The organism is Pseudoalteromonas sp. SCSIO 43201 (genome assembly GCF_023716725.1).
Taxonomy (GTDB): domain Bacteria; phylum Pseudomonadota; class Gammaproteobacteria; order Enterobacterales; family Alteromonadaceae; genus Pseudoalteromonas; species Pseudoalteromonas peptidolytica.
Window position 1 is genome coordinate 3,340,172 of sequence record NZ_CP072683.1, and the last position, 115,343, is coordinate 3,455,514.

The 115,343-nt window shown below is 42.9% G+C and carries 107 protein-coding genes and 1 riboswitch (2 of these 108 running past the window's edge); of the genes, 50 read left to right on the forward strand and 57 right to left on the reverse strand.

Translation table 11 applies throughout. The features are described 5' to 3' along the window. The 9 genes from dnaG to J8Z24_RS14560 all read left to right on the forward strand — a co-directional run. Positions 1 to 1,719, forward strand: the 3' portion of a protein-coding gene (gene dnaG / locus J8Z24_RS14520; protein WP_252094889.1) for a DNA primase. The gene continues 21 nt to the left of window position 1, outside the view; only the last 1,719 of its 1,740 coding nucleotides appear in the window; the start codon falls outside the window, past its left edge; the stop codon is at positions 1,717 to 1,719. Between the two features lie 121 nt (positions 1,720 to 1,840). Next, positions 1,841 to 3,691: an RNA polymerase sigma factor RpoD gene (gene rpoD, locus J8Z24_RS14525; protein WP_128731181.1), complete on the forward strand. Its 1,851-nt coding sequence runs from the start codon at positions 1,841 to 1,843 to the stop codon at positions 3,689 to 3,691. Positions 3,692 to 3,765: 74 nt separating this feature from the next. Further along, positions 3,766 to 4,638 carry a 50S ribosomal protein L11 methyltransferase gene (prmA, locus tag J8Z24_RS14530; RefSeq protein WP_125252107.1) on the forward strand — a complete coding sequence of 291 codons (873 nt, stop codon included), beginning with the start codon at positions 3,766 to 3,768 and terminating at the stop codon, positions 4,636 to 4,638. Positions 4,639 to 4,961: 323 nt separating this feature from the next. Continuing rightward, positions 4,962 to 5,927 carry a tRNA dihydrouridine synthase DusB gene (gene dusB / locus J8Z24_RS14535; protein WP_125252108.1) on the forward strand — a complete coding sequence of 322 codons (966 nt, stop codon included), beginning with the start codon at positions 4,962 to 4,964 and terminating at the stop codon, positions 5,925 to 5,927. A gap of 44 nt (positions 5,928 to 5,971) precedes the next feature. Further along, positions 5,972 to 6,262 (forward strand): DNA-binding transcriptional regulator Fis, encoded by a 291-nt coding sequence (fis, locus tag J8Z24_RS14540; protein ID WP_010374122.1) that lies wholly within the window; start codon positions 5,972 to 5,974, stop codon positions 6,260 to 6,262. 211 nt (positions 6,263 to 6,473) lie between these two features. Further along, on the forward strand, positions 6,474 to 8,060 hold the full coding sequence (gene purH / locus J8Z24_RS14545) for a bifunctional phosphoribosylaminoimidazolecarboxamide formyltransferase/IMP cyclohydrolase (protein WP_125252109.1): 1,587 nt from the start codon (positions 6,474 to 6,476) through the stop codon (positions 8,058 to 8,060). 100 nt (positions 8,061 to 8,160) lie between these two features. Beyond that, positions 8,161 to 8,997, forward strand: coding sequence for a class I SAM-dependent methyltransferase (locus tag J8Z24_RS14550; protein WP_252094890.1), 837 nt, complete (start codon positions 8,161 to 8,163; stop codon positions 8,995 to 8,997). Positions 8,998 to 9,012: 15 nt separating this feature from the next. Next, positions 9,013 to 10,296 (forward strand): phosphoribosylamine--glycine ligase, encoded by a 1,284-nt coding sequence (purD, locus tag J8Z24_RS14555; RefSeq protein WP_252094891.1) that lies wholly within the window; start codon positions 9,013 to 9,015, stop codon positions 10,294 to 10,296. Between the two features lie 113 nt (positions 10,297 to 10,409). Next, complete coding sequence (locus J8Z24_RS14560; protein WP_252094892.1) at positions 10,410 to 11,231, forward strand: DUF2797 domain-containing protein; 822 nt, start codon at positions 10,410 to 10,412, stop codon at positions 11,229 to 11,231. Here the strand turns inward: J8Z24_RS14560 and J8Z24_RS14565 are convergent. Beyond that, on the reverse strand, positions 11,204 to 13,720 hold the full coding sequence (locus J8Z24_RS14565; protein WP_147389910.1) for an EAL domain-containing protein: 2,517 nt from the start codon (positions 13,718 to 13,720) through the stop codon (positions 11,204 to 11,206). The two genes, J8Z24_RS14560 and J8Z24_RS14565, sit on opposite strands and share 28 nt — an antisense overlap. Before the next feature lie 76 nt (positions 13,721 to 13,796). Here J8Z24_RS14565 and J8Z24_RS14570 point away from each other — a divergent pair, with 76 nt between their 5' ends. Then, positions 13,797 to 14,090: a DUF4144 family protein gene (locus J8Z24_RS14570; RefSeq protein WP_128731177.1), complete on the forward strand. Its 294-nt coding sequence runs from the start codon at positions 13,797 to 13,799 to the stop codon at positions 14,088 to 14,090. On the opposite strand, the gene J8Z24_RS14575 is transcribed toward J8Z24_RS14570, so the two are convergent. The 5 genes from J8Z24_RS14575 to J8Z24_RS14595 form a co-directional block, all read right to left on the reverse strand. Beyond that, positions 14,082 to 15,011: a histone deacetylase family protein gene (locus tag J8Z24_RS14575; RefSeq protein ID WP_176032576.1), complete on the reverse strand. Its 930-nt coding sequence runs from the start codon at positions 15,009 to 15,011 to the stop codon at positions 14,082 to 14,084. The two genes, J8Z24_RS14570 and J8Z24_RS14575, sit on opposite strands and share 9 nt — an antisense overlap. Before the next feature lie 105 nt (positions 15,012 to 15,116). Then, complete coding sequence (locus J8Z24_RS14580) at positions 15,117 to 16,685, reverse strand: serine hydrolase (protein ID WP_252094893.1); 1,569 nt, start codon at positions 16,683 to 16,685, stop codon at positions 15,117 to 15,119. Positions 16,686 to 16,742: 57 nt separating this feature from the next. After that, positions 16,743 to 17,255 (reverse strand): gamma-glutamylcyclotransferase family protein, encoded by a 513-nt coding sequence (locus J8Z24_RS14585; protein WP_128731174.1) that lies wholly within the window; start codon positions 17,253 to 17,255, stop codon positions 16,743 to 16,745. Next, the gene (locus tag J8Z24_RS14590; protein WP_176032574.1) at positions 17,255 to 17,878 is read right to left on the reverse strand and encodes a LysE family translocator; all 624 of its coding nucleotides are present in this window, start codon (positions 17,876 to 17,878) and stop codon (positions 17,255 to 17,257) included. The genes J8Z24_RS14585 and J8Z24_RS14590 overlap by 1 nt, the downstream gene beginning before the upstream one ends. Next, on the reverse strand, positions 17,862 to 18,650 hold the full coding sequence (locus J8Z24_RS14595) for a hypothetical protein (RefSeq protein ID WP_128731172.1): 789 nt from the start codon (positions 18,648 to 18,650) through the stop codon (positions 17,862 to 17,864). Before J8Z24_RS14595 ends, J8Z24_RS14590 begins: the two co-directional genes overlap by 17 nt. A gap of 81 nt (positions 18,651 to 18,731) precedes the next feature. Between J8Z24_RS14595 and J8Z24_RS14600 the strand changes: the two genes are divergently transcribed. The 4 genes from J8Z24_RS14600 to J8Z24_RS14615 all read left to right on the forward strand — a co-directional run bounded on the left by J8Z24_RS14600 (position 18,732) and on the right by J8Z24_RS14615 (position 22,525). Then, positions 18,732 to 19,061 (forward strand): 5-carboxymethyl-2-hydroxymuconate Delta-isomerase, encoded by a 330-nt coding sequence (locus tag J8Z24_RS14600; protein WP_125252120.1) that lies wholly within the window; start codon positions 18,732 to 18,734, stop codon positions 19,059 to 19,061. Positions 19,062 to 19,084: 23 nt separating this feature from the next. Then, positions 19,085 to 19,795, forward strand: a complete 711-nt coding sequence (rsuA, locus tag J8Z24_RS14605; protein WP_252094894.1) for a 16S rRNA pseudouridine(516) synthase RsuA — start codon at positions 19,085 to 19,087, stop codon at positions 19,793 to 19,795. Between the two features lie 125 nt (positions 19,796 to 19,920). Continuing rightward, a complete protein-coding gene (locus tag J8Z24_RS14610; protein ID WP_252094895.1) occupies positions 19,921 to 21,552 on the forward strand; it encodes a methyl-accepting chemotaxis protein in 1,632 nt (543 codons plus the stop codon). Positions 21,553 to 21,904: 352 nt separating this feature from the next. Beyond that, on the forward strand, positions 21,905 to 22,525 hold the full coding sequence (locus tag J8Z24_RS14615) for a hypothetical protein (protein ID WP_252094896.1): 621 nt from the start codon (positions 21,905 to 21,907) through the stop codon (positions 22,523 to 22,525). Between the two features lie 122 nt (positions 22,526 to 22,647). On the opposite strand, the gene J8Z24_RS14620 is transcribed toward J8Z24_RS14615, so the two are convergent. From J8Z24_RS14620 to queA, 7 genes are all read right to left on the reverse strand, one after another. After that, entirely contained in the window at positions 22,648 to 24,429 is a 1,782-nt protein-coding gene (locus J8Z24_RS14620; protein ID WP_252094897.1) for a bifunctional diguanylate cyclase/phosphodiesterase, read from the reverse strand. Positions 24,430 to 24,575: 146 nt separating this feature from the next. Then, entirely contained in the window at positions 24,576 to 25,103 is a 528-nt protein-coding gene (locus tag J8Z24_RS14625; protein ID WP_128731169.1) for a hypothetical protein, read from the reverse strand. Positions 25,104 to 25,471: 368 nt separating this feature from the next. Beyond that, positions 25,472 to 26,416: a protein translocase subunit SecF gene (gene secF, locus J8Z24_RS14630; protein WP_125252124.1), complete on the reverse strand. Its 945-nt coding sequence runs from the start codon at positions 26,414 to 26,416 to the stop codon at positions 25,472 to 25,474. A 9-nt stretch (positions 26,417 to 26,425) separates the two neighbouring features. Beyond that, positions 26,426 to 28,285 (reverse strand): protein translocase subunit SecD, encoded by a 1,860-nt coding sequence (secD, locus tag J8Z24_RS14635; RefSeq protein ID WP_128731168.1) that lies wholly within the window; start codon positions 28,283 to 28,285, stop codon positions 26,426 to 26,428. 24 nt (positions 28,286 to 28,309) lie between these two features. Continuing rightward, positions 28,310 to 28,648: a preprotein translocase subunit YajC gene (yajC, locus tag J8Z24_RS14640; protein ID WP_125252126.1), complete on the reverse strand. Its 339-nt coding sequence runs from the start codon at positions 28,646 to 28,648 to the stop codon at positions 28,310 to 28,312. Positions 28,649 to 28,669: 21 nt separating this feature from the next. Beyond that, positions 28,670 to 29,809 carry a tRNA guanosine(34) transglycosylase Tgt gene (gene tgt / locus J8Z24_RS14645; RefSeq protein ID WP_125252127.1) on the reverse strand — a complete coding sequence of 380 codons (1,140 nt, stop codon included), beginning with the start codon at positions 29,807 to 29,809 and terminating at the stop codon, positions 28,670 to 28,672. Positions 29,810 to 30,023: 214 nt separating this feature from the next. Continuing rightward, positions 30,024 to 31,061, reverse strand: a complete 1,038-nt coding sequence (queA, locus tag J8Z24_RS14650) for a tRNA preQ1(34) S-adenosylmethionine ribosyltransferase-isomerase QueA (protein WP_125252128.1) — start codon at positions 31,059 to 31,061, stop codon at positions 30,024 to 30,026. A 258-nt stretch (positions 31,062 to 31,319) separates the two neighbouring features. Between queA and J8Z24_RS14655 the strand changes: the two genes are divergently transcribed. Beyond that, the gene (locus J8Z24_RS14655; RefSeq protein ID WP_128731167.1) at positions 31,320 to 33,830 is read left to right on the forward strand and encodes a GGDEF/EAL domain-containing response regulator; all 2,511 of its coding nucleotides are present in this window, start codon (positions 31,320 to 31,322) and stop codon (positions 33,828 to 33,830) included. A 155-nt stretch (positions 33,831 to 33,985) separates the two neighbouring features. Then, complete coding sequence (locus J8Z24_RS14660) at positions 33,986 to 34,183, forward strand: hypothetical protein (RefSeq protein ID WP_125252130.1); 198 nt, start codon at positions 33,986 to 33,988, stop codon at positions 34,181 to 34,183. A gap of 569 nt (positions 34,184 to 34,752) precedes the next feature. Here J8Z24_RS14660 and J8Z24_RS14665 read toward each other — a convergent pair. The 10 genes from J8Z24_RS14665 to J8Z24_RS14710 form a co-directional block, all read right to left on the reverse strand. Continuing rightward, a complete protein-coding gene (locus J8Z24_RS14665; protein ID WP_252094898.1) occupies positions 34,753 to 35,643 on the reverse strand; it encodes a hypothetical protein in 891 nt (296 codons plus the stop codon). After that, positions 35,640 to 36,212, reverse strand: a complete 573-nt coding sequence (locus J8Z24_RS14670; RefSeq protein WP_125252132.1) for a hypothetical protein — start codon at positions 36,210 to 36,212, stop codon at positions 35,640 to 35,642. The genes J8Z24_RS14665 and J8Z24_RS14670 overlap by 4 nt, the downstream gene beginning before the upstream one ends. Continuing rightward, positions 36,205 to 36,744, reverse strand: a complete 540-nt coding sequence (locus tag J8Z24_RS14675; protein ID WP_125252133.1) for an RNA polymerase sigma factor — start codon at positions 36,742 to 36,744, stop codon at positions 36,205 to 36,207. Before J8Z24_RS14675 ends, J8Z24_RS14670 begins: the two co-directional genes overlap by 8 nt. Positions 36,745 to 36,860: 116 nt before the next feature. Further along, positions 36,861 to 37,787 (reverse strand): hydrogen peroxide-inducible genes activator, encoded by a 927-nt coding sequence (locus tag J8Z24_RS14680; protein WP_128731164.1) that lies wholly within the window; start codon positions 37,785 to 37,787, stop codon positions 36,861 to 36,863. Positions 37,788 to 37,896: 109 nt separating this feature from the next. Further along, positions 37,897 to 39,165, reverse strand: coding sequence for an inorganic phosphate transporter (locus J8Z24_RS14685; RefSeq protein WP_125252135.1), 1,269 nt, complete (start codon positions 39,163 to 39,165; stop codon positions 37,897 to 37,899). A 36-nt stretch (positions 39,166 to 39,201) separates the two neighbouring features. Beyond that, positions 39,202 to 39,879: a TIGR00153 family protein gene (locus J8Z24_RS14690; protein WP_125252136.1), complete on the reverse strand. Its 678-nt coding sequence runs from the start codon at positions 39,877 to 39,879 to the stop codon at positions 39,202 to 39,204. Positions 39,880 to 40,021: 142 nt separating this feature from the next. Continuing rightward, complete coding sequence (phoU, locus tag J8Z24_RS14695; protein ID WP_010607158.1) at positions 40,022 to 40,723, reverse strand: phosphate signaling complex protein PhoU; 702 nt, start codon at positions 40,721 to 40,723, stop codon at positions 40,022 to 40,024. Between the two features lie 23 nt (positions 40,724 to 40,746). Then, positions 40,747 to 41,574: a phosphate ABC transporter ATP-binding protein PstB gene (gene pstB / locus J8Z24_RS14700; protein WP_125252137.1), complete on the reverse strand. Its 828-nt coding sequence runs from the start codon at positions 41,572 to 41,574 to the stop codon at positions 40,747 to 40,749. A gap of 27 nt (positions 41,575 to 41,601) precedes the next feature. Then, on the reverse strand, positions 41,602 to 43,251 hold the full coding sequence (pstA, locus tag J8Z24_RS14705) for a phosphate ABC transporter permease PstA (RefSeq protein ID WP_128731162.1): 1,650 nt from the start codon (positions 43,249 to 43,251) through the stop codon (positions 41,602 to 41,604). Between the two features lie 15 nt (positions 43,252 to 43,266). Beyond that, on the reverse strand, positions 43,267 to 45,501 hold the full coding sequence (locus J8Z24_RS14710; protein WP_128731161.1) for an ABC transporter permease subunit: 2,235 nt from the start codon (positions 45,499 to 45,501) through the stop codon (positions 43,267 to 43,269). A 304-nt stretch (positions 45,502 to 45,805) separates the two neighbouring features. On the opposite strand from J8Z24_RS14710, the gene J8Z24_RS14715 reads away from it, so the two are divergent. The 3 genes from J8Z24_RS14715 to J8Z24_RS14725 all read left to right on the forward strand — a co-directional run bounded on the left by J8Z24_RS14715 (position 45,806) and on the right by J8Z24_RS14725 (position 50,020). Then, complete coding sequence (locus J8Z24_RS14715; RefSeq protein ID WP_176032565.1) at positions 45,806 to 46,312, forward strand: glycine cleavage system transcriptional repressor; 507 nt, start codon at positions 45,806 to 45,808, stop codon at positions 46,310 to 46,312. 117 nt (positions 46,313 to 46,429) lie between these two features. Continuing rightward, complete coding sequence (ppk1, locus tag J8Z24_RS14720) at positions 46,430 to 48,526, forward strand: polyphosphate kinase 1 (protein ID WP_176032564.1); 2,097 nt, start codon at positions 46,430 to 46,432, stop codon at positions 48,524 to 48,526. Between the two features lie 18 nt (positions 48,527 to 48,544). After that, entirely contained in the window at positions 48,545 to 50,020 is a 1,476-nt protein-coding gene (locus tag J8Z24_RS14725; RefSeq protein WP_252094899.1) for a Ppx/GppA phosphatase family protein, read from the forward strand. Positions 50,021 to 50,328: 308 nt separating this feature from the next. On the opposite strand, the gene J8Z24_RS14730 is transcribed toward J8Z24_RS14725, so the two are convergent. After that, complete coding sequence (locus J8Z24_RS14730; RefSeq protein WP_252094900.1) at positions 50,329 to 51,606, reverse strand: EAL and HDOD domain-containing protein; 1,278 nt, start codon at positions 51,604 to 51,606, stop codon at positions 50,329 to 50,331. Positions 51,607 to 51,890: 284 nt separating this feature from the next. Between J8Z24_RS14730 and J8Z24_RS14735 the strand changes: the two genes are divergently transcribed. Together J8Z24_RS14735 and J8Z24_RS14740 are read left to right on the forward strand one after the other, a co-directional pair. Beyond that, positions 51,891 to 52,646 carry a substrate-binding periplasmic protein gene (locus tag J8Z24_RS14735; RefSeq protein WP_252094901.1) on the forward strand — a complete coding sequence of 252 codons (756 nt, stop codon included), beginning with the start codon at positions 51,891 to 51,893 and terminating at the stop codon, positions 52,644 to 52,646. Between the two features lie 511 nt (positions 52,647 to 53,157). Further along, positions 53,158 to 53,727, forward strand: a complete 570-nt coding sequence (locus J8Z24_RS14740; protein ID WP_128729821.1) for a PhnA domain-containing protein — start codon at positions 53,158 to 53,160, stop codon at positions 53,725 to 53,727. Between the two features lie 78 nt (positions 53,728 to 53,805). Here J8Z24_RS14740 and J8Z24_RS14745 read toward each other — a convergent pair whose 3' ends face one another. Next, positions 53,806 to 54,648 carry a 23S rRNA (adenine(2030)-N(6))-methyltransferase RlmJ gene (locus J8Z24_RS14745; protein ID WP_147389861.1) on the reverse strand — a complete coding sequence of 281 codons (843 nt, stop codon included), beginning with the start codon at positions 54,646 to 54,648 and terminating at the stop codon, positions 53,806 to 53,808. A gap of 225 nt (positions 54,649 to 54,873) precedes the next feature. On the opposite strand from J8Z24_RS14745, the gene J8Z24_RS14750 reads away from it, so the two are divergent. The 7 genes from J8Z24_RS14750 (at position 54,874) to J8Z24_RS14780 (ending at position 60,077) form a co-directional block, all read left to right on the forward strand. Beyond that, positions 54,874 to 55,101: a DUF904 domain-containing protein gene (locus J8Z24_RS14750; protein WP_125252147.1), complete on the forward strand. Its 228-nt coding sequence runs from the start codon at positions 54,874 to 54,876 to the stop codon at positions 55,099 to 55,101. Further along, complete coding sequence (locus J8Z24_RS14755; protein WP_125252148.1) at positions 55,101 to 55,391, forward strand: cell division protein ZapA; 291 nt, start codon at positions 55,101 to 55,103, stop codon at positions 55,389 to 55,391. Before J8Z24_RS14750 ends, J8Z24_RS14755 begins: the two co-directional genes overlap by 1 nt. Positions 55,392 to 55,432: 41 nt before the next feature. Continuing rightward, positions 55,433 to 56,365 carry a hypothetical protein gene (locus J8Z24_RS14760; RefSeq protein WP_176032600.1) on the forward strand — a complete coding sequence of 311 codons (933 nt, stop codon included), beginning with the start codon at positions 55,433 to 55,435 and terminating at the stop codon, positions 56,363 to 56,365. A gap of 27 nt (positions 56,366 to 56,392) precedes the next feature. Then, entirely contained in the window at positions 56,393 to 57,889 is a 1,497-nt protein-coding gene (locus J8Z24_RS14765) for a LysM peptidoglycan-binding domain-containing protein (RefSeq protein ID WP_252094902.1), read from the forward strand. 101 nt (positions 57,890 to 57,990) lie between these two features. Further along, positions 57,991 to 58,479: an FKBP-type peptidyl-prolyl cis-trans isomerase gene (locus tag J8Z24_RS14770; protein ID WP_252094903.1), complete on the forward strand. Its 489-nt coding sequence runs from the start codon at positions 57,991 to 57,993 to the stop codon at positions 58,477 to 58,479. Positions 58,480 to 58,482: 3 nt separating this feature from the next. Further along, the gene (locus tag J8Z24_RS14775) at positions 58,483 to 59,211 is read left to right on the forward strand and encodes an SDR family NAD(P)-dependent oxidoreductase (protein WP_252094904.1); all 729 of its coding nucleotides are present in this window, start codon (positions 58,483 to 58,485) and stop codon (positions 59,209 to 59,211) included. 17 nt (positions 59,212 to 59,228) lie between these two features. Then, positions 59,229 to 60,077 (forward strand): amidohydrolase family protein, encoded by an 849-nt coding sequence (locus tag J8Z24_RS14780; RefSeq protein WP_252094905.1) that lies wholly within the window; start codon positions 59,229 to 59,231, stop codon positions 60,075 to 60,077. Here the strand turns inward: J8Z24_RS14780 and J8Z24_RS14785 are convergent. The 5 genes from J8Z24_RS14785 to J8Z24_RS14805 all read right to left on the reverse strand — a co-directional run bounded on the left by J8Z24_RS14785 (position 60,057) and on the right by J8Z24_RS14805 (position 64,310). Beyond that, positions 60,057 to 60,827 (reverse strand): YggN family protein, encoded by a 771-nt coding sequence (locus J8Z24_RS14785; RefSeq protein WP_128729816.1) that lies wholly within the window; start codon positions 60,825 to 60,827, stop codon positions 60,057 to 60,059. The genes J8Z24_RS14780 and J8Z24_RS14785 overlap by 21 nt on opposite strands. 207 nt (positions 60,828 to 61,034) lie before the next feature. Beyond that, on the reverse strand, positions 61,035 to 61,538 hold the full coding sequence (locus J8Z24_RS14790) for an Lcl C-terminal domain-containing protein (RefSeq protein WP_128729815.1): 504 nt from the start codon (positions 61,536 to 61,538) through the stop codon (positions 61,035 to 61,037). Between the two features lie 10 nt (positions 61,539 to 61,548). Continuing rightward, complete coding sequence (locus tag J8Z24_RS14795; protein ID WP_176032558.1) at positions 61,549 to 63,234, reverse strand: Lcl C-terminal domain-containing protein; 1,686 nt, start codon at positions 63,232 to 63,234, stop codon at positions 61,549 to 61,551. 16 nt (positions 63,235 to 63,250) lie between these two features. Continuing rightward, entirely contained in the window at positions 63,251 to 63,583 is a 333-nt protein-coding gene (locus J8Z24_RS14800; protein ID WP_125252155.1) for a hypothetical protein, read from the reverse strand. Between the two features lie 22 nt (positions 63,584 to 63,605). Further along, positions 63,606 to 64,310, reverse strand: a complete 705-nt coding sequence (locus J8Z24_RS14805) for a DUF2982 domain-containing protein (RefSeq protein WP_125252156.1) — start codon at positions 64,308 to 64,310, stop codon at positions 63,606 to 63,608. A gap of 228 nt (positions 64,311 to 64,538) precedes the next feature. Here J8Z24_RS14805 and J8Z24_RS14810 point away from each other — a divergent pair, with 228 nt between their 5' ends. Genes J8Z24_RS14810 through msrA form a run of 3 tightly spaced genes read left to right on the forward strand, consistent with a single transcriptional unit; the run spans position 64,539 to position 69,230 of the window. Then, a complete protein-coding gene (locus J8Z24_RS14810; protein WP_147389874.1) occupies positions 64,539 to 65,591 on the forward strand; it encodes an efflux RND transporter periplasmic adaptor subunit in 1,053 nt (350 codons plus the stop codon). Positions 65,592 to 65,597: 6 nt separating this feature from the next. Beyond that, a complete protein-coding gene (locus J8Z24_RS14815; protein ID WP_252094906.1) occupies positions 65,598 to 68,696 on the forward strand; it encodes an efflux RND transporter permease subunit in 3,099 nt (1,032 codons plus the stop codon). Continuing rightward, complete coding sequence (msrA, locus tag J8Z24_RS14820; RefSeq protein WP_128729811.1) at positions 68,697 to 69,230, forward strand: peptide-methionine (S)-S-oxide reductase MsrA; 534 nt, start codon at positions 68,697 to 68,699, stop codon at positions 69,228 to 69,230. A 51-nt stretch (positions 69,231 to 69,281) separates the two neighbouring features. Here msrA and J8Z24_RS14825 read toward each other — a convergent pair whose 3' ends face one another. From J8Z24_RS14825 to J8Z24_RS14835, 3 genes are all read right to left on the reverse strand, one after another. Then, positions 69,282 to 70,259 (reverse strand): hypothetical protein, encoded by a 978-nt coding sequence (locus J8Z24_RS14825; RefSeq protein ID WP_176032557.1) that lies wholly within the window; start codon positions 70,257 to 70,259, stop codon positions 69,282 to 69,284. A 485-nt stretch (positions 70,260 to 70,744) separates the two neighbouring features. Then, entirely contained in the window at positions 70,745 to 72,607 is a 1,863-nt protein-coding gene (locus tag J8Z24_RS14830) for a TonB-dependent receptor domain-containing protein (RefSeq protein WP_252094907.1), read from the reverse strand. Between the two features lie 46 nt (positions 72,608 to 72,653). Then, a riboswitch (cobalamin riboswitch) is annotated at positions 72,654 to 72,879 on the reverse strand. A gap of 93 nt (positions 72,880 to 72,972) precedes the next feature. Next, complete coding sequence (locus tag J8Z24_RS14835) at positions 72,973 to 73,455, reverse strand: YajQ family cyclic di-GMP-binding protein (protein ID WP_128729809.1); 483 nt, start codon at positions 73,453 to 73,455, stop codon at positions 72,973 to 72,975. Positions 73,456 to 73,601: 146 nt separating this feature from the next. On the opposite strand from J8Z24_RS14835, the gene J8Z24_RS14840 reads away from it, so the two are divergent. Next, positions 73,602 to 73,952, forward strand: coding sequence for a VanZ family protein (locus J8Z24_RS14840; RefSeq protein WP_176032556.1), 351 nt, complete (start codon positions 73,602 to 73,604; stop codon positions 73,950 to 73,952). Then, positions 73,945 to 74,847, forward strand: a complete 903-nt coding sequence (locus J8Z24_RS14845) for a ketopantoate reductase family protein (RefSeq protein ID WP_176032555.1) — start codon at positions 73,945 to 73,947, stop codon at positions 74,845 to 74,847. Before J8Z24_RS14840 ends, J8Z24_RS14845 begins: the two co-directional genes overlap by 8 nt. Positions 74,848 to 74,986: 139 nt before the next feature. Here J8Z24_RS14845 and thiI read toward each other — a convergent pair whose 3' ends face one another. Both thiI and J8Z24_RS14855 read right to left on the reverse strand, forming a co-directional pair. Beyond that, positions 74,987 to 76,444 carry a tRNA uracil 4-sulfurtransferase ThiI gene (gene thiI, locus J8Z24_RS14850; RefSeq protein WP_125253792.1) on the reverse strand — a complete coding sequence of 486 codons (1,458 nt, stop codon included), beginning with the start codon at positions 76,442 to 76,444 and terminating at the stop codon, positions 74,987 to 74,989. Between the two features lie 205 nt (positions 76,445 to 76,649). Continuing rightward, positions 76,650 to 77,306 (reverse strand): TetR/AcrR family transcriptional regulator, encoded by a 657-nt coding sequence (locus tag J8Z24_RS14855; protein ID WP_125253791.1) that lies wholly within the window; start codon positions 77,304 to 77,306, stop codon positions 76,650 to 76,652. Between the two features lie 174 nt (positions 77,307 to 77,480). On the opposite strand from J8Z24_RS14855, the gene coaD reads away from it, so the two are divergent. Beyond that, positions 77,481 to 77,963, forward strand: a complete 483-nt coding sequence (gene coaD / locus J8Z24_RS14860) for a pantetheine-phosphate adenylyltransferase (protein ID WP_125253790.1) — start codon at positions 77,481 to 77,483, stop codon at positions 77,961 to 77,963. Continuing rightward, entirely contained in the window at positions 77,960 to 79,318 is a 1,359-nt protein-coding gene (locus J8Z24_RS14865) for a capsule assembly Wzi family protein (RefSeq protein ID WP_252094908.1), read from the forward strand. Before coaD ends, J8Z24_RS14865 begins: the two co-directional genes overlap by 4 nt. A 17-nt stretch (positions 79,319 to 79,335) precedes the next feature. Here the strand turns inward: J8Z24_RS14865 and J8Z24_RS14870 are convergent, their stop codons facing one another. The 7 genes from J8Z24_RS14870 to argC form a co-directional block, all read right to left on the reverse strand. Continuing rightward, the gene (locus J8Z24_RS14870) at positions 79,336 to 79,872 is read right to left on the reverse strand and encodes a hypothetical protein (protein WP_147389882.1); all 537 of its coding nucleotides are present in this window, start codon (positions 79,870 to 79,872) and stop codon (positions 79,336 to 79,338) included. A 37-nt stretch (positions 79,873 to 79,909) separates the two neighbouring features. Further along, on the reverse strand, positions 79,910 to 80,068 hold the full coding sequence (locus J8Z24_RS14875) for a hypothetical protein (protein WP_167508256.1): 159 nt from the start codon (positions 80,066 to 80,068) through the stop codon (positions 79,910 to 79,912). Between the two features lie 176 nt (positions 80,069 to 80,244). Continuing rightward, positions 80,245 to 82,110 (reverse strand): argininosuccinate lyase, encoded by a 1,866-nt coding sequence (argH, locus tag J8Z24_RS14880; protein WP_147389883.1) that lies wholly within the window; start codon positions 82,108 to 82,110, stop codon positions 80,245 to 80,247. Between the two features lie 14 nt (positions 82,111 to 82,124). Next, positions 82,125 to 83,336: an argininosuccinate synthase gene (locus J8Z24_RS14885; protein WP_252094909.1), complete on the reverse strand. Its 1,212-nt coding sequence runs from the start codon at positions 83,334 to 83,336 to the stop codon at positions 82,125 to 82,127. Between the two features lie 10 nt (positions 83,337 to 83,346). Beyond that, entirely contained in the window at positions 83,347 to 84,267 is a 921-nt protein-coding gene (locus J8Z24_RS14890; protein WP_125253785.1) for an ornithine carbamoyltransferase, read from the reverse strand. Positions 84,268 to 84,277: 10 nt separating this feature from the next. Beyond that, on the reverse strand, positions 84,278 to 85,057 hold the full coding sequence (gene argB, locus J8Z24_RS14895; protein WP_125253784.1) for an acetylglutamate kinase: 780 nt from the start codon (positions 85,055 to 85,057) through the stop codon (positions 84,278 to 84,280). Continuing rightward, positions 85,054 to 86,064 carry an N-acetyl-gamma-glutamyl-phosphate reductase gene (gene argC, locus J8Z24_RS14900; protein WP_252095641.1) on the reverse strand — a complete coding sequence of 337 codons (1,011 nt, stop codon included), beginning with the start codon at positions 86,062 to 86,064 and terminating at the stop codon, positions 85,054 to 85,056. The genes argB and argC overlap by 4 nt, the downstream gene beginning before the upstream one ends. A 175-nt stretch (positions 86,065 to 86,239) precedes the next feature. On the opposite strand from argC, the gene argE reads away from it, so the two are divergent. Further along, the gene (argE, locus tag J8Z24_RS14905) at positions 86,240 to 87,388 is read left to right on the forward strand and encodes an acetylornithine deacetylase (RefSeq protein ID WP_252094910.1); all 1,149 of its coding nucleotides are present in this window, start codon (positions 86,240 to 86,242) and stop codon (positions 87,386 to 87,388) included. 223 nt (positions 87,389 to 87,611) lie between these two features. Here the strand turns inward: argE and J8Z24_RS14910 are convergent, their stop codons facing one another. Together J8Z24_RS14910 and J8Z24_RS14915 are read right to left on the reverse strand one after the other, a co-directional pair. Continuing rightward, complete coding sequence (locus tag J8Z24_RS14910) at positions 87,612 to 87,797, reverse strand: hypothetical protein (protein WP_125253781.1); 186 nt, start codon at positions 87,795 to 87,797, stop codon at positions 87,612 to 87,614. Positions 87,798 to 88,127: 330 nt separating this feature from the next. Beyond that, positions 88,128 to 90,551, reverse strand: coding sequence for a zinc-dependent metalloprotease (locus J8Z24_RS14915; RefSeq protein ID WP_252094911.1), 2,424 nt, complete (start codon positions 90,549 to 90,551; stop codon positions 88,128 to 88,130). 154 nt (positions 90,552 to 90,705) lie between these two features. On the opposite strand from J8Z24_RS14915, the gene J8Z24_RS14920 reads away from it, so the two are divergent. Continuing rightward, positions 90,706 to 91,674 carry a class 1 fructose-bisphosphatase gene (locus J8Z24_RS14920; RefSeq protein ID WP_252094912.1) on the forward strand — a complete coding sequence of 323 codons (969 nt, stop codon included), beginning with the start codon at positions 90,706 to 90,708 and terminating at the stop codon, positions 91,672 to 91,674. Positions 91,675 to 91,997: 323 nt separating this feature from the next. On the opposite strand, the gene J8Z24_RS14925 is transcribed toward J8Z24_RS14920, so the two are convergent. From J8Z24_RS14925 to J8Z24_RS14955, 7 genes are all read right to left on the reverse strand, one after another. Further along, complete coding sequence (locus J8Z24_RS14925) at positions 91,998 to 92,852, reverse strand: sulfurtransferase (protein WP_252094913.1); 855 nt, start codon at positions 92,850 to 92,852, stop codon at positions 91,998 to 92,000. Between the two features lie 2 nt (positions 92,853 to 92,854). Further along, on the reverse strand, positions 92,855 to 93,256 hold the full coding sequence (locus J8Z24_RS14930; protein WP_128732025.1) for an FAD synthase family protein: 402 nt from the start codon (positions 93,254 to 93,256) through the stop codon (positions 92,855 to 92,857). Between the two features lie 263 nt (positions 93,257 to 93,519). Continuing rightward, positions 93,520 to 93,939, reverse strand: coding sequence for a group I truncated hemoglobin (locus tag J8Z24_RS14935; protein WP_252094914.1), 420 nt, complete (start codon positions 93,937 to 93,939; stop codon positions 93,520 to 93,522). Next, positions 93,940 to 94,767: a DUF3034 family protein gene (locus J8Z24_RS14940; protein WP_252094915.1), complete on the reverse strand. Its 828-nt coding sequence runs from the start codon at positions 94,765 to 94,767 to the stop codon at positions 93,940 to 93,942. Beyond that, positions 94,754 to 97,090 carry a bifunctional diguanylate cyclase/phosphodiesterase gene (locus J8Z24_RS14945; RefSeq protein ID WP_252094916.1) on the reverse strand — a complete coding sequence of 779 codons (2,337 nt, stop codon included), beginning with the start codon at positions 97,088 to 97,090 and terminating at the stop codon, positions 94,754 to 94,756. The genes J8Z24_RS14940 and J8Z24_RS14945 overlap by 14 nt, the downstream gene beginning before the upstream one ends. After that, entirely contained in the window at positions 97,087 to 97,716 is a 630-nt protein-coding gene (locus J8Z24_RS14950; protein WP_252094917.1) for a methylamine utilization protein, read from the reverse strand. Before J8Z24_RS14950 ends, J8Z24_RS14945 begins: the two co-directional genes overlap by 4 nt. A 123-nt stretch (positions 97,717 to 97,839) precedes the next feature. Then, entirely contained in the window at positions 97,840 to 98,940 is a 1,101-nt protein-coding gene (locus tag J8Z24_RS14955) for a phosphoribosylaminoimidazolesuccinocarboxamide synthase (protein ID WP_125253772.1), read from the reverse strand. A gap of 188 nt (positions 98,941 to 99,128) precedes the next feature. On the opposite strand from J8Z24_RS14955, the gene J8Z24_RS14960 reads away from it, so the two are divergent. The 3 genes from J8Z24_RS14960 to J8Z24_RS14970 all read left to right on the forward strand — a co-directional run bounded on the left by J8Z24_RS14960 (position 99,129) and on the right by J8Z24_RS14970 (position 101,698). After that, positions 99,129 to 99,824, forward strand: coding sequence for an ABC transporter ATP-binding protein (locus J8Z24_RS14960; protein ID WP_125253771.1), 696 nt, complete (start codon positions 99,129 to 99,131; stop codon positions 99,822 to 99,824). Next, positions 99,814 to 101,181 carry an ABC transporter permease gene (locus J8Z24_RS14965; RefSeq protein WP_252094918.1) on the forward strand — a complete coding sequence of 456 codons (1,368 nt, stop codon included), beginning with the start codon at positions 99,814 to 99,816 and terminating at the stop codon, positions 101,179 to 101,181. The genes J8Z24_RS14960 and J8Z24_RS14965 overlap by 11 nt, the downstream gene beginning before the upstream one ends. Positions 101,182 to 101,245: 64 nt before the next feature. Beyond that, complete coding sequence (locus J8Z24_RS14970; RefSeq protein WP_502934632.1) at positions 101,246 to 101,698, forward strand: DUF3299 domain-containing protein; 453 nt, start codon at positions 101,246 to 101,248, stop codon at positions 101,696 to 101,698. A gap of 85 nt (positions 101,699 to 101,783) precedes the next feature. Here the strand turns inward: J8Z24_RS14970 and J8Z24_RS14975 are convergent, their stop codons facing one another. After that, complete coding sequence (locus J8Z24_RS14975; protein WP_125253768.1) at positions 101,784 to 102,017, reverse strand: hypothetical protein; 234 nt, start codon at positions 102,015 to 102,017, stop codon at positions 101,784 to 101,786. Positions 102,018 to 102,236: 219 nt separating this feature from the next. On the opposite strand from J8Z24_RS14975, the gene J8Z24_RS14980 reads away from it, so the two are divergent. The 5 genes from J8Z24_RS14980 (at position 102,237) to J8Z24_RS15000 (ending at position 103,990) form a co-directional block, all read left to right on the forward strand. Further along, the gene (locus J8Z24_RS14980; protein ID WP_502934633.1) at positions 102,237 to 102,548 is read left to right on the forward strand and encodes a helix-turn-helix domain-containing protein; all 312 of its coding nucleotides are present in this window, start codon (positions 102,237 to 102,239) and stop codon (positions 102,546 to 102,548) included. Positions 102,549 to 102,593: 45 nt separating this feature from the next. After that, the gene (locus tag J8Z24_RS14985) at positions 102,594 to 102,767 is read left to right on the forward strand and encodes a hypothetical protein (protein WP_252094921.1); all 174 of its coding nucleotides are present in this window, start codon (positions 102,594 to 102,596) and stop codon (positions 102,765 to 102,767) included. 94 nt (positions 102,768 to 102,861) lie between these two features. Next, positions 102,862 to 103,008, forward strand: coding sequence for a hypothetical protein (locus J8Z24_RS14990; protein ID WP_252094922.1), 147 nt, complete (start codon positions 102,862 to 102,864; stop codon positions 103,006 to 103,008). A gap of 32 nt (positions 103,009 to 103,040) precedes the next feature. Next, complete coding sequence (locus J8Z24_RS14995) at positions 103,041 to 103,721, forward strand: hypothetical protein (protein WP_252094923.1); 681 nt, start codon at positions 103,041 to 103,043, stop codon at positions 103,719 to 103,721. Between the two features lie 44 nt (positions 103,722 to 103,765). Continuing rightward, on the forward strand, positions 103,766 to 103,990 hold the full coding sequence (locus J8Z24_RS15000; RefSeq protein WP_128730719.1) for a hypothetical protein: 225 nt from the start codon (positions 103,766 to 103,768) through the stop codon (positions 103,988 to 103,990). 155 nt (positions 103,991 to 104,145) lie between these two features. Here the strand turns inward: J8Z24_RS15000 and ridA are convergent, their stop codons facing one another. From ridA to asnA, 5 genes are all read right to left on the reverse strand, one after another. After that, the gene (ridA, locus tag J8Z24_RS15005) at positions 104,146 to 104,538 is read right to left on the reverse strand and encodes a deaminase RidA (protein ID WP_252094924.1); all 393 of its coding nucleotides are present in this window, start codon (positions 104,536 to 104,538) and stop codon (positions 104,146 to 104,148) included. A gap of 10 nt (positions 104,539 to 104,548) precedes the next feature. Beyond that, on the reverse strand, positions 104,549 to 106,651 hold the full coding sequence (spoT, locus tag J8Z24_RS15010; protein WP_125253762.1) for a bifunctional GTP diphosphokinase/guanosine-3',5'-bis pyrophosphate 3'-pyrophosphohydrolase: 2,103 nt from the start codon (positions 106,649 to 106,651) through the stop codon (positions 104,549 to 104,551). A 214-nt stretch (positions 106,652 to 106,865) separates the two neighbouring features. Next, the gene (gene rpoZ / locus J8Z24_RS15015) at positions 106,866 to 107,141 is read right to left on the reverse strand and encodes a DNA-directed RNA polymerase subunit omega (protein WP_125253761.1); all 276 of its coding nucleotides are present in this window, start codon (positions 107,139 to 107,141) and stop codon (positions 106,866 to 106,868) included. A 333-nt stretch (positions 107,142 to 107,474) separates the two neighbouring features. Further along, positions 107,475 to 108,098 (reverse strand): guanylate kinase, encoded by a 624-nt coding sequence (gene gmk / locus J8Z24_RS15020; RefSeq protein ID WP_147390868.1) that lies wholly within the window; start codon positions 108,096 to 108,098, stop codon positions 107,475 to 107,477. Between the two features lie 558 nt (positions 108,099 to 108,656). After that, positions 108,657 to 109,652, reverse strand: coding sequence for an aspartate--ammonia ligase (gene asnA, locus J8Z24_RS15025; protein WP_252094925.1), 996 nt, complete (start codon positions 109,650 to 109,652; stop codon positions 108,657 to 108,659). A gap of 161 nt (positions 109,653 to 109,813) precedes the next feature. Between asnA and asnC the strand changes: the two genes are divergently transcribed. The 5 genes from asnC to J8Z24_RS15050 all read left to right on the forward strand — a co-directional run. Beyond that, positions 109,814 to 110,272, forward strand: coding sequence for a transcriptional regulator AsnC (gene asnC, locus J8Z24_RS15030; protein WP_125253759.1), 459 nt, complete (start codon positions 109,814 to 109,816; stop codon positions 110,270 to 110,272). Between the two features lie 51 nt (positions 110,273 to 110,323). Then, positions 110,324 to 111,022, forward strand: a complete 699-nt coding sequence (gene trmH / locus J8Z24_RS15035) for a tRNA (guanosine(18)-2'-O)-methyltransferase TrmH (protein ID WP_125253758.1) — start codon at positions 110,324 to 110,326, stop codon at positions 111,020 to 111,022. Positions 111,023 to 111,050: 28 nt separating this feature from the next. Next, complete coding sequence (gene recG / locus J8Z24_RS15040; RefSeq protein WP_252094926.1) at positions 111,051 to 113,138, forward strand: ATP-dependent DNA helicase RecG; 2,088 nt, start codon at positions 111,051 to 111,053, stop codon at positions 113,136 to 113,138. A 709-nt stretch (positions 113,139 to 113,847) separates the two neighbouring features. Next, complete coding sequence (locus J8Z24_RS15045) at positions 113,848 to 114,510, forward strand: alpha/beta hydrolase (protein WP_252094927.1); 663 nt, start codon at positions 113,848 to 113,850, stop codon at positions 114,508 to 114,510. 188 nt (positions 114,511 to 114,698) lie between these two features. Beyond that, positions 114,699 to 115,343, forward strand: the 5' portion of a protein-coding gene (locus J8Z24_RS15050) for a TetR/AcrR family transcriptional regulator (RefSeq protein ID WP_252094928.1). It continues 81 nt past the right edge of the window; 645 of the gene's 726 nt are visible here — the first part of the coding sequence; it begins with the start codon at positions 114,699 to 114,701; the stop codon falls past the right edge of the window.

Sequence of the window (115,343 nt, forward strand, 5' to 3'; positions counted from 1 at the left end):
CAGTTTATTGATGACTTACTAGCAAGGGCAGATATTGTCGAGCTAATAGACGGTCGTGTGGGATTGAAAAAAGCCGGAAAAGACTATCAAGCCTGCTGCCCTTTTCATAATGAAAAAACACCATCGTTCACGGTATCGCGAGATAAACAGTTTTATCACTGCTTCGGCTGTGGAGCTAACGGCAACGCAATTTCTTTTTTGATGGAGTATGACAAACTTGAGTTTGTAGACGCCATTGAAGAGCTTGCTGCGCTCTTAAATTTGGAAGTTCCAAGAGAAAATGCCCCACAAGGGCCGCAACGTTCAATGGCCGAAAAAAAGTCAGATTATGACTTAATGCTACAGGCTGCCAAATTTTATCAACATCAGCTCAAACACCATAAAAACGCCTCGCAGGTTATTGAGTATGTGAAAGGCCGTGGTTTAAGTGGCGAAGTTGTACAAAAATTTATGATAGGTTACGCCCCACCTGAGTGGGAATCCTTGTGTAATCAAATTGCACGAAAACCAGAACATAAACAACAGCTGCTTGACCTTAAGCTGGCCTCTGAAAAATCCGCAGGCCGTCAGTTCGACTTTTTCCGTGATCGACTAATGTTTCCAATCCGCGACAAACGAGGCCGAGTTGTCGCATTTGGCGGCAGAATAATGGGAGCGGAACAAGGACCTAAGTATCTAAACTCCCCTGAGACCCGTATTTTTCATAAAAGCTTTGAGCTGTACGGCTTTTATGAAGCCAAGCAAGCACATAAACAATTAGACAAAGTATTGATTGTTGAAGGCTATATGGACGTCGTTGCATTAGCTGAAAAGGGCATTGACTATGCCGTCGCAGCGCTTGGCACAGCAACGACAGCCGAGCATATGCAAACCCTCTTTCGAAATACAGATAAAGTTATCTGTTGTTACGATGGTGACAGAGCTGGACGTGATGCGGCATGGCGAGCACTAGAGCATGCTTTACCTAACCTCAAAGATGGTAAGTCACTCCAGTTTGTGTTTTTACCAGATGGTGAAGATCCTGATTCATTAGTTCAACAAGAGGGTAAAGAAGCATTTGAAGCACGATTAGATAAGGCAACTGATTATACACAAGTCTTATTTACCAAACTACGCGAGCAGTGTGACTTAACAAATGATGCAGGCAAATCCAAATTACTCACAGATGCGATCCCACTGATAAATAAAATTCCCAGCGAGTACTACCAAGAAACACTATTGAATACCTTGGCGCGATTAATTGGCCGAACTCGAGAGCAACTCAGTGCAAAATTAGCGAATAACAAACATCAAAATAAGATTGAGCGACAATTTAAAGTAACTCCAATGCGAAGAGCCATAGGCCTTTTACTACAACACCCAAATCTGGCACAAAGTGTAGAATATATGCCTGAACTGGCGGAAATGTCGATCCCGGGTATTCAACTCTTACTCGGCCTACAATCTTTGTGTCATCAAAATCCAGCGATCAATACGGCTCAACTGCTTGAACATTACAGAGAGCAGTCAGAATTTGATGCTTTGAAAAAGCTTGCAGTTTGGCAGCATGGGGTTGCTGAAGATAGGTTAGCTGATGAATTTAAAAATACTTTTCAGTTTATTGAAGACCAGTGTTTAAATTATCGCCTTGAGACCCTATTTATCAAAGAGAAAACCGAAGGTTTGAGTAATGATGAACGACTCGAGTGTGCGCTATTAATGCAAGCGCTTAAACGGTAGAAGTTCTAGTCAATAGTAATTTTCGGTGCTATAATGTTCTATTCACTGCGTCATCAAAATTTAGCTGTTAATTAGCTGGCGCCTGTTGTATCAACTTTTCAGAGTGGAAGCAAATTTCTCTATGGATCAATCTCCTCAGTCACAACTCAAACTTCTGATTCAGAAAGGTAAAGAGCAAGGTTATTTAACTTTTGCAGAAGTTAACGATCATCTTCCACAAGACATCATAGACTCAGATCAAGTAGAAGATATCATCAGCATGATCAACGATATGGGTATTCAGGTCTCTGAAAATGCGCCTGATGCTGACGAGTTGATGATGCAAGAAACCACAACAGATGAGGATGCTGCTGAAGCAGCAGCTGCGGCACTAGCGACAGTAGAAAAAGAAATCGGCCGCACGACTGACCCTGTTCGTATGTATATGCGTGAAATGGGTACTGTTGAGCTTCTAACACGTGAAGGCGAGATCCAAATCGCCAAGCGTATTGAAGAAGGGATCAATCAGGTACAGATCTCTGTTGCAGAATACCCTGAAGCTATTACTTACCTTTTGGAGCAATGGGATAAATACGAAGCTGAAGAAATGCGCTTAAGCGACATTGTTTCTGGCTTTTTTGATCCTAATGCTATTGAAGAAGATGAAGCACCTATTTCAGCAACACACATCGGTTCAGAGCTAAGCGATGAAGACTTAGACGACGAAGACGATGATGTTGATGACGACGATGAAGACTCAGATGATGCAGATACAGGGCCAGATCCTGAAGAAGCACGTGAACATTTTGAGCATCTTCGTACACTTTACAATAATGCTCGTGAAATATTTGAAGGTAAAGGCCGTTCACATCCTGATGCACAAGCTGCAATTCAGGAGATTGGTGATCATTTCCGTACTTTCAAACTAGTTCCTAAGCAATTTGACCGCATGGTAAATAACATGCGTGACATGATGGATAAAGTACGTGTTCAAGAACGTATCATCATGAAACAAGCGGTTCAAATAGCAAAAGTACCAAAGAAAACATTCGTTAAGCATTTTGCTAATAATGAAACTGACACCGCTTGGATTGATGCGGAAATCGCATCAGGAGAAAAGCACTCAGCAAAATTAGCTGAAGTGAAGCCAGAAATCGAACGTTGTGTAAATAAGTTAAAGGTGTTTGAAGAAAGCACTGGATTAAGCATAGAGCGTATTAAAGATATCAACCGCCGCATGAGTATTGGTGAGGCCAAAGCCCGTCGTGCCAAGAAAGAAATGGTTGAAGCAAACTTGCGTCTTGTAATTTCAATCGCGAAAAAGTATACCAACCGTGGTTTACAATTCTTGGATTTGATCCAAGAGGGTAACATTGGTCTAATGAAAGCGGTTGATAAGTTCGAATACCGTCGTGGTTATAAGTTTTCAACTTATGCAACTTGGTGGATCCGTCAGGCCATTACGCGCTCTATCGCGGATCAGGCTAGAACAATCCGTATCCCAGTGCATATGATTGAAACCATCAATAAGCTGAATCGTATTTCACGTCAAATGCTCCAGGAAATGGGTCGTGAACCTAGTCCTGAAGAATTGGCAGAACGTATGGTAATGCCTGAAGATAAGATCCGTAAAGTACTGAAGATCGCAAAAGAGCCTATCTCAATGGAAACACCAATTGGTGATGATGAAGATTCGCATCTTGGTGACTTTATCGAAGATACCACCATTGAATCACCGATTGATTCGGCGACAATGGAAAGTCTTCGTGGTGCAACCAACGAGGTACTTGCGGGACTAACAGCACGTGAAGCAAAAGTACTGCGTATGCGTTTCGGTATTGATATGAACACCGACCACACATTAGAAGAAGTAGGTAAACAGTTTGACGTAACCCGTGAGCGTATTCGTCAGATTGAAGCAAAAGCACTTCGTAAGCTTCGCCACCCTTCTCGTTCTGATCTATTAAAGAGCTTCCTAGACGTTAAAGGCTAAGAAGTAGCAAATAAGATTAAGGCCGCTATCAAGCGGCCTTTTTTATACTAATTGGATTAAATAGGTATACAAACATGGCTTGGATCCAAATTCGAATTTATGCCGATAAGGCCGACGCTGATGCCCTAAGCGATATGCTAATGGATATTGGCTGCCCTTCTGTGACATTTATGGATAGTAAAAATAACCCGGTTTATGAGCCAAAACCAGGTGAGGTAATTTTATGGCCAGAAACAACCGTCATTGGGCTATTTGAAGCCAACCATGATATGCAGGCTGTCGTCGATTACCTGCAATCACAACACGATAAGCCACTAAATTATAAACTTGAGCAGCTAGAAGACAAAGACTGGGAACGTGAATGGATGGATAACTTCCACCCTATTAAGTTTGGTGAAAGATTATGGATTTGCCCTAGTTGGCGCGACATACCTGATCCTAGCGCTGTAAATGTACTACTAGATCCTGGTCTTGCATTTGGTACAGGGACACATGCCACCACCGCACTTTGCCTCAAGTGGCTCGAACAACAAGATCTCAGCGGTAAAACCGTCGTCGATTTTGGCTGCGGCTCAGGCATTTTAGGCATTGCAGCGATAAAACTTGGCGCAGAGCGCGTGATTGGTATTGATATAGACCCTCAAGCTCTGGTTGCGAGTCGTGAAAATGCAAAGCGCAATGGTGTAGAAGAGCAACTGGAAGTCTACTTACCAGAAAACCAGCCTGATTTTAGTGCTGATATTGTAGTCGCTAACATTCTTGCACAGCCTTTAAGAGAGCTCCATGAGATTATTCTTGGCTTCTTAGGCAATGAAGGCGCGATTGCCATGTCTGGTATTTTAGAGGAGCAAGCTCAGTCTGTGGCAGATGTATACGCCCCCTTTATCCACTTAGATGACATTGCTCAAGAAGGAGAATGGACTCGAGTTAGTGGGGTTAAAAAGTAACAAGGTAAGAACTGGCTTACGTTAGCTAAGTCAACACCGCTTACCTGCACACTCGCTGTTCATAAAGTTAGTAACTTTTAACTGCTAAAGCCTGTAATTAACAGGCTTTACTCATTTTTTACAGCTTATTATTTAAACTCATATTAGAGTAAAAATTGTTTTTAGGTTAAATTTCAGCCGATTTTTCCTAACTCTCAGCTTGTTATCAAAAGTCAACCCATAAAGTTCAAAAAAAAAGCAATTATGTTCAATTTATAACCTTTGATTTTTGCAAAAAAAACCGTAAACTTAGCGCCCCTTGAGGAAAGGCGGATTAAACTGTAGTGCGTATTGGTCCATACCAACTTGAAAACAATCTTATCGTAGCACCCATGGCGGGCATCACTGACAGACCGTTCAGACAACTGTGTCGGCGTCTAGGTGCAGGACTTGCGGTATCTGAAATGTTGTCTTCAAATCCTAAAGTGTGGAAAACCGATAAATCGCAAAATCGCATGGATCACAGTGGTGAATCTGGCATTCGCTCGGTGCAAATCGCAGGAGCGGATCCAGAGCTGATGGCGCAAGCAGCACAATTTAATGTCGCCAATGGTGCGCAGATCATAGATATAAATATGGGCTGCCCCGCAAAGAAAGTGAACAAAAAGCTTGCAGGCTCAGCGCTATTGCAACACCCCAAGCTGGTAGATGAAATCATCTCTGCGGTGGTGGCTGCCGTAAAGGTTCCCGTGTCGTTAAAAATCCGTACAGGGTGGGACACAGACAACCGTAACGGCGTTGAGATTGCTCGCATCGCTGAACGTCGTGGCATTGCTTCGCTAGCAGTACATGGTCGCACAAGAGCATGTATGTATAAGGGCGATGCAGAATACGCTACGATCAGAGAAATTAAACGTTCAGTATCAATCCCTGTGGTTGCCAATGGTGATATCACGTCACCAGAGAAAGCGAAACAGGTACTGGAATACACGGGTGCAGATGCCATTATGATTGGTCGAGCCGCCCAAGGTCGCCCTTGGATTTTCCGAGAGATAGACCACTATTTGAAAACCGGTGAACACTTGCCCGAGCCTGAAATAGCAGAGGTTCGAGCAATTTTGATGGAACACTTAGTTAACCTCCATCAGTTCTATGGTGAACCAATGGGAGCGCGCATCGCACGCAAACATGTATCTTGGTATTTGCAAGCCCATGACCAAGAAGGTCAATTTAGGCGAGTATTCAATGCTCTTGAAGCGCCTGAGGCGCAAATCGAGGCATTAGAAGACTATTTTGAAACATTAGGGTAAATATATTTTTTGCCCTGCAAGCTAACTAAGAAAGAGACATAACGATGTTCGAACAAAATGTGACTTCTCCATTTATTACTAACGCTCATGTTCAGTCACAAGAGAAACCGCAACCTTTGCGCGATGCAGTTAAAAAAGCTGTACATCACTACCTAAAGCAGCTTAATGGTCAAGACGTACAAGACGTTTATGAGTTAGTTCTTTCTGAGCTTGAAGCACCTCTACTTGAAGAGGTTATGACTTATACTCGTGGTAACCAGACTCGTGCAGCGATCCTTTTAGGTATCAACCGTGGCACACTTCGCAAGAAGCTAAAAAAATACGGCATGAACTAAGCACTGCTAGTAAAATTTAGTTGATAAAAAAGCACCTTTTGGTGCTTTTTTATTGTATAAAATTCAGCAGCTAGCGGACATTTATCCTTTGCATGTCGCACTTTTCTCATCTTTAACTCGCCTTTTAACATCGTCATCTTAACAATAATGCGCTAAAATACCGGCTTTCTAAGCTAGCCCTTAACTAATCATTGAGGAAACCTGAACCATCATGGATATACATCGTCCAATTCGTCGCGCCCTTCTAAGCGTGTCAGATAAAACCGGTATCGTTGAATTCGCAGCAGCTTTAGAAGCTCAAGGCGTGGAAATTCTATCAACTGGCGGTACTTGCAAACTACTTGCAGAAAATGGCATTAAAGTAACAGAAGTATCTGATTACACAGGCCACCCAGAGATCATGGATGGTCGCGTGAAAACGCTTCACCCCAAAGTGCATGGCGGTATTCTCGGACGTCGCGGTCAAGATGAAGACGTAATGACCGAAAACAATATCTCAGCAATCGATATGGTAGTAGTCAACTTATACCCCTTCGCACAAACGGTTGCGAAAGCTGACTGTAGCCTAGAAGATGCAATCGAAAACATAGATATTGGTGGCCCGACTATGGTTCGCGCTGCAGCTAAGAACCACAAAGACGTGACCATTGTTGTCAATGCGAGTGACTATGGCCGAATCATTGAAGAAATGAAGGCAAACACAGGCTCTACGACATACAAGACACGTTTTGACCTTGCTATTGCCGCCTATGAGCATACCGCCCAGTATGACGGTATGATTGCAAACTACTTCGGCAAAATGGTTCCTGATTATACTGAGGAAGCCTCTGAAGAGACTAAATTCCCACGTACTATCAATATGCAGTTCACGAAGAAACAAGATATGCGCTACGGTGAAAACTCTCACCAAGATGCCGCTTTCTATGTTGAGAACAATATCGAAGAAGCATCTGTAGCAACCGCTAAGCAGCTGCAAGGTAAGGCACTATCTTACAATAATATCGCAGATACCGATGCCGCACTTGAGTGTGTGAAAGAGTTTGATAAACCAGCTTGTGTTATCGTAAAACATGCAAATCCTTGTGGCGTTGCTGTAGATGAGACAATCTTGGCAGCCTATGACCGCGCCTTTAAAACCGACCCAACCTCTGCTTTCGGTGGCATCATCGCATTCAACCGTGAGTTGGATGGTGACACAGCAGAAGCGATTGTTGCTCGTCAATTTGTTGAAGTAATTATTGCCCCGAGTATTTCAGAAGAAGCAGCGCAAATTGTTGCTGCAAAGAAAAATGTTCGCCTGCTTGAATGCGGCCAATGGTCTACTAAGACCACAGGCACTGACATCAAACGTGTTAATGGTGGTATCTTAGTACAAGATCGTGATCAAGGCATGGTTGGCTTGGAAGACCTGAAGGTAGTTTCAAAACGCCAACCGACCGAGCAAGAGCTAAAAGATCTATTATTCTGCTGGAAAGTCGCTAAGTTTGTTAAGTCAAATGCGATTGTTTATGCCCGTGACGGTATGACAATCGGTGTAGGTGCAGGTCAAATGAGTCGCGTTTACTCAGCTAAGATAGCTGGGATCAAAGCCGCAGATGAGAACTTAGAAGTACCAGGTTCAGTGATGGCATCTGATGCTTTTTTCCCATTCCGCGATGGTATAGACGCCGCCGCAGCTGCGGGTATTACCGCAGTTATCCAACCGGGTGGCTCTATGCGTGACGAAGAAGTGATAGCCGCCGCAGATGAAGCGGGAATGGCCATGGTATTCACCGGAATGCGCCACTTCCGCCATTAATCAATAAAGCGCGAAACTGATGAGTTTCGCGCTTTTTGTTTCAGCTAATTTCCAGTATTCTGGCTACAGCATGATCATAACAGAATGAAGGAAACTAACGATGAATCTAAGTATGAAACCTCTTATCGCTGCTGCCGTGTTTACAGCTCTTGTAGGCTGTAACGCGACAGAATCAAACTCAAACCAAGCAGTACCAAGCGCAATTGCAACAGCCGTTGCCAACGACAATCGTGCAGAGAAAAACACAGCTCGCGATCAATATAGAAACCCAAGTGAAACGCTTGCTTTTTTTGGTATTGAACCTGCTATGACTGTGGTAGAGATTGCCCCAGGCGGTGGTTGGTATAGCGAAATCTTAGCACCTCTTGTTAAAGGCAAAGGCACATACTACGCAGCGCACTTCCCTGCTGATTCAGATGTTGGTTACTATCAACGTTCATTAAAAAGCTACCAAGAAAAAGTGGCAACCAACCCAGATTACAGTGAAGTTAAGATCACCGAGTTTGCACCTATTACACACAGTAATATTGCACCAGCTGGCAGCGCCGATGTGGTACTCACCTTCCGTAATGTCCATAACTGGTACATGGGTAAAGGTGATGAAGGTGTGCTTGGCGCGTTCAATGCTTTTAACAAAGCCCTGAAACCTGGTGGTATTTTAGGTGTAGTTGAACACCGTCTACCAGAGCACCGTGATACTGAAGACCAAAAGTCTTCTGGTTACATGAAGCAAAGTTATGTTATCGATATAGCCAAAAAGGCTGGATTTGAGCTGATTGCAAGTAGTGAAATTAACGCAAACCCATTGGATAGTGCAAACCATCCTAAAGGGGTATGGACGCTACCTCCACGCTTGGCGCTTGGTGATGAGAAAGCCGCGCAATATAAAGCGATTGGAGAAAGCGACCGCATGACCTTAAAATTCAAAAAGCTTTAATAGGAAAATTTCGCCATGAATGTACTCGTCATTGGCAGCGGTGGACGTGAGCACGCGCTTGCATTCAAAGCCGCACAAAATCCATCTGTAAAAACTGTTTTTGTCGCACCTGGTAACGCAGGTACAGCGCTTGAACCTAAGCTTGAAAATGTTGCTATCGGTGTTGAAGATATCGATGCTTTGGTCGCATTTGCTAAAGAAAACAATGTGCAATTGACTATTGTTGGTCCTGAAGCGCCATTAGTTATTGGTGTTGTTGACCGATTCCGTGAAGAAGGCCTAGCTATTTTTGGCCCGACACAAGCGGCAGCACAACTGGAAGGCTCAAAGTCGTTCACTAAGGACTTTTTAGCACGCCACCACATTCCAACAGCGGCATATCAGACTTTTGAAGAGATAGAGCCTGCGCTTGCTTACTTAAAGGCACAAGGCGCACCTATTGTTGTCAAGGCTGATGGCCTTGCTGCTGGTAAAGGAGTCATCGTGGCTATGACCGAAGCGGAGGCGGAAGAAGCTATTCGCGATATGCTGGCGGGTAATGCCTTTGGTGAAGCCGGTAGTCGCGTTGTTATCGAGGAGTTTTTAGAAGGTGAAGAGGCCTCTTTTATCGTCATGGTTGACGGTAAAAATGTACTCCCTTTTGCCACCAGCCAAGATCATAAACGCGCCTATGACGGCGATAAAGGTCCAAATACCGGTGGTATGGGAGCCTACTCTCCAGCGCCGGTGGTCACATCGGACATTCATGATCGTATCATGGCTGAAGTGATCAACCCGACGGTTGAAGGGATGGCAAAAGAAGGTCACCCATATACAGGCTTTCTTTACGCTGGTTTGATGATCACAGCTGACGGCACTCCCAAAGTTATCGAGTATAACTGCCGCTTTGGCGACCCAGAAACACAACCAATTATGTTACGTCTTCAATCAGATTTAGTCGAGCTGATTGAGGCGGCTAACCGAGAAGAACTGGATCAAACAGCAATTGAATTCGATCCACGAGCTGCGGTTGGCGTTGTACTTGCTGCTAAAGGGTATCCTGGTAGTTACCCGAAAGGAGATGCTATATCAGGCCTACAGGTAAGTTATCCTGAAGGTGAAAAAGTATTCCATGCCGGTACTAAACAAGATGGCGAACACGTTGTGACTGCTGGTGGTCGAGTTCTATGTGCAACCGCACTTGGACATACGGTAACTGAAGCACAAAAACGTGCCTACTCTCTAGTGAAAGATATTCACTGGGAAGGTGTGGAATACCGTACCGACATTGCATATCGCGCGATCGCACGCGAAAGCTAATTCACGTTAAGCTTTGCTAGGCCAGCTATTGCTGGCCTTTTTAGTTTATGTACTTCGTTCACCTTGATTTGCTATGGTATCCTACCCTTTTATGAGCATTTTTAGGGGCAAAGATGCAAGTACAAGGTACACTCAGCAAGTTAAAATCTACGCTTGTTGAACCTATTCAATATCAATTACCGGTTGGGGATAACTTAGTATCACTTAATGATTACTTCGGAAAACCCATCACGCTTACCTTCACTGGCAATATATTTTGTAGTAATTGTGGTAAAAAAACCAAAAAGAGTTATTCCCAAGGGCACTGCTATGTGTGCATGAAAAAGCTCGCAAGCTGCGACATGTGTATTATGAAGCCTGAAACTTGCCACTTCGATCAAGGCACCTGTAGAGAGCCAAAGTGGGGGGAAGAAAACTGCATGATCCCACACTATGTCTATTTAGCGAATACTTCAGGGCTAAAGGTTGGGATTACTCGCCATACACAAATACCAACGCGCTGGATAGATCAAGGCGCGACGCAAGCATTACCGATTTTTAAAGTGCAGACCCGTCATCAGTCAGGGTTAGTGGAAGTAGCACTGGCGCAGTTTATTGCTGATAAAACTAACTGGCGTAATATGCTCAAAGGGATCAACCCTGAAGTAGACCTCAAGGCAGAAGCCGCTAAGCTTATTCCACAGATCCAAACCAAACTCGATGAGCTGGCCGAACTCTTTGGCGCGACAGCTATTGAAGTGCTAGATGAAGAGGTGGTCGACCTCACTTTCCCTGTGGAGCAACATCCGAGCAAAATCACTTCATTTAACTTTGACAAGGATCCCATGGTATCTGGTGTACTTGAGGGGATCAAAGGTCAGTACCTGCTTTTTGATAACGGCGTGATCAACATCCGTAAGTTTAGCTCCTACGAGATCACCTTCTCTGACGAGTAAAACGCCTGCCAGTCGTCTTCTGTAAGCGGTTTACAGAAGACATATCCCTGAATAGTATGACAGCCTAGCTTACGTAGATAACGCTTTTGTACTGGCTTTTCTACTCCCTCTGCAACAACTTGTAAATTAAGTGCTTTAGCCATAGCAACAATTGCCGCAACAATCTCACTATTACCATACTCATCAGGCACTTTTGCAATAAAGCTAGCATCAATTTTGAGTATATCTATAGGGAGTTTAGCTAAGTAGCTCAATGCGGAATAACCAGTGCCAAAATCATCAATTGCTAGCTTTACACCAAGCTCTTTGAGCTTTTTCAAGGTGTATTTCGCCTCCAATAAATTACCAATAAAGCTATTCTCAGTGAGCTCTAACTCCAAATACTTCCCTTCGACATTGTGTTTTTTTAATGCTTGGGCGACACATTGATAAAGATCCCCCTGAGTGACATGTGACGCCGAAATGTTAATCGCTAAGCGCCTTATCTCCATTCCAGCTTGTTGCCATTTAGCTAAGTGCTGGCAAGCCTTATCTATTACCCATTGGTCAAGACGGATTATTAGCCCAAGCTCTTCTGCCAGTGGAATAAACTGGGCCGGTGATATAACGCCCAAGTTTGGGTCACGCCAACGTAGCAAACACTCAACACTGGAGATGCGACTGCTAGTTAAACATTGCAATGGCTGAAAATGCAGCTCAAACTCACCATTTTCCAAGGCGTTTTGAAAACGACTGAGCATAGATAAACGCTCAAATGAACGTGCATTCATCGACGCTTCGAATAACTGGAAGGAATTACGCCCGACTTCTTTGGAGCGATACATAGCAACATCGGCATGCTTCAATAAAGTTTCGGTATCATGGCCATCCTCGGGGTAAATAGCTGCCCCCATCGAGGCCGTCGCAGCGACCTGCATATCACCAAGTTGAAAAGGGTGCGACAACGCCATTAAGATTTGATCTGCAAACTCAATGACCTCCGACATACCGTTCACTTCGCTCAGTAGCACGACAAATTCATCACCACCAAGTCGCGCCAGCGTGTCCCCTTCATTCAAAATAGACTTTATCCGCTCACTAACCTGTACTAATAACTCATCTCCAGCGCTGTGGCCAAGAGAGTCGTTCACTTCCTTAAAGCGGTCTAAATCTATAAACATCACGCTAAGCTTTTGCTTGTAGCGGTGCGCGGATGCCAACGCCATAGAAAGTCTATCGTAGAATAAGCGACGATTAGGCAACCCGGTCAATTCATCAAAATAAGCCAAACGAGCAATTTTTTCTTCTGCATTTTTTCGCTCCGTAATATCGCTAAAAATGGCGGCGTAGAGCATGTCGTCACTGTAAGGCTCTCTGATCTCAATAATCGTGAGCCATTCAACATAGATTTCACCGCTCTTTTTACGATTGCATATCTCGCCTTGCCATACCCCTGTTTCTCTGAGCGTTTGCCACATACTCTGGTAGTAAGATTCATCATGTAAGCCAGAGCTTAATATACTGGGATTTTTGCCAAGCACTTCGTAATCTTTATAACCGGTTAGCGCACTGAATGCCGGATTGATCTGAATAATTTCGCCCGAACTTTTGGTGATCATGATGCCATCCAAAGAGGCATCAATGATACGATTGGCAAGGTATAAATTCTTCTCAGATTTTTGCAGTGCAATATCTCGCTGCACCAATACCTTCTCTAATTCACTGCAATACGCAGTTTCAATTTCAGTTAGTACATTCTTCAGTGCTAATAAGCCAATAACTTTTTGAGATTCGGGACAAGTGACAACTAAATGCCGAATAGAATTTACCGTCATCATGCGGTAGGCATCAAATAAACTATCCTTTGGGGTCATTGCCAGCATCGGGTAACTTGCCAAGTTCCAACATGGTTGACGCCAATCGGGGTTGAGAATGATGTAGGCAATATCTCGTTGGGTGATGATCCCATATTCATGTAAAGCATGATTATATACCAGCACCGCAGTGAGCTTTAATTCACACATGCTACTAATCACATCAGAAACGCAATCCTGGCTGTCTAACACGACAATATTTGAATCAAAGTGTTGCTCAATTGGCCGAAAGTGCAGGTAATGGTCTAGTCCTTGGCTGCGAACAATATCCGACAACGACACCACACCACAAGGAATATTATCAAGGTCAATGACTAATAGATGGCGGATCCCCAGCTGATGAAACTTAACAGTGGCTTCGCTCAATGTTTTATCTATCTGAATTTTTTGTACCGGAGAGGTCATCACAGATTTGATAGGTACTTGAGCAAAATTTGGATCATTAAAGTCGAGCTTAACGCAATCGGACTCAGTCCAAATACCGATAATATCATCAGCACGAGTAACAAAAATAGAACTCACTCGGTTTGCTTGCATTTGTGCAACCGCATCATGAAGACTCGTTTGCTCATCGCAACATAACAAGCTATTGGTAAATACTTCTTTGATCTGTAACTGACGTGAATCACCAACCATAAGCACACTCTCGCAATATTATTCCAATTTGAAGTATACTGAGCGTCGCTGTTGATAACTTGACCTTGAACAAATAATGACGATAAAAAATTATCCAATCCTACTGGTATTAGACCAAAGTATAGAGCTTATTGAGGATGATAAAGCGCTATCAGACTCTATTCATATGCTTGATGACGCCACCAAGAGCAATGCCGTCGTTATCGCATCGAATGGCAGTTGTACCAATTTACAGGGGCATGTGGTTGATACCATAGAGCTGCCTGATTTAACCAGTTTAGTGCAACAGTACCTTATTGACGAAGGACAATGTTGTGTTAGTAAAATACAATTGCAGAGTGTTCAGCAAGCTTTTGCGTTACTAAAGTAATTCACCCTCTTCTACTAACGCTTTGATGTGCGTCACGGCACTACGGCCAAGTGAAGACAGATCGTATCCACCTTCTAAGTAGGAGATAATACCTAAGCAGTGTTGTGATTTTGCTAACGCAACAACTTGTTCAGTAAACCATTGATAGTCCTGCTCAACTAGTTTTAGTCCTCCCATATCATCTTCAAGATGACCATCAAATCCGGCACTAATAAAGATAAGCTGTGGTCTAAATGTTCCTAGTTTTGGTAGCCACTGCTGTTGAAATAATGCTTTTAAATCATTGCCATCAGCACCTGCTGCCAATGGAGAGTTAATTAAGCTTTGATGGTTTTCAATCGCGGTATTAGGATAGAATGGATACTGAAATAGTGAACAAAACAGAATGCTAGGATCGTCTTTGAAAATATCTTGAGTACCATTGCCATGGTGCACATCAATATCTAAAATTGCAATCCGCTCAACCCCCTTGGCTTTTGCGTAAGCCGCAGCAATGGCGACATTATTAAAGACACAGAACCCAGAGGAAGTACTTTGATTAGCATGGTGTCCTGGCGGCCTTACCGCGCAAAATGCGGCATCGAGATTACCAGCAATAACTTCGTCTACCGCTAATATTCCAGCACCAACAGCACGCTCAATTGCTTTTAGCGAGTCAGGGCACAGCCATGTATCACCGTCTAATGACGCCAGTCCTTCATTCGGGATCTTGTCTATCACCTCTTTAATCATGGCTTGATCATGCACCAAGGCATAATGCGAGGTGTCAGCTTTAATTGCGGCTTTATGTTCTACGGCTATATCTAATCCAGAGGCCAGTAGCCTATCCGATATCGCATCTAATCTGGCCGGACATTCGGGATGTTCCTCTGTCATTTTATGCTTGCGGCAATAAGGGTGGGTGATAATTGCAGTACGCATCGTAGAATACATCCTCGCTTAGTGTATGACTCTGTTGAGTCCAGTCATTGCTCCTTTTGACTATATCAAAGCCACCTCTTAGTGGCTTTGATACTTTGGTATATCCTAATGCGCTGCAGGCGCAGCCTTAGCCTTTAATTCAAGGTTGTGAAAATCAAAACTAAAATCGGTGATTTGAGGGTTTACAAATTCCATTTCAGCTGACTCTACGCGTTGTGATTTATTAATAGTAAAGTTGATATAGGCGTCAGCCTCAAGTAACGGCTCATCCCAGCGTACCACAAAAGTATTGCCACTGAGATGCTCAAGCTTTCCTTTTAGCCGTTTAGTGTGCGTAAAATCAATTCGCAGTACATTATCAAGTTGCTCTATTATCACATCACCGTACCATGAGCTTACCAAAGTTCCGGTGTAATTTTGCAACGGCAATGATGGCTGCGGCGCCGTTACTTTGGCAATGCCTGCTTTGGCGTACTTTTCTTGCTGAGCTTTAAAATAGTCATCAGCAATAAGGTTGACCCAATCTTTATCTTCTAACCCTAGGGCATCCTCAAATACTTCATTAATAATCGCTGATAACGCAGCATACTTTTGCTGATTTGACAGTACAACAACACCCAGCTTCTTCTCTGGGATCATTGCAACCTGAGAGACCATGCCTAAAATACCGCCGCCGTGGCCTACTTTTTTATAACCGAAATAATCTTCAATCGCCCAGCCTAAGCCATAACCTCTAAACTGCTGGTGATAAAATGATGCCGCTTTTTTGGCTGGTATTCGTGTTATATGAGGGTGCCACATTTGTACTTGCTGAGCAGCTGAAAATAATTGCTCGCCGGATGGCAGCTGCCCACCAGCTAACTGAGTTTGTAGCCACTTTGTCATATCATCGACATTGGACGCAATGGCACCCGCCCCTCGAAAATCTTCAAGATAGTTAACAAAAAATGGCGTCAATTTACCCGACATAGGAATATGTCCCGTTGCCCAGTTCGTGTTATCTGATGGGATCCGAGAAAACCCTGCTTTGGAATCATCCATCTCCAATTTATTGAACATTTCTTGCTCAACAAAGTCGCGCCAGTTTTTACCACTCACTCGACTGACAACTTCACCGGCTACCACAAACATGAGATTGTTGTAGGCGTATTGACTGCGAAAGCTGGAATCTGGTTTAAGGTGTGAGATACCAGCAAGTAGTTCAGGCATGGTTTTATCTGTATCAGGCCAGATCATTAAATCTCCGGCCCCTAAACCTAACCCGCTGCGGTGACTTAATAAGTCGCGAATGGTCATTTCTCGAGTGACATAGCTATCGTAAAGCTTAAACTCAGGAATATGCTGAACAACTTTATCATCCCAGCTTAATTTTCCCTGATCAACCAACATTGCCAGTGCTGCGGCAGTAAAAGCTTTGGTATTAGATGCGATCCCAAAAAGCGTATCAGCGTTGACGTTAGCAGGCTTGTGTAAATGTGTGACCCCAAAGCCTTTGGTCATCACAACTTTGCCATCTTCAACAATACCTATCGCTAAACCCGGTATATTGAACCGCTTCATCGCTTCTTCGACGGCACTTTCCACATCTTGTAAATTTACAGCTGCACTTGCAGGCGGTGTCAGTATACTTGCAGCAACCAAACCAGTTGTGATGAGCCATTGTTTTATTTTCATTACTATTCCTTGGATTTATTACAGCTCAACCATTTAAATGCGAGCGTGAACTTTATATTAATCGCAGCGTGACTGATAAATCGCTAACTCTTGTTTTTGTCTATCTTTATTTTCATCAATCCTATGGGGCTGCTGTAATATAACGTTTTGATATTCAGATGGAAAGTGATGTTCTTTGCTCCCTTCAAGTACGTGCTGAACATACCAATCAAAAGGCAACTCATCATCAATAAAGGTATTGGCAATGTAGCACCAAGCCTCCACAACGCTACCATTTTGCATTACGACAGGTACACTGCGGCAGTCATAGCGCTCGCCTTCAATTTCATCCAAACGTCGCTTCTCTTGCAGGTTCAGCGTGTATAACACCCCATAAACTCGACTGTTAAGTCCTGAGCATGGCACGATATTGCACTTTGCTGAGCCATCTGTACTTAACATATCAAAGGTCAACCGATACCCGTTTAGCACGCCAGTTCCCAATAGCTCAGCTTCAGGCAATCGTGATAATAACCGAGCCGTGGACATATTCGAACCAAAGCTAAAATTAATTATGTTTTTGTCATTCATTACACCACCAGCCTTATTGCGAGTAATAACATGATCACACCGATCCCGCGATCAAACCAATGTCCAGCTAGCTGAAAAAAGTGCCTGACATTTTTTTTTGATAAAATAACAGCCAGTAAAGAGAACCATAACCAAGTTGCCAACGCCATGTATATGCCATAAAACAGCTGCACACTACTTGGAGTACTTGGCTCTATGACCAAAGTAAAAAGCGATAAAAAGAACAGCGTCGCCTTTGGGTTCAGCGCATTAACTAAAAAGCCACGCTTCAACGCATTCCAATTAGACTCAGTAACAGTGTGCTCAGTCATATTTTCATGCTCTGAACTGGGTTTTGCATATCGCAACGCTTGGACACCAAGATAAGCCAGATATAGCGCGGCTATATATTTCACTACTGTGAACAAGGTTTCAGATTGAGATAGCAGTAACGCTACGCCCAATAAGCAATAACTGACATGTACTAAAATACCCAAGCCAACCCCAAAACTTGTCCAAAGCGCATTTGCTCTACCTTGCTGTACACTTTGCTTGAGCACTATCGCAAAATCAGGACCTGGGCTTGCTACTGCAAAAAAGTGAGCAAGCGCGATTATGATAAATTCATCAAGATAAGCGGGCATGAACATGTTCCTGTAAAGCAAGTAAGTCTATACGCTCAGAGCTATCCATCATCATCTTAATTTGCTTCTTGGCTTTTTTAAACTGGCCGACCAAATGTGGTTTGAGATGTTTATGACCATCCTTTGCACCTTTAAAATGGCACACCAAGGCGTGGACGAATATGCTTTGCTGCTCAGTCAGTGCTGCCTGACGATTTGCGTACTGATTATAACAAGAGCCACACCCTCCCCTAAAGTGATACACCGTATTAGAAACCATCACGCCAAAACCAAAAAAACCGGCAAGCACATCACTTGCAGCATCCAGCTGTTCCTGCCCTCCCGGCGGTAATACTCCCCGCTGTAAAATCAGTACCTTTGCTAGCACCCCAGCTAGGCTCGCAACAAGATCCTGTGGCTGATTAATTTGATTCGGATTATAAGACACCGCTATCGGAGTTGAAGCCTCTGAAATGACAGCTTGATCACCACGCCACCGCCCAGCTACCTGCAATTTTGCCATATGCGTCGTTTGCATTTGTGCTGGCGATACCAGATGAATTGGCCATTTTTGTAAACCTGCATATGACTTTACTCGGGAAAAAACAACAGCAGCCATTTCTTCAATACTCGAAACAGGATCGGGGAAAAAGTGTGGGGTCGGTGTAATAATCTGCGTGTCGCTTAAAAAGTATTCTCCATCAAAGTGTTCAAATGCCCAAATAAAGGTATCGACCAACCACTGAGTTTCTTCTTCACTGAGTAACGGGGAGAATTTAAATAAGGACAGCATGCTAATAATTCACTCTTTTGTGGAATAACCTCAGATAAATAGCATAAACTCTACGACTAATGCAAAAACATGGAGTTTCACATGCCTCACTTTATTCTCGAACATTCGGATAATTTACCAATAGAAACCGAAGCCTTAGTATCACAAGTACAGCAATTCGCTTGTGCGTGTGGTCTTTTCGATCCAGCTTCAGTTAAAACACGTGCAATGTCATTCGAGCATTTTCAACTAGGTGATGGCAAACAAGGATTTATTCATTTACAGATCCATTTAATGGCGGGTAGAACAATAGAGCAAAAGCAGGCGCTTACCGAAGGGGCGTTAACACTGTTGCAAGCTAAAGTATCCAAACAGTTTGCGCTGAGCGTACATTGTTACGATTTATTACCTGAAATCTATCGCAAAAACTAATTTATTATTCGAGCTATTTAACTATGAAATTTCCATGTAGGTTAGAGAAGTTTTTGAGCCATGTTGCTGAAATGCCTCGCAGTAAGGTCAAAATCAATATTAAAAAAGGTCTAGTTACCGTCAATGGTAACGTCGTCAAAAAAGGCGATATCCAAGTTACCTTAGCAGATCATATAACGTTTGCAGGTGTTCACCTACAGTACCTTGGCTTACGCTATTTTATGCTCAATAAGCCTAAGGGCTATGTATGTGCAAATAGCGATGAGTTACACCCAACAGTCTTTGACTTGCTCGATGAGCCTAACTTAAAAGATTTTCATGTGGCAGGTAGGTTAGATATCGACACAACTGGTTTAGTATTGCTCACCAACGATGGAGATTGGTCACATCAAATTACCTCCCCTAAAAAGCAAAAGTTTAAAACTTATGTTTTAGAAAGTCGTGATGAATTGACCGACACAGCTTTGATCCAGCTCGAGCAAGGTGTTGAACTTCATGGCGAAAAACAAGCTACGTTACCGGCAAAAACAGAGCAAATAGATAAATACGCATTACGCTTGTCTATTTGTGAAGGAAAATACCACCAGGTTAAGCGAATGCTTGCCGCTGTAGGTAATCAAGTTGTTGAACTACATCGGGAAAATATAGCTGGTATCACACTTGATCCAACGCTTGCAGAGGGTGAATACCGCCCACTCACCGATGAAGAAATTAGCATAATTAATGCAAATTAACTCTCAAATTTCCGGTGTATGAGTAAATATCATCTCGAAATAGTCCGTATAGCACATTAACCCACTTACAACTTCCCCCTAAACATGCTAAATCATTTAATAGAGTATTTTTAGGGGGCTATCCTGTGTTTTCCAATTTCACACTTAGAGCAAAAATAATTACCTTTGCAGCGGCAATATTTGTTTCTTTGCTTGCCGTCGCCTTTGTTGGTCTTCAAGCACTACGCCATGCCAGTGAGAGCGATAATATTGCTCGCATCAATCAGCTGATGAAAAGTACGGTTAACATAGTGAAACAATTTGAACATTTTGCACAACAGAACATATTGACCGAACAACAAGCCAAAAAAATGGCAATTCAGGTCCTACGAGAGAACAAATATCACGACTCTGAATACGTTTATGTTGTTAATGAAAAAATGGATTTTGTTGCAACCCCCCATGATCCTCAGCTTCATAGCACTAGCTTTAACGATTTTAGGGATGCTTCAGGAAAGAGCATAGGTGGTATGGTCAAGCGCCTGGTGGGTAATGAGGTTGATCAGATCATTACTTATCATTGGACATCATTACGGGACGGTGAAATTGTCGATCTTACCTCAGTAGTTCAGAAAACACCTCTGTTTGGCTGGTATGTTGGTACCGGAATAAGTTACAAAGAAGTCAATGAACGCTATTGGGATACTGCTATCTGGTTAGTTGCATTGTCTTTAGTAGTGGCAATTATACTGACCACGGCGCTAGCACGGTTTGGTTTGTCTTTGAGTCACAAGTTGGGGGCAGAAATAAACGATGTATTGACCATTGTAAAGCATGTTTCTAGAGGAAACCTCACCACCCCTATTAATACCGCTAGCTGTAAAGACTATAGTATTTTAGCCGCAATGGCTTACATGCAAGACGGCCTAAAGGGAGTCGTTGAAGGGTTAAAACAAGCAAGTTGCGCATTGCAGACGCAAACGTCAGACAGTGAATCACGTTCAATTCAATTGGAGCAGCTCACCCATAGCCTCAGTTCAGAAACACAAATGGTTGCTTCTGCAATTACTGAGCTTACAGCATCAGCTCAAGCCGTTGTTGAACATGCTCAACAAGCAGCAGGCTCAGTACAAGAGGCTGAACGCCAAGGAAATGCAGCGGATAAACTCACAGCTCAAGCCGCGCAAGAGATTGCATTATTAGAGCAGCAAATTGACAGCGCTGGTAATAACATCCAAGTACTCGACGAAGAAGTATCAAATATAGCGAACGTCCTAACCGTTATTCAATCCATTGCTGAACAAACTAATTTGCTGGCACTAAACGCTGCCATAGAGGCTGCAAGAGCGGGTGAACAAGGGCGAGGCTTTGCCGTAGTTGCTGATGAGGTCAGACAGCTTGCACAACGAACACAAACCAGTACCGAAGAAATTCGCAATATGATCACCAAGCTGCAAAGTGCAACACAAGATGCAAAAGCCTCGGTAAACCTTAGTATTGCAACCAGTGAAAAGACCGTTAGCATGTCTTCTGATGCTTCTAAAGCACTAGTTCAAGTCGCCGATTCTTTAAAATCTATTTTACATATGAGTCATCAAATAGCACAAGCCGCGCAAGAACAGCTCAGTGCAGGTGAAGATACGGCGCAGCGAGTCGTCACAATATCAGATACTGCATCTCAAACTGCTAGCGTTTCAGAAAAAGCCCACAAAGCAACTGATACCATTAAAGCGCTTTCTAGCAATTTAGAAATTGAGGTCGCAAAATTCAGAATATAACAATATGAATTTATTATTTTTTTTAATAAACTAGCTCAAATTCTGATTTATCAAGGCTATTACTTAAAAAAAATCTTTAATTTTTCATTCACCTTGTGTTTATTTGGTGTTAAGTTTGTACTGGTCGGAATTGTCGGTTAAGTAGTCTGGGCGACTTTCCGAAATTGCGTTTAGCGCAATTAGAGTATCAACCTCAAACACTTTGATTGCTTGCACGTCAAGTAAATTCAATAAGGACTATGTAATGCAAAAGCTAAATTTGAAAGAATGCAAAAAGGTTTCTGGTGGCGGTATTTACGAACCAAACGACCCTAACGCACAAAAAGAAACTAGCAAAGACTAGTGTGGTGCTATGAAGAAAAATTTCTCATTAGGAGACTTACTGATACCTTATGCAATTGTAGCAGTAGGTCTCTTAGTCTTATATGACATTCGTTTTCACTTCTACATTATTTATGTGCTTATTGTCTTAACAGTCTTTATATTAGGGGCTCGATTAAAAGACGTTAATATTTGCGCGCTCTCTCTATTAGCAGTTGTTCCCTTTACCCTAGAAACTGCGGTTTTTTCGTCTGGTTTGATTAGTTTAGAATCCTCAAAAGACCAGCGACTATTACAGAATACCCTTATTTTTGGTACTCACTTCCTGATTGGTTTGATGGTAGTTTTTCCGTTGACTTATCGTGTCGAGATCACCAAAAAGCTGTTCCCCAAATTAAAAACACGCTACACCTTTGCCGATGCAATTATGCCTTGGCTGGCAATTTTTAATGTTTTTATGAGCTTCGCAGCCTTAATTGAAAATTATTTTAGAAATGCCAAAGGCGTCGAAATGACCATTTTCTTTTATAGTTTTGATGTTAGCGGGTACTTAATTTACAGTGCTAATTGTCTAATACTGCTTATTTTAGCCGCAATTACCTACAAAGAAGAATATGACTACGCCCTCCCCAGTCTGCGTAAAAAGCGCTAGACACCTGTTAGGAGTAGCAAAGCACTAAGTTTGCTACTTCTTCAGTGATATTTTTCCCTTGTATAGCGTTTTGTTATCAAAGATAAAGAGTATTATGAAGTCGTCGTATGCTTACGCTATTATTACCCTGCATTTTCGAGTCGAACCGTTGACACAGTGGGTTTGCGTCGATTACAAACGAATAAGTAACTGTTTCGGTATCGTTTAGCTTCTTTTTTTGCATCAGTTGCCAATGCCGCCACTTGATGGGAGTTAAAGCAGTGCTGTAGATCTGGACGCACTAAACCGATTGATAAAGTCAATAATGGTACAAACTGCTTTTGTCCTTCGCGGTTTGTTGCCCAATAGCCTCCCGCGTTGACATGCTCAGGGGTAAAAAAAGCTGTGGATTTAGTTTCAAACTCAGCAATAATCTCATGACATAGTGCTTGCGCATCATGATTATCAAATACCACCATAAAGTCATCCCCCCCTATGTGACCTACAAAACTTGGGCTGTGGGCACAAACATCCATGGTCACCTCAGCTAAAAGCTTAATGACACTGTCACCGCTGGCGTACCCATATAAATCGTTAAACTGTTTAAAATGGTTTAAATCAATATAAGCCAAAGAAAAGTCATGATTCGAACGCAGTCTTTGCTCTATCGCTTCGTTAATCGCGACGTTACCAGGTAGCATGGTTAATGGATTAGCATGCTGAGCATGACGTATTTTTTCCTCGGTAATGTGCTTTAGTATGTCTCTAAGCGGCGCTAAGCCAAGATAACAGCCATTTCTGGTGATAATAATATGGCGACGAATATCAAATTCGTGATCGGTAATTTGCTTACTGACGGAGTCAAGCTCTTGCTGTTCATCAACCACCAAAGGCTGCTTGTCCATTAATTTAATCACTGACTTTTTGTCAAATAGCGCGTGACCATAAGGTGCTGCAAAAACTTCTGTTAATTGATCTCGATGTAGCAACCCTATTGGCTCTCTCACATCATTCACAACCGCGATGCTAGCCAAGTTTCGATCTTGCTCAAATAACCTATGTGCATCAATACATTGTGTACACTCATGGATAGCATTTATATCTTTGGCCAGCCAACCGATAGCCATAGACTGCTCGAACCGCCCAGGTACAGCCGACGGATCTGAGTGTAGTGACTTAAACACCTCAAGCTCAGTAGGCGGTTTCATTTCAGGTTTAGCAAGTAAAAAGCCCTGTGCATTAACAATACCCAACTGTTCAATTAGCTTTAGTTCTTCAGCTCGCTCAATTCCCTCTGCAATCACTTTAGTGCTGGTGGCTTTTGCCAACTCTATTATCGACTTCAAGAACTCTCTTTTCACTACACTCTGATCGCAATGATCGATAAAATACCGATCGACCTTAACGTAATCAGGACATAGCTCTGACCACTTTCTTAGCCCCGAATACCCGGCTCCCAAATCGTCAATTGCAATTTGAAATCCAAGCTCTCGATAATGTGTAATAGTGGATAGCAACAAATGTGCATCATCTACTTTATCTTGTTCTGTGACTTCAATTACAACACGTTTTGGGTCAAGCCCGTAAATTTCCGTGAGGTGACGTGTTTCACCTTTGGGGTGGGAAGGATCTAGTAACGCTTTGGGACTAACATTTAAAAATAATTTACCGGGTAAGCTGTGCGACACGAACTGCTTAATCGCACTATCACGACAAATAATTTCTAGCTCAGATAATCGCTCTTGCTGACTTGCGATTGCAAACAATTTATCTGGAGACTCCAGTGATGAACCCGGAATACCACGGCTTAGTGCTTCAAATCCTAAAATTTGACGCCTCGCAAGATCATAGATGGGCTGAAAAAGTGTAGATATCGCTTTTTCTTTTATTATTGTATTGAGTAGTATCGTGCGCGAAGACTTCACAGGATCAGGCTCACTGTAAAAACATAATCGCGCACGGTAGCAACTGTGTATGACAGTTACATGTCAATCGGATGAAATGTACCCAATTTAAAGTTGAATTTACTTCACCTTTAAATTGGATGAGTATTAAGACAAGGTAGTGTCGCTTACTTCAGTGCTCTTTCAACTTGATCAAAATGCGCTATTACTTCAACAATTTCCATCTCTGCGCTTTTATAATCTTCAGGTCCTTTAAAGCCATTCATAGCTATCGCTTGAACTGTCGCAGGGTGAACTAATAGATCTTTGGCATGATAACAAACTGGGTCGTCGAATTTTGGTAACTTACCATCCGCATGATAACCACTTTCAATTTCTTCCAAAGGTAATGTTGGGATGATATCTGCTGCCTTGTCTAAAGCATCAAGATAGGTCTGACATTGAGGATACTTAGCGACGAATTCGTTCAATAGAGTGCGTGATAAATTCACCAACTCTGCTGACTGAGCCTCTAAGGCTTTATCTTCTTTCTCTACACGAATATTGGCTAATAGTGCCTCGGCTTGCGTTTTATACATACTTAGCGAGTCAGTCGCTTCCTGCACGGCAGGCGCTGCTTTTTGCTCTGGCTGAGGCTGCTCTGAGCATGCTGTAACTAAGGCTAATACACTAACTGCCATCATGAGTTTGTACATGATAATCTCCTTTATTGATAACGATTATCATTATACAACAATGTAATTTTTTAGAAACAATTATATGCTAACAAAAAAGCGGCTAAGTTAGCCGCTTTTGATATTTAACCTGAGGTTTGGATAAGGAGTGTTCCAACTCACTGTTGCTAAGCCACAACTTAGTTTTTCCTTGTCTACCCAGAGAGTTTTAGAGAAAACACCGCTCCCGCGTCCTGCTCTCGCTAAGGTACCTACATCCTGTAGGCAAGGCGAATTTACGAACCAACAGCTGGCTATTGGAAGTGAATTCAACGCAGTTAGCGCTAAAACTGGCTGCTAGAAAGGCATTAGTTATCCGCAGCTCAGGTTATTTACTCTATAGTCAGTAGTTAAGGCATGGCGTCTAAATCCGCACCTTCTTTTTCAACTTCTACTGGGATCAAGTCTTCTTTGCTCACACCCATTGCAACTGCAACAGAACTGGCAACATAAACTGATGAGTAAGTACCGATGAAAACACCAAATAACAGGGCGGTGGCAAAACCATGAATGGTTTGACCACCCCAAACAAATAGTGCTACCAACACGAGAATCGTCGTGATTGAGGTGACTAATGTACGGTTAAGTGTCTGCGTCAAAGAGATATTAATAATCTCTAATGTGTCATCAATTCGGACTTTGCGGAAGTTTTCACGAATACGGTCTGACACAACGATTGTATCGTTCAAGGAGTATCCTATTACGGCGAGTATCGCTGCTAAAATTGTTAAGTCAAACTCAAGACCAAGAATGGAAAATAATCCCATCGTTAAGACAACATCGTGGAAAAGTGCTGCCACAGCACCTACAGCAAAACGCCATTCAAATCGAAAAGCAACATAGATTAAGATACAGATAAGCGCGGTTAGCATCGCCAAACCGCCCTGCTCTTTAAGATCTTCACCCACGCTTGGCCCGACAAACTCAATACGACGCATAATAACGCTTTCATCTGCTTGTTTAAGTGCAGCTATCAATTGATTACCAAGTACTTCAGCCTTAACATCATCGCCTCTTGGCGCTAGACGTACCAGCACTTCTTGGCTAGACCCGAACAACTGTACCGAGGCATCAGCAAAACCATTTTCGGCCAACACGCTACGCACCTTGGCTAAATCAGCCGGTTGTGAGAAGCCAACTTCAACCGCGGTACCGCCGGTAAAGTCTAAACCAAAGTTTAATCCTTTGACCATAAACGAGCCGATTGACGCTAAAATCAATAACGCCGAGAAAGCCATTGATAGCTTTCTTGCCGACATAAAACGGATAGTGCTTTTTAAATTCAATAATTGCATGTCCGTCTCCTAGATTGATAGCTTGTTAATACGTTTACCACCGATCGTAGCGTTGATTACCGCACGCGTACCAACAATCGCTGTAAACATTGACGTGATAATACCGATAGCTAACGTTACCGCAAAACCTGCAATTGGACCTGTACCAACAGAGAATAGGATCACCGCCGCGATGAGTGTCGTGATATTGGCATCGAAGATTGTACTAAATGCGCTATCATAACCATGGTGTACCGCTTGTTGCGGGCTGCGCCCTTCTGCTAATTCCTCACGAATACGCTCAAAAATCAGAACGTTAGCATCAACAGCCATACCAACTGTTAATACGATACCGGCAATACCTGGCAGCGTAAGTGTGGCACCTGGGATCATCGACATTACACCCACAATCATAATTAGGTTAGCAGCAAGCGCTAGGTTTGCTACCAGACCAAAACCTTTGTAGTACAGCAACATAAAGGCAAGAACAAACGCAAAACCAAGAACAACCGCCGTCATACCAGCTTCAATGTTCTCCTGACCAAGGCTTGGACCTACAGTACGCTCTTCAACAATTTGAATTGGCGCTACCAACGCACCTGCGCGAAGTAGTAAGCTTAGGTTATGTGCCTCTGCCGGACTATCAATCCCAGTAATACGAAAAGAGCTATTTAAACGCGCTTGTATCGTCGCCACGTTAATCACCTCTTCGACTTTGATAGGTGGTAACGCTTTGCCATTTTCGTCTTTCTTGCCTGATGGCTTGTACTCGATGAAAACCGTCGCCATACGTTTACCAATGGCACGTTTTGTAAAGGCGTTCATCTTTGCGCCACCTTTACTATCTAGCTTGATATTAACCTGTGGGCGCTGATATTCATCCATTCCAGATTGCGCACCTGTGATGTGAGTACCCTCAAGAATAACGCGCTTTTTAAGCACCACAGGGTAGCCATCTTTATGCAGAATAACTTCTGTGCCTGGTGGCACTCGACCTTGTGCAGCTGCGCGAACATCGGCATTTTCGTCTACTTCACGAAACTCCAGTGTCGCCGTCGCACCAAGAATCTCTTTTGCACGAGCTGTATCTTGAACACCTGGCAATTGTACGATAATACGTTCACCGCCTTGACGTTGTACGTTTGGTTCAGCAACACCTAGTTGGTTGATACGGTTACGAATAATCGTTTCGTTCTGCTTAATCGCATATTCACGAAGCTCTTTGTACTTGAGATCGCTAAGGCTTGAGAAGAAAGCAAGGCTGTCACTGCTGTCATTGATAAAGTCATTACCAGGATAGCGCTTTCGCAAGAAACTTAATGCCGCATCTTTGTCTTCTTCAGAACGCATAGTTACTTGCACACGTTCACTATTAGATACTCGTCTAACAGTGCGATAGCGTAGCTTTTCCTCTCGCAAGTCGCTCTTAAAGTCTTGCTCCATTTGCTCTAGTGCATTGTCCATCGCTGTGACCATATCCACTTCCATTGTGAAGTGAACACCACCACTTAAATCAAGACCAAGTTTCATTGGATTTGCACCTAAGTCTTTTAACCACTCAGGTTGTGCAGGGGACATATTAATAGCGGAAATGTAGTCTTCACTTAGAGTATTGCGCAGAATATCTTGCGCTTTAAGCTGATCTTCAACGTTTTTGAAGCGGACAAGGATTTGGCCATCTTCAAGCACAGAAGATTTCACGCCAAGGTTATTCTTTTGCAGGGTTTCGTTGACTTGATCTAATACGCTGAGTGTCGCATCCGCTCCTTTTGTGCCAGATACCTGGATGGCCGGATCGCGACCATACAGGTTAGGTGTGGCATAAAGAATACCGATAGCTAACACAGCGAGAACAAGTAAGTACTTCCACATTGGATACTTGTTTAACACTGGACTATCCCTTTATTGTTTTTCTTATAGAGACTTCATTGTACCTTTAGGAAGTACTGCTGAAATCGCTGATTTTTGCACTGTCACTTCAGCTTGGTCGTTTAGTGCGATTACAACAAAATCCTTATCATCGGCTACCTTTGTGATTTTCCCCACAAGTCCACCTTGAGTTAGTACTTCGTCACCTTTGCCTAATGCGCCCATTAGGTCTTTGTGCTCTTTAACACGTTTAGCTTGTGGACGGTAAATTAAAAAATAAAATACCAGACCAAAAATACCTAACATGATTAGCATTTCCATACCGCCACCTGCTGGTGCAGCCGCTGCACTGCTAGCATGCGCGCTTGAGATAAAAAAGCTCATTTCACTTCCTCGTTTATAAAATTAATTATTTTCTGTCAAACCAACGTCAGCCAACTCTGGCACCGGTATGCCACGGCGCGCATAAAAGTCTTCGACAAATTCGTCAAATGTGCCTTCTGACAAGGCGTTTCTCATTCCTTCCATCAAACGTTGATAATAACGTAAGTTGTGGATGGTATTGAGTCGAGCGCCTAAAATTTCATTACACTTATCTAAGTGATGTAAGTACGCTCGAGAGTAATTCTGACAAGTGTGGCAATCACACTCTGCATCCAATGGGCTGGTATCCGTTTTGTGTGCTGCATTACGGATTTTCACCACACCACCGGTCACAAATAAGTGACCATTACGAGCGTTACGCGTTGGCATTACACAATCAAACATGTCAATACCACGGCGCACTGCCTCAACCAAATCTTCTGGTTTGCCCACGCCCATCAAGTAGCGTGGTTTTTGCTCAGGCATTTTATATGCACATTGATCAAGAATATTGATCATGTCCTCTTTTGGCTCACCAACAGATAAACCACCTAGTGCATAGCCATCAAAACCTATTTCTTCTAAGCCCTTTTGCGACTCAGCACGAAGCTCAGGATACATACCGCCTTGAATAATACCAAACAACGCTGACGGGTTATCACCATGTGCTTCTTTAGAGCGCTTTGCCCAGCGTAAGCTCAGCTCCATTGAATCTTTAGCTTCTTTCTCTGTTGCTGGATATGGGGTGCATTCATCAAAAATCATGACGATATCTGAGCCTAAGTCACGCTGCACCTCCATCGCTTTTTCTGGCGACAACATAATCTTTTCACCATTAACAGGAGATTTGAATAGCACACCTTCTTCAGAAATTTTACGCATCGCACCTAGGCTAAATACTTGGAAGCCGCCAGAATCAGTCAAGATAGGCTTATCCCAGTTCATAAAATCATGCAGATCACCGTGCTGTTTGATGATCTCCGTGCCTGGGCGTAGCATCAAGTGGAAGGTATTGCCTAAACAGATGTGCGCGCCCGTTTCTTTAAGCTCGTCTGGGGTCATGCCTTTTACTGTGCCATAAGTGCCAACCGGCATAAACGCAGGAGTTTCTACTACACCACGGTCGAAGATTAAGCGACCTCGGCGAGCTTTGCCTTGTTTGCGATCTAATTCAAATTTCATTGTTACCTCGTTGTCAGAAAAACAGTCCAACATTGATTAAAAAACATGCTAACCCCATATTTAGGGCGGTGATCTTCCGATTCTACCAAGATTAACGGCTCAATTCTAATATTGGGATAAAAAACCCAAAGTCTATATCACGCCGACAACTTTACAGTCAGAAAAAGCAAAATGCCCAGTAATACTGGGCATTTTAATAGCTGTATGGTGTAAATTACTTATCTTGCTTTTGCAAGAACATAGCATCACCGTAACTGAAAAAGCGGTATTGCTTTGCGATTGCAGTTTGGTAGGCATTCATAATATGTTCTTGTCCTGCAAATGCACTCACTAGCATGATTAATGTCGATTCTGGCAAATGAAAGTTAGTCACCATGGCGTCAACCACATTAAAGCGGTAACCCGGGTAAATGAAAATATCGGTATCGCCGTAAAGCGGAGCAATCTCGCCGCCATTCGCTTTTGCGGCAGATTCAAGTGAGCGCACTGACGTAGTCCCTACCGCTATAACTCTCCCTCCTCTCGCTTTCGCCGCTTTAATCGCCTGAACAACGTCTTCTGAGACTTCGATGTATTCTGAGTGCATGACATGCTCTTCCACCGAATCTACTCGCACAGGCTGAAATGTACCTGCACCAACATGTAAAGTCACAAAAGCCATCTCAACGCCTTTATCCTTTAGCTTGGCCATCAACTCATCGTCAAAGTGCAGTCCAGCTGTAGGCGCTGCAACAGCGCCAGGCTTCTCTCCATAAACAGTTTGATAACGCTCTTTGTCTTCATCATCATCAGGTCTGTCTATGTATGGTGGTAAAGGCATATGGCCAATTTTATCTAAAATCGCCAACACGTTTTCTTCGCCTTCAAACCTTAACTCAAATAACTCACCATGACGCTGAACCATTTCAGCGGTTGCTTGGCCTTCAAGCTCAATTTTAGTACCAGGCTTTGGCGACTTACTTGCTCTAACATGAGCGAGTACTGTCCGCTCATCAACGACACGCTCGACTAATACCTCTAATTTTCCACCACTGGCTTTTTGCCCAAACATGCGAGCAGGGATCACTTTTGTGTTATTAAAGATGATTAAATCTTCAGGGTTAATAAGCGCTACAATATCTTTAAAAATCTTGTGCTCGATTTCACCACTATTGCCATTTAAGGTAAGAAGACGACTGCTAGAACGCTCCTTCATTGGGTGTCTTGCAATCAACTCATCAGGAAGGTCAAAACTAAAGTCTGCTACGCGCATGGAAAAGCCTCATTTCGAAAATTGCGCCAAGTCTAGTGCGGTGTTTTAGCGAAATCAAGTGCTTGTAACCTTGCGTAAATACCTTTAACCTAGCGGGTCTAAAATGGCGTTCACTTAAAAGATTTTTCGAAGTTAAAACACAAAGTGCTGTACAATCTTTATTCTTTAAGTTGAAACAATAGCTTATGCCTTTTAGCGCACATTTTATACCGTCAACCGTTGTAATCGTATGCCAGTATCTGGTGAGGTTTTTTTATTGTGTCTAGACAACTAACGTTGCTCATTGTTAACGCCAGTACTCACGAAACGCAAACTTTAACTAAAACGCTCAGCGTATTAGATGTCTTTACTATTATTACTAAATCTGACTCACAAGATGCTTTGAGTTTACTAAAAACTCAACCCGTCGACTTAGTGATTACCGGCCTCAACATCGGTAAAATTGATGGCTGGCGCTTTTCTCGTATGATACGTTCAGGCTTGCTCGCTACCTCAAAAAGTACGCCTATCGTACTTATTCCGCCAACTTATTGTGAGCGTATCGCTGAGACGACCGCGCGCAGCTACAGTATAGATGCTGTGCTACCGTTTGAGCGACAAGATATGCTGCCGCAGATCTTGGCAAACGTATTGTCGACACATCTAGATAAAAGTAGCCGGCTCAACTTACTACTCCTTGAACCGGACCAAAATAAAGCTGAAAAAATTTGTGCGCATCTATCACATAATTTCTCTTGTACGCATGTAAATACAGCAAACAGTGCCCTATCGCTATTTCTTCAGGGTAACTATGCTATCGTCTTAATGGACACAACGACCAACCTTTCTGGCTCCGCTGACGAACTCGTAGAGAGCATTCTAAAACATAAACCTAGTCAAGCAATTGTGACCATTATTGACAAACGTGATGCCGATCATGCTGAGCAACTATTACTACTTGGCGTAACCGACTTTGTTCGGGCACCATACGATATGCCATTTTTAAGTAAAGTATGTGATCACGCCGCACGGCGAGAAGACTTTATGGTGAGTTACGCTGAGTTTGCAAATAAGGTTGAACAGCTAAGCAGAAGTGAAAATCGTTATAAAGATTTGTTTTCCGCACACCAAAGGATCCTCCTTCATTTAAGAACGGTTGTGGTTGAACTTGATTTAGAAGGCGCGATTCGATTTATTAACCCAGCATGGGAATACCTGTCAGGGTTTGGGATAAAGTCTAGTTTGCATACCCAACTACATGACTATATCGCCAAAGAGGAACTAGTAACGCTGCAAACCGTAATGCAAGAAATGCAAAATGGTGAGCGACAGCATGCTCAAATAGAATTACAGCTACGTCATAAAAACGGTCATCTCATTTGGGTGGAGTGCCGTTTGCAACTTATCAAAAATACATCTAGCTCCGTAGCTATCACTGCGACGCTTGATAACATTCATGAGCGTAAACAAGCAGAGTTGCAACTCAGACATTTAGCATTACACGATACACTGACAGGTTTGCATAATCGCTATTATTTTGACCAGCAGCTTAATCAACTGTGTAATGAAGTAAAGTCTACAAATGATATTGAGCATGCCCTGATTTACATCGACTTAGATCACTTTAAAATCATTAATGACAGCAAAGGTCATCAACAAGGCGATATTGTTCTAAAAGAAGTGTCAGAACTGTTTGGGGATGAAATTGGAGAACAGCACCTTACGTTTCGTATTGGTGGTGATGAATTTGCAATTTTACTCAAACATACCGCTTTACTCGATGCCCATATGTATGCGGAAAGTATTTGTATGGCCATTGAAAAGCATAAGTTTCATTTCGAAGATAATGCCTACTCTATTAGTTGCTCGATTGGCTTGACCCAAATTAACAGTGACAATGCTGATCCCAATGAGTGTTTGAAGCAAGCTGATATTGCACTTTATATTGCAAAAAATCTGGGACGTAATCTAGTTCATTGTTACAACAAAGAAGATGAGCAGAACCAAACACTACAAATCGGCTTAGAGTGGGGTCACAGTGTCAGACAAGCGCTACAAAATGACAGTATAGAACTTCATTATCAACCTATTTGGGACTTCAAAAAGCAACAAGTTGCGTATTACGAAGCCTTACTCAGGTTGAAAATCAATGATGAAATCGTGTACCCCAATCAGTTTATCCCCGCATTGGAGCTTTTAAACGATACTTTTCTAATGGATCAATGCGTTATCAGAACTGCGATCAAGGCACTTTCAGAGTTTGATGTGCTCAGCCAAGTGGCGATTAACTTGTCTGCACACTCTTTCTTAGATGAGAGACTGCAACCACATATTCAAGCCTGTCTCACTGAGTATCAGGTAAGTGCGAATCGCGTTATATTCGAGATCACAGAATCAGCCAGTATTAATAATTTAAATGCAACACAGTCTATGATCAAAAATCTAAACGACTTAGGCTGCCATTTTGCTATTGATGATTTTGGAACAGGCTTTAGTACTTTTAGCTACCTAAAACAGCTTCCTGCACAGCATGTTAAGATTGACGGCTCCTTTGTACGAGACATGTTAAATGATCCTATCGACTTGGCTTTGGTCAAGGCTGTAAACGATATCAGTCACTCACTAGACAAGTGTTCGGTAGCTGAATACGTCGAGAATAAAGATATATTTCATAAACTTAGAGAGATTGGTGTGGATTATGGTCAAGGCTATTTTATCTCAAGGCCACTTCCCATCGAGCAGTTGGAATGCAACCTAAAAACTATTTTATCCCTAAAAACAGAGCAGTAACAACTTTATACTAAAGGTTACTTTTACTTCTTGCAAAGTTCACTATAATTAAAGATATCAGTTTAAAATGTCATCAATTTTTAAGGTAACACCTTAAAAATACAGACATTCAAAGGATTGAGCTACATCTTGCTATGGACTTCAAGGGGTAAATTATGCTGTCATTATCGCTTTTTTTAATACTTGCAAACTTGCTCATCGCATATCAGTGCTACCGTTATGCTAGTGCTAAGGGATACCCAGTAAAGTTATTCACGGGGCTTGGACTGCTACCCTATTTTAACTTGGTCGTGTGGGTATACTTACTCTTTCTACCGAACTTGACTACGGCCAAAAATATTGAACAAGCGTAACACTAGATTACTCAATTTGACGTCTATTCTGCAATGAGTAATCCGTGTCGATAACACCAGCATCGCTGCCTGCTATCGCCAAAGTGTCTACGTCCATTCAGACAAAGTACGTTGGAAAGTACTATATTTAATAAAAACAGCATGCCGCTACTCTTGGCATGCTGTTTTTATTAGGGTTCCCGATATAGCGCAGGACGATAACCTGAACTCGGCAAAAAGGTGATGCTCTAGCCACTATCCCTAACCACATCATGACATTTGCTTTGCACTAAGAAATATTTTTTGGCTAGAGTAATATTCCGCTGTAAAGCTTAGGTACTTTTGTTGATTAGCCTATTTCTAACTCTAAGTTCAGGTTATACCAATTTTCTTAATTACGTGGTCTATTTTGAGGTGAGAAAATCTTGTCGATAACACCGCTTCCGCGTCCTGCTCACGCCGAGGTACCTACGTCCTGTAGGCAAGGCAAAAATTTTTTATTTAGTTGTTCTAAATAAAAAATTTTTAACGCGGTTAGCGTCAGATATACTCCTTCAAATTGAGCAAGTATTAAGTCAAATTGGTATTAGTTAGAAGCGGTAGCTAACAGCCGCTTCTTGTAGCTCTGTTGCACTTTTCTTTCCAGTCACACATTGCTGTATCAATGATTTTGGATAGATACGTATTTGTTTGCTATTTGTGTTATTTGGTTCGCTGTAGATAAAACTAATATATTCATCATCAGGCAAGCTGCGTAAGCCGGCACCGTAATCACATAGACTGGTTGCTAAACTCATCGTAAGCGCTTCTTCGAGTGCTCGCTGCTGCTGTACTCTTTCCTTTTCCCTTTTCGCTCGAGATGCTTCTAGACTGCTCTTGAGTTTATCTTTTAAGGCTTTTAATTCGGTGTCTTTATGCGAGAGTTGCACAATACGTTTTTCGACTTCTTTTAAAGACTCACTAAACTTCTGGCTGTCGGCTTCCTGCTCATGCATTTTCGCAAACTCAAGTTCAGCCTTTTCGCGCTCAAGTTCTCTGAGTCTGATCCGGTTTTCTCTTTCTTGCTCAACAGCTTCTCTTACTTTTTCAGCACCCGCTCTTACTTTATCAGCAACATCGGCATAAGCTTCAGAGAAAGCCTCAGCAATTGGCTCTGAGACTTCTACTTCAGCAATCGCGATGTCTAAGTCTGGTAATTCAAACTCACCAATAGCGGCAACGTCGTCAAGGTTCTCTATATGTGATAGCCACTCTAGTCGATGTCGACGTTTCAATACTAATTCAAACACTGCTCCTTGGTCATGAAGGTAGTAACCAGAAACGCTGCGGACTTGATCTTGTGTGTCATGCTGTAGCGCACTAGTTAGTACACGTTCAAAAATAGCCACTTCACGCTGTAAAGATGGATTTGGCGACTCAGCCTGGACCAAGCTTGCACATAATGTTGCAGCTGCGCCTAGGCACAATGTAATTAACTTCATGGTTTACCTCGATACTGTGCTAAATTCTGCGTTGGTGTCTGCTCTACTTGCTCTGCAAGTTCATTTAGTTGCAATCTAAGTAGTGCTTGATCTTGCGCACGTTGCGCTTGGATAAGATCAACCAAGTTATTCATTGCTAAACTTCGTTCTTTGCGATTTTGCTCCACAACTTGGGTCACTAATCTGGAGAGTGCTTCTTGCTCTATCGGTTTCACTTCATCAAACTGGGATAAAACCTTCTGAATTACCTCTTGTTGCTTAGCCAACTGCCTTTGTTGCGCAGTCATTTGCTCGTGTAACCCCAAGTTTTGTAACCATAAACCTGCAACTCCCAATCCTACGACCAACCAAGCAGCTACAGTCGACAATGACCAAGTATCAGTATTTGACTGCTGAGTAAGTTGTGGTGGTGGTGTTTGCACTTGGTACGTCTTGGCATGTTGCTGCCATTGCGTTGCAGCTTGGAGCATGTCACGGTATTCACTGTTATTACGCAGCGCTGCTAATTCATCCTCTGTGATTGGCTTTCCCTCTAACCACTTTGCAAACAAAACATCCAATTTAGCCATGATCACGCACCTCTAGTTGCCCTTTCATTTTGCTAAGCGCGTTATAAAGTCGCGCCTTTACCGTGTTAGTCGATAGTTCAAGTTGCATAGCAATCTCTTCGAACGTGTAGTGTTGGAAAAACTTTAGTTCAACCACAATCCGTTGCTCAAAAGGAAGCTGTTTTAGTGCATCATAAATTTCTTGATTACTCTGCTGTTGAGCCACTCCAGCATCGGGTCCAGCTTGAAGTACCTCCGGCTCTTTCCCTTCAATAGATTCGAATTTCCGCTTACGCATATGGTCAACAATCCTTGCGTGGGTAATTTTAAATACCCAAGTTGAAAACTGAGAGTTACCATTAAATGTATGTAAATTTCGGTGCATACTGATAAATACATCTTGTGCTATATCCAGCGCATCTTGCGGCTCACCCACGAGCCTTAAGCACTGGTTGTATACTCGACTGTGATGCTGTTTACATAATGATGCCCAAGCACCTTGATTGCCTTGTAGTGCTCTTTTTATTAATTGTTTTTCGCTATTAAAAAACACTCAGCTCACTCATTAATTCTTTTATCAGTTAATCGCTGCAAGTATTAAAAAAGTTGTATCAATAGAGAATTTTTTGAAAAAAGCACCATTACTGGTGCGATAGATAGGATTGAATCTTACTTCATACTGTCAGCTTTGGCTTGACACTGTGATGAAATATAGCCTCTAACAAAATCACTAAACAGTCTAAAATCCCTGATCCGTCCAGTAGTACGGCGCCATATTAAGCCTATTTCCCTATAGGCATGATCCTGTGGGGGCGTTGCAATAAGGGGCTTACCTTGTAAGATTCCAGCATTAATGGCCATTTGTGGTAAAAAGGTGACACCATTTTTGTATTCGACCATGCTCAGTAATGTATGCAGATTTGCCGCCTCAAATGGGTTGATACACGCGCTACGATTTAAGTGGCAAGCGCTCAATGCGTGCCCCGTCATACAGTGTTCTTTTTCCAACAAAAAGACGCTTTGCTCTGGTAATAAATTAAAATCTTCTATTGGCTCTGGCACACTATAATCTGCATGACGAACTAAGCTAAAGTGATCTTTGGCTAAGACTTGAGTATGGAACTTATCCGTTCTATATGGCAGTGCAAGCATCGCCATATCGATATGCCCATGCTCTAACTTATCTAATAGGTTATCACTGGTGTCTTCAACTAGCACTAGGTTAAGTGCTTCAAACTCTTTCTTACAAGCTTGATAAAGGGGTGCTGCAATAAAACTCGCAATAGTTGGGATAATACCTAAAGTTAGCTTACCAGAAAGTGGGTTTTTATAGCTTTTGGTCAGCTCTTTCACACTCATAGTGTCATCGATAATTTTCCGTGCTCGCTCTACCACTTCTTCGCCAATGTCAGTAAACATTAGGCTGCGATTTTCACGCTCAATAAGCTGACACCCAAGTGTTTCCTCAAGGTTTTGTATCGCGCTACTTAGCGTCGACTGACCGATAAAGCAAGCTTCGGCTGCTCGGCCAAAGTGTTGATGCTGATGCACCGCAAGAAGGTATTGTAGTTGTTTGATACTGGGTAAATTCGTCACAAGCTTTACTCTTTATTTTCAACAGCACAAATAAAAAGACCCCAACACCAAAGGTGTTGAGATCTTTTCAAGCTAAAAGTCTGTCTTTTTGAAAAGGTGTGGTTTGCTTTTAAACGCCAAACACTAATCTCAAAATGTAGAATATAACAATAGCAAGGGCAGCACCAACTGGCAATGTAATTACCCAAGAAACTACGATGTTACGGATAACACCCATATTCAATGCGGCAATACCACGAGCCATACCTACACCTAAAACTGCACCAACTAAGGTTTGAGTTGTCGAAATAGGTAGACCGGTACCAGAGGCGATAACAACTGTTGAAGCTGCTGCAAGCTCTGCTGCAAAACCACGGCTCGGAGTAAGGTGCGTAATACCTTCACCAATGGTCTTAATTACTTTTTTACCAAGAATCGCAAGACCAGCAACAATACCCAAACCACCTAATGGTAAGATCCACCACGCAAGCGCCGCTTTCTTTGCGATTTCACCATCATTTTCAACAATATTTACTACTGCTGCTAGAGGACCGATTGCGTTTGCTACATCATTTGAACCATGTGCGAATGCCATACAACACGCTGTTAGCACCATCAGAATAGCAAATACTTTTTCAACGTTATTAAACTGCATTTGCTTATCGGCATTTGGATCCATCTTCAATTTAGAAATTGCAAATTTACCGATGATACCAATCACGATAGCAATACCGATTGCCAGCGCAAAACCTTCAAAAGTACCCATGTTGATACCGATGTGTTTTAGTCCCTTCTTAATGGTAACTAATGACATCACAAAGCCCGCTAGACCCATATAAATAGGGACGAAACGCTTGGCATTTTCTAGTGGTTTATTGGTATCAAAGATAAGCTTTTGTGCACTCATGAAAATAAGATAGGCGATAAAGCCTGAAATAGCTGGAGTAATTATCCAACTACCAACTATCCCTGCAACCTTGCCCCACTGGATAGCTTCACTACCTACCGCGACCAGTGCGAAACCAATGATAGCACCGATAATTGAGTGCGTAGTTGATACCGGCCAGCCCAACATAGAAGCTAATAATAACCAGCTACCTGCGGCAAATAATGCTGATATCATCCCCAATATCATAAGTTCAGGAATATCAATAAAAGGAGTAGAGTCAATGATCCCTTTTCGGATCGTTGATGTTACTTCGCCACCCGCAAGATAAGCACCCGCGAATTCAAAGATCATAGCAATAATAATTGCTTGTTTGATGGTAAGTGCTTTTGAACCTACCGAAGTACCCATCGCATTAGCAACATCATTTGCGCCAATACCATAAGCCATGAAGAAACCAACTGCTGCGGCAACTAAAACCAATACCGTGCCGTAGGATGCAATAAAATCCATAACAAACCTTACTTTATTTTCAAAGATCGATTTTTATTAACGAGCTAACATCAGCTCAAGACGTGAACCAACGCGCTCTGCAATATCCGCAAGACCACCTACCCACTCGATGATTTTGTATAAGAACATCGCATCAATCGGGTTTAGCTCGCCTTCAACAGCACGTAGCTCTTGACGAATCTTTATTTGCATTTCATCGGTATCTTGCTCAATAGCATCTAACTCAACGAGCATTTTTTCAACGAGTGTAACCTCACGGCCTTTAAAGCCAGTCTCAAGTAACTCGTCAAGCTCATTGATTGCTTCAGATGCTTGTTTAGTCGCGTCTACACAACGAGTGACGTAAGCAAGAAAGTCTTTTTGAATGGATTCAGGGATCACCATTTCACGACCGATAACGCGACCGGCGATATCTTTCGCTTTGTTGGCAATCTTATCTTGGTGAGTAATTAGTTCCAGTAAGTCAGTCCGTTCTACTGGCATAAATAAACCGCGAGGCAACTGTAAGCGAACTTCACGCTTAAGTTCATCTGCTTCACGCTCAAGGTTTCGGATTTCAATGCGAATTGCATCCGCTTCCGCCCACTCCCCTTTGAAGACATGGTTAAAAAATGGGATCAAGGCCGCACTGGCCTGATGGACTATTTTTATATGCTCTTCAATTGGCTTAATAGGAGATTTAGCAAACACTCCTAAAAACGCGTTACTAGGCATAACTGACCCTTAAATCATATTTGTATGCATGTGCAAAGAGTAATTTTACAGCATTGAGCGCCGTTGTGAACGGTTTTATTACAAGTTTAGATGAACTTAGCATGAAATTGCGCGCTCAATGCGCGCAACTACTTGATAAGCATCACAAGGTTTTTGCGATATCTTCTTGAGATGTATGACGAATATCTTTGCCATTTACAAAGTAAATTACATATTCTGCAATATTCTGGCAGCGATCACCGATACGCTCTAATGAACGTACGGACCAAATTAAGTCCATAATTTTTGGAATAGAACGTGGGTCTTCCATCATATAAGTCATTATTTGACGTGTGACAGCTTCATACTCGCGGTCGACCTTTGCGTCCGCTTTGTGAACCTCAAATGCTTTTTGCGCATCCATACGCGCAAACGCATCTAATACATCGTGCAGCATCTGCGAGACTTGGCGTCCCATGTTATCAATGTTTACCAATAAATCTTGCTGATCTTTGGTAAATGAATCGAGTGCTACTTTTGCAATTCGCTCAGCCTCATCACCGATACGCTCAAGATCCGCGATGGTTTTTGCAATCGCAACGACTAAACGTAGGTCACTGGCAGCAGGCTGTCTTTTGGCGATAATTCGCGTGCACTCTTCGTCAATGTTGACTTCCATGGCATTGACTTTGTAGTCGTTCTGACTGACCTTTTTCGCCTTTTCAGCATCATTGTGATTAACCGCATCAAGCGCTGTGTTTAGTTGCTGCTCTACCAGTCCACCCATACTGAGTACGTGATTTCTCACGTTTTCTAGCTCTTCGTTAAAGCGGCCAGAAATGTGCTTATTAATATTGTGTTCCATAATATTCTCCTAGCAAGCGCGTCTTAACCGTAACGACCAGTAATATAGTCTTCAGTTTTCTTTTTAGACGGCGTGGTGAATAGAGTATTGGTATCTGCATACTCGATTAACTCACCCATATACATAAACGCAGTTTGATCAGATACACGCGCAGCTTGCTGCATGTTATGTGTAACGATAACTACAGTATACTTGTTTTTCAGATCGTTAATGAGCTCTTCAATAACTAGCGTAGAAATTGGATCCAGTGCCGATGTTGGTTCATCAAGTAACAGCACCTCTGGTTCAATCGCAATTGAGCGAGCAATAACCAAACGCTGCTGCTGACCACCTGATAAACCAAATGCACTGTCATGAAGTCGGTCTTTGACTTCGTCCCAAAGCGCAGCGCCGCGCAGTGATTTTTCAACCACTTCGTCTAACTTACGCTTGTCTTTGATACCTTGTAGGCGTAGGCCGTAAACCACATTCTCATAAATAGATTTAGGGAATGGATTTGGCCTTTGAAACACCATACCTACGTTGCGACGCAACGCTGCAACATCGACGCTCTTATCATAAATGTTCTGTCCTTGAAGATTGATTTCTCCTTCAATACGACAGCTATCAACCAGGTCGTTCATGCGGTTAATACAACGCAGTAATGTTGATTTACCACAACCTGATGGACCGATAAATGCGGTTACCTGCCCTTTTGGGATCAGCATGTTGACGTTGCTAAGAGCTTGTTTATCACCATAGTAAAGATCTAGGTTCTTGATCTCTAGTGCGGTGAGTTCTGGACTTAAATTTGCTAAATCAAGCTTGTTGTTAGCATTTGCTTGATTGACTTCTGGCGCTACTGTAATCATGTTTTTACCTGTTAAAAATCTTTACTATTAATGCTCTAGTGATCTGAACTTTTCGCGTAAGTGGTTACGAATACCGATAGCGGTAATGTTTAGTGCAATAATCACCGTAACCAGCAAGAACGCAGTTGCATAAACCAAAGGTCTTGCTGCTTCAACATTCGGGCTTTGGAAACCTACATCATAAATATGGAAACCTAGGTGCATAAACTTACGATCCAAGTGAATATAGGGGAAGTTTCCATCTAGCGGTAGTGTTGGTGCCATCTTTACCACCCCTACCAGCATCAGTGGTGCTACCTCACCAGCAGCTCGTGCTACCGCAAGGATAAGGCCGGTCATAATTGCAGGGCTTGCCATTGGTATAATGATCCGCCAAAGCGTTTCCGCTTGAGTTGCGCCAAGAGCTAATGAACCATGACGTACTGAACTTGGAATACGTGACAAACCTTCTTCTGTAGAAACAATAACCACAGGTAACGTTAAAATTGCCAACGTTAACGCTGACCAGATAACCCCAGGCGTACCAAATACAGGGCTTGGCGCAGCTTCAGGGTAGAACAGTTCGTCAATTGAGCCACCTAACATATAAACGAAGAAACCAAGACCAAATACACCATATACAATAGACGGTACACCTGCGAGGTTTATCACTGCGATACGTATCATCTTAGTGATCGCATTTTTTGCCGCATATTCATGCAAGTAAATTGCTGCGACCACACCAAATGGCGTCACAATCACTGCCATCAACATCACCATGAATACCGTACCGAAGATTGCAGGAAAAACCCCACCTTCGGTATTTGCTTCACGCGGATCGTCGCTTACAAACTTGCTAATTTGTACCAAGTAATGACCTACTTTAGCGAAAAAGCCCATATCATTTGGGAACCACACATCCAGCACTTGATACAATGGAAGTGTTACTTCTTCACCACGCATGTCGCGGACAACGACTTGGTCACGCTTTGCTTGCTTTCTTAGCTCAAAAAGGCGCTTCTCAAATACTTTGTAATCTTCACGCAACTCTGCACGACGAGCATTTAGCTCAGCTAGCCTCTCATCAGTCAGTTCATTATCTAACTGATATGATTTTTCTTTTAAGCGTAAACGCTCAAGTTCATAGTTAATATGACCGATTTCACTGTTTTGTAGATCTAGTGCTTCTTCATTTAGGTCTACGGCGCGCTCTACTAACTCATGCAGTTTCTCAACTGGTTGCTCCACAACGGCATTGCCATCTTCTAAAACACGGACGACATAGCCATAGAAGTTACCATTTTTACTGCGCTCAAATACAGCCAGATCAGCTGGTACTGTTTGACGCTTTATATCAGTGGACAAGACCCATCTAAAGTCAAGCTCCACATATTCACGGTTACCTGTTTTAACTAGCAAACGCTCTACATATTCGGCCTGATAGTCAGATAAGTCGTAACCTGCGGCCTCAAGTCGAGACTTTGGTACCATTTCGCGATCATAAATTTCACCGATCACTGTTTGCTGTGCAACGGATCCCTCTAATTGCATTTCTACCACTTGTGATGGCCAGAAAAAGCTGAGCCCTTTCCACGCTATCATTGCCAAGAGTCCAATGACCGAAATCAAACTAATACTGACCGCGCCACCTGTCATCCAGATCCACGGAGAACCTGACTTAAACCACTGCTTTACCATGTCATGTCACTCCAATTACATTGAACTATATTTTTCACGCAGCTGCTGGCGGACAAATTCAGCAACGGTGTTAAATACGAAAGTAAAAATAAATAATACAAAGGCAGCTAAGAACAAGATGCGGTAATGTGAGCTTCCCACTTCAGATTCTGGCATTTCAACCGCGATATTCGCTGCAAGCGTACGCATACCTTGGAATATACTCCAGTCCATAATTGGCGTGTTCCCCGTTGCCATTAATACAATCATGGTTTCGCCAACTGCGCGTCCTAAACCCATCATCACAGCAGAGAAGATACCAGGACTTGCTGTCAGTAATACAACGCGAACCAAAGTTTGCCACTGCGTAGCACCGAGTGCCAGTGAGCCATTTGAAAGGTGCTTGGGTACGCTAAATACCGCATCTTCAGCAATCGAGAAGATAGTAGGAATGACTGCAAAGCCCATTGCGATACCTACTACTAGGGAGTTACGCTGGTCAAATGTTAGACCTAGCTCATTAGTTAAATATTGGCGCACATTACCGCCAAACAACCAAGACTCAATACCGCCGCTCATGGCAAACGAGAGCCAACCAACAATCAGTACTACTGGGATAAGCAAAATTGAATGCCAACCTTCAGGCACAACGTGTCTTATTTTTGCGGGTAATTTAGTCCAGCCAAATGCCGTTGCAATCATTGCAATTGGTAATAACACCAATAGAGCAACCACTGCTGGTAGATGAGTTTCAATTAAAGGAGCAAGCCAAAGACCCGCTAAAAAGCCCAAGATAACCGTAGGTAGTGCTTCCATAATTTCTACCGTTGGTTTAACGACTCGACGCAACTCACTGGACATAAAGTAAGCCGTGTAAATAGCTGACGCTAGCGCTATAGGTACTGCAAATAACATAGCGTACATTGCTGCTTTAATCGTACCGAATGAAATTGGTACTAGGGAAAATTTAGACTCAAAGTCATCGCTAGCTGATGTGGATTGCCAAGTGTAAGCAGGCTCTGGGTAACCTTCGTACCACACCTCTTGCCATAATGCAGACCACGTTACCTCTGGGTGTTCATTATGCAGTTCAACAACCGTCAAGGTATCATCAGCGAGTAGTAAAGCCGCGTTCGCACGTGGTGCAACAGCAAATTTTTGTATTGCTTTATCCGTCACTTTACCTTGCCATAAGTGTGCTTCACTGGTGGTGTAATACAGACCAAGTTCACCATTTTCATTGGTTGTGAAAAAAGTGCGACGATAAAACTCACTGAACAAGTTTACTCTTTTACTCTTGGGCGTCTCAAATGAGCGTATTTTGTCAAATTGACGTCCATTATCGGTATTGATTTCAAACCATTGAGACACTTCACCATTATCATTAGCAAGCATCAGCGAGTTTGCACCAGCGAGCAAATTCATATTGACTAAGTTGGCATTTTCTTCATTTGCCGCGAGTAATTGGAATAACTCGACTTCTGAAGCATACCGTGTATCAAACACATAAACTTGGTTAGCAGAACGAACAAAGGTGCGTGATGTGTCTGGTGAAATCAGTAGCTCGTCAACACGACCGTCTATATCCAACTCCGTGCGCTCAACCGCCCATTCAACTTCACCAGTAAACATATTCTCTTCAGCAACGTAAGAAGCAAAAATTACACGCTTGTCAGCTGTTTGCGCAACCACTGCAGTTTTGTCTTCAAAATGGCTAAACGCAAATTTGCGGATTGCTTGACCTTGCTCATCTACAATAAGTTGCTTGGCGTTTAGTGGGTAACTTAGACGTGGTGTCAATACACGTTGATTACCGGGAAAGCTGACCATAAACATGGGCTTGACTAGCTGTACTTGTCCATTATCAAGACCAAATGCATACTGACCCAAAAATGGGGCACTTTCCGCAAATGCAGTTACATTACCATCTAGATCAACGTTAAGCGAGTCCAGTAGCTTACCAGCACCTTCGCCTTTGATTTGATAATAATCAACCGTACCGCTGCGGCTAAGTAAATAGGCAATTTCAGTTTGTTCTTCAACGCCGATACCTAGGTATTTCTGCTCTTGCACTAGCTGAATGTCCATTCTTTTTTCAACCTTTGCAGATTCAAAAATGGGCTGAACAACATACAGTAAGTAAAAGAAGATAAGTAAAAGTGCGATTAAGACCATTACTCCACCGGAGGTAATGCCAAATTGTGCAAACCTGTCTTTGAATAGACGGCTTCTATCCGTTTTAAAGGATGGCTTTTGCGGATTGGAAGTCATCAATATACCCTTTGGTTTTAAAATTGCGGGCATTATATTTCATCAAGATGACAGTTGTGTTACACCCAATACACAATTGCACGTTATTCAATTACCTTAGGGCAGAGTTTTATTATCAAAAAAAACAAACCAAACTGAACAAAAAGCAACCTCCATGTTAAGTTAGAGTAAAGGCCTAAATTTCGTTGCATTTCTTTACATTAAGTGTTTCCAGAGACTGGACAAAGCCAGTATTTAGACTAGTCTAAATCATGCGCCGAATTCGTTTTTTCGCCTACGGGCGCCACAAAAAAAGAGACATGATATGAAGCAGTTAATATTAACACTTATAGGTAAGGACCAGCCGGGTCTCGTCGAGAAAATATCATCTACCATTCTTTCTCACCATGGTAATTGGTTAACGAGTAATTTAAGTCATTTAGCAGGTCACTTTGCAGGTATAGTGCAAATTGAAGTCGCTGAAGAACATTTGCAAGAAATACAAGAGGCACTGTACGCACTACCTGGTTTAGAGGTAAAAATAGAGTCAGGCGAAGCGTCAGCAACACAGGCAGAGCCCGACACGCTCAATTTAGTGATTACTGGTAATGACAGACCGGGAATAGTCCAAGAGCTCGCGACTGTTATTCGCCATAAAGGGGCGAATATTACCCACCTCACATCGAAACAACGCAGTGCACCGAATTGGGGACTCCCTATTTTTAGCGCTTTTGCCACAGTTACTTTACCTGTTGGCATGGTGAAAGAAAACGTCGTAGATGCACTTGAATCAATCACTAGTGATTTGATTGTCGACATAGAAGAGAGCTAAAAGCTGCACTATACTCAAGATAGTCTTATGGCAAACACAACAGGCGCGTCGTGTTTGTCATAATAGTGTCATACACCCTGCTTAAGCTGTAGAAAAGCTGTACCTATGGAAAGCACAATGCAGGCCGTATCTTTAGAGCATAAAACCATCACATACTTTGCCAAAGAATTAAGCTGGCTCTCGTTTAACGAACGCGTTTTACAAGAAGCCAAGGATCCCGCTAATCCGATCATCGAACGGATCCGATTTCTTGGTATCTTTTCCAATAACTTAGATGAATTTTTTCAAGTACGAGTCGCAGACGTTAAACGTCGTATCCTGCTAAATAACTTACCTGATACTAACTTTGACGAAGATGAGGCACTACTTGCTGACATTCAAAAAAAAGTACTAGAACTCGGTAAAAAGTTCAATGCTATATACACTCAAATATTGAAGGACCTGAATGAGCATAATATTCACGTTGAACAGCCTGAAGCCTTATCTGATTTCCATAAAAATTGGTTAGCAAATTATTTCAAAGATCAAGTTTTGCCACACTTGCTACCGATGATGATTAATGAGAGTAAAGACTATTCAGACAATATTAATGACACCATGACTTATCTGTTCGTTGAGCTCAATGGTGAAAAGCAGCACCATGCTTTTTTAGAGGTTCCGACTGATCGCCTAAACCGCTTTGTACAGCTCCCTCCTGAAAAAACACGCCGACATAAAACGATTGTTTTACTGGATGATGTCGTGCGCTTTTTTATTGCCGACGTGTTCAAGAGTTTCTTTAAATTCGAACGTATCGACGCTTACTCGATGAAACTCACCCGAGATGCTGAATACAACTTAGACGACGAATTAGAAGAAGGCGTACTTGATACGATGTCTAAGGGCCTCAAACAGCGCCTTTATGCTGAACCTGTGAGGCTTGTATACGAAGAGACAATGCCTGAAGAAATGCTTAAGCTGATGAAAAAACGATTAGGTGTTACCGGCCAAGACGCTATGATCCCAGCAGGTCGCTATCGTAACTTCAGAGACTTTATTTCATTTCCAAATGTTGGCCGTGGCTACTTAGAAAATAAACCATTACCGCCACTACAAAGCGCAGCTTTTAGCAAATATAGCAGTGTCTTTAGAGCAATATCTGCTCAAGATATTTTGCTGTATTATCCGTATCACACCTTTAATCATATGCTTGAGTATGTGCGTCAAGCTGCATTCGATCCACGAGTGACCCAAATAAAGGTAAATATCTATCGTGTTGCAAAACAGTCTCGGCTGATTGCCTCTTTGGTCAGTGCAGCAAAAAACGGTAAAAAAGTTACCGTAATGGTTGAGCTAAAAGCGCGCTTTGATGAACAAAATAACATTGAGTGGGCAAAGCTTATGAGCGAGTATGGCATCAAAGTGATGCTCGGGATCCCGGCACTCAAAGTACACAGCAAGCTGTGTGTGGTACACCGCAAAGAAAAAGGAAAAATAGTAAAGTACGCGCATATTGGTACTGGTAACTTCCACGAAAAAACGGCGCGTATCTACACCGACTTTAGCTTATTCACTAAACATCCCGATATTACAGAAGAATGTGATAGTGTCTTTCGTTTTATCGAAAGTAGTTATTTACCATTTAAGTTTGACCACCTAATGATTTCACCACTTAATGCTCGTAGTAAAATTACTGAGTTAATTGATGATGAAATCAAACACTCAGAGCAAGGGCGAAGCGGAAAAGTAACAATAAAAATTAATAACTTAGTCGATAAACAGCTTGTTGATAAACTATATGAAGCATCTCGAAAAGGGGTAAAGATCCGCCTGATTGTGCGCGGTATGTGCGCGCTTATACCGGGGTTACATCAATTTAGCGATAACATCAAAGTCATTAGTATTGTCGATAGGTTTTTAGAACACCCTAGAGTAATGATATTTGATAATAATGGCGAGCCACGAGTGTTTATTTCATCTGCTGACTGGATGACCCGCAACCTTGACCACCGCGTTGAAGTGGGCACCCCTATTTATGCAGAGCATTTGAAAAAGCTTATCATCGACGTCATTGAGTTGCAGTTTAAAGATAGAACGAAAGCAAGAGTCATTGACGCTGAACAGAAGAATCTGTACGTTCGCCGTGGCAACCGTAAAAAAATTCGTTCTCAAATTGCGATTTATGACCATTTAAGAAAATGGGAATCACAGCAATTAACAGGAACTAAAGAGTAAACTTGTTAGGATTAATGTATGCGCGACTACCCTTCTATTGCAGCTGTGGATTTAGGTTCAAATAGTTTTCACCTTGTTGTTGCAAGAGAAGTTGATGGTCGCTTACAACTGCTCCATAAAGAGAAACAAAGAGTTTACTTGGCCTCTGGTCTGGACAGCAACTTTAATCTCAGTGACGAAGCTATCGCAAGAGCACTAGATACCTTGTCACAATTTGCGACAACTTTGCATGGTTTTCCAAAAGAGTCTGTTCAAGTAGTAGCGACTTATACATTACGAAATTGCAAAAATCTCAATTACTTTCTTGCTAAAGCAAAACAAGTTTTTCCCTACCCGATTAATGTAATTTCTGGTCAAGAAGAAGCGCGTCTTATTTATCAAGGTGTAGCAAATTACGAACATGATACGCACAACCGCTTAGTTATCGATATAGGCGGTGGCAGTACAGAACTGGTGATAGGACAACACCTGACCCATAAGCTTTTGAGTAGTCGTAATGTTGGCTGTGTGACCATGAATAAAGCATATTTTGCTGATGGCAAGTTATCAGCAAAACGCTTTAAAAAAGCAGAGATCAAGGCCGAACAGCATATTGAGAGTATTGCTGCTAGCTACTTAAAACTTGGCTGGAATACGGTGATAGGCACCTCTGGAACTATCAAAACTATTGCAGCTATGGTCGCTGAGTTAACCGCAAGTGATGAGATAACACTTGCAAAGCTTGAGCAAATAAAGCAACTCTTTATTGACGCTCAGCATATTAATAACGTCACTTTAAAATCACTGCCAGAAGAAAGAAAAGTCAGTATTTCAGGCGGCCTTGCAGTATTAATTGCATTATTCCGACAGCTACATATTGCAATCATGCGTCTAAGTGATTATGCGCTTAGAGAAGGCTTATTATTTGAAATGCATCAAACGGAAGCATTTGATATTCGAACCCGAACTATCAATGCTTTTAGTGACCATTACAACATAGATAAATTACATGCTGACAATATATGTGAAACTATTCAGTTGTTTACATCGCAACTGAAAACCCACTGGCCGTTATCAAACTACGATGTAGAAATGCTTTGCTGGGCAGCAAAACTGCATGAGGTAGGCCTCGCGATTAACTCATCAGGAATGCATAAACACGGGGCGTATATTGTTAGACACAGTCAACTGCCAGGCTTTACGCAAGCTCAGCAATTAACACTCAGCGCATTGGTACGGTTTTATCGAAAGAAAATTAAATTACCTGAATTACTTGAGCTGATTGAAGGGGAATTAAGTCATTTTAGCCGCCTATTGGCAATTTTTCGCTTGAGTATACTAGTGAACCAAAAGCGTCAGCAGGAGCAACTTCCTGAACTTAATATCGCAGCCCTAGACAATACGCTAGTGTTGCACGTTGGAGCACAGTGGCTTGCTTCCCATTCATTATTTGAAGCCGATTTAGAACAAGAGCAGGGATATTTAAAAGCATTGGGGATCCAGCTGACATTCTAAAGATTAGGACATCAAGACGCTGGCGATGACAGTGCTATCAGCAGGTTTTTTGTCTCAAAATAGCAAACTTAGTTAAGAGATATAATCAAGCAATCATAATGGATAACAGCGACAAAGAAATATACAGCGACTCAAAGTAGAGGTTTTATACCAATTTGCTTAATTAAGTGGTCTATTTTGAGGCGAGAAAATCTTGTCGATAACTAGGAAAAAATTTTGCTATTTAGTTGTTCTAAATGAGTAATTTTTAACGCTGTTAGCGTCAGATTTACTCCTTCAAATTGAGCAAGTATTAAGTCAAATTGGTATTATTCAATCTCTTCGGTAACGATGGAGAGAATATCATCCGCATACGCTCTACTAGCGAGCGCCATATCATATAAATAGTTGGTTGGTGTGGCAGGTCTAATCGCTTTTAGTATACGCTCGGCTTCTTTCCAATCGTTCCGCTCAATTTCAAACGCCAAACGCAAAGCGCCCCCCAGCAACCCCTGATAGCTCAGCAGTGCACTTGAGAGTGAATCATCAAGTGAAAACTCAGATGCAATAACAGCAAGCTCAACATCGAGGATAACATCCAAAATAGACATCAATCCCAATAAGTAGCCCGTTTCAGCCATTTCTTCACCACCAGGCATGAGAAAGGTCTCTACAAATTTAGCACGTACTAAGCCCATTCTAGTAAGCTCACTTGGCTTATCAGAACCAAGTTCACTCAGCGCAAGAACTTTAACAAACTGTCTTATTGCATCTTCACCGAGATATACAACCGCTTGAGAAATTGACTTAATTTCTAATCTTTCTTCTCCAGCTCTGGCATTGGCAAGCTTCAATAATCTGGCTGTTAAGCTAAGATCTTTACTCACCCGAGATTGTATTTCTTTGAAACAAAGTGATTTTTTGGCTGTCGCCTGTAGCAGCTGGAATACCACCATTTTTGATGGTTCAACATTACCGTGATTGAGCATTTCCGGTTTAGCGAAAAAGAAGCCTTGAAAATAGTCAGCGCCTGAGGTTTTGATAAGCTCAAATTCGTCTTTTGTTTCGATCCGCTCAACGATGACTTTTATATCAGGAAACTGTCGCTTCAGCCGCTTCACAGCCATATTTGTTTTTATGACCGGCTGCTCAACTTCCACTTTGACAAACTCTACTAACGGTAATAACGGCTCCCACTTAGCATCACCATCATAATCATCCAGAGCAAAGCGGTAGCCTTTTTGCGTGAGTTTAGTCACAGTATTCACTAAAGAAGGAATATCTTTCGAACGCTCCACTATCTCAATCACAATTTTTTGTGGAGAAAGTAGTTTTGGCAACTCTTGTAATAGTGATTCATCGGAGAGATTAATAAAGGCTAACTGCCCTGCGGCTAATCGGTCTACCCCGATAAACATAAGCGAGTTAAAGAACATTCGGCCGGTTGCTTGACCATCGCTCACCCCAACAGGAAACGCGTTATTGTCTGAGTCACGATAAAGCAGCTCATAGGCAAAAACTTCCTGATCAGGCCGCAAAATAGCCTGCCTAGCAATATACTGTACTGCTGATTTGCGAATTTCAGTCACCGGACCACTCATTAACATTCGTATCCTTTAGAAGCCAAAAGGAAACCACGTATCTGGAAGCGTATAATATGGTTACGCCTTGGGCAATAAAAAGTTTCTATATTTTACAACACTTATAACCAAAAGTTACCACCTATTCATTTTAAGTGTGGTTTTACAGCAGCTTGATTACAATATAGATAAAACAGATAGTACTTGACCTGAACTTGGAGCAGGAAATGAGTTATACCAAGTCTAGGTTACTTATTAAAAGCTTCAGCGCTCCCTTGTCTTTATTTGAGCAGTTAAGCTAAGATGGGACTATGAAGCAAATTTTAATTCTTTGGTTCTTTACTTTCACAAGCTTTGTTAAAGCTGACCTCACCCCCTACTTAAAATATAGTTTAAGTGGTTCGGGTAGCTTTTATCCCTACTTTACTCATAACCCCGAAAAACCTGGTATATTTCCAGAAACAGTCGAAGCAATATTGAGCCATGCAGAGATCCGGGGGGAAAACCTACTACTTCCAGCTAAGCGTACTAACGCATATTTGGAACAGCAGCAGATTGACTTTGATATTATTAGCCCAGACTGGCTAAATGATGAACAGAAAAAAGACCCTCGATATATCTACTCGGAGCCAATACTTAGCATTAGAGAATATATTGTGACTCGTCCATCGCACCCTCCCGCTTTAACGCTTACAGGAAAAAAGGTTGGGACTGTTCGAGGCTACTATTACCACGACGATAACCAGTTTCATCGAGTGGACTTTGCCTCTGAAAGAGAATTGTTATTAGCGTTAAAATTGAAACGTATTGACTACATTATTATCGGTGACTTACCTGCTCAATATTGGTCAGAGCAGCTTGGTGTTGCTTTTATCTTTAATCAATTACACTCCGAAGGCATGCTGGCATTTCGCTTACTTGCTAAACATAAAAAGCTACTCAAGCCTCTCAATCAAGCGATTGCAGCCTTAAAGCAAGCGGGAGAATTCGAAAGAATTGAGCGGCAATACAGCAGCACACTCCCACTCAACAAAAACACGTCAGTTAATCACGCATTAGCAAATTGATGTAACGCAAGCTTGCACAATACCACTTAGCCTTAATACTTGCTCAATTTGAAGGAGTAATACCAATTTGACTTAATACTTGTTCAATTTGAAGGAGTAAATCTGACGCTAACAGCGTTAAAATTTCTCATTTAGAACAACTAAATAGCAAAATTTTTGCCTTGCCTACAGGACGTAGGTACCTCGGCGTGAGCAGGACGCGGAAGCGGTGTTATCGACAAGATTTTCTCGCCTCAAAATAGACCACTTAATTAAGCAAGTTGGTATAAATCTGACGCTAACAGCGTTAAATATTCTCATTTAGAACAACTAAGTAGCAACATTTTGCCTTGCCTACACGGGTGTAGGTACCTCGGCGTGAGCAGGACGCGGAAGCAGGGTTATCGACAAGGTTTTCTCGCCTCCAAAAAAGACCACTTAATTAAGAGAATTGGTATAATTTGCCCTTTTCTAGCTGAGTATCAAGTGCGTTTATTGCTATAATCACCGCTTTATAGCTTGGGAAGTTATTATGACTATCGCTGCCGCGCTAGCTGAGCGCAGTAACAATCAATGTGAATTATGCACATCAACTACAAACCTTGACGTCTACGAGGTACCACCAGTCAACGAAGCGCATTCAGATAAATGCGTGTACCTTTGTCAGCTTTGTAAAGACCAAGTTGAAGGTCAACAAGACTTAAACGCTAACCATTGGCACTGTTTAAATGACAGCATGTGGAGTCAAGTACCTGCGGTACAAGTCGTGGCTTATCGTATGCTTAACCGTTTAGCTACTGAGAATGGCTGGGCGCAAGATGCGTTAGATATGCTTTATCTAGAAGATGATACCCAAGCATGGGCTGAACAAGTACTTGCGGAAGATGACGATATTGTGCACCTTGACAGCAATGGCGTGAAGTTAAATGCCGGAGATACCGTTACCTTGATCAAAGACCTAGACGTAAAAGGCAGTAGTTTAGTGGCTAAACGTGGTACTGCGGTGCGAAATATCCGCCTGTCACCTTCCAACTCCGAACATATTGAAGGAAGAGTTGAAGGTCAGAACATTGTAATCTTGACAAAATTTGTTAAAAAGTAACCCTATTCTTGTTACCTTGAGTGTGGATAAAGAGCAAGAAAAGCTTTGCATTATCCAGCACTCAGGTGACTTACAACCCTACTCTTCAACTAGCTGAATACTGCGATAAAATGCCCCTTCTTCTTCAGCAAGCAAAGTGACAAGTTCAGGCAGCACCGCATCCATCGTCTTTTTTAACGTCCAAGGTGGATTAATCACTAACATGCCCGATGCCGTCATTCCTCTTTCTTGGGTATCTGCACGGGTCGCGAGCTCGAATAACTGGATATTACGAATACCAGAGTCGATGAGCTGTGACTCCATGGCGTCAATGCGCGCTCGGTCTACAACCGGATACCAAATCATATACACACCAGAGTCAAACTTTTTGTATGCTTTAATGATGCTTTGTACAGCAACGTCATAATCCGACTTTATCTCATAGGGCGGATCCATTAATACACAAGCACGTCTTGATGCCGGTGGCACTAGGCCCTGCAACCCTTTAAAACCATCACTACCAGTTACTCGTAATGACTTTTTATGCGCAGTATTTTGTTGCAATAGTTCAAGATCCCTCGGATGTAGCTCAAAAAACCATCCTTTATCTTGGCGGCGTAAGTAATGCTCAGCAACTTTTGGCGAACCTGGATAATGACTCAGTCGCTCTCCTTCATTAAACGATTTAATCAAACAAACATAGTCGCTAATAGCTGTCACAGCGCCTGAGTATTGCCACAATTTTGCGATCCCTTGCAAATACTCTTGAGTTTTTTGCGCATCATCGCTTGCAAGTTCAAAAAAGCCTGCGCCTGAATGTGTATCAACATAGTCAAAAGGCTTCTCTTTTTTGACCATATATGACAATACTTCCGCCAATACTAAATGTTTTATTACGTCGGCAGGGTTACCTGCATGAAAAGAGTGTCTGTAACTGAGCATAAACCTGCCTTGCTAAAAGTAGCTTGCTAATTGAAACGGATTAAGTTTGAGCAGTTATTCATCTATTTTTAACTTTAATCTGAATCACTTATGAACAAAATATTCGAATACCGCTATTATCGCTTAAAAGTTGAGAAAAATCAGCAGAAAGTCGCGTAAACACTAGCATCCTCGGCCGCTTTGTTTTACATTTGCATGACAAATCACAGTCATATGAGCGCATTTATGAATAACCAAGATCTCCAAAAACTCGACCAGTTGATTGACCAACTTTTGAGCCAAAATAATCAGTTAAAATTGGAAGTTTCGGCACTGAAAGAACAAAATCAAAAACTCATCGATGAAAATGAAACATTACAGCTCGAAATGCTAGAAAGTGAAGAAAAGCAAAAAGAATTTAGCTCTTCTTTATCGGGCTTACTAGATAAGTTGCAGACCCAACAGGCGAGCTAATGTCTGAGCAAAATAACCAAGTAACAGTCACGTTGCTTGGCAAGTCGCATCAATTCGCGTGCGCACCAGATCAAGAGCAAGCGCTACATAATGCCGTAGCGCTACTTGATAGGCGTGTTGAAGAAATGCGTAAACGTTCAACCGTTCGTAATGACCATAGTGCACTGCTGCTTGCCGCTTTGCACTTATGTCACGATTTACAAGCACTAGAATTGAAACAACAGCAAGATGCTGATTTTGTCTCCTCTCTCCTTGATAAGCTCACACCAACATCTGGCGATACAAAGTGATAAACATCTGTAAACCGCTGCTATACCACATCACTTTACTTATGAGTCTAGTGTTATCGGTAATAAGCTTTCGCAGCAGCGCGAGCAATGCAATTTCGCTTCATCAGCTAAATGATTCGGTTTACTTTGTTCAAGGAAAAAACCAGCCACTGATCCCCAATCAGGCTTTAGTGGTTGGTCAGCGCTGTGCACTACTCGCTTCTATCCATGGTGATCTGGTCGCAACAGAAGCGCTCATTTCAACACTACAAAGTCAATTCAGCGTCCCTCTTTGCTATGCGGTGTCACTACATTCAGATATAAAGCAAGATACTAGCATCGCGTTACTACAGCATGCTTTTCCAAAACTGGTATGGTTAAGCCCAACAAAGACTTCTGGCGATAAGCTACAGCAGGCTTTCGCTGCACAATTAGCGCTGTTTGAACAAAGTATTGACCTGAGTAAGACCAGAGTTTCCACTCTAGATAAAGACCAGCAGGGGGCTTGGCAAGAAAAGCTGACGATTGCCAAACAAAGAGTGGCAAGCTGGTCAGAGCGCATAACTCACTTTCGTTCAAGTGAGACCCTTGATACCCACATCACCTCTTTGAATTTAGGCGAAGTAGAAGTTAACATTGCAAATTTTACAGGATTCACAGGCTCAGATCTCACCATCTACCTTCCTCATTCGCAGGGGCTAATTGGTGGCTACAATGTCGATTTAGTCCCCTTAGTACATAGAAAGCATTGGCAACAGTGGCAACAGGCACTCCAGACTCTACGCTCCAGACCACTAAGCTGGGTGTTACCTGCAACAGGAAAGCCATATAAACCTAATATGCTCTCTATCCCGGACAAATTTTTCACCTTACTAAATCAGACCAAAGAACAGCAAGTTATTGAAAAAATAACCACTTTGTACTCAAATAAGCAGCAACAACAACGTGCAATATCACAATGGCAGCATATTCAACAACAAACTGACTTTGAATAATACTTAGCCTCTCGGTATAGTTAAAGGATGAACAGAGTCTTAATAACGCTATATGCTGTTGTGCTGATGGTCACACTCAGCGGGTGTAAAAGTAGCAGCAGTGTACAAGTAAGCAGACAAGCCATTTTGTCCGCGCTTACCCAAGTGCCCGTAGTGCCTGCAAAACAACCAGAAGCGTCCCCGGAGCCTAAAGTAATTACACCCAAAAAGAACATAAGCTCCACTCATGAGGATGATTTGTGGCAATATGTTCGTCATCGGCTTAGCTTTAATACTGCTTCTCATCCTCGGCTGGATAAACGTATAAAATGGTATTTATCACAACCTAATTATCTTCAGGTCGTTAATCAGCGGGCGGTTCCATACTTCTATCACGTAGTCAATAAAGTAGAAAGTAAAGGGCTGCCAATGGAAATCGCTTTGCTGCCATTTGTTGAAAGTGACTTTAGGCCTAGAGCCAAATCTACCCAAAATGCAGTCGGAGTTTGGCAGCTAGTTGATGCCACTGCCTATCATTTTGGGATTAAAAAAGACAAATGGTATGACGGACGACAAGACGTTTTAGCCTCAACCGACGTAGCCTTGGAGTACCTTTTATATTTACACCAACGTTTTAATGGTGACTGGCTACACGCACTTGCGGCATATAATAGTGGTGAGGGACGAGTCAAAAAAGCCATTGCGAAAAATAAAAAAGCTGGGAAACCAACACACTTTTGGCATCTGAAATTACCAAAAGAAACTGCTGAGTATGTGCCTAAGTTGCTCGCACTCAGCCATTTATTAAAAACCGCGCCTTCAGATTTTACTATTCCCAGTTTACCAAATCACGCCACAACATCCGTACTAGATATCGGCCAACAGTTTGATATTGGGCAACTCGCTAAGCTAAGTGGGATAGATAAGCGCGAAATATACGCGTTAAATCAAGGCTTTTTAAAGCACCGAAGCTCACCAAGTGGGCCACATGTCGTGCTATTACCACTGCCCCAAAAAGCATTATTACAAAGCGCATTTTTTAGAGACAACTTTAGTCACGGCTACACCGTCAAAGCTAATGACACCCTATATCGTATCGCACTTAATGCGGGCATGAGTGTGACAGCGCTAAAGGCGCTTAACAATAAAACCTCTAACTTAATCCGCGTGGGAGAAACATTACGGATATCCAAAAACACAGCCCAACAACAGTGGCTCATTGACCATGAAATAAGTCCCTATATAAAGGAAATTGAAGCTAAGCCGTTACCTCAACGTGCGCATCACCATACTGTCAAAACGGGAGAATCGTTATGGACGATAAGCCGTCGATACAATGTTGCGGTAAAAGACTTACTCAATTGGAATTCACTTACTGCACAAACACTGATTAAACCAGGGAAAGTATTGACCTTACTACTGCCAGCGGTAGATATGCAGCAGCATCAACAAGAACCGCTTCCCCCCGCCCCCGTCAATAGGGTAAAAGTCATCCAGTCGTTACTTCGCCATGGGAAACCTTTGGCAAATGAAGAGCCGAATTAATCTCGAGAAACTTGCGTCCCAGAATGCCACTCACGTAAACTACTACCTTTACCGGTTGATGCAGCAAACATCACCTAGGACTAATTATTTAAGGTTTACTTATGCAAATTGCAAAGAACACAGTGGTAGAGTTTCACTACACACTTCATGAAGGTGACAGCCAAATCGAGTCTAGCAAAAATGGCGATCCGCTAAACTATCTTCACGGCACTGAAGGCATGCTACCAGGGCTTGAAAGTGAACTTGAAGGCAAAACAGGTGGTGATAGCTTTACAGTAACCTTAACTCCAGAGCAAGCCTATGGGGAGTACCAAGAAGGCTTAGTGCAACGTATCCCTATCAAACACCTACAAGGTCTTGGTGATAGCAAAGTGTGGAAACCAGGCATGACAGCTATCGTTGATTCAAATCAGGGACGTCATCAAGTAAAAATCGTAAAAGTTGGTCGTTTTAACGCAGATTGTGATTTAAACCACCCATTTGCCGGTAAAACACTAACATTTGCTGTTGAAATCATCTCTGTACGTGAAGCCACAGCGGAAGAAATTTCCCATGGTCACGTGCATGCAGAAGGTGGTTGCGGACATTAAGTTATGAAAAAAGTTGCCATCGTTACCGGTGGCAGCTTTGGCATTGGCCAAGCCATTGTCAACAAGCTGCTATCGCAACATTACACAGTTTATAATCTAGATATAGTGCCTTGCGAGCAGGGTATTTTTCGTCACTGTGATGTTAGTAAAGTCGCTGATGTAAAGGGTGTCATTTCTGAAATTGTGACAGAAGTAGGCCATATTGATGCGCTGGTTTCAAACGCCGGCAAACACCTAAGCGCAACGATTGAAGACACCGATGAAGCGACATTTGACGCTTTATTCGCGCTAAATGTAAAAGGTGCTTACGCTGCTATTCAAGCCGTATTACCCAGTATGAAGGCACAAAAAGCCGGAAGTATCGTGTTAATTTCGTCGGATCAAGCGCTGGTTGGTAAGCCTAACTCTTTTGCTTATAACCTGAGTAAGTGTGCACTCGCTTCTATGGCTAAAACCACGGCGTTGGATTACGCTAAATTTAATATCCGCGCTAATGCGGTATGTCCAGGTACAATTGAAACGCCGCTATTCCACCATGCCATTGACAATTACTGTCAACGAAGTGGCGCCGACAAATCACAGATAGTCGCTGAGGAAGCAAAATTACAACCGCTAGAGCGCTTGGGACAACCTCAGGAAGTTGCGGCACTTGTGGCTTTTTTACTCAGTGAAGACGCCAGCTTTATTACCGGCAGCTTACAAAGTATTGATGGCGGTTATACCGCACAGTAGCAAGCAGAGAGCCTACAATGAGCCTACCGATTATTGATACCCACCTACACTTTTTTGATTTGGCACAGGGTCAATACTCTTGGCTCAAGCACAATCCACCAGCTTGGCCGAACTTAGCGCAGATCAGGCAAAATCACCACCTCGCAAGCATTCCTGCTCATGATCGATTTACTTTGGCTGGGCTGGTGCATATTGAAGCCGGTTTTGATAATCAACATCCTATCAACGAGCTGCATTGGTTAGCACAAACTCTCACAGGGTTTCCATTTAAAGCCGTTGGCTACGCACCGATTGATGCCCCCCCAAAACAGTTTAGTGCAGCCATTACTCGCCTCATGACGCCGACGCTTGTTGCAGTAAGAGATATTACGGAAGGCGCAGATAGTCGCCGTTTGCATACGCCTTGGCTGCAAGAAAATCTAATCTACCTTGCATCATTGGGCTTGCATTTTGAAGCGCAGTTAGCTTTCTCACAGTGCGACACAATAGAATTATTACTGACACTGGCACAGCGCCACCCTCGCCTAAAAATCGTGTTTAATCATGCAGGGTTTATAGAACAAACACAACCATGTACGGCTGTCTTACAGCGGATCAGTACCTTAAAGAATGTCATGATTAAGTGCTCCGGCCATGAGATGCTCCAAAACCCGATGGCGCTGGACAAATGGCTAAGCCACCTCATTGACCATGCTGGTGAAGATAGCTTAATGTTAGGCTCAAATTATCCGGTCTCATTGATGCAAAAGCACTACTGGCAAGTTTGGCAAGACTATTTTAATGTTATCGGACTCTCATCGACTTGGCACAAGCTGAGTCGAGAAAACGCCAGTAAGTGTTATCACTTAAGAACGGATCTGGACTAGATCATAAGCTACCAACTCAGGGACTATACGCTGTAGTTTTTCTTCCGTTTTATCCAACGAGTTTAAGCACTCACAATACTCTTCGGCTTTTTCCTCTAACTGATGGGCTTTTTTCTGTAGTGACTTGTCTATCTCTTTTGAGATGATCTCCATACGCTGCCCCATATCATTAATCCTATCTTCAATATTGCCTTCTCGAGACTTAAACGCATCACCTAAAGAAACGAGGATCGACCCTAACGAGCCATGCACAGCAGAATGAATTTTTTGGCTAATTTCCTTAGTAAAAAAATCATCAATTTTTGACAATGATTGTGGTGCGATAAAAAAGAAATCATCACCGCGTTTGAACTTGTCCATGAGTGCACGTTCAACATATTGCAGCTGAGTTTTGAGTACCTCGGGCTCTTTATCTGACATACCTTCGACGACCTGCTCAATGGCACTTAACCCTAAATTGACCCCATCCGTAGCTAAGTTAACTAACTCTGGTACCGTATCTCGAATACCTAGCGAGTATTCACGAACCACAGCCTCGCCTTGTTGGTCAAGCTCAATCCAGCGTCCAAGAATAAAAAGCTGGCTATCGTTGTTGATTTGAATACGCGTTTGTCCGTCGTCAACAATTCGGATTTCATTATCCGTAATAATAAGACCATGTCCAAGCTCAACGTCACATTTACTTTTTGCCTGTACCGAAGTGGTCAATACTGCACAAGACACGGCTATCGCACTGATTAATCGATTCACATGGCCTCCTGTGTAGTATATAAGAAATAAAATACTTCGAGAGAGTAGCAAAATATCAAACATTCCCAAAGCCATTTTAGATAGATGAAAACTGCGTGCAGGTCGAAAGAATTAATGTAGAGTGAAATGTATAAACGATAAGTTAGTTATCTGCCTACCACGCTAAGAACTGACTACGGGGTAGGCCAAAAAGCGACAGTAACGTGCTTACTGATAGTAGCGCACTAATCGAACAAAGGCATCCGATGTTTTATTGGTTGGGTTATTCTTACCATCCGCAAACTGATATGCCCACGCAAATGTTGGCTGACTCGCTTGCGTCGTTGCAGACCAATAGTTGTTACTTTTTGTCGTAGGAAATATTGTGGCATTGACAGCAGGCGCAACACATTGATGTAGTACAATACTCGCCAATTCCTTGATATTTGGCACATGCCAATCGCTAAAATCTGCAAAGCTGTCTTGGCTGGCTGCTATTAATGCTTGCTGCCATGTTAGCTGCTGGCTATCCCCTTCACAGTTTTGTGAAGTGCTATTGTAACTTTGTCCAAAATTACAACGCTGCCACATTAATCCAGTTTGACTATCGAGTATCGTGCCATTCGCATTTACCGTATAACGGCTTGTATCCGTCACTGTACCAACACACGTTTGGGCGTAGCCTACAGTTGAAAATAATATCGTGAGTAGCATCGAAATCACATGCTTCATAGCGCTCTCCTTATGGGTTTCTAACCAATCTCACAAATGCCTTACTCGACTTTTCAACCGCAAAATCGTTACCAGTATCCATGTCTATCACATAAGCACGTCGAAGCGCTATTCCTGTGCCATCTAAACTTGATTGCGTCGTCCAATAGTAGCGGTGCCCAAGTAGTGCAGAGGCAGGCAAATTGGGAAATAGTGATTGATCAATAACCGCCGAGTTTGCATAGCTAAAATCCAACAAACCAAGCAGCTCCATGTACGTTGGTAAACGCCAATTATTACCTCCACAGTAGCTTTGCTCTCCAGTGGCAGGGTTATTAACTTCATCAATTAGCGCTTGAATTCCACAGTGGTTATCTTGCGGGCAGCTGGTATTCGCCGTTGATTGCACACTGCCTTCCGCAAATGTGCCATCTACAGATAACGCCCAGGTATAACTATTTTGTGCGTTGCGTGTAGAGGTATTCGGTAACGTCCCAGCACTGGCCTCTTTTACTTCCCAGATAAGTCCTGACACATTGTCTCTAATACAGGCAAAGTCAGTCGCATCATCAGGTAACTCATCAGCAAACTGGTTCAGCTTGGTAAAATCAAATCCGGCGTTACCTCGACCTTCTTTCGCTACTTGCGTTGCAAAATAGTCTCGCCCACGTAAGGCGTCTTGACCACTAAAGCTATCGCTGTTGCAGGCAATTGCAGTATTGTTGTCGTAGCAAGCAAGTTGACCACTATCATTGAGTTTACCCAGTGGTTTTTTCTCAATATCAACGACCACATTATCGGTCGCAGTGCGGTTTTGCGAGTCTGTTACTGTAAGCTCGAATTCAGCTTTTGATAACACATTTTTATCTGGGGCAATAAAACTGGTCACACAATCATTTGGTGCACTTAACGAGACAGTGGTTGTGGCTGGTATTTGCCTCCAACTACACTGCTTTTGACCAGACACTGTATCACTTTTAGAGCCATCTAGCGTCACCGTATCAAAGGCTTGTACCTGCTGATCACTTCCTGCATTCGCGACCACGACTGGGGTATTAGCTAATAATCCCACTGGAAACTGATTACTCGCCTGCCCTCCTTCATCATCGGTGACAGTCAACTTCCACACTGAGGTTTGTGCCGTATCTAACAGAGGATGGATAAATGATAATGTTGCATTGTTCAGACTTGACGGCTGTATGGTGTTGGGACCACTTAGCTGTTGCCATTGATAGGCGACAATCTGACCGTTTTCATCTGGATCGGAAGATCCCTCGCCGCTAAGAGTGATGGTATCTTGATATGTTGCAGGTAGTGTCTCAGGCGCTGTTTGCGTAATATTGACCAGTGGTAGTTGGTTATTAGACTTAACAGAAACCATCACCTGATCGCTGGCAAGACTGCCATCTGGCGCAACATAATCCACTTGGATTAATAAATCGACATTAGCCTTAACATCTGGCGCAACGAAGCTTGCTTGTTGATCTGTGATGGGAAACTCACTCACTGTCGCACCAGACACAACTTGCCAGTTAAACGTTCCCCCTGCAGGAGATCCTGTAGCATTCAAAGTAACGTCGGTCTTTTCAGTTACTTCTTGATCCATTCCAGCGTTTACCGAAGCGCTCACTTGTGTAGGCTCACTACCACCTGAGCCTCCGCCACAGCCGCTAAGTAGCAACGCTAATAAACACCAACTTCCCCTAAACGCTGTCATATAATCCCTATTTAAGTTACAAGTAACTCTCTTGATGTATGCGAACAAACAACTTGGTGCCCACTTTGCTGTAATCTACTTTATACTCACGGCCATCTAACGCTTGAATAAATAGCAAGCGCTTCACTTCCCCAAACACATCAACGCTTGCAACATGGACAACTTCTAGGTAGCGCTCTTTCGCTTCTCTTCGGTTTCTTGGTAGCTCTTCCTTAAAAGGCACCAAGCCATTGGCCGTCACCATGATTTTTGGGTGTGCTTCACCATTAACAATCACAAGATCTAATTTCTTCTCTTTGTGAATAATGGTATTGCGCCCACTTTTAATATAGGCCGTCTCTAAGCTCATATTGGTGTATCCTGTTACATCTTCAATGGGTGGTATGTTCTTCTAACAATGCGTTTACCACCTCTTTAGGGTTTAGTTTCCAGCGGTTTAACATGGCTGAAAATTGCCAAATATCCCTGTCTAAAGCGGTCGCAGGCAAAAGTAAATCATAACCTGTAACCGTTTTTAAATTATCCATTCGGTTTGCAAACATTGCCATTAAACCAGTGTATTCTTTACCAGCTTTGGAACGATAACTTGTATCTTCTATTAACCATTCCGATGGGCAATTGCCATTTTCACAATGTATTTTAACAGCTTGTAAAAAAATATGCCGCTGTTCTATCAATAATTTACCCGCAAGCCTCGGGGTTAGATTAATTAAAAATGCGTCAATATCATTAAGTTTAATACCAACTGTATTTAACTCAAGTGTTTCAATACCTTGTTGCACGCTCGGTATGCCACTTGAGTGAAAGTTTACAATAGGAAGAGACCAAGCTCCATACTTGTGTACATAGCTAAACTCTTGTTCATTAAAGCATAAACTAAAGTAGGGTTGCTGACTTTTCAAAAAACCGATAAAGATAGCGACTAGCATGGCACTCGCTAGAAATATTTCGATAATCGAAATAGGCGTGCCACGAAGATTGACAAAAAGCATGATCACCACCAGGCCGATGGCACCGACAAGCATAAATTCAGCACCGTGTCTGTTTGCTGTTGCACGTAATTTAGCTTCAAGCATACGTATACCAAGTGTAAAAAAAGTACATAATGATCGCCCATACTACCAATTTACGTATTGTGATACACCGTTTACAAGAGTGACTGCTTTTCATAATATTTAATTTAGGTACAAATACTTAAATTGAATTAGATTTTCGTTTAACGCACAAATTTACAGGATATGCCGTCGAGTTTGCTAGCCTTTATTTTTGTAAACTAGAAACAAATTATAATCTGGGTCACCTATATGCGTCATCAATCAGGGAAAGCACTGTTTCCTTTTATTATTATAGTGCTAGTCGCGATCAGCGGCTATTTATATTTACCAGCATCCCAAGGAAAAGCAAATGGCAGAGCAGTATCGGCAACACCGGTTCAAGCACACACAGTAGCAAAGGAAGAGCGTGTCATTACCGTTAATTCAATTGGCTCTGCACGCGCAAATCAAGCCATAAACGTAACCAGCGCGCAAAGCGATTACATTGCGCAACTGTACTTTGACGACGGAGCTGTAGTAAAGCAAGGCGACAAGCTTGTGCAGTTACGTGACGCAGAAGAAAAGCTCGACATAAAAGCGTTAAAAGTGACGCTAAAAGAAGAAATTCGACAGCTTAACAGACTCAAAGATCTCGCCAAAACCCAATCTGCGGCCCGCTCGCAGTTAGAGGCACAATCAGCTAAAGTAGACTCATTAACTGCGCAGCTTGAAGCAACGAAGACCAAATTGGCAGAAATGACTGTGTATGCACCTTTTGATGGCTTACTTGGTACTCGAAATGTTTCAATAGGTAGCTTCGTTAATAATAGTACCGTGATCACCACATTAGATGACATCAGCATCATCAAAGTTGACTTCCAGGTTCCTGAGAAATACCTAGCTCAACTGCAACTAGGTATGCAAGTGAGTGCAAATAGCGAGGCCTATCCAGCACAAACATTTACCGGAAAAGTATCCCATATAGATCCGCGCATCAATGAACAAACTCGTTCAGTACGTGTTACAGCAAGTTTTACCAACACAGAATATAGGCTACGCCCAGGTATGTTGCTGCACATCGCACTTGAGCTGGCGAGATTTGAAGCCCTTGTCGTCCCAGAGAAAAGTATTATTCCACGACAAGACAAGCATTATGTCTTTATCGTTGACAAAGAGGGCAAAGCCCAACAACGCGAGGTGCACTTGCAAACTCGCTTTAGCGGCTGGGTTGCGATTGATAAAGGCTTAGCAGAAGGCCAACAAGTGATCACCGAAGGCACATTAAAAATCCGTTCAGGATCAAAAGTGGAAATTAAGGGGTAACACGGCGTGAAAATCACTGATACGGCGGTTAAACGCCCGATCTTCGCGATCGTAATAAACTTGCTATTACTGACCTTTGGTCTGGTCGCATTTACTATGCTACCGCTTCGAGAGTATCCAGACATTGAAAGCCCCATAGTTAACGTAAGTACTAACTACACGGGCGCTTCTGCGGAAGTCGTGGAGACCAAAATAACCCAAATTCTAGAAAACCATATTTCTGGTATTGAGGGTATAAAAAGTATTAACTCGAGCAGTCGCAGCGGTAGCTCAAATATCACCATAGAATTTAACATCGACCGTGACATTGATGCAGCGGCAAATGATGTGCGCGAGCGAGTATCACGAGCACTTGATAGGCTACCAGAACAAGTCAGACCCCCAGAAGTATCTAAGTCCAATAGTGATGATAGCCCCATAGCTTGGTTTGTATTAAACAGTGAAACTATGGATACGTTGCAACTGTCCGATTATGCCCAGCGCTTTATAGTTGACCGCCTCGCTGTTGTTGATGGCGTGTCTAATGTTCGCATTGGTGGCGAGCGTAAATACGCGATGAAAGTTTGGCTCAACAGACAAGCCATGGCGGCTCGAGGGATCACCAGCAGTGACATAGAGCAAGTATTACGTCGAGAGAACGTTGAACTCCCCGCCGGTGAGATTGAGTCTCTTGACCGCGACTTCTCGGTAAGGATTGCCAGAAGTTATAAAACGCAAGACGACTTCAACAACCTTGTTATTAAACGAGGTGAACAAGGTTACTTAGTAAGATTAGGCGAAGTTGCTGATGTACACCTTGAAGCGGCTGATGATGAAAGTACTTTCCGAGGCAATGGTAAAAATATGATTGGCCTTGGGATTGTCAAACAAGCCAAAGCCAACACTTTGGAAGTCGTTGATAATGCGCGTAAAGAGCTTGAAAAAATCAAGCGTAATTTACCGCAAGGTACCACAATCCAAGACAGCTATGACTCTTCTATTTTTATTCGAGAATCTATCACTGAGGTATATCGTACCTTAGCGATTGCCATGATTTTGGTGGTGCTGGTTATTTACATTTTCCTTGGCAATATCCGTGCAACTCTTATTCCCGCTGTGACAGTTCCTGTGGCCCTCGTCGCCACTTTTATGTTCTTACTTGCCATGGGCTACTCCATTAACCTCCTTACCTTGCTTGCACTTGTACTAGCAATTGGCTTAGTGGTTGATGATGCCATTGTAATGCTAGAGAACATTTATCGTCGCATTGAGCTTGGTGAGCCAAAATTACTCGCAGCATACAGAGGGGCACGGGAAGTTGGCTTTGCTATTATCGCCACCACCCTAGTGCTGGTTGCGGTATTTATCCCTCTCGTATTTATGGACGGTCGTATTGGTGCGTTATTCACTGAGTTTGCTTTTGCAGTAAGCGCAGCTGTCTTGTTCTCAAGTATTACCGCGTTAACATTGTCACCAGCGCTGTGTTCCAAGGTATTAAAGCCAAGCAATAAAGAAAACCGCTTTAGTCAGTGGATGGATAATCAGTTTAGTCGACTTGAGCAAGCATACCGTCGTGTATTACAAAGAAACTTGACGCGAAAATATAGTTTGATCGTAATGCTTGCACTAGCTGGATTTACTAGTTACAGCTTATTTCAACAAATCCCATCAGAGCTCACGCCAAAAGAAGATCGCGGTACATTTTTTGTCATGATGAATGGCCCCGAAGGCGCAAGCTATGAAAATAACGCCGAGAATATGGCCAAAATCGAAGAAAGATTGCTGCCATACGTCGAATCCAACGAATTAAGCCGTGTTCTTGTCCGTGTCCCTGGTTGGGGTGGCCAAGGAGGTGTTGCGATTATTGGTATGCCAGACTGGGATGAACGCAAACGCTCAACGTGGGAAGTCATTGATGAAATCAGTGGTAAAATGCAAGAAGTCACTGACATTCGTGCATTTGCCATCATGCGCCGAGGTATTGGTGGCGGTGGCAATGCTCGCCCCATCGAATTTGTGCTTCAAGGAAACGACTACGATGAATTGGCAGCATGGCGCGACCGTATACTTGCCCGAGCACGGGATAACAAAGGACTGGTTCGCTTAGATCATGACTACAAAGAAACTTTCCCGCAGTTTCTGATCAGTATTAATAAAACCAGAGCTGCCGATCTAGGTGTGTCCGTCAATGCAATTGGGCAAACACTAGAAACCATGCTTGGACAACGCCGCGTAACTACCTTTATTGATCGAGGTGAGGAATACGACGTCATTCTAAAAGGTACCAAAGCAGACTTCTCTGCGCCTGACAATATTGCTGATATTTACGTTAAGTCTAGAAGTGATGCGCTGGTGCCTTTAGATAGCTTGATTACGATAAAAGAAGAAGCAACCGCAGCACGACTGAATCGCTATAACCGTATGCGTGCAATCACTATCACCGCCAACCTTGCTGGTAACTATACGCTTGAACAGGCTCTGGACTTTTTAAATAAAGTTGCCGCAGAAGAAAATGACATAGATGGTGCTATTGATTATAAAGGTGAGTCTCAATTATTTTATGAAGGCGCATCAGCAATGACTTACGTCTTTATTCTTGCGCTCACCGTGACTTTCTTGGTCCTAGCGGCACAGTTCGAAAGCTTCGTGCACCCTTTAGTTATCATGTTGACTGTTCCATTGGGGTTAGTCGGTGCTATGTATGGACTATTCTTAACGGATAGTACATTAAATATCTACAGCCAAATTGGCATCGTTATGCTTATTGGGCTAAGTGCTAAAAATGGTATCTTGATCGTTGAATTTGCCAATCAGCTTCGTGATAAAGGAATTGTATTTGAGCAAGCAATAGTCGATGCCGCAGCACAACGACTTAGGCCTATCATTATGACTTCGTTAACCACTGTGATGAGTTCTATTCCGCTGGTGTTTGCTACTGGTCCTGGGTTTGAAAGCCGTATGGTTATTGGCGTCGTGATCTTTGCAGGTGTAAGCGTTGCGACCATTTTAACGTTATTTGTGATCCCAACGGCTTACACTTTACTGGCGAAAAAGACCCAATCTCCAGAAGAGACGAGCAAGCGCCTAGAAGAGCAATCTCAACAATATCCAGAGCAGGAGATGTAGATGGCAAACTTACAAACCGCAACCTTTGGTGGTGGCTGTTTTTGGTGCATTGACGCGGCATTTCGCCGTGTCAGTGGCGTCGAAGCAGTAACATCGGGATATGCTGGCGGTCATACGGATCAGCCTACGTACCAAATGATCTGTCGTGGTGACAGTGGACATGCTGAGGTGGTGCAGCTGCAATTTAATCCTGATAAGGTCAGCTTTATCACACTACTTGAGATGTTTTTTACGCTACATGATCCGACCCAGCTTAACCGTCAAGGCAATGATATAGGTACACAATATCGCAGCGTGGTGTTTTATCACAACGAACAGCAGCAACAGCAAACTCAAGATTATATAGCGCAGCTGCAACCCCAGCTACCTGAGAAAATTGTAACCGAAATAAGTCCAGCTCCGATCTTTTATCCTGCAGAGCAATATCATCAGGACTACTTTACTGAGAATCCAAATCAAGGATATTGCAGTGTGATGATAGCACCCAAGGTTGCCAAGTTCGAAAGCCGATTTGCGGCAAAATTGAAAAACTAAATGACTCGATGTTTAGAAAAGCCGAGTGCGCCATGCACTCGGCAACAGAAACTACGGTAACATAGGTACTGCAAATACATAGAAGCTTGTTTGACCATCCTTAATACGTAGATGCCCTCGCATAACTTCCATCTCTAGGTTTGCTGTATCTCCAGGCCTTAAATTGTCCAGCCCTTTGAGCGGTACAGTCCCAGCCCCGATAAGCTGCACATTGTGTTTAATCACTTGGGGAATATCCTCGCTCATATCCACACCTAGGAACTCAAAGACATCAATTACAATGCGACTAAATTCAGTATAAAGTTTATCAAAGATCCCTGGAGTCAAGCGATCCATCAGATCTAGGATCCATGGTAACTCAACCTCTGTGGTAACCACAGGTTTAAAGCTTGAAATCAAAGGGTCTAACTCAAGCTGCTGAGTTCGCACGTCATACTTACCCTTAATGGTAACATTCTCATTATTAATATGAACATGAATATAGATATTCATACCAAGCTGTTTCTTACGAAATTTGGCGTAAGACTTTAAGTCGAATCCATCAATTAAAACTGGTACTTTATTTTGCCCATCCACACGACCTGCAATTTTCATGTGCATAGTGCCAAATAAGTTTGTGGTGTGGCTAACTTTAGTCGCGCTCGCTTGCGCCGCAACCGTATTTACTATATCTGTGGTTAACTCTTTATAGTTATGCTCAACATTAGAAAATTGCTGATGAATAATCGCTGAGACCTGATCATACATTGCTTTAGGCCCTTGGCTAGAAGTCGTCCTACCTGTAGACCAACATTCCCCTCCAGTATAAATCACAGGCACTGACACAGGGGTCAAATGATCATTACCGGGGTGGCGGTAATACAGCATGCTTCGGATCTGACGGCAAGTCTGGGACTGGGCATTAAACCAGGCAAAATCACCACTCATTGCTTGTGTAGTAACATCGGGTTGTGTCGCTAAATCTACTTCACTGGCATAGGCGGACGTAACCAACCCTAGGCCAACTAGTCCTAATAAAAATGACTTCATACTCTTTTCCTTGAAGTTGTTAAATGCTAGCTCGTCTTTATATTTCAATACCCCTTGCTGTCTAACCAATTTATGCCGTTAAAGATAGCCAATTAACTAAACACTCCAGCTGTAGTAACAAAAAGTTTAACCAATAATAAAAACGAGATTTATTATTAACAAAATTTCACTAAGATTGCTAGTTACAAATGTAATTTGTACCTATTCACTTAATTAAGTGACCTATTCTGAGCCAAGAGATCTTGTCGAGCACCAGGGAGACTTGCTTTCAGCTGTTCTGAGTAAGAAGTTTTTAACGCAATTAGCGTCTGATTTACTCCTTAAACTTGAACTAGTAGTAAGACTAATTGATAACACAACCGAAGCAGCTAACTTTATAGGTAAGAAAAATGAGATTAAAGATTAACCTGATAATCAGGTTAATCTTGATAAAAGTGGATAGACGCGAGCTTTATTTTATCTTCAAGCACGATTGAAGCCTGAGGTTAAAAGCGGTAGCTTACCCCAACGTATGCCTGTCGACCCGGTGGTTTATAACCGAGTAGCGAGCCATCTTTCGCTTCCCCAGCAGTTGCATTGAAATAGCGCTTATCAGTCAGGTTTTCAATGCGTCCTGTTAGTTTGAACCTATCGAAGAAAGTATAGTTTGCAGCTAAATTAAATACGGTATAAGACGGTAACGTTACAGTATATGAGCCTTGGGCTCCCCATACTTTATCGTTGCGCTCACCACGATGCACTAACGTCAGGGTTGCATCCACATCTTGCCATGTTTTACTGATCGTATAGGTCAGCGTGCGTCTAGCACGACGCTGCAATTGCTGCTGTGTTTTTGCATCCTTTGCACTAACGTAACTGGCATTGAGTGTATGTTCAACTCCAAAACTATCTTCAACTTCAACAACTAAATCTGCACCTTCAAAATCAGCCCGTTCAATATTAAACGGTACGTACTTCCAATCGCTATTCGGTTCATAAACGATTTTATCGGTGATGCGATTATCATACACTGCCGCTTCAATTCGAAAACGCTCATCACTATAAGTAACGATGATTTCGCTATTTTTTGCCTCTTCAGGGCTCAGATTAGCGTTAGGTAAATAATACGGGCTATCGATAACAAAAGTATGAGATAAAGAAGGTGCTCTAAATGCACTACCATGATTGAATTTTACGCTCAGCCCATCCGTAACTTGTTTACCTAGCGCTAAGGTGTAGGTATTTGCTCGACCGTGAAAGTCATAGTCATCAGTTCTTAACACGACCTCTGCTAGCCAGTTTTCATCATTATAAAAACCGCCAAATGCCACTGAGAGATTGTCACGCTCAGATTCTGAAAACGTAGCGGTTGATTCACCAACATCTTCATTTAAAAACGTTATATTACCCGTTAAGCTCAATGCTTCACTGATATGATACTGAGATTGATATTCAAATTGTCCACGCTTTGTTACATAAGCGTTGTCATCAGCACTACTGCCTATTTGAACATTTTGCTCTTTTCCTAGGCTATAAGAAACATGCTGACTAAGTTTTTCGGAACTTCTTTTCCATGCTAATTTATTGGTATAGTTATGAAAACGGTAGGCATCACTTCCCCAAGCATCGTATTCACCTTCACCCTCACTGTACTGTGAGCGAAGGCTAAAAATACCACTTTGCTCATCACCATACTGTAAAGTTAAGCCTGCGTTACCGTTATAATAACCATCGCGGTCATGGTTTTTACCGACGATAGCCTGAGGATCTTTTTCAATTACGTCATAGCCATCAGTATGGCTATACCCCGCATTAGCTGACAGAGTGAACTTATCTTTTTTATAGCTTGCTGTTGCTTCAATATCAGAATAATTGTGACTACCCGATGTTAACGTAATGGTGTTGTGGTTACCTTCACGACTGATAATATTAATCACACCAGCAATCGCATCAGAACCATAAATTGCCGCCTTCGCACCACGAATGATTTCAATTCTTTCAATACTATTTAATGGAATATTCGTTAACGAATTATCACCCGAGTTAGCGTCAGTAACTCGTACACCATCAACTAAAACCAAGGTATGCTTGGCATCATTACCGCGTAAAAATAAGCTCACGCTTTGGCCGAAACCACCATTTCTCACGGCCTGAATACCGGCGACATTGTCAAGTAATGAAACCACATCTTGCACATTGCTTTTTTCGATGTCGCTACGACTGATCACCGAGATCGCGGCAAGTGCACTTTCAAGTGGCTGTTCAAATTTGTTCGCCGTGACTGTGATGTGTTCAATATTTTGATCTGCAAATACAGAAAAAGAGAGCGCCGCAGTGATGGCTGCGCTTAGAGCAGTTTTATTTAACATGGTTTCCCCTAACTTGTACCCACCGTACAAGAACACAAAGTGACTGTCTCAAGGCCGGTCTCCGGGCTCAGTTAACTTGGATTTGCATATTAACTCTACCGTTGCGGGGGCAGCGCAGGCATTGAACCGATCCACACTAAATAATACACCTGATTGTGATACTTTCGCGTACCTAGTATCAAGACTATTTAGTTGTTCCCTTGTGTTCGCACCAACTTCCCGATTATCTATGCACTTGGCAACCAAACTAGGTTGTGCATAGCACCTTGAAAATTCGTGGCTATTGTCTTGGGTTTAGAAGGAATTGTCAATGGACGTCTAGAAATCTAAAAGTGCAGCGTGCTGCACTTTTAACATAGGCAAGGTTAATCGCGGAAGTTTTTAAACTGGAAAGGCTGTCCTAGCTCTGCGCCACGGATAAGCTGCATAGTTTCTTGTAAGTCATCACGCTTTTTACCAGTTACACGAACTGTATCACCTTGAATTGAGGCCTGAACTTTAACTTTTGAGTCTTTGATCAACTTGACTAGCTTTTTCGCCATGTCTTTATCGATCCCTTGTTTAAGGGCAACTTTACGTGACACATATTTGCCCGAACGCTCAATGTCTTTTAATTCAAAACTTGCTACATCTAAACCACGTTTGGCTGCTTTGCCAACAAGCATATCAAACAACTGCATTACTTGTTGTTCTGCTTCAGCTTTTAGGTTGATCACCTCTCCTGTTAACTCAATAGAGGCATCAACACCACGAAAGTCAAATCGAGTATCAAGTTCACGAACCGCGTTGTCTACGGTATTTTTTGCTTCTGTCATTTCTATTTCAGATACAATATCAAATGAAGGCATGCTTCTCTCCTAAAGTCGTTTTGGCTGGATTATAACAGTTTATACTCTGTTTGAGTTATTTTAAGTTTTTACCCTATGTATGTTCACCCAATGGCCAGTTTTCAATGTTATACTGCCGACTTAGTCATGTAGAAGTGGAATGAATTGTGACACGGCGCGTTTATAAAACCTTGCTAATTATTTCTTTAATCATATGTACTGTGCTATTTGCTAAGGAAGTGAGCTTGTCTCCAAGGCTATTTCCACATGTCGATAAAGTAGCGCATTTTGGTGTCTTTTTTATACTCGCTTTTATCTCGCACCACGCATTTAAGTTTAAGGTTTGGTTTCACTTACTCCTGCTTTCTTTATACGGTGCGGGAATAGAGTGGATGCAAGACTCACTGCCCTACCGTCAAGCATCAACAGCAGATTTTATTGCTGATGTTGCCGGTGCGCTCAGCTACTTTGTGTTATTTTATTTTTGGGCGCGCTGGCGTAAAAAGCAACATGGCTAGTATCCACATTGTTGGTGATGGTGCGATAGGCTTGCTACTGGCTCAACATCTGAGTCAGTCTCATCACGTAACCTTGATCACACGAACAAAACGTGCTGTAACCTACCACTACCAGCAACAAAGTGACACTCAAGTAATAGCATGCCAACATACACTATCAACTGAGATCCCAGCAAAAAGCATAGACACCCTGATTATTCCTGTTAAGGCTTACCAAGTCGTTGACGCTATCACTGAGCTCTACCCAAAGCTATCTGCACATGGCAGCTTGATCTTAAGCCATAATGGCATGGTTGATTGCTCAAAAGAACTGGCAAAATTAGGTAGCAATCAGTCAGCTTACTTTTTAAGTACCTCTATTGCAGGATACAAGATTAAAGATACGGTATACCATACAGGCCAAGGAGCGACTTGGTTTGGCCCTCTAAATTTGTCAGCTCAATGTCATTATCAAAAGCTATTTTCACAGCTGTTTGGCACATTCAAAAATGCTCAAACCACTTCTGACATCATGCCAATCCTTTGGCGAAAGCTCGCTATAAATATTGCTATTAACCCATTAAGCGCACTTGAACAAATCAAAAATGGTCAGCTCAGGCAGCCCAAATATGCGGCCCGAATACTCAATTTAATGAATGAAGTACAGTTTATAGCTGCAAAGGCTGGGGTTAACGTAGCACTGAACGAGTTACTGACGCTTGCCTACACCGTGATGATGCAAACAGCAGAAAATCGCTCTTCGATGAATCAGGATATCGCGAATAATAGACGCAGTGAAATTGATGCCATGTGTGGATATATCTGCAAGTTAGCTGCGAAGCAACATATTACCGTTCCTTATAATCAGCAACTGCTCGACGAAGTAAAGAAATGTGAGTTGAATACCTCAGTATAAAAACCTATCCACGCTCTGCTGGCAACTTAACGTTTATGTCGTTCACCAACAATAATTACGCTATTCATCTATTGGGTGAGCCGCATGCTCACCCAACACGATAATACTAGTTAAGCTAATCGGTATAAGGTTCTTTATTTTAAGGACGATACACCTTTACATTGGTGTAGCCATTTTCATGCAAAATAAGCGCTTGTAGTTGGCTCATTACGCCTTTGGCGCAATATAAATAGTATTCTTTATCTTGTGGTAAATCGCCAAATTTGGTGGCTAACCTAAAGAAAGGTAAATGGATGACCTCAGCGCCTTCGAGTTCTAGCGGGTTTGCATCTTCTTCATCTGGAGAGCGAATATCCAGCACTACCGCGTTGTCGGGTAATTCGCTTACCGACTCAGCCTCTTTGACCTCTTCTTTTGCTTCAACTTCAATGTCACGAATATCTTTCACTGTGGCATTTGAAACCACGGTGTTTAACACATCAAAATCAAACTTTTCTTCTTCCGCTAAAATTTTATCAAGCTGTGCTTTGACCGTCGGTTTTTTAGAGATCACACCGCAGTATTCCGGCATCGCTTCAGCCATTTCATTGGTACCAATAGCACGCGCGATACGAATGATTTCTTCTTTATCATGCTGGATGAGCGGTCGTAGGATAAGCATTTCGGTAACACGGTCAATGACATTGAGGTTAGCCAGTGTTTGACTTGATACCTGGCCGATACTCTCACCGGTCACAATTGCAGGGATCCCCAAACGTTCTGCAACCACGGTACCAGCGCGCATCATCATGCGCTTCAGAACCACGCCCATCTGCCCACTTTCGACGTTTTCAAGAATTTCAGCAACAACAGGTTCAAAGTCAACCGTGATAAACTTCACTTTATGCGTTGAGCTAAACTGTTTCCATAAATAATGGCTCACTTGCTTAACCCCTATCTCATGCGCCGCGCCGCCCAAGTTGAAGAATAAGAAATGAGTACGCGCCCCTTTTCTCATCATTTGATAGGTCGCAACACCTGAGTCAAAACCACCGGAAATCAAAGAAAGCACATCTTCTTGCGTTGGCAATGGGAAACCACCCAAACCAAAATGCTGATGGCGGACGATATAAGCTTTATCGTCTTTAATTTCAATTTTTACCGTCACATCTGGTTTTTTCAACCTAACACTTGCGCCCTCAATGTTTTGGTTTAATCCCCCCCCGACATAACGCTCGACATCGCTTGATGTAAATTCATGCTGACCTTGGCGTTTTACGCGAACGCAGAAAGTTTTACCTACAATTAGTGGTGCAACTAGTGCAAGCGTTTGCTGATAGATATCATCAAGCGTTTCAAATTGGGTCTCTTGCACCTCAATAAATTGCACGATCCCAGGTGTGCGCTTGAGATTATCAATTAACGCCAAGCGCGTTTTTTCATCATCGAGCTGACTGGTCACTGAGATGTTGTCCCAGTTATTTTTAACTTTTACGTTTTCGTCAACACGCACCAACAGCATTTTGATGTTTTTCTCTAATACTTTGGTGAAGCGCTTACGGACAGATTTGCTCTTAATAGCAATTTCAGGGTGTAATTTGACGATAAATTTAAGCATAAAAGTCACTCTACTACAGGTCGATTATCGGTTGCGATGCTGCTTCGATTTGACCAAAGAGGACGATATCGTGGCGCACACCGGCCGAGGGACGGTTCGGGCGCGCGAGTATATCAAATTCAGAAGCGATTAGGAAATAATCAACGTATTTACTATCAATCTTCACGTGCAATAGCGAAACCTAGCTCTGTCACTTTGATAATAATTAAGCAATACTTGGTAAGCTTGCCTCAGCTAATGCCTGATAATGTTGCTGTAATTGCGTTATTTTCGGCATACTCATTTGCGTAGCATAAGGTTTAAATAACATGAGCACCTTGACTATGCCATTGTATATATCTTGCTGTTCTAACACGCCCGTCATTCGCCTTGCTTTCACATAAGGCGTCCAAAAGCTCACGGTCATTTTTAGCATATGGGCGAGCTCTTTTGCATCAGCGTCATTAATCGTGATAACCCCCGACTCTCTCAGCCCAATCACCACCGCTTTTACTTGCTCTAGTAGGCGAGCTTGAAACGCAATATAGTTTTTCTTTAGCTCATCATCTTTGGCTAAAATATCTGTCAAATTGTCATAGAAGAAATGATAGCGCCACATTAAGTCAAACAATGAGTCTAGGTAGAGCGTTAGTTGCTCAAGCGGCTCACTATGTTGCTCTAAAGGCTTAAAGTGTGTATTTAAATGCTCGCTATACAGTGCGAATATCTGCCTGATAATGTCTTCTTTATTTTTAAAATGATAATACAAATTGCCTGGGCTAATACCTAAACTAGAAGCAATATGGTTGGTCGTAATAGCGCGCTCTCCATGCAAGTTAAATAAAGCAATGCTGGTACGGATTATTTTTTCCTTGGTATTCATTACAATTCTCTATGATTGTTGAAACTTACTGAGCCCTATCATTTTCGTCTTGAGCGCCCTTGATAAAAGTAGCACTAATTTTACCCTGAGATAAGCACCATGCCGACAGAGCTGACCAGTGTTTTTTGAAAAAAACCTTGCTACCATACAAAAAAATTCAACACAGTTATGCTCATGAAAGTCACAGCACTCTACCCAGGTACATTTGATCCATTAACCAATGGACATGAAGATTTGATTAAACGAGCCGCAAAGATGTTTGATACTGTCATCTTAGCCATTGCCCACAATCCAAATAAAAAGCCATGCTTCTCTTTGGAACAACGTGTTGCTTTAGCTCAAGAAATTTTAAAATCGCACGAAAATGTAAAAGTCATTGGATTTTCTGGTTTATTGGTAGATTTAGCTAAAGAACAACAAGCCAACGTTTTGATCCGTGGCATTAGAGCGGTATCTGACTTCGACTATGAATTTCAATTGGCAAATATGAACCGTCGATTACACCCAGATTTAGAAAGCGTGTTTTTAACGCCGTCTGAAAAGAATTCATTTATCTCATCAACTTTGGTAAAAGAAGTTGCCCTTCACAAAGGTAATGTCAGTGAGTTTGTTCACCCACTGGTCGCCAACGCGTTAGAGGAAAAATTACACGGATGAAAAAAAGCCTATTATCCCTTGCTGTATTGATGGGTACATGTGCTCATGCCTCACCATGGATAGAAGTATCCCAGAGTGAGCTTAAGCATAGTATAGACCTGCTCGTTGCGCAGGGAGTGATCAATCGCCCAGTGAATCAATACCCGCTACTGTGGAGCGGAATTGTCAATGATCTTGCAAGTGTTGATGATCGTAACTTATCGCAAAATGCAAGCTTCGCGTTAGCCCACCTGCGCCATGCACTAAAGCAAGCAAAAAGAGAACGCTATAGCAGTGTAACTGCTCACTTCAATGGTGCTGACGTACGCTCGACCGGCTTTGGACAACGTCATGATGCTCGTTCTGGGGTACGCAGCTTTGGGATCATCACCGGCAAGTCTGTCAGTGCCAAGGTCGCGGTTAACTACACAGATGAAGGCCAAGATGGTAAATATGTGAATCATCATGGTAGCCATATGGCAGTGCTATTTGGTAATTGGTCACTCAGTGCTGAGCGCTTAAGTTACTGGTGGGGGCCAAGCAATGAAAATGCGCTGATGCTTTCTAATAATGCAGCACCGATGAAAGCAATCCGCTTAAGTCGAGCAAATAATAACTATAGTGGCCCAAGTTTTCTGTCTTTTGTAGGGCCTTGGCAAGTAACCGCTATCATGGCAAAACAACGCCCAACCATCAGCAACAAAAAAGAAGGTGATTTCTGGGGGTTTCGAGCCGCTGCTTTTCCTATTCAAGGATTGGAGCTGGGCTTTAGTACCACCTACAGTGATTTTGTGTATCAACAACAAAACCTTGAAAGTGAAAAGCAATCACAACGACTCACCAGTGTTGATATAAAGTACTCCACTCGCTTAGGCGACAGACCATTTGCATTTTATGGTGAATTTGCGGGAGGAAACGACAGTGGCGCTTTGCCAGATGAGCCAATGTTTACCTTAGGAGTAGAGAGCTACTGGGGCAACACAACTCACCGCCTAAAAGGCTTTGTTGAGTATTCAGATACCAATATTGAGTGCAAAGATACCCTTACTCTGGCACTTTGCCCAAGAGATAACAGCCTCGACTTAGCGAATTACCAAGAGCGAGGCTTATGGCTCGGCGCCAGCACAGGGCTAGGCGCAAAAAGCATCACGGTTGCGCTAGACTATTTTAGTACCAATGGCGTAGGTGCCTATGCAAAATTAAAGCGCATTGATTATGAAACTCAAGACCTCGAACGAAACCAGTTGGAGCTTGGGTATCAACAAGGTGTATTTGGTACACTTGCTAAAGTTGGTGTAACTGCTTGGCAAGATAAATCTTTAGCAGAAGATGATAGTCATGCTGCTTTGACATTAAGCGTCGAGTATCAATTTTAATGAGCGGCTAAAGCCGCTCATTTATTTTCATTCGCGTAATCAGGCATACCAAGTCGGTTTATTCTGGCCATTAGCTTTTTCAGCCCAAGCCAATCTTTATCAATAATCAAAGTAATGACAATCGCGCAATCACAAACCAACACAGCAACGGAATAAACACTCCAAAACCACCACTGCTCGCGGGTCTCAAATACCCCTAAATCTATATATAACCCCAAATAAAGTAGCGAGTTAATCGCTAGAAACAAAAAGACATAGTGCAGCGCAGTACACCATGGTACTTTCAGCTTATAATTTATCCCGATTAATAAAACAATGGTAAGTAGGTCATAAAAAAACCACAGTAGATAGAGAGTGTGATCAGCTTGGGTTAAATCAAGGAAAACGTTACTACCCAAGTAAGACAGCGCAACAATGCCACTGGTAACAATTAAAGAAAGGTTATCTTTTATCTTCAGTAAAAAAAACAGTAAGTTTAATAGGAAGCCGGTCACAAGACCGACCACCACTATCGAGTCAAAGAAGATACCAATTTTTGTAAGATCAAAATACATAGATTATTTTGATCAGGACTCGACTTCTTTCTATACATTAGCAGAATCTTGGATCCTTAATAAGAATACCGCCACCGCCGCGAGCACCTGATACTTTACCTAAAACAGACTCAGTTAAAATTACCTTATCAGAAAGTAACTTTACTTGACTAGTTGTTTTTGCTTGGTTTTTTCTAGCTAAGATGGCTTTTTTCATGATTTCCCTCAAAAATACAAAATATCAATTCAACTCCTAAACAGAGTCGTCTACAAAATTATCAGGAAATATCAAGCACACAACATGCCAACATTCACACAAAATTAACATAAAACAAGTCAACTTATAAAAAACGCGCCAGATAATGCGCGCCCTTACCCAATACCTGATGACTATTAAGCCACAAATTTACATGGAATACTTAAGCTAGATGATTGTTTTATAATGAAATCCATAGCAATTTCATCACAATTATCTTTTCGCAAGCACAGCTCGCAATCCTTCATGACTTTTTCAGGCAAACTGTCTTTAGTACAGTTATTAAAACCTTGCTTTGTGAAAAAACCTGGCACTCTAGTGAGTACGATTATCCGATTAAGCGCCAACTTTTTGGCTTTCTCTAATAAGTGCTCAACCAACCTTTGACCTTGCCCCTTCACATTGCAATTGGGATTCACCCCCAAAGAGCGGATCTCAGCAAGCCCAGTGTCATAGATATATAACGATGCACATCCTGTCACTTTGCCGTCAACTTCAGTCACTGCAAACTCATTAATACTATGGATCATGTCACTCTTGGCTCGAGGTAGGTTTTCCCCCACCTTTGCCCAGTACTGTATAAGCTCCGCTATCGCTTCGACATCATCTAAATTGGCATCACGAACTTGAATTTTTCGCTTTTTTTTTGCCGCTTTAATCGCTTTTGTCACTTGCGGCAAAGAAGTGCCGCCTAATGCTTGGCGGGCGGCAATACATGCGTCAATTTCAAGTACAGGATATACATCTTTTTCGATCACTGAACATACCTGCTGAAACTCTTCGATACTCAAGTTCTCAAGATTTTGTCCTTTGCTAATTGCTAACTGCACTAACTCCCCAACAATATGATGACCTTCTCTAAAGGGGATCCCTTTAGCAACAAGATAGTCAGCCAGCTCAGTTGCGTTAGCATGTCCTCCTTTGGCTGCTGCAAGCGTTTTGTCACCATTGACTTTAATGCCTTTTACACACGCTTCAGCCATATGAATACAGGCAAGCCAAGTCGGCATGGCATCAAATAAACCTTCTTTGTCTTCCTGCATATCTTTATTGTATGCAAGTGGTAGTGCTTTTAATGTCATCATCATGGCACTGAATGCACCAAAAACTCGCCCCGTTTTGCCACGGATTAACTCCAATGCGTCAGGGTTCTTTTTTTGAGGCATAAGAGATGAGCCTGAAGTTACACTATCCGCCAGCTCTATAAACCCTGACTCACCAGAATTGTAAAAAATCAAATCTTCAGAAAAACGGGATAAATGTATCATTGAGATAGAAGCACAGCTTAGCAACTCAACGACAAAGTCCCGGTCAGATACCGCATCTAAACTATTGCGAGCAGCTTCTCTAAACCCAAGGTTGACCGCCAGTGCTTGACGGTCAATGGGATACGCAGTGCCAGCTAGTGCGCCTGAGCCTAAAGGGCACACGTTCAAGCGATCTAAAGCATCATGCAGCCGTGACTCATCTCGCTCAATCATTTCTACATACGCCATACACCAATGACTAAATAAAACTGGCTGTGCACGCTGCAAATGAGTATAACCTGGCAAAATGGTACCTAACTCTTGCTCAGCCAGCGTGACTAGTGCCTGTTTAAGCCCGCTCAACGCATTTAGTAGCTGCTGCGCCGTTTTTCGACTCCACAATCTAAAATCAGTCGCTACCTGATCATTACGGCTTCGCCCTGTGTGCAGCTTTTTACCTAAATCGCCAACTTTGTCGATTAGTTTAGCTTCAACATACGAATGAATATCTTCATATCCAGCCCTTGCAACGCTATGAGGATCAGCAAGCACCTCATCCAACAGTAGCTTAAGTGCTGAAACAATCTGCTGGTGCTCACCTTCACTTAATATGTCAACCTGCTTCAGTGCTCCAGCCCAAGCGATAGAACCAACAATATCTTGTTCTGCCAACTGATAGTCAAATGGCAAAGAATCATTAAATTGCTTAAATGCTTCATCAGGACCTGATGAAAAACGGCCGCCCCATAATGCCATTTTATGCTCCTAATTTATTGCTGTTTTAGTTTGTTTAATGCCGAAATACGGCTAGACAGAGAGAAAAGACGAATAAAGCCTTCAGCATGTGATTGGTCATACACGTCATCCTCACCAAAGGTTGCGAAGTCCTCGCTGTACAAGCTATTTATTGACTGCTTTTGAACGGCCTGCACATGGCCTTTATAAAGCTTAAGTACCACTTCCCCTGTTGCTTGTTGTGCGAATGATTCAGCCGCTGCCAAAATAGAGTCTTTGAGAGGCGTAAACCAACGACCGTCATAAACGAGATGTGCAAACTCCTCACTCAAGCTGGCTTTCCATTTACGGCATGATTTATCTAGAACTAGCTCATCTATGGCTTGTAAAGCAGCCATCATCACTGTGCCTCCCGGTGTTTCATAGCAACCACGAGATTTCATACCAACTAATCGGTTTTCAATAATATCGACCCGACCGACACCATGCGGCGCCGCAACCTCATTGAGTTTCACTAAGCATTGATATGGAGAGTAACGCTCACCGTTAACCGCTGTGATCTCCCCTTTTTCGACTAATAATGACACATATTCAGGCTTATCTGGTGCCGCTTCAGGGGAGTTTGTCATAGTCCACACTTGTGAACTTGGTTCATTCCACGGATCTTCTAATTCCCCCCCTTCATGGGAAATGTGCCACGCATTGGCATCACGGCTATAAATTTTAGTGGCAGAGGCAGCACAAGGAATATTTCGCTCGGCCAAGTAATCGAGTAACGACTCTCGACTTGATAATGACCATTCACGCCACGGTGCAATCACTTTAAGATCAGGGGCAAGGGCAGAAAAACAAGACTCAAATCGCACTTGATCATTCCCCTTACCGGTGCAGCCATGAGCTAAAGCATCAGCGCCAACTTTGCGTGCAACCTCCACTTGTGCTTTTGCGATAATAGGACGAGCCATTGAGGTACCAAGCAAATAAGTACCTTCGTAGGTTGCGCCTGTTTTCAACGTTGGATAAATATAGTCGCTAACCATTTCTTCTTTTAGGTCGACGACATAACAAGCAGATGCACCTGACGCGATTGCCTTTTGCTCCACTCCGGCAAGCTCTTCTTCGCCTTGACCGACATCCGCAACGAATGCAACTACTTCACACCCATAGTTTTCTTTTAACCAAGGGACAATCGCTGATGTATCTAAACCACCCGAATAAGCCAGTACAACCTTATTAATCTTGCTCATGTTTCTCACCTCAAACGTAATCTTTGTTAAACAGCGATACCAACAGTGCATTTTGCGCATGCATACGGTTTTCTGCTTGTTGAATAATTTTTGACTTTGGCCCATCCATTACTTCAGACGTAATTTCAAACTCACGGTGGGCAGGCTGACAATGCAGCACAGTTTGTGCACCGCAAGCCTCCAGCAATTGCTGATTGATTTGGTAGGGCATAAATGTGTCTTTAACTTGCTCAAGTGGTGTCTGATTTCCCATTGATACCCAAGTGTCAGCGTAGAGTACATTTGCCCCAGCTGCCGCTTCCACTCGGTCACTGACTAATACAGATGCCCCATTTACCGCAGCAATCTGCTCTGCTTGTTTAACAATTTGGGCATCAGGAGAATGGCCTTTTGGACATACAGCAACAAAGTCACTACCTAATGTCGCTGCAAGCAGCATCAACGAGTGAGTAACGTTATTCCCCTCACCAAGGTAAGCAATTTTGATTTGGCTGACATCCTGATAGGTTTCAAACAAGGTAAGAAAGTCAGCTAAAGCTTGGCATGGGTGGTAAAGATCGCACAAGCTATTGACTACAGGAACAGATGAAAACTCCGCCAATGTTTCAAGCGTACTGTGATGATTGACTCGAGCAACTAATCCATCAGCCCATGTTGCGATGTTTAAGGCAAAATCTTTTACAGACTCACGCGCTCCCATGGCGCCATTTTGCTGGTCAAGATAAACGGCATGACCTCCTAATTTGTGGATACCAATATCAAACGAAAGTCGAGTTCTTAAACTCGGTTTTTCAAATAAGGTAACGATAGATTTCCCGGCAAGGACTTGGTTATATTCTTGTGGATGATCCTTTATATTTTTTGCAAGTTTCAGCAACGCGATTACTTTGGCTTGATCTAATTCCAAACCGGTTAAAAAGTGTTTTGTCATGGTTTTGATCCTACGGAAGTATTTGTGTACCCACATGCTCACCATTGAGCAGTGCAATTAAGTTTTCTGGCTTTTTCCAGCTAGAGATGTACACACCTCGTCGTAAGTGTTGGGCAGCGTGAAGACTGGTCTTAACTTTGACCTCCATCCCGCCCACAATGACCTTTTGTGCGATTAACGTAGTAATTTGTTCTGCGTTGAGCTGATTTAGTGGCTGTTTGTTTTCATCCAGTACCGCAGCAACATCCGTCATCAAAATAAGTTCAGCCCCCAGTTTATTGGCAATTGCAGCGGCTGCTTCATCAGCATTGACATTGTACAAATGACCATCAACACCAATACCCACTGAACTCACCACTGGTAACTTGTCGAACTCCAATATAGCTTCAAGCATCCCTCCAGCGGTCGCTTCACATGTACCGACACGGCCTAGTGCTTTTAGTTTTTGAGTGGTCGTAAACCCAGCATCGTACAAGCACAACCCGACAGGGTTAAGCTGCGCCGTTATGGCATCTGCCATCAGTTGCTTGTTTGCACAGCCAGCAAGCGCACCAACAATATAAGGCATTTGCTCTTGTGGGCTTATGCGCAGACCTTGATGTTTTGCCGTAGCAAACCCGGCATCTGCTAACCATTTGTCAACTAATGCCCCACCACCATGAACAATTACAAACTGTTTATGTGGTGCACTTTGTTGAATTTGTTTAATGGCTAAAAATAATGCTTGCGCTGCACCTGATTGATTCAGCACCGCACCACCGAGTTTAATCACCCAAGTTTGTTTGCTCATGCTGATATTCCTAAACCTTGATAATGATCCAACCCCGCCGCCAAGTTCATGCACTGTAACGCTTGCCCTGCCGCTCCTTTAAGCAAGTTGTCAATTGCCACCACCACGATCAGCTGATTGCCTTTTTGTTGCCAACCAATATCAACAAAAGGCTGATTTTCAACAGCTTTAATTGATGGAAGTTGACCTGCCTTTAGTCTAATAAGTGGTTCATCAGCCAGCACCTGGTAAGCAGCATTGACTTGATTTGGAGTGACATTTTCCTTCAGAGTGACGTAGATTGTTTCTAAGATACCACGCTTAAAATTTCCTAAATGCGGCGTAAACAACACTGGATGACTTAGATATTTCTCAATTTCGGGGGTATGTCTGTGCGTAAACAAACCGTATGGTGCGAGTGATACCTCACAAAAATGACTTGTAACATTCGCCTTTCTACCAGCACCTGTTACACCAGAAACAGCGTTGATGATCACAGGCTGCGCTGATATCAAGTCAGCCTGTTGTAATGGTTTGAGTGCATTGAGCGCAGCGGTTGGGTAACAACCAGCAACGGCCACCAACTTCGCCGCTTTAATCGCATCGCCATACCATTCAGCTAAGCCATATTGCGCTTGTGTTAGCCAGTCTTGATATGGATGAGAAAAGCCGTAGTAGGTTTCATAATCCTCATTGTCAGATAAGCGGTAACCACCAGAAAGATCAAATACTCGCTTTCCCATTTGTAAAAACACCGGAGCAAGCTCCACGCTTACCTTATGGTCAGTGCACAAACAAACGTAATCTGTAGATTGTTCAATGAGCGAAAATGCTTGCTGATTTAGTGGTTCAAGCTCAATATCTAACAAGCCTGTATGTTCTGGATATAACTCGCTGATGAGTTTGTGTTTATCTGTGCTTTGTTCAGACACAAAGCAGTGCGTAAGGGAAAATTCAGGGTGTCTGGCAACCAGCTTAGCAAGCTCAGCACCACTGTAGCCGCTCGCTCCGATTATAGATACATTCAACATAGTACTCTCAAGATTAAAAAGTTTAATTGGAATTGTTTTTTCTAAGTGTTGAAGTCAAATCGTCGCATTGCTGCCCCTAAATATATTTATGCTAAAAAAGTGAATTGATATTCACTTTAAACACCTTTATATTTTTATGCAAGAACTTTGAATAAGTATTTTAGGAATTTTTATGAAACTTCCCGCTTTTATGGACATGTACCAACAGCTGATCGCAGCGCCATCTATCAGTGCATTAGAAGAAAGTCTAAACATGAGCAATCGGAATGTGATCCAGCTACTCGCACAGTGGTGCGAAACGTTAGGGTTTACAGTTGAAGTGACGGAACTTGAACAGGCAAAAGGTAAGTACAACCTGATTGCAAGACGAGGTAGTGGTGATGGCGGCTTAATGTTAGCGGGACATACCGATACCGTTCCATTTGATGAAAGTCGATGGCAATTTGATCCATTTAAATTGAGCATGGAAGACAATAAACTTTATGGCCTTGGCAGTATTGATATGAAAGGTTTTTTTGCCTTTGTATTAAGCGCTATTGGTGAATTAGATGAGTGTGAGCAATGTGCACCAATCATGATTTTAGCTACCGCTGATGAAGAAACAACCATGGCTGGTGCACAGGCTATCGCTAAACACCCCAACCTAAGACCTGCACGCTGTGTGATTGGTGAACCTACCGATATGGTGCCCGTCTTTACTCATAAGGGGCATATGACCAGCGCCATTCGTATTGTTGGTCGTTCAGGGCATAGTTCAGACCCTGAACGGGGCCTAAATGCCATTGAGATCATGCACCAAGTAATTGCAAATTTATTAAAGTTAAGAGAAGAATTAAAGAATAAATATTCAATAAAACATTTCGCAATTCCCTATCCAACTCTAAACCTTGGGCACATCCATGGTGGCGATAATGCAAACCGTATTTGTGGCTGCTGCGAATTACATATTGATATACGCCCTTTACCTGGATTGAGTATTAAAGAGCTACAAGGCATGTTGATAGATGCAGTTGCGCCCATTAACGCTCGCTATTCACACTGTGTTTCGGTTATGGATATGCATGACCCTATTCCCGCGTTTACTGGCTCGACAGACTCTGCGCTGGTCAAGATGGCTGAGCGCATATCAGGGCAGCAAGCGATTGCGGTTAACTACTGTACTGAAGCACCATTTTTGCAGCAACTTGGCTGCGAAACCATTGTGATGGGGCCAGGCTCTATTAACCAAGCACACCAACCAAATGAATTTCTAGCAATGGAAAAAATTCAGCCCAGCCAAGCGATACTGACACGTTTGATTAAAGAGAGTTGCTTTTTATAGAAGTCATAAAGAGAGGGTATATAACCATCTTAAGATTTGGATAAATATTGGGTTTATATCCTTTATCTTTATTGAGTGGTCTATTTTGAGGCGAGAAAGTATTGCCGATAGCCGCGCTCTGCTATCGCTAACAGTAGATACTAAAAAACCTCGCCATATTTTGACGAGGTTTTTCTATATCAGTAGCAACCTGAGTTCAGGTTTACCTGATTACTGAATAGGCTTACATTTCAGTTTTACAAATCACAATAGACATAGTGTATGTAGTCGGTCTGTCGCAACGTAAACCATCGCTGTTACATAGGTTAGTTGCTACACCACCGGCAATAGCTGGAGTTGCGTTTACAGGTAGCGCTTTGTTATCACGAGATAGATTTTTGATGCTTTTTTTATTTAGGTTTAGTTTCATTTTCAATTTTCCTGTTGAAATAATCCAATATCTCAGAATACAGCCAATGTTATCACTTAACGAAATAATAAAACTGGCCTAATTATGTCTGCTAAATTGAGTTTGTACCCATACAAGCCTAAATAGCAGTCATTTGAAATTACCAAAAAAGGTACTATTGTCAATAAATAATTTCTTTTTTGTTGATAATTTAGCTTTCAATAACACTAAAAAAGTGCACAGTTCTATATTCAAGCAGTAAGGCTTGAACTCAAACAAACAACGACTAAAGAGCATGTTATTAATCCAAGTTCAAGCAAAGTGAAAACCACCTATGGTGAAGGTTGTATATTAGATTGGTGAGCCTGGTGGCATATCGAGTGTTTTAAAGTGCCCGCTCCATTCACCTGAACGTAGATACTGGTTTATTTGCTCAGCCAGCATATGCCTAAACGCCTTATCAAATGATACGTCGTTAAACACCGATGAGTGGCTAAACGCGTTCGCTATTTTTGCTAAATAAAACTTTAGTTGCGCTTGCACTTCAGGAGCGACCTTATCACTTTGACTTAGTGTCACCAGTTTCACCGCGCTTAGATATTGCACCCTTTGCTTTAGTTTTTGTCTCATACCTGCACTCTCTGATTGCTCAAATACGCGTGTATACATTGAATCTAGTAGCGCCTGTGTGCCAAAAGATTCAGGGTCGCGCGCATGTTGTTGTGCGAGGCGGTTTAAACGTTGAGGATGTAACAATAAATCTAGACTATGCTGTGCAGCAACCTCTGGAAGCGCCATAGCATCTAGGGTTAGCCCTGTGCGACCTTTGATACTCTCGCGAGTTTTATATTCTCCATAAGCTTTGGGTGGGATCAAAGCTAAAATCGACTCCGCGATAGCCAAGGTATCAGATGAAAGCGTGTCCAATAGTGCGTTTGTTGCACTTTGTTGCCGTGCCTTGTCAACGACTTGCGCTCCTTTTATTACCTCTTCACCACGTACTTCATAGTCATAGTCTACCCCCGCGATAAGTTTAACCGCAGCTTCAACTTGATAGCGATGGAATAAATAAAGCGGCACGAGTCTTTCTTCTAACTGTGACAGCGCAACTCCTTTTTTAATGCTGTTAATTCCAAAAGTATCCAAGGCTTGTTGACGTACCTCTAGTACTCGCCGTAGCTCAGCAGCAGGATCTGCGCCATTGTCCCAAAGGTGAGCTGTGGGGTGTGCACCGCCTTTAGCCCTGGCATCTGAGTCCGAAATAAACTCCAGCTCCAGCGCTTTATTTTCAGCTAGGATGGCAGCAAGCTCAGTGGCCTCATCGGCACCGCGAAAGTCACTGTAACCATATTTAATAACCTGCGTGTCCCATGCGCCCATTCCTTTGGCATAACCTTGGGTCACATCTAACTTGCCATTTTCAAAACTTACCAGTGGATGAGGGTAATCCATCACAGATGCTCGGTCTTTTACCGATGCAGAGAAATTGTGCGCAATCCCCAAAGTGTGGCCTATTTCGTGAGCACTGAGTTGACGGATACGCTCCAGTGCCATCGCATGTAACCGCTTGGTGGTCTCATTTCCTTCAACAAATGGCGCAGAAAGAGCCTCTGCAATAAGGATATCTTGGCGCACACGCAACGAGCCTAGCGTAACATGCCCTTTTAAAATTTCACCGGTACGTGGGTCGATCACCGATGCGCCGTATGACCAGCCTCGCGTCGCACGATGCACCCATTGGATCACGTTGTAGCGAATATCCATGGGATCAGCATGCTCAGGCAAGATTTTGACCTGAAAAGCATTTTTATAGCCCGCAGCTTCAAATGCTTGATCCCACCACTTTGCACCATCAAGTAATGCGGTTCTCACCGGCTCAGGTACGCCTGGGTCTAGGTAATATACGATTGGTTTTACCGCTTCTGATACTGGCGCAGTTGGATCTTTTTTCTCTAAACGATGGCGCGGAATGTAGCGCACTAGCATCGACTCTCCAAGTGGTGCAGAGTAATCTTTATGCTCAATACTCCAGTAACCCGATTGCGGATGAAATGCCCGCGGCTGATAATTGTCATCGGGAAGCTCAATCAAAGAGTGGTGTTGATGTACGGTGAGCGCGTGAGGATCTGCACTGACTTGACGAACATACTCTCCAGGCTTATTACCTGTAAAAGTCAGCACAGCCTCCAGTTCCGTATTTTTTATAAATGCCTTTGAGCGTGGCATAAATACTGCGCTGCGGCTGCTGTCTAGGGAAAACGTGCCTTGGTTTCGCCTAGCAAGCGTACGAGAAACCCCATGCACATCACTAAGTAAATAAGGGGTATAGTCTATCAGTACACTGTCGTTATCCTCAGCGACGACTTTAAACCCATGCAGTATGCTTGAGGCAAAGGCCTCTTTCACACTTTGTTTTTCCGCTTCATTATTGGCACTAGCACGATAATACGTATTTATCGCACGAAGCATGACTTTATCACCAAAGCGTTCAAACTGAACAAGGTGGGTGCCACCTAACTGGCCTCTATCTAAACCAATATCATTAGAACCAATGCCGTAGGGTAAGCTATGCTGTAGTAAGAAGGGTGCATCAAACTTGTCGATGTCTAAATATAACTTGCCGCTTGAAGCGTCACTGTAAAAGGCGTAAAAACCGGGGTGATGATTAAAACTGGCAGTAAATTCATCTATAGGCTTAATTGCTGCGTGTGCATGAGTTATCATACACAACAACAAAGCCGACACAGTGTGAGTGAAGTACTTTATTTTGCTCATGGCTGCTCTTTGTTATTTATGGTTTTGAGGCTTAACCCCAGTTGTATCTGAAATCGTATACAATTTACAGCCTTTCAAGACGAATTACAGCGCAGTTTATAGCACCTCTCACATTATTTATTGCTATAAACACAAAGTAATCAGGACTTAAAAAATGCGTAGACTCCCTCCGGTGTTAGTAGAAGATGGTTGTTCTCGTGAGTTGGTATCTCTTATCCGTACCATTCTCGCGGCATGTAAAGAAATATCGTTCCGAGTTGGTCAAGGTGCACTCTCAGGCGTACTTGGCTCTACCCTTGATGAAAATATCCAAGGTGAAACTCAAAAGAAACTCGATGTATTGTCAAATCAACTCTTAAAAGATATTTTGCTTGAGTCTGGATATGTAAAAGCCATTGCTTCTGAAGAGGAAGACTTCACGGTGGCAGGTGATCCTAACGCTAAGTATATTGTTGCCTTTGACCCGCTCGATGGCTCTTCAAATACTGACATTAATTCACTAGTTGGTACAATTTTCTCAATTATGGAAGCACCAGAGGGTTCTGATCCAGGCGATCCTGCAATTTTCATGCAGCCTGGCCATAAACAAGTCGCAGCGGGTTACGTATTGTACGGCCCATCGACTATGCTAGCGCTTTCCACAGGTAAAGGTACACGCCTATTCACGCTAGATAAGACCCACGGAAGCTTCTTGTTAACGCAAGATTTCGCTGAGATACCAGAGGACACAAAAGAGTTTGCCATTAACGCTTCCAATCAACGCCATTGGACACCTCCTATGCAAAACTACATTGAGGATTTGCTTGCAGGAGAAACCGGACCTCGCGGTAAAAACTTCAATATGCGCTGGATAGCAGCAATGGTAGGAGATGTTCACCGTGTATTATGTCGTGGTGGCCTATTCACCTACCCAGAAGATCGTAAAGATCCTAACAAACCGTTTAAACTTCGCTTGCTTTACGAAGCAAACCCTATGGCGATGCTTATCGAGCAAGCTGGTGGTATTGCACATACTGGCCGTGAGCGTATTTTGGATATTCAACCTGAAGAAATACACCAGCGCGTTGGTGTTATTTTAGGATCGAAGAACGAAGTTGAAGCTTGCCTTGCTTATCACAAGTAATTGAGAACGAAAAAGGGGCCATGTAGTGGTGCCCTTTTTCAACCAACGATCCCACCCTACATGAGGTGACATTTTTCCAGCTCAAAAGTGTAACATCCCTCTCATCAGACGTGATATCCAGTTTAGGTTAATACCAATTAGCTTAATTAAGTGGTCTATTTTGAGGCGGGAAAATCTTGTCGATAACTCCGCTACCGCGTCCTGCTATCGCTAAGGTACCTACATCCATATAGGCAAGGCAAAAATTTTGCTATTTAGTTGTTCTAAATGAGAAATTTTTAACGCAGTTAGCGTCAGATTTACTCCTTCAAATTGAGCAAGTATTAAGTCAAATTGGTATGACTAGTACTTTCGCCTGTTTCAACTGGGACATCGGGATCAGCGCCCCATTCACTCCACGAGCCGTCATATACCGTCAACTGTTGGTAACCTAGCTCGTCAGCCACCAGTGCTAAAATACAAGCTGTAACACCTGAACCACAAGAGAATATCAGAGGCTTAGTCTTATTTTTTGATAAGTCGCCATATAACATTTCAAGCTCAGTGAGTGGTTTAAAGCAGCCATCGGCGTTTAACAAACGCGTGTATGGTAGGTTTTTACTTTTAGGCACATGACCGCTGCGCATATCTGCACGGGGCTCCGGCTCATCTCCAGAAAATCGCTTCGCGCCTCTGGCGTCAATCAATAGGCTTTGTTGTGATGGTATATTGGCAATCACAGCATCTTTATCAATAAATGCACTATCATCGAAGTTTGCGACAAAGTCTCCAGCTATCGCTGGCATCAGGTAGGATTGGCAGGTTGGATACTGCTTTTCACACCAAGCAGGAAGTCCGCCATCTAGTACAAAAACTTGCTCATGCCCCATTTTTTTGAGCATATACCATGCTCTTGCCGCACTAAACATGCCTTTATCATCGTACACCACCAGCACATCATCATGGTTAATGCCAAGCTGGCGCATTTCTGCCTGAAACTGAGCGGCACTACAGCACATATTCGGCGTTTTAGCTTGTTCGGCACACAGTGCACCACTAATATCAAACCGTAGCGCACCTTGGATCTTTGCGTGTGGTTGGTATGGCCCCTGCTGACCGGGTTTAACGATGCCCGCATCAAGTACCTTTACGCGCGCTAAATTAGCAAAAAGCCAAGTTACATCCACCGCATGTTTCATGATTAGTTGTCCCTAGGCTGACGTACCACTTCAATAATCTCGGTTGTTGATATAGAAGGGGTGCGCTCTAGATACACTACATCACAAATATCCTTATAAATATCAAACTTCCCCTTCCAGTCATCGCCCATTACCAGTACATCAGCATCAAAGTCTCGTAGATACTGCGCTTTTAACTCCAAAGACTCCTCAACAAACACTTCATCAACAAACCGTAAAGAGCTGATTATTTTTAAGCGTTCAGCAATAGAGTAAACTGGGTTTCTACCTTTTTTAGAGAAATTCAACTCATCTGATGAAATCCCGACAATAAGGTAATCACCAAGCGCACGTGCACGTTCTAGAATGTTTACATGGCCAACGTGGAAAATATCAAAGGTGCCGAATGTGATGACTTTTTTCAAACTAACTCTCTTCTACAAGTTATACCAATTATCTTAGTTAAGTGAATTGGTATTATGCGTATCAAACATCATACCGATAAATGAGTATAGGCTATGACTACACTTTGGATTAATACCATTAAGAGTACAGAAATCCCCTAAAGAATTCAGCTTTTTTGCTCAATAACATGAGGTTTGAATCAAGAACGAGGTGATATATTGTTATTAAGCCACGCCTGAGTTTAACTTTGTCTAATCAACGTGCTACTGAGTCATAACTGGCTTCAGAGGTAAATAATATCACCACGCAGCGGTGCCAAGCGTGCCAAAATTTGATTTTGCACCCTTTGTGGTATGCCAACTTCATTCATAGCATTGATTAACAAGTCAACCACACGATTAAAGTCCGCTTCGCTAATACGCATGCCAGTGTGGATCTGCACCATATTGTCACCTTCATAACGACAGGGGCCATCTAAGGTATCGCAAAGGTGATTAATAAAACCTTGCCGGAAATGTCTCACGTTAGTGTCTGTGAAATATGGCAAAATCAGCTCATCATTGCCAACCTGCTGAATAAAGGCGTCGACTAGCTTCTCAGTACCAGCGCTGCCCCCTATTTGCTCATATAATGAAGACGATGAAGTCGAAGTACTACATGCTGTTAATAGTATCACTAGCACTATTAATGCTGGCCACTGCATTTAAAAATATCCCGTAAATGATAGATACCACCCAGTTTGAGTTGGTTGTCCTGCAATCTTACCAAGATCTAGCCAAGCCGCAGTTACATTAACAGACTTATTGGGAAACCAAGCAACGAACAAGTCTTTCCAATCTGACTCTCCAAGGCCAAGGTTATTTGACTTCTGACGATATTCTGCGCCGATCGCCCACTGCCTTGATAAAAATATAGCGCTGCTGGCTTCAAGCTGCCATGGGGAGCTGTTACTTACCCCGCCATAACCTAAAATGCCGAGTTGGTTCGCCCGGGAGTGCCTCAAAGTGACATTCCAAAACCAGTTATAACCTGCAATAGCGCCCAAGTGCAGTTTACTTGCGGCGATATAATAATCCGTCCCCACATAATCTTTAGCACCGAGCAAGTCTGCAACCAAAGCATCATCTAAAGATTTGTGCGCAGCACCAATACTCAATTGCGGGTATTTACTATAAATAATGTCGCCATATAAGCGTACCTTCGCACCTACAATATCTTGTTCAATATCTAGGTTGAGGGCGTCAACATCGAAATTTTGCCGAGCAAAACTTAACTCTACTCGGTTGAATAAATTGGCCTGTACTCCACAGACATCGAGCTGATAATTTTTCAAACTAGCTCGACTGCAAAAACCACTAACTGACCACTCATCTTGCGAAGCATAACCAGCAAGTTGTGCCCAAGGCACAATACCACCACCTGCACTTCCCTCAATTTGTGACACCCCAGGAGTAGCAAGCAGCTTACCCACTGCGCCATAGGCTGGTGTCCCAAATAACAAGGTGATAATGGCAAGCTCACCCCACCTCATGATACCTTCCTAACCATAAGTCAAAGTCGTCAGCCTTAAGCGGTTTACTTAAATAATAGCCCTGTGCGTAGTCGCACTGCATATCTGCTAATAGCTCAAGTGATGCTTTGTCTTCTACTCCCTCTGCCACCACACTAAAACCAAGTTGATGCCCAAGCGTAATGGTTGAGTTTACAATAAATTGGTCTTTTTCAGACTGTGCCAATTTTAAAATGAATACCTTATCGAGTTTCAATTCATCTATTGGCAACATTTTAAGTCGCCCAAGCGACGTTTGGCCAACACCGTAATCATCGAGTGAAACCTGTACACCTAAACGCTTAAGCGCTTGCAAAACCGAAATGCCTTTTTCTTCGTTTTCTATCATGTCACGCTCCGTAAGCTCAATAGTGATAAGCTCAGGCTGCACCTTATGACGCTGTAGCAATGATTGTAAATGTGGTAGAAAATCTTTATCGATAATGTCTTGAGCCGATACATTGATGGCTGCTTTTATATGCTCACCTTGTCTGCTCCAATTAGAGACCTGCGCTATTACGGTATTGAGTACCCACTGAGTCAAATCTACAATTAGCCCCGACTGCTCGGCCAAATCAATAAACAGTTCAGGAGATACCCATTCACCATTGTTACGCTGCCACCGGATCAGTGCTTCAACTTTATCAATGCGATTGCTTTTCATATTGAGTTTTGGCTGATATGTCATAAACAATTGACCATCATCACTGTTGATTGCTTGTCTCAACTCGTCAATGATTTGCAACCGCTCTAGGTGAGCTTCATCCTCACCTGACTGATAATAGTAAACTTCATGACCATCATGTGCTGCTGTATCTACCGCAATCAAGGCACGACGCACTACATCTTCTGGGGTATGTGCTTGTTTGGGATAATGCACTACGCCAATACTAAAGCGAAGAGAAATATCCAGTCCTTGTACCATATAGGGCTGACTCAAGTCTTGATTTAACCGCTGTGCACACTGCACAATACCTAATACAGCTTGCTGTGGGTCTTCACACGCTTGCGCTTGATGGGCAACTAAAAACTCATCGCCTCCTAAACGCACATTCAACCCTGTGTCAGAAGCATTTATCTCTGCAATGCGCTGCGCTACGGCTTTGATACAATCGTCTCCAACACGAGGCCCTAACTTGTCATTAATATGACGTAGCCCTTTTATGTCTATGGCGATAAAATAATATTCAGTACCACCTGCAAGTACTTTATGTAACTTATCCAATGCGGCATTGCGATTATAAAAGCCGGTTAGGTAGTCATGACTTGCTTGGAATCGAATTTGCTCTTCACGCTCTTGAATATCTTCACCCATCCCATTAAAGGCATCAACCAACTGGCATATCTCTTGTGTTGGACGAGACTCTTCTAGCTTGGCTGAGTAGTCGCCTTTAGCAAATCGCTTAGCAAGCTCAGTTAGCTTACTAAGTGGTGTAGTAAGGTTTTTTGCAACAATGCCGCTGGTAATAAAGCCGAGTAAAATAGTAGCTGTGGAGAGCAATATAATAGTAAACACCATTTTATCGAACTCTTGATATTGCGTCGTTAGGTCTGCACTTAACACTAAACTAATGGGATTACTCTCCAGTGATGGTAAATTCACTTCGGCGCTTTTATAAACCGCATACTCGCCAAGCCATCGAGTTGTCTTTTGCGACTCAAGAAAAGCAAAGAGATCACTTCCGAGGGACAAACCAGCAACAGAGCTGGCTTTGAGCTTGTCAGTCGCACCAACAAAACTACTCTCCATACCTGTGAGTTCTTTTAATTCCTCAGCAACAGATTTACCAACTTCAAACCCTATTACTGAATATGCGATCGTTCTTGGCGCACGAACAGGTAAAATGATGACTTGATAAAGCTGCTCACTCAACACTACGAAAGCGGAGTGATCTTGATGATTTTTCAGTACTTGCATCCAAGTGCGAATATCGCTTGGTACCTCTATACCTTGAGCATTTGCAGAGATAAGATCACCATTAACATCTAGCAACAGCATCAGATCAGCGTCTATTCTGCGGGAGTGATTGAGTAATACGCTACTTATTGTTTGTGCATCTCGTGTTGCAACAGCCTGCTTAAAACCAAAGTCAGCTGTCAGTACCGTCGCAGCAGTAACCAGCAGGCGCTCTCTTGCTTTCAAGTACTGTTGATACACATTTTGTGCGACTTGGATTTTTCGTTGTACTTGAGCTTCATTAAATTTACTTGTAGACCACCAAAAACTTGCCAAGCTTATTCCTGCGGTTAACAAAATAAGCGCAATACATAGACTGATTATTTTATGTTTAAAACTATTGTTCATTCATGCTGCCCGAAGCGCGCCCCAAACGTATTGCGTGGCACTGGAGTGGTTATTTCAATTGTTATCGATATCTGACTATTTTTGCTTTCGATCTGAACAGTTTGTTTTTTATCGATGTCTTTAGTTTGATAAGGATGCCATACCATCACGGTATCAATATTGTCTGGTAAATTAACCAAGCCTTGTGCATCCGTTATCAATACCGGCTGTTCAGCGACATAAATATAGCCCACCATTGAATCATGGATATTACAACCTAACACTACTATTCCTGCTTTTTCAAACATAAGTGGTTGATTTGGCGTACCAGAGTAAAGTTTTAGTTCAAATGGCTTGGTTTGTGAAAATGAATAAACGTGATGACGAATATCATCGCTATTTGGGAAGCTAACCTCTTGCCCTGGTTGAATTGCTAACACAAAGGGCACAAAGGCCTTATCGATCTGATCCATAATAGCGATGTTGTTTGCGATTGGTTGTGCTGCTGACGATTCCAATTCAACAACGGCATGCTGAAGCGACATACCGTTTTCATCAACAATCCGCAACTGCGTAGCCGCCACGACGCGACTAGTCAAAGCGCATAGCAGCAATAGCCAAAATTGAGGCAAAAGAAAGGCACGCATCAGCAGCTCTATTAATCGTAATAATTAGGTTAAGTAAAAGAGACCTTGCCTCGAAAAGCAAGCAAATAAGAAAATCTGCCTTAATAAACTTGTTATTAAGGCAAACAAATTGGTGTGTGAAAGTTATTTGATAAGACCGTAGTGCTTATCAAGAATATCAATGACTTCTTGACGTGGATCTGTTGGAATGACTAACTCACGGCCAACAATTTTACTGGCAATACCCACGTAAGTTTCGCTCACAGACATCATTACCGCTTCTGGCAACAAATAATCACGGGCAAGTGCTTCACGCTCTGGCATACGATCTTTATTTAGTAATACATCGCTGTCAGGCACATTGTTTATCAGGAGTTGGCGGAACCCTTCTTTTGAGTTTTCAACTATCTTACCATCACGGTAAGCAGGCCCATCCCAAATGCGAGATGAGTCAGGCGTACCAACTTCGTCGATATAAATTAAGCGCGCTTGGCCGTCTTTGTCTTCAACATAGCCAAACTCGAACTTGGTATCGACAAAGATCTGATCAAGCTTTTCCAGCTCGTTGCTGATCAGAGTAAAGCCTTCAGTGAGCAACTGTTCGTACTTATCCACATCAGCGGCTGATTTGAAGTTAAATGCACTAAGGTTATCTTCAATGTTTTGACGAGAAATATTCACGTCATCCACTTCCGGTACATCAGCGACTCCTTTGATGATCCCTTTCGTTGACGGTGTAATCAAAACATCATCCAGCTTCTGATTGGCTTCTAAACCTTCAGGTAGCTGCAAGCCACAAAACGACCGAACTCCTTTGGCATAGTCACGCCACATGCTGCCAGTAATATATCGGCGCGCTATCGCCTCAACTCTTACTGTACTGGCTTTACGTACAATCCAAACATAAGGATGTGGAATATCGACAATATGGTTACCCGCAAGGCCCGCTTCATTAAATAAGGAGAACCAATGCGCCGCAACACTATTGAGCGCAATCCCTTTACCTGGGACACCATTAAGGCCATTTTCGCCTTGCCAGATACAATCAAATGCTGAAATACGATCTGAGATCACCATGATTGCCAATTCTGTACCGGCCGGAACATCATAGCCTTTTTCTTCAATTAAACGCGCACTGTCGGCGTCGGTTAACCAATAAACTGAACGTACTTTACCGCTGTGAACCGCACCTTTAGTGCGAATTGGAAGATCGTCATTGACGTCTAAAACTTTGTAGCTACTCATTGTTACTCCGATGACAGGATGTGCCTTGCTAAAGGGCACAAAATAATGAGGGGGTTAGGGGCGCTATAATAGTCGAGCTGAACAAAAATCACAATTTAACTTGCATCCTTGTAGTTGGGCTTAACGGGGTTTTGCTTTGCAGACGGCTGTTATACCATCACACTATTGTTTGCCAGTACAGAGACATTATGCTCACCATTACACACTTACAGTTTACTTGGCCTACAGCGAGCAAGCCGGTATTAAATATACCTATGCTTAATATCGCCCGAGGAGAACACGTGTTTTTACATGGCCCAAGTGGCAGTGGTAAATCCACGTTACTTGGCTTGATTGCAGGTACTTTAGATTGCCAACAAGGCATGATTGAGATAGCAGGCACCAAAGCCAGCACACTTAGCCGTAGTCAACGTGATAAGTTCAGAGCTGACCATATTGGCACTATTTTTCAAAGCTTCAATTTATTGCCTTATTTATCTCCTATTGAGAACGTCACCCTTGGCTGTGAGTTTTCCAAAAAGCGTAAGCAAAGTATCACATCGCAAAATAAAACCCTTGAGCAAGAAGCCAAACTTTTACTCACTGAGCTTGGGATTGACGAACATACCCAACAGCGCAGTGTCGCAGAGCTGAGTATTGGCCAGCAACAGCGAGTAGCCGCAGCTCGCGCCTTTATTGGTAGACCCGAGATAATTATTGCTGATGAGCCAACCTCGGCACTCGATGCCGATAGCCGTGATGGCTTTATCAAATTGCTTTTTAATCAAGCTGCCGTTTACAGCGCATCTATTCTCTTTGTTAGCCACGATAAGAGTTTAGCTCCCTTATTTAATAGGCAGCTCAGTCTGAGTGAATTAAATCAAGGAGCTCAGTATGCTAATTAAGCTTGCATGGAAAAGTACACTAAATAGGAAAGCCAGTGTCACCCTCACCCTAGTCACCATTGCCATTAGTGTGATGTTACTGCTTGCAGTAGAGCGTGTACGCCAAGACGCAAAGTCTAGCTTTGCAAATACCATTTCTGGTACCGACTTAATTGTAGGTGCACGTACTGGTGACATTCAATTGCTCCTTTCAAGCGTATTTAGAATTGGCCATGCCAACAACGCCGTACAATGGCAAAGCTACGAATATATAAAGGCGCAACGTGGCGTCGCTTGGAGCATTCCGATAAGCTTAGGTGACAGCCACAAAGGCTTTGCTGTACTAGGCACAGATGACAATTACTTCAAACATTACCAATACGGCAAAAAACAGCACCTTACCTTTAAAGCTGGCCGCGCATTTCATAATCCTCAAGAAGTGGTGCTTGGGGCAACAGTTGCTAAGCAACTAGGATACAAGCTGGGACAAAAAATTGTTATTTCTCATGGGATGGGCAACACCAGTTTCCATCACCACGATGACAACCCGCTGGTTATTTCTGGTATTTTGGCTGCGACTGGCACACCGGTAGATAAAACGCTACATGTGCCACTCAGTGCAATAGAAAAGATGCACAGCACAGGACACAGCAAAACATCGCGCCAGATTTCACGACCACAGCACACCGCAAACCACGACGATGAGCATGAGCATGAGCATGAGCATGAGCATGAGCATGAGCATGAGCATGAGCATGGTAGTACAAACAATAGCGCCTTACTGCACAACCTCAATTCAACACCTGGTGATTTAATTGGTTCAACCAAACAAATTACGGCATTTTTACTGGGCTTTGAGTCACCTCTTTATACCTTACAAGTGCGCAGAAATATTAATTTATATAAAGATGAACCTCTACTCGCTATCATGCCAGGGGTAACATTAAGAGAATTATGGGCAATGCTAGATATTGTCGAGAAAATTTTGCTACTTATCACGCTCGCAGTTGTATTGATAAGCTTACTTGGTATGTTGACCTCCCTATTGGCCACCTTAAACCAAAGACGTCGGGAGTTGGCTATTCTGCGCTCCGTAGGGGCGCGACCTTGGCATATTTTTACCCTGCTTGTCAGCGAAGCAATTTTAATTACTGTGCTAGGTTGTATTTTTGGTGTTGCACTTTTCTACGCTCTGCTCATTGCTGCACAATCGGCTCTGCAAAGCCAATTTGGGGTAGTGCTCAGTTTCAGCCCACTCTCAGCCTATGAACTCACGTTACTTAGCGTTATTATAGGCGCAGGTACACTGATTGGCGCGATTCCCGCCGCCCGCGCTTACTTTTACTCGCTTGCCGATGGCATGCAAATTAAAACCTAAGAGGAAAAAAATGCAGTTAAACGCACGTACTCACGTTTTTTATTTTATTGCATGTATCACAGCGATGATACTCAGTGGTGCCGCAAAGGCAGCTCCACCGAAAGAACTGTTTTGGGAAGACTTAATTCCAAAAGGGCATGTACAAATTAGTAATCAAGATGCGGCAAGCCATGAAGGCGCTGAACAAAACTGGATCCAGCCCGATTTAGACGCCCCTGTCGTTAAAGAGTTGGACGGTCAACTAGTAAGCTTACCAGGCTTTGTGGTACCACTTGAAGGTGACAGCGAAGTGATCACCGAGTTTTTACTCGTACCTTACTTTGGCGCTTGTATTCATGTGCCACCGCCACCGCCCAATCAAATTGTGCATGTCAAAATTAAAAACGGTGTTCCCATCGAAAGCTTGTATGATGCAATCACAGTCAGTGGCGTTATTAAAGTTTCAACATGGAAAGGCGACATAGCGCAAACCGGCTATATGATGGAAGCCAAAGGCGTCGCACCGTTTGAGTTGTAACAAAGCTATAAACAATAAAAAAGAGTGCCAACCCATACTCTAGCTTGATTGGCACTCTTACCACTGCAAACGGTGCTTTATCGCGCTATTCCGTACTCGGTGCGCTGGCATATACCAGTTCAACTAGATTGTTCATTGAGCGTGATTTCTGCATATACGCTTTTTCCATGTGTGCCAGTTCTTGTAATTCAAATAACGTACTTTCCACCAGTGAAAACCACTTCGCGGTGGTGTCTGATGTTTTCGGGTCATTGTGGCTTGCTTTTTTCAGTGCCACATAAAGAATATTCAGGTCGTTATATTGACGTAGATAGTCCATATCATCCTCTGTTGTTACACTATTATTAACGTCATAAAACAGTATCAAAGGCCTTGCAAAAAAATCTTGTCGAATCAATTTTTATATTAACTAAATGAAAACCAATAGATCTGCTCACAAATTAATTTCCTCTTGCAGAAACATTTTTATTGATTACAATTTGCAGTTAACAAATATTACACATAAAAGTAACTTGGGTGGCATTGAGCATACTCCCCCATACAAGAAAGGACTATATTGGTGGGCAATCCCTATTTTAAATATAACGGTGACGACCTCAGAAGAATGCGTCTTGCTGCCCAAAAAACCACGCAGCAAATGGCTGATCTTGTAGGTATTAGCCGCCAAACCTACGAAAACTATGAAAATGGTGTGAGTCGAATACCGTGGGATCACTTTCAAGTTTGGTGTAGGTATTGTGATATTGACCTTTCTCCCATAATCAAACAGTTTCAAGCTTTAAGGAACTTAATTAGTGACTCTCAGCTAAGACGCAAAAGCCCGACTTCTCCTACTGCAAAGAAAGAGTAAGTAGTCATATTATCAGCTGACTTTAGTAGTAAAAGGATTAAAAGAATGAAATTTGTAATGCAAAAAGAACTTGGTAAGGCATTAAAAATCAAAAAGTTACCATTAGATAGTCTAAAGTCTATTAAGGGTAGCAGCCTAGGAGTAGCTAAACATGAGCCGCGAGCTATCTCCGTAGGTTCTCATGGTGGAACTGTAGCAGATCCGAAACTAGGCACATAAATTACTTTAGTTTTACAAAATATTCTCAATAGGTGAGTTTCGGAGTACAGTATGAATGACTTTAACCACTGCAAGAACCTATAAGGAATAGAAGATGAGATATTCAAATAAAGTCAAAAGTACTAAAAGAGACCGTTTTGTTGTGCTAAATAGCCATTTCCTGACACATATAACGGGTGGGAGTGATGGCTCAATCAAGGACGACCCTAAGTTAGAGCCTAAATCAGAAAAGCCAGGCTAAGCCTCAACTAGTACCTTTATTAAGGTTTATAAATGAACAAATCACTAGTTTTTTTATTTATCATGTTTCTCGTTGCAACGGGGTTTATACATACACTTATTATTCTGGAGCAAACTACGTACCTTCCGATGTTAGCTTTAGTTTTTATTCTAGCGATATTTTCCAAAGAGCAGCTTAATATTACGCACCTATCTGCTGTATTGATAGCACTTATAATTTTAGAGTTATTGCTTGTATCTTTCGTAGAAAATATTTTCGCTTATGCTCCTCCATATAAACAAAACATGTTTATTGTAGGCATTCACTTCATCTGCGACTTACTAACCTATCTAACTATCAAGAATAGAGTAAGGTTGTCGTTGAAATTTGTGAATAAATTCCAAACAACTAGGAAAGAATATATCTACATGACGCATGCCGATATTATACTTGTTGGTATCTTCTTTTTATTTATGCTTGTAGACGTAGCAGCTTTCGCTGAGAACATTATTCGTAACCTAGAACACTTTGGAGTAGATGAAAGCTTTGCAAAACAATTTTGGAAGTGGGGTATCGTTTATTATAGCTACCCTTATGTAAAATCTATCCTATTAGCTGCTGTTATTACCACACTTCTAGCGACTATCTACGTTGAACGTTTTCGTCCTGCACCAATTAATGAAAGTGAAGAAGACTTAACGCCTAAAAAATCCGAGCCGCAGCATAAGTCATAGTCCTCTATGCTGCTTTTATCTTAACTCAATTGAAGGAATAAACGATGGATTTAAAACTGAACAAGAAGCAACTCAAGTCATTATCAGGGACTCCGCGAATACTGGATTATCATAACACTCGTGAGATTGGCGGCGGTTGTTCTTATCACTGTAGCCGTAACTTAAACTGTGATACCGATGCTGCAACACTAGAGTGCCCGTCAAAGGCGCTAGCCTGTGTTCCAGAGCCAAATACGTTACATTGCGATTGTCCAACCAATATGTGCTAATACTAATTTGACTTAATACTCTGTATTAAATAGGGGTAGCATCCAGTAGGTGCAGCCCACTTTGTCGCGCTGTGTAATGTATTCTCGCTGCACAAATAATTTGCCCCCGTCTAGTGCGGGGGCAAATGAGTATACAGCTTACAGAAGCACTACGCTTAGTTCGTTGATGGCAACTCCATAATGCCGTCAATTTCTACCTGTGCACCTTTTGGTAATTCTTTTACACCAATGGCTGCACGTGCTGGATATGGCTTTCTGAAATATTGCGCCATAATCTCATTGACTGTTGTAAAATTACTTAAGTCTGTCAGGAAGATATTCACCTTAACCATATCTTGAAGCTCACCACCGGCCTCTTCACACACTGCGGTTAAATTTTTAAATACTTGGTGTGTTTGCTCTGCAAAATCGTCAGAAATAAATTCCATCGTTTCAGGGACCAATGGGATCTGACCCGATAAATAAACAGCAGTGCCCACTTTAACCGCTTGGTTGTAAGTGCCAATTGCTGCTGGCGCTTTATCTGTTGAAATAATCGCTTTGTTCATGGATGTTCCTTTATTTTTTACGATACACGCGTTGCACATCTGGCATTACTCGAATTCGACGCATGATATCTGCAACATGAACTCGGTTTTTCACGGTAATACCTAAATCAATCACGTATAAATTACTTTCTTTCTCATCTGTTGCGATCTCAACAATGTTTGCTTGTGTTGTTGCGACCACATTGGTTAACTTAGCTAACGCACCTTGGTGATTGATTATCTCAACGCGAAGCGCGGCGATATACTCTTTCTCTGGGTTGTCCTCCCATTTCACCACGAAGTACTTTGAGCGCTCGTTTTGCCAACCCTTAATATTTTTACATTCTTGACGGTGCACCATTAGCCCTTTACCTTGGCTTACGTAGGCTGTAATGGCATCTCCTGGCACAGGGCGACAACATTTAGCATAAGTCACCAACATACCTTCAGTACCGATTATCGCGGCTTTCGCGCGTTTTGCAATATCTTCTACAGCATTATCATCTTGCAATAAGCGCTTTGCTATCAATACACTCATGATATTACCGCAGCCAATTTCAACCAATAATTCTAGTAAGGTGTTGAGCTTGTGTTCTTCCAGTACATTATCAATTTGTTCTTGTGGAATATCATCCAGCTTGTACTCACCAAGGGCTGAATCAAGCAAGCGACGACCTAATAAAATAGCTTCTTCTTCTTGCTGACTCTTAAGGTAGTTACGGATCCCAAGGCGTGCCTTACCCGTTACTACAAAATTAAGCCATGTTGCATTTGGATGTGCGCCTGAACTGGTTATCACTTCTACTGTTTGCCCGGTGTCCAGCGCTTTGCTTAGTGGGTACGGCTTGCGGTTTACACGCGCACCAACACAGGTATTACCGACATCAGTATGCACGGCATAAGCAAAGTCTACCGCCGTTGCCCCCATAGGCAGCTCCACAATGCGGCCATCTGGCGTAAAGACGTAAATTTCTTCAGGGAATAATTCGGTTTTAACGTTTTCAACAAACTCAAAAGAGGAACCGGCACTTTGCTGTAATTCCAGCAAGCTTTGCATCCACTGACGCGCGCGCTGCTGCGCAGTGTGGCCAGCGTTATCACCAGATTTTTTATACATCCAATGCGCTGCAACCCCTTTGTCTGCCATGTGATCCATATCATGTGTACGAATTTGGATTTCAACTGGAATACCATGAGGACCAACTAATGATGTATGCAGTGATTGATAACCGTTGGTTTTTGGTACGGCAATATAATCCTTAAAGCGCGTTTCAATTGGTTTATATAGATTATGTGCAACACCTAGCACACGGTAGCAAGTATCAAGGTTATCAACGTTGATCCTAAAGGCATAAATGTCCATCACCTCGTTAAACATCAGCTCTTTATTCAGCATTTTGCGGTAAATACTATATAAGTGCTTTTCACGACCTTTAACTGAGCCTTGGATCCCAGCTTCTTCTAACCTAGATTCGATTTCAGTTTGAATATTACTGATCACTTCTTTACGATTGCCACGTGCTTTTGCAACCTCTGATCGTAGCGCACGATAACGCATTGGATATAACGCCTGAAACCCTAAGTCTTCTAACTCGTTTTTAATATCATGAATACCTAGGCGGTTTGCAATTGGGGCGTAAATCTCCAACGTTTCACGAGCAATTCGACGGCGCTTATCAGGACGCAGTGCCCCAAGCGTTCGCATATTGTGTGTTCTATCGGCAAGCTTAATCAAGATGACTCGAATATCTTGGGTCATCGCCATGATCATTTTGCGGTAGTTTTCGGCTTGGAACTCTTTTTTATCTTTGAAACTCAGTTTGTCGAGCTTTGACACCCCTTCCACCAGCTCAGCGACAGTATCGCCAAATATTTCGGCTAAGTCGTCTTGGCTAAAGTCTGTATCTTCAATAACATCGTGCATCAGCGCGGCCATGAGTGTTTCATGGTCAAGCTTCATACTCGCTAAGATCTGGGTGACTTCCACTGGGTGGGTAATATAAGGCTCACCACTGGAGCGCGTCTGTCCCTCGTGTGCCTCACGAGCCACAACATAGGCTTTTTGCACCAACTCAACGTCTTCTGGTGACAAATATTCTGAAATTTTCTTTTTGAGGCCTTCAAACAGATACATTCACACTCCAATGTTTCAGAGAATATACTCGGCGAGTATAAAGCGGGTTACAAGCTAATTACTTAAGAATATACGATGAAAAACCAGCAATGCCAATGAACAATTTATGCGACTTGTTAGGAAGTTAAGGACATGACACGGATGTATTTTGCTGGTTCTCAAAACAATAATGCCAGCAAAAGCTGGCATTATTGAAATTTAGACAGTGGTTGGATTAGCGGTTGCCACCAACGATTGCAGCAACAGCTGCAAGCTCTGCAGCTTCTTGGCTCTGCTGCTCTTCACGGTCAATAATATCTAGTGAGTCTGTGGTTACAAAACCTTGCTCAATTTCACGTAGCGCGATTACGGTTGGCTTGTCGTTTTCAGCATCAACCATAGGATCTTTACCACCTACAGAAATTTGGCGAGCGCGACGCGCTGCTACTAAAATCAAGTCAAAGCGGTTACCAATTTTATCTACTGCATCTTCTACAGTTACGCGAGCCATCGAAGCACTCCAAATTCAGTTCATTATGCAAAAGGCTAGTTTACTGTATGTCTAGCCTTTCGCCAAGTATTGATGGTTAAAAAACCTGAGCTGTGGATAATTAATGTCTTGCTAGCAGCCAGTTTTAGCGCTAACTGCGTTGAACTCACTTCCAATAGCCCGCTATTGGTACGTAAATTCGCCTTGCCTACAGGATGTAGGTACCTTAGCGAGAGCAGGACGCGGGAGCGGTGTTCCCCCTAAAACTCTCTGGCTAAACAAGGATATAAATTAGGCCGATTTTAAATACAATAAGTTAGCCATTCCTTACCCAAACCTCAGGTTAAAAAGTAATTATTTTAGCAAGTCAGCGATCAGCGCTTGATGACGTACAGCTTGTGCTTTTTGTTCTAACCGTGCTGAAATCACAATATGCTCAAGCTCACTGCGTGTTTGCTCAAAGTCATCATTGACCAAAATATAGTCAAACTCATTGTAATGTGAACTTTCTGATTTCGCTTCTGCCATACGACCTGCAATGACTTCTTGCGAGTCTTGGCCTCGGCTATTTAAGCGACTCTCTAATTCAGCGGTTGACGGAGGGAGAATAAAAATTGTTTTTACTTCCGGCATTAATTCACGCACTTGGCGCGCACCTTGCCAATCGATATCCAAAAATACATCGACACCCGCAGCAAGTTGCTCTTCGATCGCTTGCTTCGAAGTACCATAGTAGTTTTCAAATACTTGTGCCCACTCGAAAAAGTCGCCTTTGTCGATCAACTGCTTAAACTCATCTACAGAAACAAAGTGATAATGAACACCATTTTCTTCGCCTGGACGAGGCGCGCGCGTGGTATGAGACACCGAGACTTTAATGTCGTTGTGCTTTTCCAATAGCGCTTTAATTAAACTTGATTTACCCGCACCAGAAGGTGCAGAAAGGATAAACAGATTACCGCGTGTAGGTGATGTCATAGTCGTTCTCAACAATAAATACCGGCCGAGTAATGTTGCTTTACTCAAGTCTGCCGCAGTGCTAAAAGCGGACATTATACCGAGTAACGTATAAGAATACACTAACGAAAAATCACCTTAATTGACTCCAACCAAGGTGTGTATCCACAGATGTAAAACCCTCATGTGGGAGCGAGTTTACCTCGCGATCCCTTAACAGCTCGCCGCGTAAAGCGGCTCCTACTAAGGTGTATATCCAAAGAAGTAAAACTCTCGTGTAGGAGCGAATTTACCTCGCGTTCCCTTAACTGCTCGCCGCGTAAAGCAGCTCCTACTAAGGTGTATATCCAAAGAAGTAAAACTCTCGTGTAGGAGCGAGTTTACCTCGCGAGCTCTTAACAGCTCGCCGCGTAAAGCGGCTCCTACCAAGGTGCTTACCTACAGGAGTAAAACCCTCATGTAGGAGCGAATTTACCTCGCGATCTCTTAACTGCTCGCCGTGTAAAGCAGCTCCTACTAAGGTGCTTACCTACTAGGAGCAAAACTCTCGTGTAGGAGCGAGTTTACCTCGCGATCTTTTTACAACAAATCAGCCACGCTGCTGCGCACTTCTTCAGGCCATACCCCTACTTGTACCTGACCAATGTGCTGCTTTTGTAACAGCAACATCACTAAACGCGACTGGCCAATCCCACCGCCTATAGTTTGTGGTAATTCCCCTGCAACCAGCTGTTGGTGCCAATCTAAACTCAAGCGCGCTTCGTCATCGGTTAATTTCAGCTGTCTTGCAAGCGAATCAGGACAAACACGAATACCCATTGATGAAATTTCAAAAGCGTCTTCTAACACTGGGTTCCACACCAAGATATCGCCATTCAGCCCTTGGTATTTGTCGCATGTTGGCGTTGACCAATCGTCATAATCCGGCGCACGAACATCGTGAATTTTACCATCACCAAGCTCGCCACCAATACCAATTAGGAATACCGCGCCATATTCTTGGGCAATCGCTTTTTCACGTTGCTTGGTAGTAAAATCTGGGTACATAGTACGTAATGCTTCACTGTGCACAAACGTAATTTTCTCAGGGAGGAATGCCGCAATGCCAAACTCATGCTCGACCACTTTTTCCGTCGCTTTAATTGAGCGATAAAGGGTTTCAACTGTTTCTTTTAGTTTTGCCAGCGAACGCTCACTATTTTCGCAAATCACTTTTTCCCAATCCCATTGGTCAACATAAACAGAATGGATTGGCGATAGCTTGTCTTCGTCTGGGCGTAGCGCTTTCATGTGCGTATAGAGGCCTTCGCCTTTAGCAAAACCATAATCACCTAGTGTTTTACGTTTCCACTTAGCAAGTGAATGTACTACCTCAAACTGCGCGTCCGGTAGCGTTTTCACTTTAACCTGTACCGCCTGCTCATGACCACTTAGGTTGTCTTGAATACCATCGCCTAAGCGCGCCAAAATTGGGGCTTGTACTTCAACTAAGCCTAATTGCTCGGTTAGCTGTGCTGAAAATACTTGCTTTACTCGTGCTATCTGTTTTTGTGTCTCTTGATACTTGCTCAACATGGTTAGGTCCTCATTCCCGAATTTGTCGTTTTGTTAAGTCTATATTTAAAGAAACCAAAAAAAACATCAATAACCCACAACAAAAACACCTTTACATAATTATTTTCATCAAAAATATGCTATAAATTTTAAACAAACGATAATTGCCAATGGATATTTACATGGAAAATTATGAGATCGACAATCTAGATAAATCCATCCTTCACGCATTAAAGGAAAATGCGCGGACACCCTACGCGGAATTAGCAAAGAGATTTGCCGTTAGCGCCGGTACCATCCATGTTCGGGTCGAAAAAATGAAGCAAGCGGGGATCATTGAAGGAACTCAAGTAAGCATTAATGCTAAACGGCTTGGTTATGATGTCTGCTGTTTTATCGGAATAAACCTAAAACATGCCGGGGACTATCCGGGGGCCATTGCACGTCTTAAAGAATTCGAAGAGGTTGTTGAAGCCTATTACACCACAGGTAACTACAGTATTTTTATCAAAGTGATGGCGCGCTCCATCGACCACCTACAAGATGTACTTATCAATAAAGTGCAAACTATTGAGTCTATCCAGTCAACCGAAACGCTGATCTCACTGCAAAACCCGATTCAGCGCACCGTTATGCCTTAGCCCCTTTTTTGTTATAATCGCGGGAATTTGTTGATTTAGAGTAGTAAGTAGATGGCTGAGAATAGATACCATCGTGTAAAAAGCGTATTAGATAGACGCCAAACCGACCTCACTGTGTGTTTAGATGAAGTACATAAGCACCACAACCTGTCAGCGATTGTGCGTACCGCAGATGCGGTTGGTTGTCACCATGTACATGCGGTATGGCCACAAGATCAAAGACGGTTAACTAATAATACCTCTGGTGGCAGCAAAAATTGGGTAGAAACCCATATGCATGAGCATATCGACCAGGCTGTTGCGACGATCCGTGAACAAAACCCGGGTGTACAATTATTAGCAACCAACCTTAGTGATAGCGCCGTTGATTTTCGTGAAATTGATTACACCAAACCCACCGCCATTATTGTCGGTCAAGAGCGTCTTGGGATCTCAGACCGCGCACTTGAGCATGCAGATCAGCATATCGTGATCCCAATGCAAGGTATGGTGCAATCCCTGAATGTATCCGTTGCCGCAGCACTTATTTTATACGAAGCGCAGCGCCAAAGAGATGTAGCTGGACTGTACAAACGTACAGATATGATGGATCCTGTGGTAAAACATAAGTTACTATTTGAAGGATGTCATCCAATTATTGCCACTCGCTGTAGAGAAAAAGGGTTACCTTACCCTGCGCTTGATGAGCACGGTGAAATTGTTGCTGACGACACCTTTTGGGACATTCTTAAGTTTAAGCAGAAAAAATAGATAACGCGGATCGCGCTAGAGGAATAGCATGTCGACACCAAATTTGGCCACTTACCCCGTCACTGAGCTAAAAGGCGTAGGCCCAAAAGCAGCCGAACGCTTGGCCAAACTAGGCATTCAGTCGGTGCAAGACATGCTATTTCACCTTCCACTACGCTACGAAGACCGTGCGCGCACCTATCCTATCTGCGAGTTACAAGCGCATAGTCATGTCAGCATTGAAGCCGAGATTGAACGCAGCGAAATCACGCAAGGCAAACGCCGCATGCTGGTATGTTATGTTAATGATGGAACGGGGCGGATCGCGCTGCGTTTTTTCAATTTTAACGCGGCGCAAAAAAACGCCATGCAAGCAGGCAAAATAATCCGCTGTTTTGGTGAGGTTCGCCGTGGCCGCCATGGTTTTGAAATGGCTCACCCAGAATACAGCATCAAAGAAACCCGCTCTGCACCTTGCGACCCAAGCCTTGCGACACTCACACCTGTTTATCCGACGACCGAAGGGCTGAAGCAATTGAGCATTCGGGCGATTGCCGATCAAGCCGTTGAGTTACTGCGCAAATATGATGTACCAGACTATTTACCAGCTCAGTATCGGCCATCGCAGCAAAGCTTAAAAGAGGCGCTGCTATTACTGCACCGCCCGCCACAGGAAGTCGATTTAACCCAATTAGAACTCGGGCAACACCCCGCTCAAGCACGCTTAGCATTTGAAGAGTTATTAGCACAAAACCTCAGTTTGCTTAAGCTTAGGCAAAAAGGTCAAGCGGTGAAAGCAGTTGCACTACCGCCTACCAATCCACTTGAAGCACAGTTTTTATCGGCCTTACCATTTGCCCCGACCAATGCCCAAAGTCGAGTAGTAGCTGAGATCAAAAGCGACTTACAACATCCCTACCCCATGATGCGATTGGTGCAAGGGGATGTCGGATCAGGAAAAACCCTTGTGGCAGCACTCAGCGCGTTAACAGCCATCGCACAGGGTTACCAAGTAGCACTGATGGCACCCACTGAGATCCTCTCCGAGCAACACGGCATCAACTTCCTTAATTGGTTTGAACCTATGGGCATTGAAACCGTATGGCTGGGTGGTAAAACCAAAGGCAAGGAACGCACTCATGCGCTGGAGCGAATTGCTTCAGGGCAAGCACAGATGGTGGTCGGCACCCATGCGTTATTCCAAGAGCAAGTACAGTTTTCTAACCTTGCGCTTATCATCATCGACGAACAACATCGCTTTGGCGTGCACCAGCGCTTAGCGCTGAGAGAAAAGGGAAAGTTTGGCGATTGCTATCCACATCAGTTGGTGATGACTGCCACCCCTATCCCGAGAACCTTGGCTATGACGGCCTACGCCGACCTTGAAACCTCAATTATCGACGAGCTACCACCGGGCAGAACACCAATCACGACCGTCGCCGTGCCCGACACCAGACGCAATGAAGTGATCAAAAAAGTGCAAAAAGCCTGCGTTGACGACAAACGTCAAGTGTACTGGGTATGCACCCTGATAGATGAATCGGAGGCGTTACAATGCCAAGCCGCAGAAGACACCGCCAAAGCACTTGCCGAAGCCTTGCCAGAGCTTAATATCGCGCTGGTGCATGGCCGTATGAAAGCCCAAGAAAAGCAGGCCATTATGGACGAATTTAAACAGGGCCATACTCATGTGCTGGTTGCCACTACCGTAATTGAAGTAGGTGTGGATGTACCCAACGCTAGCCTTATTATCATTGAAAACCCTGAACGCTTGGGTCTGGCACAACTGCATCAGTTGCGCGGCCGTGTTGGTCGCGGACAAATCGCATCACATTGTTTACTGCTTTACCATGCGCCACTGTCGGTCACTGCGCAAAAGCGTTTAGGGGTGCTTAGAGAAAGTAACGACGGATTTGTCATCGCTGAGCGCGACCTTGAGATCCGCGGTCCGGGTGAAGTGCTAGGCACAAAACAAACTGGATTGGCGGAGCTAAAAATTGCCGATCTTAGTCGTGATAAACACTTATTACCGCAAGTGAGAAGCCTCGCTTTTACCGTGCTTAAAAGCCACAGCGATATTGTTGACTCGATTATCTGGCGCTGGATGGGCGATAAGAGTGAACTGGCCATGGCGTAAGCTTTAAGCTTTAAGCTTTAAGCTTTAGATGGTATAAAGATCGCGAGGTAAACTCGCTCCTACACGAGAGTTTTGCTCCTGTAGGTGAACACTTTGGTAGGAGCCACTTTATGTGGCGAGCAGTCAAGAGATCGCGAGGTAAACTCGCTCCTACACGGGTAATTTGCTCCCATAGGTGAACACTATGGTAGGAGACGCTTTACGCGGCGAGCAGTTAACAGATCGCGAGGTAAACTCCCTCCTACACGGGTAATTTGCTCCCATAGGTGAACACTTTGGTAGGAGCCACTTTATGTGGCGAGCAGTTAAGAGCGCGAGGAAAACTCGCTCATACAAGTGTAATTTGCTCCCATAGGTGAGCACTTTGGTCGGAGCCACTTTATGTGGCGAGCAGTGAAAAGATCGCGAGGTAAACTCGCTCCTACACGGATAATTTGCTCCCATAGGTGAGCACTTTGGTAGGAGCCACTTTACGCGGCGAGCAGTTAACAGAGCGCGAGGTAAACTCCCTCCTACACGGGTAATTTGCTCCCATAGGTGAACACTTTGGTAGGAGCCACTTTACGCGGCGAGCAGTGAAAAGATCGCGAGCTAAACTCGCTCCCACAAGCCCACAACTCTCTCAAACAAAATAACCCATCGCGCTACGCTTGCTTCTTTTCTCAAAGCTTAGCTACCATCTCTCTACATCAACTCAAAAAACTCAAAAATGAATCTCTTACTACGTGCTGCATGCACCTCATTTGCTGCTTGCGTGGCGTCAATCGCCTCTGCAAAAGCAATTTACCCAGATGTACCAGAGCAGATTAATCCATCTGCCAAATACGTTTTTTACTCTCATGGCTACATCGTTGAAGGTGATAATGAAACGCCTATTCATAAGCGCTGGGGTAAATATGACTTTCCAGCCATCAAACAAGCTTTAAGCGACGATACCTATACGCTAATTGCTGAGCACCGACCTAAAGGCGTCGCACCAGAAACATACACAAAAACCCTAGTTAGCAAGGTCCGCAAATTACTGGACGTGGGCGTCAGCGCCAGCAACATTACGCTTGTGGGGTTTTCTCGCGGTGGAGCGTTAACGATAATGGCAAGTGACACATTAAAAAATGATGCTATTCACTACGTGATACTTGCGGGCTGCGCTGGGCTTATCAAAAGTAAAACCGAGATCCAGCTCTACGGCAAGGTGTTATCCGTGTACGAAACCTCAGATCAAGTGGGCTCTTGCGACTTTGTGAAAGCACGCTCCAAAACCCTCAAAAGCTTTACAGAATTTTCTATTTCCACTGGTGAGGAGCACGGTGCTTTTTACCTCCCAAGAGACGAGTGGGTAAAGCCTGTTAAAAGCTGGATTTTAAATCACTAAATAATTAGCGTGGCGTTCTCTCAGCAGAACGCCGTAAAAGACCTTCATTCTAGTCCATCCTATCTCTTTAAATCTTTTCTGCGAGCAAACAATACTCTGTTTACTTATTGCACTTTTAAAAACCAACCTTATAATTGAGGCGCATTCGAATATCATTCGAATTAGGTTCAATTATTACAGGAGAAAGCATGGCACCAGCACCAAAGTATGATAACGAAACTCAGCAACGTATGATTTTAAGTGCTGCAGAGCAGTGCATCAATGAGTCGTCAGTCACTGATTTTACAATGGCTAAAGTCTCTTTGCATGCAGGGTTATCTATGGGTTCTATTTATAAGTTTGTGCAAACCAAAGAAGACTTAATCATGGCATTGGCTTATGAGTCATTTACCCATGTGTCTAGTGTGTTTAAACAAATCTTATCGCTGCCATTAAGTACACCAGAGCGAATGCTCGCCGTGTGTTTGGTTTCTCCACAAAAAATTAAGCGTTTTTCCTTCGATTTCGAGCTGCAATCTTACTCTACTAACAAAGCCGTAATTAAAAGAGCTTCAGAATATTGGACCAATAAAATTATTGAATCATGTAGCGGCTGTGAAAATGTTTTCAAGCAAACCTTGCTTGATGGCATTGAGGCAGGAGAACTACAAAATATACCAAATCTGCATGATGTCATTGAAGAAATCATAATCAGCGGTTGGGCACTAACCGTCGGATATGAACAAGTTTTACGTTTGCAACAAACTAACCAAATTGTCGAAGGTACTGACTCTTTGCTGGCACCTCTTGCGCTCAATGATCCGCTCATTCGAAGCGCTGTGAGGCTGCTAAAT

Coding starts and splice junctions, on each gene's coding strand:
- J8Z24_RS14945 (WP_252094916.1), bottom strand. CDS start 97,090: ATGAACAATAGTTTTAAACATAAAATAATCAGTCTATGTATTGCGCTT.
- J8Z24_RS14780 (WP_252094905.1), top strand. CDS start 59,229: ATGAGCCTACCGATTATTGATACCCACCTACACTTTTTTGATTTGGCA.
- argB (WP_125253784.1), bottom strand. CDS start 85,057: ATGAGCAAACAAACTTGGGTGATTAAACTCGGTGGTGCGGTGCTGAAT.
- J8Z24_RS14885 (WP_252094909.1), bottom strand. CDS start 83,336: ATGAGCAAGATTAATAAGGTTGTACTGGCTTATTCGGGTGGTTTAGAT.
- prmA (WP_125252107.1), top strand. CDS start 3,766: ATGGCTTGGATCCAAATTCGAATTTATGCCGATAAGGCCGACGCTGAT.
- J8Z24_RS14985 (WP_252094921.1), top strand. CDS start 102,594: ATGAAATTTGTAATGCAAAAAGAACTTGGTAAGGCATTAAAAATCAAA.
- J8Z24_RS14790 (WP_128729815.1), bottom strand. CDS start 61,538: ATGAAGCATGTGATTTCGATGCTACTCACGATATTATTTTCAACTGTA.
- J8Z24_RS14875 (WP_167508256.1), bottom strand. CDS start 80,068: ATGAAAAAAGCCATCTTAGCTAGAAAAAACCAAGCAAAAACAACTAGT.
- J8Z24_RS14740 (WP_128729821.1), top strand. CDS start 53,158: ATGACTATCGCTGCCGCGCTAGCTGAGCGCAGTAACAATCAATGTGAA.
- rpoZ (WP_125253761.1), bottom strand. CDS start 107,141: ATGGCTCGCGTAACTGTAGAAGATGCAGTAGATAAAATTGGTAACCGC.
- J8Z24_RS14940 (WP_252094915.1), bottom strand. CDS start 94,767: ATGAGGTGGGGTGAGCTTGCCATTATCACCTTGTTATTTGGGACACCA.
- J8Z24_RS14595 (WP_128731172.1), bottom strand. CDS start 18,650: ATGCTGTCCTTATTTAAATTCTCCCCGTTACTCAGTGAAGAAGAAACT.
- J8Z24_RS14710 (WP_128731161.1), bottom strand. CDS start 45,501: ATGACTTCCAATCCGCAAAAGCCATCCTTTAAAACGGATAGAAGCCGT.
- J8Z24_RS14890 (WP_125253785.1), bottom strand. CDS start 84,267: ATGACAAAACACTTTTTAACCGGTTTGGAATTAGATCAAGCCAAAGTA.
- J8Z24_RS14830 (WP_252094907.1), bottom strand. CDS start 72,607: ATGTTAAATAAAACTGCTCTAAGCGCAGCCATCACTGCGGCGCTCTCT.
- J8Z24_RS14575 (WP_176032576.1), bottom strand. CDS start 15,011: ATGCGTACTGCAATTATCACCCACCCTTATTGCCGCAAGCATAAAATG.
- gmk (WP_147390868.1), bottom strand. CDS start 108,098: ATGACATCACCTACACGCGGTAATCTGTTTATCCTTTCTGCACCTTCT.
- fis (WP_010374122.1), top strand. CDS start 5,972: ATGTTCGAACAAAATGTGACTTCTCCATTTATTACTAACGCTCATGTT.
- phoU (WP_010607158.1), bottom strand. CDS start 40,723: ATGGAACACAATATTAATAAGCACATTTCTGGCCGCTTTAACGAAGAG.
- J8Z24_RS14670 (WP_125252132.1), bottom strand. CDS start 36,212: ATGGCTAAATTGGATGTTTTGTTTGCAAAGTGGTTAGAGGGAAAGCCA.
- J8Z24_RS14565 (WP_147389910.1), bottom strand. CDS start 13,720: ATGGTTGGTGATTCACGTCAGTTACAGATCAAAGAAGTATTTACCAAT.
- pstA (WP_128731162.1), bottom strand. CDS start 43,251: ATGGTAAAGCAGTGGTTTAAGTCAGGTTCTCCGTGGATCTGGATGACA.
- J8Z24_RS14550 (WP_252094890.1), top strand. CDS start 8,161: ATGAATCTAAGTATGAAACCTCTTATCGCTGCTGCCGTGTTTACAGCT.
- J8Z24_RS14765 (WP_252094902.1), top strand. CDS start 56,393: ATGAACAGAGTCTTAATAACGCTATATGCTGTTGTGCTGATGGTCACA.
- J8Z24_RS14960 (WP_125253771.1), top strand. CDS start 99,129: ATGCTCACCATTACACACTTACAGTTTACTTGGCCTACAGCGAGCAAG.
- recG (WP_252094926.1), top strand. CDS start 111,051: ATGTCGACACCAAATTTGGCCACTTACCCCGTCACTGAGCTAAAAGGC.
- J8Z24_RS14625 (WP_128731169.1), bottom strand. CDS start 25,103: ATGTACAAACTCATGATGGCAGTTAGTGTATTAGCCTTAGTTACAGCA.
- J8Z24_RS14570 (WP_128731177.1), top strand. CDS start 13,797: ATGACGATAAAAAATTATCCAATCCTACTGGTATTAGACCAAAGTATA.
- J8Z24_RS14665 (WP_252094898.1), bottom strand. CDS start 35,643: ATGAAGTTAATTACATTGTGCCTAGGCGCAGCTGCAACATTATGTGCA.
- J8Z24_RS14995 (WP_252094923.1), top strand. CDS start 103,041: ATGAACAAATCACTAGTTTTTTTATTTATCATGTTTCTCGTTGCAACG.
- asnC (WP_125253759.1), top strand. CDS start 109,814: ATGGAAAATTATGAGATCGACAATCTAGATAAATCCATCCTTCACGCA.
- J8Z24_RS14970 (WP_502934632.1), top strand. CDS start 101,246: ATGATACTCAGTGGTGCCGCAAAGGCAGCTCCACCGAAAGAACTGTTT.
- J8Z24_RS14950 (WP_252094917.1), bottom strand. CDS start 97,716: ATGCGTGCCTTTCTTTTGCCTCAATTTTGGCTATTGCTGCTATGCGCT.
- J8Z24_RS14965 (WP_252094918.1), top strand. CDS start 99,814: ATGCTAATTAAGCTTGCATGGAAAAGTACACTAAATAGGAAAGCCAGT.
- J8Z24_RS14990 (WP_252094922.1), top strand. CDS start 102,862: ATGAGATATTCAAATAAAGTCAAAAGTACTAAAAGAGACCGTTTTGTT.
- argE (WP_252094910.1), top strand. CDS start 86,240: ATGAAACTTCCCGCTTTTATGGACATGTACCAACAGCTGATCGCAGCG.
- coaD (WP_125253790.1), top strand. CDS start 77,481: ATGAAAGTCACAGCACTCTACCCAGGTACATTTGATCCATTAACCAAT.
- purH (WP_125252109.1), top strand. CDS start 6,474: ATGGATATACATCGTCCAATTCGTCGCGCCCTTCTAAGCGTGTCAGAT.
- rpoD (WP_128731181.1), top strand. CDS start 1,841: ATGGATCAATCTCCTCAGTCACAACTCAAACTTCTGATTCAGAAAGGT.
- J8Z24_RS14750 (WP_125252147.1), top strand. CDS start 54,874: ATGAATAACCAAGATCTCCAAAAACTCGACCAGTTGATTGACCAACTT.
- J8Z24_RS14585 (WP_128731174.1), bottom strand. CDS start 17,255: ATGAATGACAAAAACATAATTAATTTTAGCTTTGGTTCGAATATGTCC.
- J8Z24_RS14910 (WP_125253781.1), bottom strand. CDS start 87,797: ATGAAACTAAACCTAAATAAAAAAAGCATCAAAAATCTATCTCGTGAT.
- J8Z24_RS14690 (WP_125252136.1), bottom strand. CDS start 39,879: ATGCCTAGTAACGCGTTTTTAGGAGTGTTTGCTAAATCTCCTATTAAG.
- J8Z24_RS14615 (WP_252094896.1), top strand. CDS start 21,905: ATGAAGAAAAATTTCTCATTAGGAGACTTACTGATACCTTATGCAATT.
- J8Z24_RS15000 (WP_128730719.1), top strand. CDS start 103,766: ATGGATTTAAAACTGAACAAGAAGCAACTCAAGTCATTATCAGGGACT.
- J8Z24_RS14755 (WP_125252148.1), top strand. CDS start 55,101: ATGTCTGAGCAAAATAACCAAGTAACAGTCACGTTGCTTGGCAAGTCG.
- purD (WP_252094891.1), top strand. CDS start 9,013: ATGAATGTACTCGTCATTGGCAGCGGTGGACGTGAGCACGCGCTTGCA.
- asnA (WP_252094925.1), bottom strand. CDS start 109,652: ATGTTGAGCAAGTATCAAGAGACACAAAAACAGATAGCACGAGTAAAG.
- J8Z24_RS14770 (WP_252094903.1), top strand. CDS start 57,991: ATGCAAATTGCAAAGAACACAGTGGTAGAGTTTCACTACACACTTCAT.
- spoT (WP_125253762.1), bottom strand. CDS start 106,651: ATGTATCTGTTTGAAGGCCTCAAAAAGAAAATTTCAGAATATTTGTCA.
- J8Z24_RS14735 (WP_252094901.1), top strand. CDS start 51,891: ATGAAGCAAATTTTAATTCTTTGGTTCTTTACTTTCACAAGCTTTGTT.
- J8Z24_RS14925 (WP_252094913.1), bottom strand. CDS start 92,852: ATGAAACATGCGGTGGATGTAACTTGGCTTTTTGCTAATTTAGCGCGC.
- J8Z24_RS14590 (WP_176032574.1), bottom strand. CDS start 17,878: ATGCCCGCTTATCTTGATGAATTTATCATAATCGCGCTTGCTCACTTT.
- J8Z24_RS14915 (WP_252094911.1), bottom strand. CDS start 90,551: ATGAGCAAAATAAAGTACTTCACTCACACTGTGTCGGCTTTGTTGTTG.
- J8Z24_RS14825 (WP_176032557.1), bottom strand. CDS start 70,259: ATGAAGTCATTTTTATTAGGACTAGTTGGCCTAGGGTTGGTTACGTCC.
- J8Z24_RS14730 (WP_252094900.1), bottom strand. CDS start 51,606: ATGTTAATGAGTGGTCCGGTGACTGAAATTCGCAAATCAGCAGTACAG.
- queA (WP_125252128.1), bottom strand. CDS start 31,061: ATGCGCGTAGCAGACTTTAGTTTTGACCTTCCTGATGAGTTGATTGCA.
- J8Z24_RS14920 (WP_252094912.1), top strand. CDS start 90,706: ATGCGTAGACTCCCTCCGGTGTTAGTAGAAGATGGTTGTTCTCGTGAG.
- J8Z24_RS14745 (WP_147389861.1), bottom strand. CDS start 54,648: ATGCTCAGTTACAGACACTCTTTTCATGCAGGTAACCCTGCCGACGTA.
- yajC (WP_125252126.1), bottom strand. CDS start 28,648: ATGAGCTTTTTTATCTCAAGCGCGCATGCTAGCAGTGCAGCGGCTGCA.
- thiI (WP_125253792.1), bottom strand. CDS start 76,444: ATGCTTAAATTTATCGTCAAATTACACCCTGAAATTGCTATTAAGAGC.
- J8Z24_RS14835 (WP_128729809.1), bottom strand. CDS start 73,455: ATGCCTTCATTTGATATTGTATCTGAAATAGAAATGACAGAAGCAAAA.
- J8Z24_RS14975 (WP_125253768.1), bottom strand. CDS start 102,017: ATGGACTATCTACGTCAATATAACGACCTGAATATTCTTTATGTGGCA.
- J8Z24_RS14935 (WP_252094914.1), bottom strand. CDS start 93,939: ATGCAGTGGCCAGCATTAATAGTGCTAGTGATACTATTAACAGCATGT.
- J8Z24_RS14725 (WP_252094899.1), top strand. CDS start 48,545: ATGCGCGACTACCCTTCTATTGCAGCTGTGGATTTAGGTTCAAATAGT.
- J8Z24_RS14845 (WP_176032555.1), top strand. CDS start 73,945: ATGGCTAGTATCCACATTGTTGGTGATGGTGCGATAGGCTTGCTACTG.
- J8Z24_RS14805 (WP_125252156.1), bottom strand. CDS start 64,310: ATGCTTGAAGCTAAATTACGTGCAACAGCAAACAGACACGGTGCTGAA.
- J8Z24_RS14870 (WP_147389882.1), bottom strand. CDS start 79,872: ATGTATTTTGATCTTACAAAAATTGGTATCTTCTTTGACTCGATAGTG.
- pstB (WP_125252137.1), bottom strand. CDS start 41,574: ATGATTACAGTAGCGCCAGAAGTCAATCAAGCAAATGCTAACAACAAG.
- J8Z24_RS14955 (WP_125253772.1), bottom strand. CDS start 98,940: ATGAGTAGCTACAAAGTTTTAGACGTCAATGACGATCTTCCAATTCGC.
- J8Z24_RS14865 (WP_252094908.1), top strand. CDS start 77,960: ATGAAAAAAAGCCTATTATCCCTTGCTGTATTGATGGGTACATGTGCT.
- trmH (WP_125253758.1), top strand. CDS start 110,324: ATGGCTGAGAATAGATACCATCGTGTAAAAAGCGTATTAGATAGACGC.
- J8Z24_RS15045 (WP_252094927.1), top strand. CDS start 113,848: ATGAATCTCTTACTACGTGCTGCATGCACCTCATTTGCTGCTTGCGTG.
- J8Z24_RS14760 (WP_176032600.1), top strand. CDS start 55,433: ATGAGTCTAGTGTTATCGGTAATAAGCTTTCGCAGCAGCGCGAGCAAT.
- J8Z24_RS14715 (WP_176032565.1), top strand. CDS start 45,806: ATGAAGCAGTTAATATTAACACTTATAGGTAAGGACCAGCCGGGTCTC.
- J8Z24_RS14560 (WP_252094892.1), top strand. CDS start 10,410: ATGCAAGTACAAGGTACACTCAGCAAGTTAAAATCTACGCTTGTTGAA.
- msrA (WP_128729811.1), top strand. CDS start 68,697: ATGGCAAACTTACAAACCGCAACCTTTGGTGGTGGCTGTTTTTGGTGC.
- J8Z24_RS14600 (WP_125252120.1), top strand. CDS start 18,732: ATGCCTCACTTTATTCTCGAACATTCGGATAATTTACCAATAGAAACC.
- J8Z24_RS14855 (WP_125253791.1), bottom strand. CDS start 77,306: ATGAATACCAAGGAAAAAATAATCCGTACCAGCATTGCTTTATTTAAC.
- ppk1 (WP_176032564.1), top strand. CDS start 46,430: ATGCAGGCCGTATCTTTAGAGCATAAAACCATCACATACTTTGCCAAA.
- J8Z24_RS14800 (WP_125252155.1), bottom strand. CDS start 63,583: ATGAGCTTAGAGACGGCCTATATTAAAAGTGGGCGCAATACCATTATT.
- J8Z24_RS14580 (WP_252094893.1), bottom strand. CDS start 16,685: ATGAAAATAAAACAATGGCTCATCACAACTGGTTTGGTTGCTGCAAGT.
- J8Z24_RS14775 (WP_252094904.1), top strand. CDS start 58,483: ATGAAAAAAGTTGCCATCGTTACCGGTGGCAGCTTTGGCATTGGCCAA.
- J8Z24_RS14810 (WP_147389874.1), top strand. CDS start 64,539: ATGCGTCATCAATCAGGGAAAGCACTGTTTCCTTTTATTATTATAGTG.
- ridA (WP_252094924.1), bottom strand. CDS start 104,538: ATGAACAAAGCGATTATTTCAACAGATAAAGCGCCAGCAGCAATTGGC.
- J8Z24_RS14660 (WP_125252130.1), top strand. CDS start 33,986: ATGCTGTCATTATCGCTTTTTTTAATACTTGCAAACTTGCTCATCGCA.
- J8Z24_RS14685 (WP_125252135.1), bottom strand. CDS start 39,165: ATGGATTTTATTGCATCCTACGGCACGGTATTGGTTTTAGTTGCCGCA.
- rsuA (WP_252094894.1), top strand. CDS start 19,085: ATGAAATTTCCATGTAGGTTAGAGAAGTTTTTGAGCCATGTTGCTGAA.
- argH (WP_147389883.1), bottom strand. CDS start 82,110: ATGGCATTATGGGGCGGCCGTTTTTCATCAGGTCCTGATGAAGCATTT.
- tgt (WP_125252127.1), bottom strand. CDS start 29,809: ATGAAATTTGAATTAGATCGCAAACAAGGCAAAGCTCGCCGAGGTCGC.
- J8Z24_RS14795 (WP_176032558.1), bottom strand. CDS start 63,234: ATGACAGCGTTTAGGGGAAGTTGGTGTTTATTAGCGTTGCTACTTAGC.
- secF (WP_125252124.1), bottom strand. CDS start 26,416: ATGCAATTATTGAATTTAAAAAGCACTATCCGTTTTATGTCGGCAAGA.